The sequence below is a fragment of the Streptomyces sp. NPDC007808 genome (assembly GCF_042868655.1).
Taxonomy (GTDB): Bacteria; Actinomycetota; Actinomycetes; order Streptomycetales; family Streptomycetaceae; genus Streptomyces.
Genome location: NZ_JBIAEQ010000007.1, coordinates 444,716 through 559,206 on the forward strand (window position 1 = coordinate 444,716; position 114,491 = coordinate 559,206).

The window sequence follows — 114,491 nt, forward strand, 5'->3', positions numbered from 1 at the left end:
CGCCGTCGAGGTCGGCGACCTGGATGTCGGAGCAGGGGCCCCAGGGGAGCTTGCGGCCCGGGTCGCCGTCGGTGCGGACCTTGTAGGCCCAGGTGTAGTGGGAGAAGGGCTCGCCGTGGGAGGCGACGGCGAGGATCACGCCGTCCGGCGTCCAGCCGCGGACCTGGGTGTCCGCGGAGCCCCAGTGGGTGAGCCGGGTGGCCGGGCCGCCGTCCACCGGGACCAGGTGGACCTCGGGGACCAGGCTCCGCCAGCTCGTGTACGCGATGTGCCGCCCGTCGGGGGAGAAACGGGGGTGGCCGGTCTTGGTGCGGTCCACGGTGAGCCGCCAGGCACGGCCCGGACCGTCGAGGGGGGCCAGCCACAGGTCGTCCTCGGCCACGAAGCACAGCAGGTCGCCGCTCAGATGCGGTAGGCGCAGGTAGCTCACCTCCCCATGCTTCGCCCGGGGGCGTATGGGGGCAAGTCGTGTCGAACCGGTCGGCCGTCGGCCTGGGGTGCCCCGGGCGCCGGTGGCCGAGACCCCGCGTGACCCAGGACACGTACGAAACGGTTTCGTTTCGTAAGGGGGTGGGGTACCTTCTTGGTGTACGAAACCGTGTCGTTCGGAGTGGGAAGGTGAGGACGGTGACCGAGGCCCCGACCGCACGTCGCAGCCGCATCACCCCTGAGCGTGAGGCCGAGTTGTACGAGGCCGTGCTCGACCTGCTCCGGGAGGTCGGCTACGACGCCCTCACCATGGACGCCGTGGCGGCCCGCACCCGGTCCAGCAAGGCGACGCTCTACCGCCAGTGGGGCGGCAAGCCCGAGCTGGTGGCGAAGGCGATCCGGCACAACAAGCCGGGCAGCATCGCCGACATCGACACCGGAACCCTGCGGGGAGACCTCCATGCCCTGACGGCACGCGAGGACGACTGCGCCATGCAGCAGAACGCCGCGCTGATGCGAGGGCTGTTCATGGCGGTGCACGCCAACCCGGACCTCCTGACGGCGTTCAAGGAACTGCTGATCGAACCGGAGATGGAGGAGTTCCAGCGGATGGTGCGGCGGGCCGTCGACCGCGGCGAGGTCCGCGCCGACTGCCCGGCACTGGACTACGTCGTGCACATGCTGGTCGGCGCCTTCGCCACCCGCACCCTGATCGACGATCAGCCGCCCACGCAGGCCTTCCTCAAGTCGTACATCGACGCCGTGGTCCTCCCCGCCCTCGGCGTTGCCGTCAACTGACTGCCGTCGGCCGATCCCCGTCGGCTGATTCCCGTCACCTGACAAGTCCCCTGAACGAGCCCTCCACCTGACGTAACCGCTCACGTCGTCGGGCTGATCACCCCTGCCCACGTACCGACCCACGACCTGACCGGGAGACGCCTTCGTGGCCACGTTTCTCTACAAACTCGGCCGACTCGCCTTCAGGCGACGGCACTTCGTCGCCCTCATATGGGTCGCGCTGCTCACCCTCGCGGGTGTCGGCGCGGCCAGCGCCCCCACCGCGGGCTCCACGTCCTTCTCGGTCCCCGGCACCGAGGCGCAGAAAGCCTTCGACCTGCTGGAGCAGCGCTTCCCCGGGATGAGCGCCGACGGCGCCACCGCCCGGGTCGTCTTCAAGGCGCCGGACGGCCAGAAGATGACGGACGCCGCGAACAAGGCGACCGTGAAGGAGACCGTCAAGGAACTGTCCGACGGCTCCGAGGTGGCCTCCGTCGCCGACCCCTACACCACCAAGGCCGTCAGCAAGGACGGCACGATCGCGTACGCGTCGGTGAAGTACGAGGTCTCCGGCATGGAACTGAAGGACTCCTCACGCGAGGCCCTTCAGGACACCGCGCAGCACGCGCGGGACGCCGGGCTGACCGTGGAGGTCGGCGGTGACGCGCTCCAGACGACACCCGAGACCGGCACCACCGAGATCATCGGCATCGCGGTCGCAGCGGTCGTCCTCGTGATCACCTTCGGCTCGCTGGTCGCGGCCGGGCTCCCGCTGCTGACCGCCCTGATCGGCGTCGGCATCGGCATCTCGACGATCACCGCGCTGGCGAGCGCGCTCGAACTGGGCTCCACGACCTCGACGCTGGCGATGATGATCGGCCTCGCCGTCGGTATCGACTACGCCCTGTTCATCGTCTCCCGCTACCGCGCGGAACTCGCCGAGGGCCGTGAGCGCGAGGAGGCGGCCGGCCGGGCCGTCGGCACCGCGGGCTCGGCGGTGGTCTTCGCGGGCCTGACCGTGGTGATCGCGCTGGTGGGCCTGTCCGTCGTCAACATCCCGATGCTGACGAAGATGGGTGTCGCGGCCGCCGGCACGGTCGTGATCGCGGTGCTCATCGCCCTGACCATGGTCCCGGCCCTGCTCGGCTACGCCGGCCGCAAGGTGCGGCCCGCGGGGAGGAAGAGCCGCTGGATGGGCGGGAAGCGGGCCGAGAAGAAGGCCGCCTCCGGCACCGCCAAGCCGAACATGGGCACGCGCTGGGCGAGCTTCGTCGTCCGCCGGCCGGTCGCCGTCCTGCTGCTCGGCGTCATCGGCCTCGGCGCGGCCGCGGTGCCCGCGACCTCCCTGGAGCTGGGCCTGCCCGACGACGGCTCGCAGCCGACGTCCACGACCCAGCGCCGCGCCTACGACCTGCTCTCCGAGGGCTTCGGCCCCGGCTTCAACGGCCCGCTGATGGTCGTGGTCGACGCGAAGGGGAGCGACGACCCGAGCGGCGTGTTCAAGACGGTCGGCGAGGACATCAAGGGCATCGAGAACGTCGTCACGGTGACGCCGGCGACGCCCAACAAGGCGGGCGACACCGCGACGATCACGGTGATCCCGGACGCCAAGCCCTCCTCCGTGGCGACGGAGGACCTCGTGCACGCCATTCGCGACCAGGGCACGCGAGTGAAGGCCGACACGGACGCGACCGTGCTGGTCACCGGCTCGACGGCGATGAACATCGACGTCTCCGAGAAGCTGAACGACGCGCTGCTGCCGTACCTGGCCCTGGTCGTCGGCCTCGCCTTCCTCCTGCTGATCCTGGTCTTCCGCTCGATCCTGGTCCCGCTGAAGGCGGCGCTCGGATTCCTGCTGAGCGTGATGGCGGCGCTGGGCGCGGTGGTCGCGGTCTTCCAGTGGGGTTGGCTCTCCGGCCTGATGGGCGTGGAGGAGACCGGCCCGGTGATGTCGATGATGCCGATCTTCATGGTCGGTGTGGTCTTCGGCCTGGCGATGGACTACGAGGTGTTCCTCGTGACGCGGATGCGCGAGGCGTACGTCCACGGCGAGAAGCCGAGCCAGGCCGTGGTCACCGGCTTCCGGCACGGCGCCCGCGTGGTGACGGCCGCCGCCGTGATCATGATGGCGGTGTTCGCCGGCTTCATCGGCTCCAGCGAGTCCATGGTCAAGATGATCGGCTTCGGCCTGGCCATCGCGGTGTTCTTCGACGCCTTCGTGGTGCGGATGGCCATCGTCCCGGCGGTCCTGGCCCTGCTCGGCAAGAAGGCCTGGTGGCTGCCCACGTGGCTGGACCGCGCCCTGCCGAACGTGGACGTCGAGGGCGAGGGCCTGCGCGCCGGGGACGAGTCGAGGAACCCGGCCGACGACCGCGCGCCGGTACACGTCTGACCGACCCGTCGAGGCAGGCCGGCCGGTGAGGGCTCCGTGGGGACGGGGCCCTCACCGGCTTCTTCCATGGCTCTGACGGCCGGCCTTCCCGGAACCCGGTCGCGTGCACCGTACACCGACCGCTAGCGTGCCCTGCATGACGACAGCCGCCACTGACACCGAAGAGTCCGGGGCGCACCCCCGGTTCGCCGCCGCTCTGGAAGAGCTCGGCCTGGGTGAACTGCACGCCCGGATCCGGCGCTTCCCGGACGCGACCCGTACCGCCGCCGAGGCCGCCGCGGCGATCGGCTGCGAACTCAGCCAGATCTGCAAGTCGCTCGTCTTCGCCGCCGACGGGGTGCCGGTGCTGGTGCTGATGGACGGCGCCTCACGCGTCGACGTCGAGCGGGTGCGGCGTGAGCTCGGCGCCGGCGAGGTCACGCGGGCCCAGGCGGACGTCGTACGGGAGACGACCGGGTACGCCATCGGAGGGGTGCCGCCCTTCGGGCACCGTACGCGGACCCGGGTGCTCGCCGACCGGTCACTGCTGGAGCACGACGTCGTGTGGGCCGCCGCCGGCACCCCGCACACCGTCTTCCCCATGGCCCCCGACGCCCTTGTCGCACACGCCGGCGGCACCCTGGTGGACGTGCGCGAGCGGACTTCGTGACCCCTCTGGTCACGACCGCCGTCCTGCTGGCGGCCGTCACCCACGCCGGCTGGAACGCCATCGCCCACCGGATCACCGACAAGCTGGTCGGGTTCACCCTCATCGCCGGCGGCGGGGCGCTGATCGGCGCGGCCCTCGTGCCCTTCGCCGCGTTCCCGGCGGCGGGGGCGTGGCCGTACCTCCTCGTGTCGGGCCTGGTCCACGTCGTCTACCGCGTGCTGCTGATGCAGTCCTTCCGGCTCGGTGACTTCGGTCAGGCCTACCCGATCGCGCGTGGCACCGCACCGCTCGTGGTCGCCGTACTCGCCGCCGTCGTCGCGCACGAGGTGCCGGACGGATGGGCGGCCGCCGGCATCGCCGTCTCCTGCGCCGGGCTCACCGGCGTCGCCCTGTGGGGGCTGCGCGGGCACCGGCCCGACCGGGCGGCGATCGGCGCGGCGCTGGCGACCGGGTTCAGCATCGCGGCGTACACCGTCCTGGACGGTCTCGGCGTACGGGCCTCCGGCACGGCACTCGGCTACATCGCCTGGCTCATGCTGATCGAGGGCCTCGCCATCCCCGCGTACGCCGTCCGGCGCTGGCGCGGGGAGACGACGGCCGTCCTGCGGCCCTTCGCCGCCCTCGGACTGCTGGGCGCCGCGCTCTCCGTCGCCGCCTACGGCCTGGTCCTGTGGGCCCAGACCAAGGCCGAACTCGCGCCGATCGCAGCCCTGAGGGAGTCGTCGATCATCGTGGGCGCGGCGATCGGCGCGGTCTTCTTCAAGGAGCGGTTCGGCGCACCGCGGATCGCGGCGGCCGGACTGCTGGTCATAGGGATCGGGCTCATGCTGCACGGGGGCTAGGGGCTAGCCCATCATCTAGTCCTCCGCCTCGTCGCACACGCTCTGGGCCTGCTCGAGGGGCTGTGTCGAAAAAACTGGAACGTTCACGTCGGCGTTAATAGCGCACGAATTGATCAGATTAAGCAGATCAGCATCATCATCGGCCTGTGCTTGTGCTGCGGGAGCCATGAATCCTGCCAGGAGCAGGCTGACAGCAGCGATTTGGGCCCTACGAGCTTTCATTCTCATCCTCCGACTCTGCGGTCCGGATAATCAGGCATCCTGCGCAACGCGGGAAGGGCGTCGCAGGCACGCCTGCGGAGACGCCAGAACCCATATGGGGCACCTCGATACCGTCATCAATCACCGCCCACGCGGCGTCAGAAATCTCCTCATCCCTCACGACCGGACCAACGATCCGATGATCGGCGAGACACCCCCTAGGACCCCCCGGGCCCTCGTCCGGACCGGGCCGACGGCCTGTCACCCGTGAGGTCCGGTGACGGATCTGTGATTCCGGTGCATCGGCGGTGCCGCGCACGGCATCCTGGTTCACGCCGGACGGCATCCGCGATCGACCCGAAGGGGAAGATGTGACCGAGAGCCGGGACTCGGGCAGGCAGTTCGACGACTCCGAACTCCTGGAGATGTCCCAGGGCGACCCCGCGCAGGCGAGGCTGCTGCGCAAGTCCCTGGAGACCCTCGCCGCGGGACACGGCGGCGACGCCCTGAAGGAGATGGCGCAGGAGGTCCTCTCCGGGCGGGTCGGCCTGCGGGACGCGGTGAACGTGTCCGCGTACGCCGACCAGTTGATCGAGCGGGCGGCCCCCATGGCGGAGAAGTGGGCTTCACTCACCGAGGCCCAGCGCGAGGAGCTGGCCGCGGAGGGCAGGCGTGCGATCGCGGCGGAGCAGGAGCGGATCGACGAGGAACGACGCGCCGCGCCCGGCGAGGGCGACAGCCACAAGTCCCGGCATGACGGCCGGGGCTGGTCACTGTACTGACGGGGGCAGGGGACGACCGTGGGTTTCGAAGTAGAGCCGGACGCGATCCAGGGCTTCGCCTCGCTCGTGTCGCGCGGCGCCGACGGCGCCGCGAAGGCCGTGGAGTACACGACCAACAACGCGCAGATCGACAAGGCGGCCGGAGGACAACTCTGGGATCTCGTCGCGGGCAACCACGACCAGTACGTGGACTCCGCCAAGGAGGCCCTGGGGAAGGTGCAGAGCGTCCTGCGCTCCTCCCAGTCGGAACTGTCCAGGTCCGCCACGTACTACCGTGAGACGGACACGGAGACCGCCGCGAAGATGGACGCCACCTACCCGGGCTCCAAGGGCGGCGGGGGCGCACCGTCCGGGGGCGGCAACGGGAGCGACTTCGCCGACGCCCAGGACGCGTCGGCGGCCCTCAAGAAACCCGCGGGGGACAGCGACAACCCGCTCGTCAAGTACGGCCAGGGGCACGTCGACGAATACAACATGAACCCGGTCCAGAAGACCCTCGGCACCGTCCTGGACCTGGGCAGCCCGTCGACCGTGGCCGTGGAGGCGGTGAAACTGCTCTTCGGCTACGACGTCTTCGGCGAGATCAACAACTGGGTTCTGGGCGACTGGAACAAGTACAAGGACTGCGCCGAAGTCTGGGGAAACCTCGGCTCGTTCTGCGACGCGATGGCCGCGAACCTGAAGAAGGGCACCACGAACGTCGGCGTCACCTGGCAGGGCAACGCGTACGACGCCGCGAAGGTCTACTTCGACGAGTTCGGCGGGAAACTCGCCGACTTCAAGGAGACTTTCGACTCCCTGCAGTCCTGTTACGACGCGGCGGCGCGTCAGGTGTTCCAGCTTGCGGAAGTCCTCAAGGCCGGGGTCGTCTTCCTCGCCGACATGGCGATCATCTGGATGGCCAACATGGCCGCGGCCACGGCGGTCAACGCCATCCCCGTCGGCGGGCAGGCGGCGTCCGTCGCCATGTTCGCCCTGGCCGCCGCCCAGGCCGTCATGATGATCGAGAGGTTCGCCGCTCTGGTGAAGGCGTTCGACGCGACCATGATGGCCATCACCGGACTCGGGGCGGTGCTGTCCGCTGCGGTCAACGGCTTCTCGTCGGCGGACGGCTTCCCCGAGGCCGGCTCCGCCGGCTACGACAACCGGGTGGTCGCCTGAGATGTCCTTCCCTTACTCGGGCGAAAGCCTGGAGCTGTTCCTCTCCCGCGCCCGGATGATGTCCGCGGCAGCCGTCCCCGCCTACCTGGCCCTGCTGCTCTTCCTCACCAAGGAGGAGGGTTGGCACTGGAGCTTCCTGGTGCTGTGCGTCCTCCCGCCGGCCGCCGCGGTGTCGGGCTTCCTGGGCAAGCGGGACATCCGGCCGGGGCTGGCGGTGGCAGCGCTGGTCATGGCGCTCGCCCCGCTGCCGCTGATCGGCGGGCTTGAGGCGCTGTTCTAGTCCGCGGATCCCGGCGGGCACGAGAGCACCGGCTCGCATGGACCGCACGTCCCGGCGGGCACGAGAGCACCAGCTCGCATGGACCGCGGATCCCGGCGGGCACGAGAGCACCAGCTCGTATGGACCGCGGATCTCGGCGGGCACGAGAGCGCCGGCTCGCACGGCCGGTGGGGCCCGCCCCGGATGAGCCCCGGAGATCGGCCCCTCACCGGCACGTGCGTCCCGGGCCGGTCACGGACGGGCGACGCCGGACAGGTCGTGTGCCGTCACGCTGTTGCGGTCGCCGACCGAGCGGCCCAGGGCGTGGTGGGGCCACAGGCCCGCGGCGACACGGCGGCTGCGTTCGTTCCACTGGCGGGCCGCCGGGGCGTCCGCCTTGTAGTGGTTGAGGGCGTAGCCACCGGAGTGGATCCGCAGCAGCGTGAACCCGCCCGGGTACTCCTTGGCCGCGGCGACCTCCTGCTGGGTGACGTGCGGGGCCCGCGGCAGCACCGTGCGCTTGTTGCGGTGGGTGTGGCCCGCATGGTGCAGGAAGACGCCGGGGGCCTGGGCGTAGGCGTCGAGCACGGTCCGGGCCTGACGGCGCTCGAGGCACTGGCCGCGGGTCACCGGGAAGACCGAGTCCCGCACGGTCAGCGGATGGTGGCCGAACACCACCGTCGGCTGCTCCGGCGCCTCCCTCAGCCGTGCCCGGAACCACGACAGCTGCTCGGGTCCGAGTCCGCCCGCGTCGGCGCCGTTGCCGCTCTTGGCGTAGGTGTCCAGGCCGATGATCCGCAGCCCGCCCAGGTCCCGGGCGAAGTACCCCGGCCCGTCGCCCTCACCCGGGAACGCGGTGTGGAAGGCGTTGTCCCGGGAGCGGTCGTGGTTGCCGCGCACGACGAAGTAGTCCCGCCCGTGCGTGCCGAACCCGTCCAGGATCCGCCGGGCCTCGCCCAGGTCGTGGGCCGCGCCGCCGGCCGAGATGTCGCCCCCGGCCAGCAGCAGGTCCGCCCCGCGCCGCCGGGCCTCCTCGACCAGCGCCCTGCTCATGAGCTCGGGGTACGGCGCCCGCCCCGGCTGCTGCGCCACTCCGCGCAGCAGGGGCAGCCCGCCCACGAGGCCCGCGGTGGTCTCGCCGAGGTGCAGGTCGTTGCAGAGCGCGATCGACAGCAGATGGCGGCCGGGCGGGGGCTGCGGGGTGGTGAAGGAGTACGGTCCGCCGCTCGTGCCCAGCCCGAACGCCGAGGTGCCGACCGCGTTGCCGCGCACCAGGTGCAGCGGGGTCGGCGTCGCGGGCACACCGCGTGAGCGGGCCTGGTAGTAGTACGTCTGCCCTGGTTCCAGGCCGGTGAGTTCGACCTGGTGGTGGGCGGTGCGCAGGCCCTCGGCCGCGACGTGGTGGAGCCGGGAGGGGCGGGTGCCGTAGACGACCTCGCCCTCGGTGATCGCGGGCATCGGGTGGCCGAAGCCGTCGTTGGTGCCGGGGATCCCGGTGTACCAGGTGATGACGGCGCGGTCCTCGGTGAGGGTGACCAGTTCCAGGTTGACGGCGGCCAGGTCGTCGGGGTGGTGGGAGCGCACCCGCTGCACGGCGGCGGTCGCCGACCGCAGCAGGGCGGGGGCGAGACGCGCGCCGGAGCGCAGCATCTCGCAGGGCCCGGGGAAGGCCGACAGGGCCGCGAGGGCCGGGAGGTGGGCGGAGAAACAGCAGCGCATGTCCTCGATGCGGCCCGAATGTGGTTTGGCGAGGGAGGTGGCGGTGGCGGCTGGGCCAGGTCCGGCGCGCGACATCTCCAGGGAACGCGACATCTCCATGGAAGCAGGGCGAAGCCGGTCATCACAGTGAGTGTGCCGAGTCTCACTGATCCCGAGTCGGGGTGTTTGTCCCGCGAGCAAACCGATGGAGGCCGTCCCGGCGTCGCCACTACGCTCGGACCAGCGAAAGTCCACCGAGGGGGGGGCGGGCCATTGACTGCGCTGAGCGAGGGGCCGGACGCGGCGGGGGTCGGCGGCCGGACGCCGCTGGACGCGGACCGGATCAAGCACCTGGAGTTCGTCCAGGCGACGATCACGCGACTGGGCACCAACTCGTTCCTCGTGAAGGGCTGGGCGCTGACCCTGGCCGCCGGCCTGCTCGCGCTGTCCGCCAGCCGGCTGAGCTGGCAGCTCGCGGTCGTCGGCGTGGTGCCGCTGAGCTGCTTCTGGTACCTGGACTGCTTCTTCCTGCGCCAGGAGCGGGCCTTTCGCCGGCTCTACGACGACGCCCGGCGCCCCGACAGCACGGTCGAGGTGCTGTCCATGGACGTGGCGCCGTACCTGTCGCGGATGCCCTGGCCGCAGGTCTGGCTGACCCCGACGTTGCTGCTGTTCTACACGCCGCTGCTGCTCGCCGACCTCGCGCTCGTCGTCATCGCCCTGTGAGTGCGGCCGCCAGCCGGGCGGCGAGCGCGTCCGTCGCCGCGTCGTCCTCGGCGCCGGGACCCGTGCCCTTCGGCGGCCAGATGGGGCCCATCGCGTCCCCGGCCCGGCGCGGCACCAGGTGCACATGGGTGTGGAAGACCGACTGCGAGGCCACTTCGCCCGCCGAGTTGATGACGTTCATGCCCTCGGGTTCGAGCACCGCGCGCAACGCGTCCCCCACCGACAGCACGGCGCGGAACAGGTGCTGAACCTCCTCCGCCTCCATCGCCCACAGGTCCGCCGTATGGACGCGGGGCACGACCAGCGTGTGCCCGCGCGTCGCGGGAGCCAGCGGGAAGAAGGCGAGGGTGTGCGCGTCCTCGTGGATCACGCGCGCCCTGCCGGTGCCGGTGACGATCTCGCAGAAGGGGCACGGCTGTTGACGGGCGTTCATGGGGGCCCTCTCGCTCTAGGGTGTGCGGCGTGGGCGGCATCTTCATCAACTACCGCAGGGGCGATCACGAAGACGTCGTGCGGGAACTGTACGACCGGCTCGAACAGCACTTCGGTACCGACCAGGTCTTCCGGGACATCGCCTCCATCGTGCCGGGGCAGCGCTACCCGGACACCCTGCGGGAGCGGGTGGCGGACTGCGAGGTCCTGCTCGTCGTGGTGCACCGGGGCTGGGCGGACGCGCGGGGCGCCAGGGGCGAGCGACGGCTGGACGACGAGACCGACTGGGTGCGCCGGGAGATCGACCAGGCCCTGCACACCGGCAAGACCGTCATCCCGCTGCTGCTCGACGGTGCCGCCCCGCCGGGGCCGGACCAACTGCCGCCGCCCCTGCGGGACCTGGCCCACCGCAACGCCCAGTTCCTGCGCGCGGCCCACCACGAGGCCGACCTCGCCGAACTGATCGCCGTACTGGAGACGGACGTCTCCCGGACCTGGCGGCCCGTCCCGCCGGCACCGCCCGCGCGCCGGGCGGGCCGGTGGCCGGGCGCGCTCACCGCGGTGCTCGCCGTGGCGGTACTGCTCGCGGCTCCCGCGCTGCCCCAGGACGACGGCTGGGCGGCCGGGAACGGCCTGCCGTGGACGCTCTACGCCACGCTGGGAGGCTGTCTGCTGCTGTGCGCGCCGCCGCTCTCGCTCGCCGTCACCCGCGTCCTGCTCCGCCGCCCCCTGGACGGCTGGGAACGCGACCTGCACGCCGTCAAGCACCGGACGTACATCCGGCAGACCTGGCCGATGGCCGCGGGGCTCGTCCTGGTCGGCGCGTTCGGTGCCCTGCAGCTGTGGGGTGACGGCGGCACGTGGGCGTCCCTGGCCCTGCTCCTGGTGATGTGCCTCGCGGTCGCGCACACGGCCGCCACCCACATCCGTCTCCAGCGGCGCGACGCCGACCTGTGGGCCCGCTGGCCGCAGGGCCTGCCGAACCCGGTGAGCCGGCCCCTGCTGCGCCGGGCGGTCGCACGGCTGGAACTGCGCCTGGCCGCGGCGCGGCCCCCGCTCTCCCGGGAACAGCGCGAGAAGGCCGAGTGGGAGCTGGCGGACATGCGGGCGGCGCTCGCGCGGCTGTCGCAGGAGGCACGGCGTTCCCGGCTGACGTGGCTGCGCCAGGACCACCCCTGGCTCCTCGGCGGCCATGTCGTGGGGCTGGCTTCGATCACGGCCCTCGCGGTGGCGTCCGGGCTCGCGTTCGAGTCGGTGAGGAAGGGCACGCCCCGGGTGCACGGCACGCTGGCGGTCCTGGTCCTGATCGCCGCGGCCCTGGCGCTCACCACGATGGAGATCGGCCTGCGCCACCAGCGCCGGCTGCGCACCGACCTGGTGGCCGAGGTGGGGGAGCGTGTCGCCCTGCTGACCGACCGGGTGGCGGCCCTGAGCGCCCCCGCCCGCACCAAACGGTCCGGACCCGCGCCGCGGCCCGAGGAGTTCGCGGAGCCCGACTAGTCGGCGGCCCTCGACAGGAGCACCCTGGAAGCAGGTCTTCCGGAGGTGATCGTCATGATGCACACCGCAGTGGGATGGCATGTCGAGCTGGAGTTCCAGGAGGACGACCAGCACACGCGGGCGGTCGCGCTGGTGCGTCTGCCCGACGGCACCGAGGTACGGGCCCACGGGCACGCCACCCGGCACCACACCGACTCCAATCAGCCGCGGGTCGGCGAGGAGATCGCCGGGGCCCGCGCACTGAACGAGCTCGCGATGCAGATGCTCACCAAGGCGCACGGCGAGATCGACGCGGCGTCCGGGCGCACCTCGCACCCGATCCACGTCTGATCCAGCCCTCCCTAGGGAGTGCCGAGACAGGCCCGTACCGCCCGTACCAGGCCCTGCGCCCTCGGATCCGCCGTCACCGTCTTGCGGAAGCCGTTCGTCACATAGCCGAACGCGATCCCCGCCTCCGGGTCGGCGAAGCCGAGGGCGCCGCCGCGGCCGGGGTGGCCGAAAGAGCCGGGTCCCAGCAAGGGGGACGCGGTGCCGTGCAGCATGTACCCGAGACCGAAGCGGGTGTTGACCACCAGGACGCGGTCCGGGCCCGCCGACTCCTCGGCCCGCGCCCGTTCCACCGTCGCCGGGTCGAAGAGCCGCACACCGTCGACGTCACCGATCAACGCCGCGTAGAAGCGGGCCAGGCCGTCGGCGGTCGCGATGCCGTTGGTCGCGGGGAGGGCGGCCGCCCGGTAGGCCGGGTCGTTCTGGTCGGGGAAGGGCGTGATCGCGGCGAACGCGCGGCGCGTGAGGGAGTCGGGGTCCGCGTAGGCCTCGGTGACCGAGCGCTTCGGACGCGCCCGCAGCCCCCCGGCCGGCTCGGGCCCCTCGACCCGGCCGGTACGGCCCACCCGGCCCGCCTGCGCGTCCGGCAGCCCCAGCCACAGGTCCGCGCCCAGCGGACCGGCGATCTCGGCCGCGATCCACTCACCGGCCCACCGCCCCGTCACCCGCCGCACCAGCTCGTCCAGCAGCCAGCCGTAGGTCAGCGCGTGATAGCCGTGGGCGGTGCCCGGCTCCCACGCGGGCGTCTGCGCGGCCACCGCCTCGGGGCCGCTGCTCGGGTCCAGGGCCTGTTCGGGGGTGAGCGGGCGGTCGAGCACCGGGAGCCCGGCGCGGTGGTTCAGCACATGCCGTACGAGCAGCCGTTCCTTGCCGTGCTCCTTGAACCGCGGCCAGTACTCGCCCACCGGCGCGTCCAGGTCCAGCTCGCCCCGCTGGTGCAGGAGCAGCGGTACGGCGGCGGCGACGCCCTTGGTCGCCGAGCGCACGACCTGTGCGGTGCCGTGCTGCCAGGGCAGTGTGCCCTCGACGTCCCGCGTGCCGGCCCACAGGTCGACGACCTTGCGTCCGTCCCGGTAGACGGCGACGGCGGCGCCCCGCTCGCCGAGCGCGGCGAAGTTCCGTACGAACGCCTCCCTGACCGGCTCGAAGCCCTCGGCCACTGTGCCGTTCACGTCCACGCCCGTGCTCCCTCTGCTACTGACCGTCTCGCGTTCGATTCGCCTGCGACGGACAGTCCAACATGGGGGTGCTGCCTGCGATTCCGATGTGTGGCCGACGTCTCGCTAGGGTCTGTCGTTTGGATCAGGTCGGCTGGGAGGAACTGCGCCTCTCAGCCCACCCGAGCGGGGTCTGGTGCGTGCAGCTGCAAGGCGGAGGAGGGCGCCGATGCGGAGCATCGGCAACCGACGACAACGCGGCAGATGCGCGTGCCGGACCCCGCGACGCCGGCATGATCCAAACGACAGGCCCTAGCCCAGCACGATCGTGACGTCGATGTTGCCGCGGGTCGCGTTGGAGTACGGGCAGATCTGGTGCGCGGCGTCCACCAGCTTGGCGGCGATGCCCGCGTCCAGCACCGGCAGCGAGACGCTGAGGGCGACCGCGAGGCCGTAGCCGCGGTGCTTGTTGGGGCCGATGCCGACCTTCGCGGCGACCGTGGATCCGGTCAGGTCGTAGCCCTCGCGGTTGCCCACCAGGATCAGCGCGTTGTGGAAGCAGGAGCTGTAGCCGGCGGCGAAGAGCTGCTCCGGGTTGGTGCCGTTGCCGTCGCCGCCCAGCTGCGGCGGCATCGCGACCTTCAGCGCGATCTGGCCGTCCTGACTGGTGACATGACCCTCCCGGCCGCCGTGCGCGGTGGCCTCGGCGACGTACATGATCTTCGTCGGCCGGGTGTCGACGGTGGTGCCCTCGGCGGTCATGGTTGGCCCTCCCCCAGAAAGAACGCGCACAAATACATTGTGCACAAGGTACTGGCCGGTAGGAAGAGTGTGCCCGCCAGGGGGTGGAACCGTGAGCAGTCCGAGGCCGGCAGTCAGCCGGTGCGGCCCGCGGCGGCCTCCGCCCGGTCGGCCAGCCGCAGCAACTCCTCGCGCATCCGGGTGATTTCGGACATACGAAGGTCCGTAGCCGCCAGCAACGCGCCGGACACGCACGCCGCGCGCCCCCGCAGCCGCGTCCCACGCTCCGTCAGGGTGACGAGGACCGACCGCTCGTCCCGCGCCGACCGCTCACGCCGTACCAGGCCCGTCGACTCCAGCCGCTTGAGCAGCGGGGAGACGGTGCCGTAGTCCAGCCGCAGCGCCACCGCCAGCTCCTTGACCGTCGACTCGCCGCGCTCCCACAGCACCAGCAGGGCCAGGTACTGCGGATAGGTCAGCCCCAACTCGTCGAGGAGCGGGCGGTACACCGCCGTCACCGCGCGATGGGCGGCGTACAGCGCGAAACACAGCTGCTCGTCCAGCAGCAGCGAACCCTCGGTCTCCTCGTTCGTCACGCGCCCATTGTCACGGACCGCGGGTCGAAGCCGAAGGGCAGCTCCAGCCGGTGGGCCCGCATCAGCTCGTCGTCCGCCAGCAGCTCGGCCGTCCTCCCGTCCGCGGCGATCACCCCCTCGCTCAGAATCAGCGAGCGCGGGCACAGCTCCAGGGCGTAGGGCAGGTCGTGGGTGACCATGAGGACGGTGACGTCCAACGAGCGCAGGATGTCGGCGAGTTCACGGCGGGAGGCGGGGTCGAGGTTGGAGGAGGGTTCGTCCAGGACGAGGATCTCCGGCTCCATCGCCAGCACGGTCGCCACCGCGACCCGGCGCCGCTGACCGAAGGAGAGGTGGTGCGGCGGCCGGTCCTTGAACTCCGCCATGCCGACCCGCGCCAGCGCCCGGTCGACCCGCTCCTCCAGCTCCGGCCCTTTCAGACCCGCCGCGGCCGGCCCGAAGGCCACGTCCTCACGGACCGTCGGCATGAACAACTGGTCGTCCGGGTCCTGGAAGACGATCCCCACCCGGCGCCGGATCTCGGCCATGTGCTGCCGCCCGACCGGCAGCCCCGCCACCCTCACACTGCCCGTGCCGCCGGTCAGGATGCCGTTGAGATGCAGGACGAGCGTCGTCTTCCCGGCGCCGTTCGGCCCGAGCAGAGCGACCCGCTCGCCGCGCCCGATGCGGAAGTCCACACCGAACAGGGCCTGGTGGCCGTCCGGGTAGGCGAAGGCCAGGCCCGCCACTTCCAGCGACGCAGTCGGTTCCGTCACAGCGACCATCCCAGCAGACAGACGACGAGGGCGGCGAAGGGGAGAGCGAGGGCGTACGACCACTGCGCCCGGGACGCGGTCGCCTCGTCGATCACCGGCATCGAACCGGCGTACCCGCGGCTGACCATGGCCAGATGCACCCGCTCGCCGCGCTCGTAGGAGCGGATGAACAGCGCGCCCGCCGACTTCGCGAGCACGCCCCAGTGCCGTACACCGCGCGCCTCGAAGCCGCGCGACTCCCGGGCGACCCGCATGCGTCGCATCTCGTCGGTGATGACATCGCCGTAGCGGATCATGAAGGAGGCGATCTGCACGAGCAGGGGCGGGAGCTTCAACCGCTGCAGACCGAGGAGCAGTTCGCGCAGCTCGGTGGTGGAGGCGAGGAGCACGGAGGCGGCGACGCCCAGGGTGCCCTTCGCGAGCACGTTCCAGGCGCCCCACAGTCCGCTGACGCTCAGCGGCACGCCCAGCACGTCGACCCGCTCGCCTTCCGCGACGAACGGCATCAGCACCGCGAACGCCACGAACGGAACCTCGATCAGCAGCCGCTTCAGCAGGAACCCGGCGGGCACCCGCGCGGCGCCAGCGACGAGCGCGAGCAGCACGGCGTACAGCCCGAACGCCCACATGGCCTCGCGCGGCGTCGACACCACGACCAGCACGAAGGCGAACACCGCCGCCAGCTTGGTGTGCGGGGGCAGCGCGTGCACCGGCGAATGCCCCGGCCGGTACAGCCTGTGCGCGTGCCCGGCGCCCATGTCAGACCCCGGTGCTCGCGGGCGAGGTGTCGGCCGACTCGTCCGTACGACGCCGGCGCACCGCCCAGAAGACGCCGGTGCCCGCCACGACCGTGGCGCCGACGCCGATCACACCGGCGAGGCCGCCGGACAGACGGGTGTTGTCGATGCCCTTGACGCCGTAGTCGGCGAGCAGGGAGTCGGCGCCCGTGTGCTCCTCGGCGGAGTCGGCGAAGCCCTTGTCCTCGGCGACCTTCTCCAGCCCGTCGGGGCTCGCGGAGGCGTAGAAGCTGACGAACCCGGCGAGGACGAGCGAGGTGGCCAGGCCGCCGATCCACACCGTGCGGCGGGAGGCCCGGGCCGGGACCGGCCGCTCGGCCTCGGGCGCGGGGGCGTCGACCAGTTCGTCACCCACCCGCAGCTTGAGCGGCTGCCGCAGGTCGCGGGCGCCGTACACGAGGTCCGGCCGCACCGCGACCACGGCACCGACGGTCAGCGCGGTGATCGCGGCCTCGCCGATGCCGATCAGCAGGTGGACGCCGCCCATGGCGGTGGCGACCTTGCCGATCGAGACGTCGGTGGTGCCGCCGATCCAGAACAGGAACGTGAACGCGAGGGCCGCGGCCGGCACCGACACCAGCGCCGCGACGAACGAGGCGGCGGTGATCGAGCGCCGGGTCCTGGGCAGGACCTTCACCAGGCCGCGGAAGACGGCGTAGGCGACGACGACGCCGACGACCGCCATGTTGGTGATGTTCACGCCGAGCGCGGTGAGGCCCCCGTCCGCGAAGAGGATGGCCTGCATGAGCAGGACGACGGAGATGCACAGCGCGCCGGTGTACGGGCCGACGAGGATCGCGGCCAGCGCACCGCCCAGCAGGTGTCCGCTGGTGCCGGCCGCCACCGGGAAGTTCAGCATCTGCACGGCGAAGATGAACGCCGCCACCAGGCCGGCCAGCGGCGCGGTCCGCTCGTCGAGCTCACGGCGGGCGCCGCGCAGGCTCACGGCGACGGCGGCAGCGGCGACCACTCCGGTCGCGACCGAGGTCGGGGCGTCTATGAATCCGTCAGGTACGTGCACCGTTCGATGATAGTGGCTTGATGCGAACGGCTTGCAAGAGCGAGTCCTTGTCTATCGCGGCCGTCCGGCGCACGGATGAGATACCCAGGGCTCCAGGGAGCGCTTTCCGGAAGATATGCGACATTGGAGAGGGAACGGATGCACGGATTTCGCAGAGGTCACCCAGCGTGAGAGGGCCGTCCGATGTCTGTAGTCGAGCAGTACGCGCGAGCCCATATCGTCACGGACGCGGACATCCTGGCCGATGAACAGGACGCGGTGCCGGTGATCCTGCGCTACGACCCCGATACCGACCCGCGTTCGGTGCGGATCCGGCTGCCCGGACGCGAAGCCCATGAGTACACGTTCTCCCGTTCCCTGCTGGAACAGGGGCTGCGGGCCCCGGCGGGCAGCGGTGAGATACGCGTCTGGCCGTGCGGGCGGGTGCAGGCCGTGGTGGAGTTCCACTCCGAGCAGGGGGTGTCCGTGGTGCAGTTCGAGTCGAAGGCGCTGATGAGGTTCCTGCGGCGGACCTATCTGGCCGCCGCTCCCGTGGCCCGCTGAGTTTCAGCCACCCAGCTTGAGCAGCGCCGCCACGATCGGGCCCGCCGTCTCCCCGCCGTGGCCGGCCGCCTGGACCACACCCGCCGCGGCCAGGTCTCCCCGGTAGGCGGTGAACCAGCCGTTCGGCTTCTTCTGTCCGTCGACCTCCGCCGAGCCGGTCTTCGCGCCGACGTCACCGCTGACCCCGGCCATCGCCTCGGCCGCCGTTCCGTAGGCCGCCGTGTAGGCCATGAGCCCGCGCAGCTGGGAGAGCGTGGACGCCGACATCGTGCGCGCGGCCGTTGCCAGCCGCCGGCCGTCGACCTCCGGGGAGACCAGGTACGGCTGCTTGAACGTGCCCGACTTGACGGTCGCCGAGACCGACGCCATGTTCAGCGGGTTCATCCGCACTCCGCCCTGGCCGATGAGCGAGGCCGCCATCTGGGCCTGGGACTGGACGGGGACGGAGCCGTCGAAGGTGGGAACGCCGACGGACCAGTTGTTCAGCGAGAGACCGAAGACCTGCTGGGCCTGCTTGGTCAGGCTGTCGTCGTCCAGCTCGGGCGCCTGGCTGATGAAGGCCGTGTTGCAGGAGCGGGCGAAGCTCGCCTTGAACGTGCCGCCCTTGATCTCGAACTTGTCGTCGTTCTGGAACTTCCAGTGGCCGTACGTGAAGTACTTCGGGCAGGGGCGCTGCTTGTCCGCCGTCGCCAGGCCCTTCTCGATCAGCAGCGACGAGGTGACGACCTTCATCGTGGAGCCGGGGGCGAGGGAGCCCTGGAAGGCCGTGTTGAAGCCGTGCGAGGAGTTGGCGGCGGCCAGGATCTCGCCGGTCGACGGGCGCAGCACGACCACCGACGCCTTCGGCTTCGCGGCGACCTGCTTCTCCGCGGCGGCCTGCAGCGTCGGGCTCAGCGTCGTCTTCACCGTGCCCGGTGTGCCCTTGCTCAGCTCCAGCAGCGTCTTGTCGGACAGCTCGTCCTTCTTGGACGCCTCCCCGCGGACCACCTGGAGTTCCACACCCGCCTTGCCGCCGGCCTTCTTGCCGTACTTCTCGCGCAGCCCGTCCAGGACCGAGCCCAGCGACGGGTACTCCTTCTCGGTCAGCTCGCCGCCGTCCCGGTCGAGCGCCTTGACGGGCGGGGTGCCGGACTCGCCGGTGACGAGCCGGTCGCCGTCCCTCAGGTCGGGGTGGACGATCGCGGAGCGCCATGCGACGAGCGGCCTGCCGTCCTCGGCCCGGCGGGCGACGGTCAGCGAACTGTCGTAGGCCACCGGCTTGCTGGTGCCCTTGTACGACACCGTCCCCTTCACCGAGAAGGAGACCTTGTCGCCGGTGCGGGCGCCCGCGGTGAGGGTGACGTCCTTGATGTGGGCGTCCTTGGAATAGGCCGCCAGCAGGGCCTTCGCGGCGGCGGTGTCGTCCGTGGCGGCGGCCGCCTCGGTCACCTTGCCCTTCTGCCAGGCGGTGAGGAAGGTCTCGGCCGCCGTGGTGACCTCCTCGGCCGACAACGGGCCGGTCTTCACGTCCTCGGCCTCGTCGTCGGCGGACGAGGAGGCCGACGTACGGCTGTCGGCCACTGCTCCGCCGCCGTACAGGGCGTAGACACCGAACCCGGCGCCGCCGACGACCACGGCGATCATCCCGCCGAGCACGGCGGGGTTGGTCTTCCGTCGCTCGGCGACGCGCCTTCTGTTGCCCACTGCTTTCCGTTCCCTCGCGAAATCCCAGGGGTCCCCGCCGCCCCGTTGCCCTCACGCATAACGACGACGACCACCCTAGAGTCCCGTGGCGCCGGGGATGACTTCAGCCGGACGCTCGTAGCACGGCTGCGACAATCGGCCCCGCCGCGTCGCCGCCGTGGCCGCCCTGCTCGGACATGGCCGCGGCCGCCACATCGTTGCGGAAGCCGGTGAACCAGCTGTCCGAGGTGGCCTTGCCGTCGACCTCGGCGGAACCGGTCTTGGCGCCGATGTCACCGCTCAGCCCGGCCATGACGCGCACGGCGGTGCCCTGCGGGGACGTCGCCGTCAGCCGCATCATCTGCTTCAGCTGCGCGGCGGTGCTCGACCGCAGCCCCTGGGCGGTGGCGAGCTGCCGGTCGTCCAGCTCGGGCGGGACGAGATACGGCTGCCGGAACCGGCCGGTGATCGCGGTGGCCGTCACCGACGCCATGTTCAGCGGGTTCATCTGCACCTGGCCCTGCCCGATGGCGCCGGCCGCGCGGTCCGGTCCGCCGGCGGCGGGGACACTGCCGTCGAAGGAGGTGATGCCGGTCTTCCAGTCGTCCCCGCGCAGCCCGAAGCGCTCCTCGGCCTCGGCGGTCAGGGACGCGTCCGTGAGCGGCCTCTCGTCGATGAGCTTGATGAAGGCGGTGTTGCACGAGCGCATGAAGGCGTTCGCCAGGGTGGCGTTCGCGCTCTCGTCGGGCTGAAGACCGGTGAGGTTCTCGAAGGTCTGGCTCTGCCAGGTGGCGGTCGGCGGGCAGGGGGCCGGCCCGTTCATCGACGTCACGCCGTTGTCGATGAGCATCGCCGCCGTGATGATCTTCATCGTGGAGCCGGGGGCGACACGGCCCTCGAAGGCCGCGTTGAAGGCGTCCTCGCGGTGGTTCGCCACCGCCAGCACCTCTCCGGTGCTCGGCTTGACGGCCACCACCGAGGACTCGGGGTGCTGCTTCACCGCGCTCTCGGCGGCTGCCTGCACACGCGCGCTGAGGGTGGTCTCCAGCTTGCCGGGTCTGCCCTTGGCAAGGGTCAGCAGCGAGGTGTCCGGCGACTCGTCGGCGTGCCGTATCGCCAGCTCGACGCCGCCCTCGCCGCCCGCCTTGTCGCCGTAGCGGTCGCGCAGGGTGTCGAGGATCGGGCCGAGCGAGGGGTACTTCTCCTTCGTCAGCACGGTGCCGTCACGGTCGACGGCCTCGATCGGCGGGCTCGCGGCCTTGCCGGTGACGAGGGTGTCGTTCTTCTTCAGCCGCGGATGGATCACGTCCGGCTGCCAGTCGACGAGCGGCCGTCCGGTGGTGAGACCGCGCACGACGGTGAGGCTGCTCTTGTACGTCAGCGGCTTGGACTTCCCGTCGTAGGACACCTTCGCCTTCACCGTGAAGGGCACGGCGCCGCCCTTCGCCGCACCCGGCGTGATCTTCACACCGGTGATGTGGGCGTCCTCGCCGTACGCCGTCAGCAGCGGCTCGGCGGCCGCGTCGTTGTTCGTGTACGACGCCGCCCGCGCCGCCTGCCCCTTCTCCCAGGCCGCGAAGAACTCGGTCGTCGTCTCCTCGACCTCCTCCGCGCTCGGCGGCCCCGACCGCGCCGGCGCGGGCTCCCCGCCCGCCCCCGTCGCCCCGCCGCCGTCCAGCGCGGACATGATGTTGTACGCGCCGTATCCGGCGCCCCCCACCATCACGGCGAACACCCCGCCTATGACAGCGGCCTTGACCCCCTTGGCCATGGTCCCCTCCCCGTTCGTCCTCCGCACTGTATGTGGCGCAAGGGGCGGTCGGGAGGAATGTTTTTTGTCACGCGGTTCTTGAAGTGGCTGCCTTCCGCCCCCTGGAACGGGGGCGTTCCGTCACATCCGGGGGCCGGCCCCGTGCCGCCGCAGGGGCGGCCGGTCGAGAACCTCGACGTAGACGATCCGGTGGTCCACGACGTCCAGGCACAGCATGCCCTGCGACGGCAGCAGCGGTACGCAGCGATGACCGGCGCCGTACGGCCGGCCCCGCGGGTGCGGCGCGGTCAGGAAGCTCTGGCAGAAGTCGTCGGCGCAGTCGCACTCGCCGACCAGGCGAAGGTCCCGGGCGCAGACGGCCAGCTCCCGCTCTCCCTCGCTCTCCAGGAGATCGACCAACTCCGCGACCAGCTCGGGGTACACCTCGCGAACGAGGGGATGGTCCTGTTGCATCAGCGGAGGGTAACCGCAGCGGGGGCGCCGGCGGTCCTCATTTTCGGGCCGCCGGCCTCGGGGCACGCCCGTCCCGCTACACCCAGGTGTCCAGCCACATCCGCGCCCGCCAGTCGTCGATCGGGATCGCCGTACCGGTGTAGATCGGCCAGAAGTAGATGAAGTTCCAGGCGATCAGCAGCACCAGCACGCCCGCCCCCGTCGCCCCGGCCACGCGGCGGGTGTCGCCGGTGCGGGGCGGGCCGATGATCGCGCCGAGGAGCATGGCCACGGCGAGGCACAGGAAGGGCAGGAAGACGATGGCGTAGAAGAAGAAGATCGTGCGCTCCTGGTAGAGGAACCAGGGGAGGTAGCCGGCCGCGACACCGCAGGCGATGGCGCCGGCCCGCCAGTCGCGGCGGAACAGCCAGCGCCACAGGACGTAGAGGATGGCGAAGGCGGCCACCCACCACAGCAGCGGCGTGCCGATCGCCAGCACCTCGCGCGCACACTTCTCGCCCGCGTCGACGGGGCAGCCGTCCCTGCCGGGCAGCGGGGACTCGTAGAAGTACGACACGGGGCGGCCGTCGACGATCCAGCTCCACGGGTTGGACTGGTAGGTGTGCGGGGACGACAGCCCGACGTGGAAGTCGTACACCTGGTTCTCGTAGTGCCACAGGCTGAGCCACCAGTCGGGGAATAGCCAGGACCAGTCGCTGCTGCGGCCGTCGGCGCTCGCCCAGTTGCGGTAGTAGCCGCCGGTGCCGTCCGTGGGGGAGAGGATCCAGCCGGTCCAGGACGCGATGTAGGTGACGACCGCCACCGGCACGGTCGCCAGGAAGGCGAGGCCCAGGTCGCGCTTGACCACGGCCCTGTACGGGTGCGCGGCACCGGCCACCCTGCGGGCGCCGACGTCCCACAACACCGTCATCAGGCCGAACGCGGCCAGGAAGTACAGGCCGTTCCACTTGGTGCCGATGGCCAGGCCCAGCATCAGGCCGGCCAGCCACCGGTAGGGGCGCGGGCCCAGGCGCAGGGTCTCGGCGATGTGCGCGTCCGGGCGGAACCGGCCGTCGGCGTCGGCCGGCAGCGCGGCGGCGAGCTTCGCCCGCGTCCGGTCCCGGTCGAGGACGAGACAGCCGAACGCCGCCAGCACGAAGAACATCAGCACCCCGTCGAGCAGCGAGGTGCGCGCCATCACGAAGGCCAGCCCGTCCACCGCCATCAGCGCGCCCGCGAGGCAGCCGAGGAAGGTCGAGCGGAAGATGCGGCGGCCGATCCGGCACAGCATCAGCACGGCCAGGGTGCCCAGCAGCGCCGTCATGAACCGCCAGCCGAACGGGTTGAACCCGAACATCAGCTCGCCCAGCCCGATGACGTACTTGCCGACGGGCGGATGCACGACGTACGCCGCGTCCGTCGGGATCTGGACCTGGTCGCCCAGCCTCAGGACCGCGTCGTTGGCGTTCTTGTCCCAGCTGACCTCGAAGCCGCGGTGGACGAGCGCCCAGGCGTCCTTGGCGTAATACGTCTCATCGAATATCACCGCCTTCGGGCTGCCCAGGTTCCAAAAGCGCAGCACCCCCGCCAGCAGCGTCACCAGAAGCGGGCCGCCCCATGCCGACCAGCGGGCGATCCGCTCCGCGAGCGGGCCCGGGACGCCGAGGAACTGCCACATCCGCGGGCTGGGCTGGACGTACGGCGGTACGAGCCGGTCGCGTACGTCGCTTCTGGGCCCCGCCGTGTAGCCGAATCGGCGCAGCCGCTGCTGCCACGACGGCCGCTGCTCGTGCGGTGCCTGGCCCTGCCGGGTGTCCATGGAGGACGCGGTACTGGTCACCGCGCCATCGTAGGGAACCGTTCTGTGGGAGTCCCGTGCATGTGCGGTAAGGGGGCGGAACCGTTCGCCCCCGGCGGTGGTTGTGCTCGGGCTCCGCGGTCCCCGCGACGAGCGGTCCCTGCGAGGATGGGGGCGTGACTGGAACCCTCGTACTGGCAGGCACCCCCATCGGCGACATCGCGGACGCGCCGCCCCGGCTCGCCGAGGAGCTGGCCGGCGCCGACGTCGTCGCGGCGGAGGACACCCGGCGGCTGCGGCGGCTGACCCAGGGGCTGGGGGTGACGCCCAAGGGGCGTGTCGTGTCGTACTTCGAGGGCAATGAGGCCGCCCGTACCCCCGAACTGGTGGAGGAACTGCTCGGCGGGGCGCGCGTGTTGCTGGTCACGGACGCCGGGATGCCCTCGGTGTCGGATCCCGGGTACCGGCTGGTGGCGGCGGCGGTCGAGCAGGACATCCGGGTCACCGCCGTGCCGGGGCCGTCCGCGGTGCTGACCGCGCTCGCCCTGTCGGGTCTGCCGGTCGACCGGTTCTGCTTCGAGGGGTTCCTGCCGCGCAAGGCGGGTGAGCGGCTGTCCCGGCTCCGGGAGGTCGCCGAGGAGCGGCGCACACTCGTCTACTTCGAGGCTCCGCACCGGCTGGTCGACACCCTCGCCGCGATGGCCGAGGTGTTCGGCGGTGACCGGCGCGCCGCCGTGTGCCGTGAGCTGACCAAGACGTACGAGGAGGTCAGGCGCGGTGGGCTCGGGGAGCTCGCGGCCTGGGCGGCCGAGGGGGTCCGCGGGGAGATCACCGTCGTGGTCGAGGGCGCGCCGGCGAAGGGGGCCGAGGAGGTCGACGCCGCGGAACTCGTGCGCCGGGTGCGGGTGCGCGAGGAGGCGGGGGAACGCCGCAAGGAGGCCATCGCGGCGGTGGCCGCGGCAGCCGGCGTACCGAAGCGCGAGGTCTTCGACGCGGTCGTGGCAGCGAAGAACGCGGGCGGGTGACGGGGGCTCGGTACGGATGTCCGAGGGGGGCGGGCGGGGCGGGGCCTCGACGGAACAGGCGTCCTCGATCGGGGAGGGGCGCAGTGGCCGTCTGAGCAGGGCGTATCTCTGCTGAGCGGGCGCCCCATGGCCGGGTAAAGCACCCGGGCTGTTGCGGCAAGGAACGTTCAAAGGGCCCCAAACACTCGACAGGATCCGTGCGTTCGCCCCGGCCGAGGGGTCCACTGGTCGAAGGGACGCAACCCGTCCCACCAGCGGACCACAGGAGCTGGCATGAGCGAGATCGCACAGCAGACCACGGGCCTTCGCAGCGCCGCGACCGCCGTCGTCCACGAGTCGTATTCCTTCGCCTGCATGCGATGCGGGCACGGCTGGGAGCAGTCGTACGAGATAGAGCACCACATCGACGGTGACGGCCACGAGTTCGTGATGTACGTCGCGGACGGGCAGGTCGTCCCGTCGCCGCTGAGCAGGCCCACGTGCCAGAACTGCGACGGCCACGTCGTCCGGATCATGCGTGCCGGGAAGGTGTCCTCCGCGCAGAACTCCCTGCATCGGCCCCGCTCGGTCCCCCGGCAGTCGGGCCCCGGGCAGCCGGAAGCGGCGGCCGGGGAGCAGTCGCAGCACCACTGGCACCTGTCCGATCTCCTGCACGTCTTCCACCGCAGGGCGAGCTGAGCGCGGCGACCGGCCGGGCTTCGGCCCCCGGACCGAGCGCCGTACGGTGAGGCATGCCCCTTTCGTAGGATCGGGGCATGCCTTCGAACGCCTCCGACAAGCACGCGGCCCCACCCCTCCCGGAGCCCCTCCGGGTGCCGGTCGCCGACTCCCACACCCACCTCGACATGCAGTCCGGCACGGTGGAGGAGGGCCTGGCGAAGGCGGCGTCGGTCGGCGTGACGACCGTCGTCCAGGTCGGCTGCGACGTACGCGGCTCGCAGTGGGCGGCCGAGACGGCGGCGGCGTACGACGCCGTGCACGCGACCGTCGCCCTCCACCCGAACGAGGCGCCGCGCATCGTGCACGGAGACCCGGACGGCTGGTCCCGGCAGGGCGCGCGCGAACCAGGGGGCACGCGGGCGCTCGACGAGGCGCTCGCGGAGATCGACCGCCTCGCCGCACTCCCTCAGGTGAAGGGCGTCGGCGAGACCGGCCTCGACTACTTCCGCACCGGACCCGAGGGCAAGGAGGCGCAGGAGACGTCCTTCCGTGCCCACATCGAGATCGCCAAGCGCCACGGCAAGGCCCTCGTCATCCACGACCGTGACGCCCACGCGGACGTGCTGCGCGTCCTGAAGGAGGAGGGCGCTCCCGAGCGGACGGTGTTCCACTGCTACTCGGGCGACGCCGAGATGGCCGAGGTGTGCGCCGCCGCCGGCTACTTCATGTCCTTCGCCGGCAACGTCACCTTCAAGAACGCCCAGAACCTGCGGGACGCGGTGGCGGTGGCCCCGCTGGAGCTGCTCCTCGTGGAGACCGACGCGCCCTTCCTCACTCCGGCGCCGTACCGCGGACGGCCCAACGCGCCGTATCTCATTCCGATCACGGTGCGCGCCATGGCCGCCGTACGGGGCATCGAGGAGGACGCGCTGGCGGCGGCCCTCGGCTCGAACACGGCACGCGCCTTCGGCTACTGACCGAGCACCGCCCGATCACGCTCGCGCGGGCCCGCCGACACCCCGTCTACTACGCTGCGTAGTCGAGTCGCTTTGGAGAGTAACGGGCCCTCCGCTAGGTTCTGGGGGCCCGATCCGGAGTCCTCCGCTGGAGCGTGTCGTCGTGAGCAACGCGCAGTTCGAGACGTATGGCCCGATCCCCGCCCACGAGCCCCCGGCTTACGGCGGCTTCGACCCGTACGGCGTCCCGACGCCGGCGTACGGGATGCAGGGCCCGTACGCGACACGTACGGACACGTACGAACCCGCCTATGAGACCCGCGGGATCTACGAGGCATACAAGGCATACGGGGCCGACGAGGCGTACAGGGCCGGTGTGGCGTACGGGGCCGACGAGGCGTACGAGGACACATACCGGCCCGCGTACGAGGACTCCGAGACGGCGGCGCCCGCGACCGACCGCCGAGCCCGGGGCGGTCGGCGGGCCGCACACCGGCGCAGGGCGCGAACGGCCGAGCGCGGTGAGGGGTCCATGCGCCGGCTCGTACCGCAGGCGCTGGTCGTGGCCTTCCTCGCGGGTGGGACGACCGCCTTCGTCGCCAAGGACAAGGCGATCGAGCTGAGCGTGGACGGTACTCCGCGCACACTGCACACCTTCGCCGACGACGTCACGGAACTGCTCGCCGAGGAGGGCGTGGAGGTAGGGGCGCACGACGTGGTCGCGCCCGGCCCCGACGCGGGGCTCGCCAGCGGGGACGAGGTCGCGGTGCGCTACGGGCGGCCGGTGCGGCTCACCCTCGACGGCCAGCGGCGCGAGGTGTGGACGACGGAGCGCACGGTGGAGGCGGCGCTCAGACAGCTGGGGGTGCGTGCGGAGGGCGCGTACCTGTCGACGTCGCGCTCCCGGCGCATCGGGCGGGAAGGGCTCGCGCTGGATGTGCGCACCGAGCGCGCGGTGACGGTCATGGCGGACGGCCGCGCCCGCACGATCCGGACGAACGCGGCGACCGTGCGCGAGGTCGTGGAGCAGGCCGGCATCACCCTGCGCGGCCAGGACACCACGTCCGTGCCGCTGGACGGCTTCCCGCGCGACGGGCAGACGGTCACCGTGCTGCGGATCACCGGCCGCAAGGAGATCCGTGACGAGGCGATCGCGTTCGCCGTGGAGCGGATCGAGGACCCGTCGGTCTTCCGGGGCACGGAGGTCGTCGAACGGGCGGGGGAGCCGGGCCTGCGGCGGGTCACCTACTCCCTGCGCACGGTCAACGGCGTCACGCAGAGGCCCCGGCGCCTGCGCTCCGAGGTGGTGCGGGAACCGCGGACCCAGGTGGTGAAGGTGGGAACCAAGCCGCTGCCGACCGTGCGCGGCGCGGACGGGCTGAACTGGCAGAGCCTCGCCTCGTGCGAGTCCGGGGGCCGCCCGGACGCGGTGGACTCGTCGGGGACGTACGGGGGCCTGTACCAGTTCGACACCCAGACCTGGCGCAGCCTCGGCGGGAAGGGCCGGCCGCAGGACGCCCCGGCGGCGGAACAGACGATGCGGGCGAAGAAGCTGTTCGTGCGGCAGGGGACGAGTCCCTGGCCGCACTGCGGGGGCCGGCTGCACGGGTGACACCGGCCGGGGACCCGGCTCGCTCAGACGCCCGGGCCACGCGCGTCGGAGCGCGCCCGGCGGCGCCCGTACCCTTGTCGGGTGAGCAGCCCCACCCCCGACGCCCTCCTGGGCCCCGCCGACATCCGTGAACTGGCGGCAGCCCTCGGCGTGCGCCCCACCAAGCAGCGCGGCCAGAACTTCGTGATCGACGCGAACACGGTCCGCCGTATCGTCCGTACCGCTCAGGTCCGTCCCGACGACGTGGTCGTCGAGGTCGGCCCGGGGCTCGGCTCCCTCACGCTGGCCCTGCTGGAGGTGGCCGACCGCGTCACCGCCGTCGAGATCGACGACGTCCTGGCCGCCGCGCTGCCCGCCACCATCGCGGCCCGCATGCCCGAGCGCGCCGAGCGTTTCGCGCTGGTGCACTCCGACGCGATGCATGTCGCCGAGCTGCCCGGCCCGCCGCCCACCGCCCTGGTCGCCAACCTCCCCTACAACGTGGCCGTGCCGGTGCTCCTGCACATGCTCGACACCTTCCCGAGCATCGAACGCACCCTCGTCATGGTGCAGTCGGAGGTCGCCGACCGCCTCGCCGCCCCGCCCGGCTCCAAGGTGTACGGCGTGCCGTCGGTGAAGGCCAACTGGTACGCCGAGGTCAAGCGGGCCGGTGCCATCGGCCGCAACGTCTTCTGGCCCGCGCCGAACGTCGACAGCGGCCTGGTGGCCCTGACCCGGCGTACCGAGCCGATCAGGACCACCGCCTCGAAGCGCGAGGTCTTCGCGGTCGTCGACGCGGCCTTCGCCCAGCGCCGCAAGACCCTGCGGGCCGCGCTCGCCGGATGGGCCGGATCCGCGGCGGCCGCCGAGGCCGCACTCGTCGCGGCCGGCGTCTCGCCGCAGGCCCGCGGGGAGGCCCTGACCGTCGAGGAGTTCGTCCGCATCGCCGAGCACAAGGAGGCCGCGGACCGGCCGCGGGAGTCCGCCGCCCCGTCGACGCGGTCCGCCGCCCGGTCCGAGGAGTCCGAGTAAGTGAGCACGAGCGTCACCGTCCGCGTCCCCGCCAAGGTCAATGTCCAGCTCGCGGTCGGCGCCGCACGCCCCGACGGCTTCCATGACCTGGCCAACGTCTTCCTCGCCGTCGGCCTGTACGACGAGGTCACCGTGACCCCCTCGCCCGAGGGCCTGCGCGTCACCTGCGACGGCCCCGACGCCGACCAGGTCCCCCTCGACCGTACGAACCTCGCCGCCCGCGCGGCCGAGGCGCTGGCCGCGCGCCACGGGCGTACGCCCGACGTGCACCTGCACATCGCCAAGGACATCCCGGTCGCCGGAGGCATGGCGGGCGGCAGCGCGGACGGCGCGGGCGCCCTGCTCGCCTGCGACGCGCTGTGGGGCACCCGCACCTCCCGCGAGGAACTCCTCGACATCTGCGCCGAGTTGGGCAGCGATGTGCCGTTCAGCCTGGTCGGCGGCGCGGCCCTCGGCACCGGCCGGGGCGAGAAACTGCGCCCGCTCGACGTCGGCGGCACGTTCCACTGGGTGTTCGCGATGGCCGGGCGCGGGCTGTCGACGCCCGCCGTCTTCCGGGAGTTCGACCGGCTCGGCGAGGGCATGGACATCCCCGCGCCCGTCGCCTCCGAGCCGCTCCTCGACGCCCTCGCGGCCGGCGACCCCGACGCGCTCGCCGCCGCGGTCTCCAACGACCTCCAGCCCGCGGCCCTCTCCCTCTTCCCGGAGCTCGCCGACACCCTCGCCGTCGGCCGGGACGCCGGCGCCCTCGCGGCACTCGTCTCCGGCTCGGGCCCGACGACGGCGTTCCTCGCCCGCGACATGCAGGCGGCGGCGACGGTCGCGGAAGCCCTGCGGACCTCGGGCACCTGCCGGACCGTGCGCACGGCCGACGGCCCCGCCCGGGGAGCCACCGTGCTGCCGGAGTGACGCCCGCGGGGGCCGCCGATCCGCTCCGCGCCGGTTCGCCGTACCGCCGATCTGTCCGCCGGGCTGGGACGGCCGTGTCGCCGACTCGTCCGCGCGGCCGGGTTCGTCGATCCGCCTCGTGCCGGGTTCGCCGTGCCGCCGATCCACCCGCCAGTCGGGTCCGCCACGCCGCCGACCCACCCACCCGGCCGGGTCCGCGATCCGCTCCCGCCGGGCCCGCCGTGCCGCCGATCCACCGACCCGCCTCTACCGGGTCCGTTGATCCACCGACCGCCCCTGCGCCACCGACCGTCCCTGCGCCACCGACCGCCCCCGCGCCACCGACGGCCCCCCGCCACCGGGCGCGGTTGTGGTGGCTGGGCGGGCCCACGGCATCGGAGCGTGACCTCTTACTCATAAGTAGGACTTCTTCGCTCGATCTCCACACGGATCTACTGCGATCGCAGTACCCGTGGGGCGAGAGGTGGCGCTAGCGTCGCTTGACGTTTCAAGTGTCGGGGCGCGCGTCCGTGCCCTGCCCACCGTCAAGCGCACTTCCTGGAAGGGGACACATCCGTGTCCGAATCCCCCACCCCCACCCAGCCGTCCCACCGTAGAAAGCGCTCCCTGTCCCGCCGTGGCGCAATCGCCGCAGGCGGGGCTGTGGCGGCCGGAGCCGCGATCACGCCCATGGTGTTCGCGTCCACCGACTCCGGCGCGTCGGACAACTCCGCCTCCGGATCCGGTGATTCCGGCACCACGCCGGAGAAGTTCCCGAAGACCCGCACCGAGTCCGCCACCGGCACCGGCGAGACCACCACCGCCTTCGCCGCCTCCTTCGTCGCCCTGCGCTGGAGCGGCACGCAGGACGGCGCCGGAATCCGCTTCGCGGACGGCACGTCCGCCCCGGGCGCCTGGCAGCGGCTGACCGGCGGCTGCGCGACCGTCGAGGGCGGCGGTACGGCGCTGGTCGCCGCCGGGAACGCCACCGGATACGAGCTGAAGGCCCCCGCCGGGGCACACGGCGTGCTCTCCCTCGCGATCGACACCACCGACGGCCCGGACCGCACCTTCCGGGTGCCGAGCGAGCCGACCCGCGTGCGTGGTGTGCGCTACCTCTCGCGCCCCGCCTGGGGAGCCGACGAGTCGAAGCGCTACAAGGACGGCAAGGTCAACTCGCCCGAGCAGTACTTCCCGCTGCAGACGATCACCGTCCACCACACGGCGACGCCGAACGACGACCCCGACCCGGCGGCCACCATCCGGGGCATGTACGAGTACCACGCGGTCAGCCTCGACTGGGGCGACATCGGCTACCACTTCCTCATCGACGAGGCCGGCAACGTCTACGAGGGCCGTTACTCGGGCGACGACGGCATCCCCGCCTTCGACCCCGACGGCAACGTCGTCACCGCCTTCCACACCGCCGGCTTCAACTCGGGCAACCTCGGCATCGCCCTGCTCGGCACACTGGCCGACCGCGGCCCGACGGACGCGGCCAAGGCCTCGCTGATCCGGCTGGTCAAGGTCGTCTCCCGCTTCAAGGGCCTCGACCCCACGGGCAGGACCACGTTCGTCAACCCCGTCAACGGTGTGACGAAGGACGTGAACACCCTCAGCGGCCACCGCGACTGGCTGCAGACCGAGTGCCCCGGCCAGACGATGTACGACCTCCTCGCCGAGGTCCGGACGGCCGCCGCCCGCAGCTGAGGCCGTGCACAGCGCTGCGCCCCGGGGATCGGAATCCCCGGGGCGGGCGTGGGGGGTGGTACGCGAGTGCGTACGAACACCGTCGCCCCGTTGATGAATCCACGTCAATTAGGGGAATCCCTACGTCCGGGCAGGGGCCGTTCGCCACGGGGACGGAGGTGTCGTACGGGCCGACTACCCTGGGAGGCTGACCCGCGCGGCGGAGCCGCATGTCGACACAGCCCCCGGGCAGGAGCGAAATGGCCGTCAATCTCGTCAATGTCGAGAACGTCAGCAAGGTGTACGGCACCCGTGCCCTGCTCGACGGCGTGTCACTCGGCGTCTCCGAGGGCGACCGCATCGGCGTGGTCGGACGCAACGGCGACGGCAAGACGACCCTGATCCGGATGCTGGCCAAGCTGGAGGAGGCCGACACCGGCCGGGTCACCCACTCCGGCGGGCTGCGCCTCGGAGTCCTCACCCAGCACGACTCGCTCGACCCCGAGGCGACCGTCCGCCACGAGGTGATCCGGGACCTGGCCGACCACGAGTGGGCCGGCAACGCCAAGATCCGCGACGTGCTCACCGGACTGTTCGGCGGACTCGACCTGCCCGGATTCCCGCAGGGCCTGGACACCGTCATCGGTCCGCTCTCCGGCGGCGAGCGACGCAGGATCGCGCTCGCCAAGCTGCTCATCGACGAGCAGGACCTGATCGTCCTCGACGAGCCCACCAACCACCTCGACGTCGAGGGCATCGCCTGGCTCGCCCAGCACCTGCGCGAGCGCCGCTCGGCCCTCGTGTGCGTCACGCACGACCGCTGGTTCCTCGACCAGGTCTGCACCCGCATGTGGGACGTCCAGCGCGGTGACGTCCACGAGTACGAGGGCGGCTACTCCGACTACGTCTTCGCCCGTGCCGAGCGCGAGCGCATCGCCGCGACCGAGGAGGTCAAGCGGCAGAACCTCGTCCGCAAGGAGCTGGCCTGGCTGCGCCGCGGCGCGCCCGCGCGCACCTCCAAGCCCCGCTTCCGCGTCGAGGCGGCCAACGAGCTCATCGCGGACGTCCCCCCGCCCCGGGACAGCAGCGAGCTGATGAAGTTCGCCTCGTCCCGGCTCGGCAGGACCGTGTTCGACCTGGAGGACGTGACCGTCCAGGCCGGTCCCAAGATGCTGCTGAAGCACGTGACATGGCAGCTCGGGCCGGGCGACCGCATCGGGCTCGTGGGTGTCAACGGCGCGGGCAAGACCTCACTGCTGAGGGCCATGGCCCAGGCGGCGCGGACGGACGGCGAGACACAGCCGGCCGGCGGACGGATCAACGTGGGCAAGACCGTCAGACTCGCCTACCTGTCCCAGGAGGTCGACGAACTCGACCCGAACTGGCGTGTCCTGGAGGCCGTCCAGCGCGTGCGCGAGCGCGTCGACCTCGGCAAGGGGCGCGAGATGACCGCCGGGCAGCTGTGCGAGACGTTCGGCTTCGGCAAGGAGAAGCAGTGGACGCCGGTCGGGGACCTCTCCGGTGGTGAGCGGCGCCGACTCCAGCTGCTGCGCCTGCTCATGGACGAGCCCAACGTCCTCTTCCTCGACGAGCCCACCAACGACCTCGACATCGAGACCCTGACCCAGCTGGAGGACGTCCTCGACGGCTGGCCGGGCTCCATGATCGTCATCTCCCACGACCGGTTCTTCATCGAGCGCACGACGGACCGCGTGTTCGCCCTGCTCGGCGACGCCACCCTGCGGATGCTGCCCCGCGGTATCGACGAGTACCTGGAGCGGCGCCACCGCATGGAGGCGCAGGTCGCCGCCGCGGCCACCGCCCCCGCCGTCGAGAAGGCCGCCCCCGAGAGGAGCGCGGCCGACCTGCGGGCCGCCAAGAAGGAACTCCAGAAGATCGAGCGGCAGCTCGACAAGGTCTCCGAGCGCGAGACCAAACTCCACGCGCAGATCGCCGAGCACGCCACCGACTTCGCGAAGGTCGCCGAACTCGACGCCGAACTGCGCGACTTGGCCGGTCAGCGGGACGAACTGGAGCTGCGCTGGCTGGAACTCGCCGAGGACGCCTGACCCCGGCAGCCCTCGACGTACGCCGGCACCGGGCCGTCGGCGGGCGCGGGTGGCGCGTTGCGTGAAGGGGGCGTGAAGGCGCATAACGAGGGCATCACGGGCCGGTCCTCCCTTGGGAACAGGGGCGGACGCGGCCCGGTGTGCTGTCCGTGGCGAGTGATAGAAAGGTCCGTCTGAACAGTCCGAGAACCGCTGGTGTGGCGCGAATGTGACGGCACAGGATGTGACACCACACCGGGCACAAGGGGGAACCGCTCATGAGCCAGCCGCCCAACCAGCCGCCGCAGGGCGGCTTCGGCGCACCGCAGGATCCGCGGCAGAGCGGCTTCGGGGCACCGCAGCCCCCGGCTCAGGGCCCCCAGACCCCGCCGCAGGACGCCCCGCAGACACCCCCGCCGCCGCAGGGCCCTCCGCAGACGCCGCCGCCCCCGCAGGGCCCTCCGCCGGCCGCCCCCCAGCCCGGGTACGGCTACCCGCAGCAGCCGGGCCAGCCCGCGGCCCCCTACAACTCCGGCCCGTACGGCCAGCCGCAGCAGCAGCCGTACGGCTATCCGCAGCAGCCCGGGCCCTACGGCCAGCAGCCCGCCCCCGGTTACGGCTACCCGGGCCAGCCGCAGTACCCGGGCGTGCCCGGCACCCCGCCCGGCGGCTCGCGCAACCCCTTCAAGGGCAAGCCCGCCCTCGCCGCCCTCGCGGCCGTCGCGGCACTGGCCGTCATCGGCGGCACCGTCTACGCGGTGACCGGCGGCGGCGACGACGACCCCAAGAAGCCGATCGCGAAGGGCAGCGGCGACCCGAAGGGCTCCGGCTCCCCGACCGACCCCGAGACCGGCGGCGGCAGCGAGGGAGGGGCGGACCCGGAGAACCTCAACGGCGGTCGTCAGCCCGGCGAGGCGAAGGTCCTCTGGTACAAGCAGGCGCCCGACGCGCCCAGGGCCGGCGCGGACGCCCCCGGCCTGTGGATCACCGACAAGTCCGCGGTGAAGGCCGCGTACAAGCAGCTGTTCGCCTACAACATCGCCGACGGCGAGGAGACCTGGGAGCCGATCACCTTCCCGGAGAAGATCTGCGCGGTCACCCCCGAGAAGTCGTCGGACGACAAGATCGTCGTGGCGTACGAGAGCGGCAGCAGCGACCGCGCCAAGTGCAACCAGATCCAGCAGGTCGACCTCACCACCGGCGCCAAGGGCTGGAAGGGCGAGGTCTCCAACGGCGAGCTGTTCGACAACACCATCAAGATCGACCTGTCCATCACCGGCAAGACGCTCATGGTGGGCCGCTCGCAGTCGGGCGTGGCGTACGACCTCGACAGCGGCAAGAAGCTGTGGGACAAGAAGCGCTACGGCGACAAGTGCTTCCCGGACGCCTTCGCGGGCGGCGAGAAGCTGATCGCCGTGTCCTCCTGCGACGCCACCGGGAGCAACGAGCACGACGAGATCCAGGAGCTCGACCCGAAGACCGGCAAGGCCAAGTGGACCCAGAAGTACGGCAAGGGCTGGAAGATCGCCCGCGTCTTCTCCATCGACCCGCTGGTCGTCTACAGCACCAACGAGGACAAGAAGGCCTGGAACATCTCGACCCTCGGCTCGGGCGGCAAGTTCCGTTCGGAGGTCGGTGTCGACCTGAAGCTCGGTGTCGAGTGCGGCTGGGCCATCCTTGAGCGCAACCTGAGCGGCTGCTCCGGTGTGGCCGCGGACGACGACACGCTCTACCTGCCCACCGAGGCGATCACCAGCGCCAACGAGATCGTCGCGATCAGCCTGTCGAACGGCAAGGAGAAGTGGCGCGTCAAGTCCCCGGCGGACAAGCCGATGATGCCGATCAAGGTCGAGGACGGCAAGCTCATCGCCTACGTCAAGCCGTCGTACGACGCCGGCGGCCAGGTCGTGTCGATCCCGGTCACCGGCGGCAGCCACGAGCCGACGACGCTGCTGCAGAACCCGACGGGCGCCGCGCGCATCGAGAACGGCTTCTTCTCCCGGATCTACGACTGGGTCGACGGGCGCTTCTACCTCGCGAGCGCCCGGCTGAGCGGGAACGACGAGGCGAAGGAGAAACTGATGCTCGCCTTCGGCAAGTGAGGCGTGCGCCGGACCTCCGCTTCGGCGCTCACCGCGTCCCCGCTCCCCGCCGCGTCGTCCCCGCCCGACTCCCCTGAGGTGCCCACGCCATGACCCAGCCGCCGCCCCCACCGCCGCACCAGCCCCCGCCCGGGGGAGGGTTCGGCCCGCCGCAGGACCAACCGCCCCAGCAGGGCGGTGACTTCGGCGCACCCCAGCCGCCGCAGCAGCCCCAGCCGCCCGCGCAGCCTCCGCAGGCGCCGCCGGCGGGCGGGGCGCCGGGCTACGGCTACCCGCAGGCACCCCAGGCTCCGCAGCCGCCCCAGGGGCCGCCCGCGCCGCCGGCCGGCTACGGCTACCCCCAGGCACCGCAGGGAGTCCCGCACAACCCTCCGCCCGGATACGGCCACCCCGGTCAGCAGCCCGGTGCGTACGGGCAGCCGAACCCGTACGGCCAGCCGCCCGGATACGGCTATCCGCAACCGAACATGCCGCTGCACCCCCAGCCCGGCGCGCCGGGCGGCGGGCGGAAGATCAACACGACGGTGGCCGTCGTCGTGGCTTCCGTCGTGGCGATCGCCCTGGTCGTCGGCGGGGTGTGGTACCTCAATTCCGGTGACGACGGCGGAAAGCAGAACACCGCCAACTCCAGCGGCGGCACCGGCGGCGGTGACGACGGCGACGCCATCGGCGGCGGCACCACCACTCCCGGCAAGGAGAAGGTGCCCTCCGACCCCAACTCCCGGGTCATGTTCCAGATCCCGTCCCCCGACGTCCCGGAGGACACCAGCATCACCGTGTCCGGTTCCTGGCTGACGGAGAAGGCGTACGTCAAGAGCGGTGTCTCCGAGATTGTCGGCTACGACCCCGACAAGGGCACCGAGCTGTGGTCGATCAAGCTGCCCGGCCCCGTCTGCCGGGCCGGCAAGCACATGACCGAGGACAACCTCACGGCCATCGCCTACGAGCCGGCGAAGCCGACCAAGAAGAGGCCGTCGCACGGCTGCAGCCAGATCGCGGCGATCGACCTCGACGCCGGTCAGAAGCTGTGGACGAAGAGCGTCGAGGTCGACGACCGGGAGATCTACTTCGACAACGTCACCGTCGGCGGCGGCACGGTCGCCGCGGGCGGCACCAGGGGCGGCGCCGCGTTCGACCTGAAGACCGGCAAGCAGCTGTGGGTCCCCAAGGCCAACGACGGCTGCTACGACCTCGGTTACGCCGGTGGCCCGAAGCTCGTCGTGCTGCGCAAGTGCGGTTCGTATCAGAACCCGCAGCTCAACGTCCAGACCATCGACCCGAAGTCCGGGAAGGTGATCTCCGAGTACAAGATGGCCGAGGGCGTCGAGTACGCCAGCGTGATCTCCACGGAACCGCTCGTCGTGGCCGCGGAGCTCGGCGAGACGGAGTCCGCCGGCATCTCGGACGTCTTCTCGCTCGACAACAAGACCGGCAAACTGCGCATCCGTATCTCCCTGCCGGCCGCCCAGTACGCGGCCCGCTGCTCGGGCGTCACCACCATCGAGGCCTGCACGGGGGTCGTGGTGGGCAACGACCGGCTGTACGTGGAGACCAAGCCGCACCAGGGCGGTGGCGAGTACGGCCAGACCAACGAGATCGTCGTCTTCGACCTGGCCACCGGCAAGCAGACCGGGCAGCGCGCCGACGCGGGCGACCGGTACACGATCACGCCGCTGCGGATGGACGGCGGCAACGTGATCGCGTACAAGCGTCCGCCGTACGACAAGGGCGGGCAGGTCGTCAGCATCGACGGCGGCAGTTTCAAGGAGACGAAGCTGCTGGAGAACCCGGCCGCGCGGAACGTGCGGGATGTGGAGACCCGGATGCTGCCGGAGAACGCCGAAGTCCTCTACGCACAGGGACGCCTGTACATGTCGGCGCGTTATGCGAGCGAGTTGGGCAGTACGTTCCAGAAGAAGTACCACGTGATCGCGTTCGGCGCGGGCGGCTGACCGACGCGGCGGCCACCGCCGACGAGCACGATTCCGGCCCCGTTCCTGTCTGTTCAGGAGCGGGGCCGGATCTTTACCCGCTGGTCGTCCTCGAATGCGGGGAAAGCCAGAAAATCCGCCGTTCCGGGGCACTTCTCACCGGTAGGGGGAGCGCAATGTCGAACAAGCGTGTAGCTTCCGGGGGCAAGAAGGGCCGGGGGAGCCGGGAGGGGGCTTCTGTCCGCGCGGACCAGTGGGCATCCATAGTGGGGCATCCGGGCCGGCGTGGCCGGTCGTGGGTAGTGATGGGGATCCATTGGGGGGACTGGGGGGTTGCTCGATGGGAGTGCGGCTCATGGTGGTCGACGACCACCGATTGCTCGCCGAGGCGCTGGCCTCGGCACTGAAGCTGAGGGGGCACCGGGTGCTGGCCGCGGCGGCACCGGCCGCGGGGGCGGCGGAGCTGGTGATCACGCGGGCTCCTGAGGTGTGCCTGCTGGGGACGGCGACTCCGGCCGAGCCGGGGATCTTCGACCCGGTGGTCCGGATCAAGCGGGAACGCCCGCAGGTGGCGGTGCTGGTGCTGGGCCCGGTCCCGAGCCCGCGCGGCATCGCGGCGGCCTTCGCGGCGGGGGCCTCCGGATACGTCCGGCACGACGAGCGCATCGAGGGCGTCGAGCGGGCGATCATGAAGGCGCGGGCCGGGGAGGCGGCGGTTGCGCCGCAACTGCTGCAGGGGGCGTTCAGCGAGCTGCTCAACCCGGCGGCCCAACCCGACGACGAGGGCCAGCGGTTGCTGTCGATGCTCACGCCCCGGGAGGTCGAGGTCCTGGTCCGCGTGGCGGACGGCGAGGACACCCGCCTGATCGCGGCGGGCATGGGCATCGCCCCTTCGACGGCACGTACCCATGTCCAACGCGTGCTGATGAAACTGGGCGTGGGCTCCCGCCTGGAAGCGGCTGCCCTGGCGGCGCGGACGGGGTTGCTGGACCGGGCGGGTCCGGTGCCCGCCCGCGACCCGGCGCCGGAAGCCTGACGGGCCGCACGCCGGATCGCGTCCTGCCGACCGAGTGAATCGAGAAGGCCGAAGGGAGCATGCGGCACGCTCCGCCTCGGATGATCAGAAGGTGGAGGAACCCAAGGACGTATGACCGAGCCAGAATTCGACCTGCACCCCAAGGCCTCCTCGGACGTCGTCGCCGAGCGCCGCGCGCTGGCCGATGAAGTCCGCCGGCAGCTGGCCCGAGCCGGGTTTCCCGTTCGCCGGGGCGATCTCAGCGATGGGCTCGACAAGCAGCCTGGTGTGGTGGTGCACGTCGACGCTTTCGTCGGCGGCGGGGTGTTCGTGGACTGGGAGACCGGCGCGGAGTTGAGGACGGCCGCTCTCGAACTCTTCGAGAGGGGTTTCGACTTCTCGAACCCGCCGCCTGTCTCCCGCCACTACAACACCGTCTTCACGTGCATGCGGGGTGCCCTCATGGGGATTCTTGCCTCAGCGGGATTCGAGGTCGAGGAACCGGACGGGCACACGCACGGGTCCTTGGTCCAGGTGAACGGCTTCAACCGACCCTGATCCTCTCTCGCGTCAGGCCTCGCCGACCGGCTCCGCCACCGCACCGCCCAGCAGCAGCTGACGAACTCGCTGCTGGTGAAGGTGATCGGGGAGATGAGGGTGAAGGCGAACGCCTGCACCTTCTCGGCGTCGCCCGCGAGCAGCCCGATCATTCAGTGCCGCCCACAAAGGTCGGCGCCCAGCCGCGCCACCGGCCCCAGAGTCACTCTTTCGGCTCGCTCCCCGGCGCAACCTCCGGTGTCGGCGGAGCCGCAGGACGCAGTTTCAGCCATGCCAGGAAGAAGAGCCCCAGTGCCAACATCCCCAACCCGGTCCACAGGTTGATGTTGACGCCCTCCGCCTTGTCGATGTCGGCGTCCGACGCCGTGAGCCCGGCGATCGTCACGATGATGCCGTAGACCACGAACAGGCCGCCGATGATCCGCCGGATGTCGAACAGCCGCGCGGCGGTGGCCGACTTGCCCTGCAGGTCGGTGACTTCCCGCTGTACGTCCTTGTCGGAGTAGTGCTCGGACATCTGTCGATCCTCCCTCGGTCAGAACGAGAACGGGATGTAGCAGGCCGCGGCCAGGATGATCGCGCCCCAGCCGAGCAGTGCCGGCTTGCGGTACCAGGCCTCGTCCCCGGGGGACGGCGGCTCGGCCATGCCGGGTGAGGTGGTGCCGTAGACGAGTCCCTGCAGCTCCTCCGTCGGCTTGGGCGCGGTGAAGAGCGACACCGCCACCATGACGACGGCGCCGGCGGCGAATCCCGCGATCGCCGAGACGAAGTTGGCGCCCTGGTCGGAGGGGATGTCGATGATGTCCTGCTTGTAGAGGACGAAGTAGTTGACCATGGCCGCCGTGGTGCCCGCGAGCAGTCCCCAGAAGCCCGATTTCATCGAGGCCCGCTTCCAGAACATGCCGATGATGAAGACGACGAACATCGGCACGTTGAAGAAGGAGAACAGCGTCTGGAGGTAGGACATGATGTTGGAGAAGGAGCGCGCGAGGAACGCCGTGCCGATGGAGGCGCAGACTCCGATCGCGGTGATGAGCCGGCCGAAGCGCACGTAGTACTCGTCCTGCCGGCCCTTCACCACGTACTTCGCCCAGATGTCCGTCGTGAACACCGTGTTGAAGGACGACACGTTCGCCGCCATGCCCGCCATGAACGCGGCGAGGAGGCCGGTCACCGCGATGCCCAGGACGCCGTTGGGGAGCAGGCCCTCCATGAGGTACGGGATGGCGTCGTTGTACTGGTAGCCGGACTCCTCGGTGCCGAAGCCGGGTACCAGGGCCGCGACGGCCAGTCCCGGGATCATCACCAGGAAGACGATGAAGATCTTCGGGAACGCCGCGATCAGCGGGGTGCGCTGGGCCGCCGAGAGGTTCTTGGCGGAGAGGGCTCGTTGGACCTCCGCGAAGTTCGTCGTCCAGTAGCCGAAGGAGAGGACGAAGCCGAGGCCGAGGACGATCGTCAGCCAGTTCGCGCCGAGCGGGTTGGCCTCACCGATGCCCGTCCCGCCCCACGCGGTGACGAAGTCGTCGCCGTGGGACTTGGTCAGGGTGTCCGTCAGGCCGTCCCAGCCGCCCACCTTCTTCAGCGCCAGCACGGTGATCGGGATCAGCGCGGCCAGGATCACGAAGAACTGCAGGACCTCGTTGTAGATGGCCGATGACAGGCCGCCGAGGGTGATGTAGGCGAGGACGAAGAAACCCGCGACGACGATGGCCACCCACTGCGGCCAGCCCAGCAGGGCCTCGACCACGATCGCCAGGGCGTAGAGGTTCACCCCGGCGATCAGGATCGCGGCCAGCGCGAACAGGATCGAACTGAGCAGGTGGGCCGGCCTGTCGAAGCGCAGGAGCAGGAACTCGGGGACCGAGCGGACCTTGCTGCCGTAGTAGAAGGGCATCATCACCAGGCCCAGGAAGACCATGGCCGGGATGGCGCCGATCCAGTACCAGTGCACGGTGTAGGCGCCGTACTGCGCGCTGTTCGCGGCCATGCCGAGGATCTCGGTGGCGGCCAGGTTGGCCGAGATGAAGGCCAGACCGGTGACCCACGCGGGCAGCGAGCGGCCGGACAGGAAGAAGTCGAGGCTGGTCTTCACCGAGCGGCGGGCGGCGAAACCGATGCCCAGCACGACGACGAAGTAGATGCCGAGCAGCGTGTAGTCGAGCCAGTTCGTGGGGAGCCGCAGCTCGGCGGCGAGGTGGACGGAGGGGGGAGCTGGGGAGGGAGCAGGGGAGAGGGTGGGGGATGAGGTGGGGGGAAATGTGGGGGTTTGCATGTGTACTCGCTTCGTTTCGCGAACCGATACAGAGCGGAACCTACGCCCCGGCGTTCGTTGATTGAACACGCCCGGTGATGCTCTTTGTTTGATTGTGATGTTGACTCACCTGGTGAGTTGTGTTTCTCTGTGTTTAGTTCTGTTTGATGGAGTCTTGGAAGACCTGAGTGGCTCGAATGGGAGTCCGCCGTGAAGAAGACCTCGACCCAGCTGGCCGACGGTCGTGAGCTCGTCTACTACGACCTGCGTGACGACACGGTGCGCGACGCCGTCGACCGCCGCCCGCTGGAGCGGACCGTCACCACCTCCGAGGTCCGCCACGACGTGCTGCTCGGCGACCAGGTCGCCATCGCCTCTCACCGGCAGGGACGGACGTACCACCCGCCTGCCGACGAGTGCCCGCTGTGCCCCTCCGAGGGCGACCGGCTGAGCGAGATCCCGGAGTCGTCGTACGACGTCGTCGTGTTCCAGAACCGCTTCCCCTCCCTCGCCGGCGACTCCGGGCGCTGCGAGGTCGTCTGCTTCACCTCCGACCACGACGCGTCCTTCGCCGACCTGACCGACGAGCAGGCGCGGCTCGTCCTCGACGCGTGGACCGACCGGACCTCCGAGCTGTCATCGCTGCCCTCCGTGGAGCAGGTGTTCTGCTTCGAGAACCGCGGCGCCGAGATCGGGGTGACCCTGGGGCATCCGCACGGGCAGATCTACGCCTACCCGTTCACCACCCCGCGCACCGCCCTGATGCTGCGCTCCGTGGCGGCCCACAAGGACGCGACCGGCGGGGAGAACCTCTTCGACGCCGTCGTGGAGCGGGAACTCGCCGGTGAGCGGGTCGTCCTGGAGGGTGAACACTGGGTGGCCTTCGTGCCGTACGCCGCGCACTGGCCGTACGAGGTCCACCTGTACCCCAAGCGCCGGGTGCCCGATCTGCTCGCGCTCGACGAGGAGGCGCGCACAGAGTTCCCCCAGGTGTATCTGGAACTCTTGAGGCGCTTCGACCGGATCTTCGGGGAGGGTGAGCCGCCCACGCCGTACATCGCCGCCTGGCACCAGGCGCCGTTCGGGCAGCTGGAGGACTTCGAGGGCGTCGTGCGCGAGGACTTCGCGCTCCACCTTGAGCTTTTCACCATCCGCCGCACTTCCGGCAAGCTGAAGTTTCTCGCGGGTTCCGAATCCGGCATGAGCGTGTTCATCAACGATGTGCCGCCGGAGCGCGCGGCCGAGCGACTGCGAGAGGTAGCGAGTTCATGAGCGGGAAGTTTCTGGTCACCGGTGGTGCGGGTTACGTCGGCAGCGTGGTCGCGCAGCACCTGATCGAGGCGGGCGAGGAGGTCGTCGTCCTCGACAACCTCTCCACCGGCTTCCGCGAGGGCGTGCCGTCCGGGGCGTCCTTCGTCGAGGGCGACATCCGCGACGCCGCCAAGTGGCTGGACTCCTCCTTCGACGCCGTGCTGCACTTCGCCGCGTTCTCGCAGGTCGGCGAGTCGGTCGTGAAGCCCGAGAAGTACTGGGACAACAACGTCGGCGGCACCATGGCGCTGCTCGGCGCCATGCGCGAGGCGGGCGTGCGCACGCTCGTCTTCTCCTCCACGGCGGCCACCTACGGCGAGCCGGAGCAGGTGCCCATCGTCGAGTCGGCGCCCACGCGGCCGACGAACCCGTACGGCGCCTCCAAGCTCGCCGTCGACCACATGATCACCGGCGAGGCGGCGGCCCACGGCCTCGGCGCCGTGTCGCTGAGGTACTTCAACGTGGCGGGCGCCTACGGCGACTGCGGCGAGCGCCACGACCCCGAGTCGCACCTCATCCCGCTCGTCCTCCAGGTCGCCCAGGGCAAGCGCGACGCGATCTCCGTGTACGGCGACGACTACCCGACGCCGGACGGCACCTGCGTACGCGACTACATCCACGTCGCCGACCTGGCCGAGGCCCACCTGCTGGCGCTGAAGGCCGCCCGGCCCGGCGAGCACCTCGTCTGCAACCTCGGCAACGGCAACGGATTCTCCGTCCGCGAGGTCATCGAGACCGTCCGGCAGGTCACCGGGCACCCGATCCCCGAGGTCGTGGCCCCGCGCCGCGGCGGCGACCCGGCGGTCCTGGTCGCCTCCGCCGACACCGCCCGCGAGCGGCTCGGCTGGACCCCGTCCCGCGCGGACCTCGCGGGAATCGTCGCGGACGCGTGGCGGTTCGCGCAGCGACGCGCGGGTTAAGGTCTACGGCCGGTACGGACGGCCGTACGTTCCACGGCTGTTCGGCCGGTCAACTCATCGGCCCCAGCGGCCGGTTCAGCAGGGAAGGTCAGGGACAGGGGATGAGCGTCGACACGGCAGCCGCGGTCGCCGAGCGGTTCAGGGAGCTGTACGGGACCGAGCCGGAAGGGGTGTGGGCCGCGCCGGGCCGGGTCAACCTGATCGGCGAGCACACCGACTACAACGACGGCTTCGTCATGCCGTTCGCGCTGCCGCACACCGCGGTCGCCGCCGTCGCCCGGCGCGAGGACGGCGTACTGCGCCTGCACTCGGCCGACGTCGAGGGCGGCGTGGTGGAACTGCGCACCGACGCCCTGACGCCCGAGACGGACAAGGCCTGGACGGCGTACCCGGCGGGCGTCGTCTGGGCGCTGCGCGAGGCCGGGCACGCGGTGACCGGCGCCGACATCCACCTGGCCTCGACGGTCCCGGCGGGCGCGGGCCTGTCGTCGTCGGCGGCCCTGGAGGTCGTGGTGGCACTGGCGCTCAACGAGTTGTACGGCCTCGGTCTCAGGGGCTGGCAGCTGGCCCGCCTGTGCCAGCGCGCCGAGAACGTCTACGTCGGCGCCCCTGTCGGCATCATGGACCAGACGGCGTCCGCCTGCTGCGAGGCCGGTCACGCCCTGTTCCTGGACACCCGGGACCTCTCCCAGAAGCAGATCCCCTTCGACCTGGCCGCGGAGGGCATGCGGCTGCTCGTCGTCGACACCCAGGTCAAGCACTCCCACAGCGAGGGCGAGTACGGCAAGCGCCGGGCCGGCTGCGAGAAGGGCGCGGCGCTGCTGGGCGTGGACGCGCTCCGGGACATCGCCTACGACGACCTGGACGCGGCCCTGGAGCGCCTCGGCGACGACGAGGAGGTACGCCGCCTGGTACGCCATGTCGTCACCGAGGACCAGCGCGTCGAACGTGTCGTCGCCCTGCTGGAGTCCGGCGAGACCCGCGCGATCGGCCCGGTCCTGACCGAGGGCCACGCCTCCCTGCGCGACGACTTCCGTATCTCCTGCCGCGAACTGGATCTGGTCGTCGACACGGCCCTCGCGAGCGGTGCGCTCGGCGCCCGCATGACCGGCGGCGGCTTCGGCGGCTCGGCGATCGTGCTGGCCGAGGTGGCCGACGTCGACACCATCACCAAGGCGGTCGAGGAGGCCTTCGCCTCGGCCGGCCTCACCGCACCGCGCGTGTTCGAGGCGGTGCCGGCGGCGGGCGCGCGGCGGGTGGGCTGACCGCCTCACCCCAGCCGCTTGGTCAGCGTGTACTCCGTGATCCCCGGCGGATAGTCGGGGATCACGCACACCACCTCGTACCCCTGCTTCCTGTAGAACTCCGGCGCCTGGAAGTCCCATGTCTCCAGGCGCACGGAAGCACAGCCGCGCTCGTCACGCGCGACGCGCTCCGCCTGTGCGAGCAATTGCGAACCGAGACCGGCGCCGCGGTGGCGTTGGTCGACCCAGAGGTACGTGACGTGGAGCCAGCTGGTCCAGGTGTGGCCGACCAGGCCGCCCGCCACGGCGCCGGTGTCGTCCAATCCCCAGACCTGGAGCGGGTGTTCGCGCTCACCTGGGGTTCCGCGCAGGGCGCGCAGGACCGGGGAGGCCGCGGTGTTGGTGTCCCGCAGGCGGCGGCGGAGCAGATCCTGCCGCGATTTGTCGACTTCTGTCTCCAGACGAAACATGCGGCTCACCATAAACGCGTCGGACAACCAGTTCTGCAAATTACCTTCCGCTCGTGGCCCCCGGCCGTACTCTGATGAACAGCACCGGTGGGGGCCGGTGCTGATCAGGGGGCGAGACAGTCGGGTTCGGCGCCCGAAGTGGGGGTAGCAGTTCTTGCACGGCGGCGGTCGTGCGGCCATCCCTGCTTCGGGCGTCGCGCCTGCGACGGTGTTCGTCTCCCGGTGTCGTCCTCATGACGATGGGGTATCCCCTGCTCTTCGAGAGCTTGGGGAAGGGGGTTTCGTGGTTCGCATCCGAGTCCTGGTCGTCGACGACCATCGCATCTTCGCCGAGTCGCTCGCCGCCGCCCTGGCCGCAGAGCCCGATGTCGACGTCTCCGCCGCGGGCAGCGGCCCGGCCGCGCTGCGCAGTCTGGAGCGAGCGGCCGCCGAGGGGCGGCGCTTCGACGTGCTGCTCGTCGACGCCGACCTGGGCGGCAACGTGCCGGGGGTCCGGCCGGCCGTGCCCGTTCCGGAGGTGGGCGAGGACGGGATGGTCGACGGTATCTCGCTGGTCGTCGGCGTCCGCGCCGCGCAGCCCGCCGTACGGATCGTCGTCCTCGCCGAGAAGGACGATCCACGCCGGGCTGCGCTCGCCCTGCAGGCCGGGGCGTCCGGGTGGGTGGCCAAGGACTGCTCGCTGTCCCGGCTGCTCACCGTCATCCGCGGGGTGCTGCGGGACGAGACCCATCTGCCGCCCGCCCTGCTCACCGGGGTGCTGCGGGAGCTGACGGCCGCCCGCAAGCACCGCACCGAGAGCGAGCGCCTGGTCGAGTCGCTGACCCCGCGTGAACGCGAGGTCCTGCGCTGCATGGTGGCCGGCCTGGGCCGCAAGGCGGTCGCCGAACGCCTGTTCCTGTCCCCGCACACCGTCCGCACCCACATGCAGAACGTCCTCGGCAAACTCGGCGTCCACTCCACCCTCGCCGCCGTCGCCCTCGCCCGCCGCGCCGGGGTCGGCCCGGTCGATCTGGCCGGGGACGTCGTGGAGCGGGGCGGTCAGCTGGCGTAGGAGCGGGGTGGGTTCGCGGTCGGGCGAGCGCGTCCACCCCGCCCTTGGCGCGTAAGCCCCGGGGATGTCGTGGGCCCGGGCGGTCAACCGGCTCGCAGGCGTGCGGCTTGGTGGCGCAGGGCGGGCGGCCGGTGCCGGACGCGCTGACTCCGGCTTCGCCCTTCGCCGCCGTCGTCCATGACGCCTTCGCCCGCCGCGGTCCCTACGACACCCTCGCCGAGGGCGTCCTCGCCAGCCCCGTCGCGATCACCCCGCCGGCCTCGACCGGGGATCCGGCCTCAACCGGGGATGTTGTCGAACGGGGCGGTCAGCTGGCGCAGGAGGGCGGCCAGTTCGCCGCGCTGGGCGCGTGAGAGCTCCGCGAGGATCGCGCGCTCCTGGTCGAGGAGGCCGGCGAGGGCCTGGTCGGCGCGGTCGCGGCCCTCGTCCGTGAGGCGGACCAGGACTCCGCGACGGTCACTGGGGTCGGGGAGGCGCTCCACCAGGCCCTTCTTGGCGAGGCGGTCGATGCGGTTCGTCATCGTGCCCGAGGTGACCAGGGTCTGGGTCAGGAGCTGGCCGGGGGAGAGCTGGTACGGCGTTCCCGCGCGCCTGAGCGCGGTCAGCACGTCGAACTCCCAGGGCTCCAGACTGTGCTCGGAGAAGGCCAGTCGGCGTGCGCGGTCCAGATGCCGGGCCAGTCTGCTCACCCGGCTGAGCACCTCAAGCGGTTCCACGTCGAGGTCCGGGCGCTCCCGGCGCCACGCTGCGACCAGCCGATCGACCTCGTCCTCCATGGCGATCAGTGTAGTGGTTGTGTCGACGTGAAGTCTCTTGACGTCAAGATACCTCGAGGGGCAGGCTGGAGAGCGAGAAGACAGGAGGCCCTGCCCATGTCCGCTGCCGCCGCCCCCACCTGGGACCCGGCCCAGTACCTGCGCCACGCCGGCCACCGCGCCCGCCCCTTCGCCGACCTCCTCGCCCGCGTCCCGGATCTGCCCCAGGACCGGCCCCGTATCGCCGACCTCGGCTGCGGTCCCGGAAACGTCACCGCCCTGCTCGCCCGGCGCTGGCCCACCGCCCACATCACCGGCTACGACAACTCCGCCGAGATGCTGGACCGGGCCCACACCGAGTACGAGGGCCCGACCGAGGGCGGCGGCCGCCTCGACTTCGCCCACGCCGACGTACGGACCTGGACGCCCGAGGAGCCGTACGACCTGATCGTCAGCAACGCCACGCTGCAATGGGTGCCGGGCCACGTGGAGCGGTTCGGTTCCTGGGTCGGCGGACTGCGCCCCGGCGGCACCTTCGCCTTCCAGGTCCCCGGCAACTTCGACGCCCCGAGCCACCGCCTGATGCGCGACCTCGCCCACCGGCACGGCCTCGACCACACCCTGCGCCACTCCGACGCCGTGCTCGACCCGCGCGCCTACCTGGCCCGCCTGACCGGCCCGGGCTGCACGGCGGACGTGTGGGAGACGACGTACATCCATCTCCTGACCGGCGAGGATCCCGTCCTCGACTGGGTCAAGGGCACGGGACTGCGCCCCGTCCTGACGGCCCTCGCCGACGCCCCCGAGCGACGGGAGGCCTTTCTGCGCGACTACCGGGCCGCCCTGCGCGACGCCTACCCGCCCGAGGCGCACGGCACCCCCTTCCCCTTCCGGCGAATCTTCGCCGTGGCCCGCAAGCAGCAGTGAGGGTCACCGGGATCATGGAGTACGGCGCCCGGCCGGCCGCCCTCGGTCGGGGCGCACGTCGAGTGGGACGGGAACCTGCCGGGGTACAGGAGGTTCTACTCGTACGACCCCGTGGGGAACCGGCTGGAGTTCCTTGAACCCACGACCGCTGTTTGAGCGCCGGGCAGCGGGTCACCCGCTCGGTGACACCGACGTCGACCCTCGCGAGGAGTGAGGAACGTGGCGAAGGAAGAGAAGACCCGGGCCAAGAAGGAACAGCTCAAGGGCAAGGCCAAGGAAGCGATGGGCCGCATGGCCGGCAACGAGCGGATGACCGCCGAGGGCAAGGCCGACCAGATGAAGGGCGACGCACGTCAGGCCAAGGAGAAGGGCAAGGACACCTTCAAGCACTGAGCGCAGCCGCACCGGTGCCCCGCGCACGCGGCGCGGGGCGCTGGTCTGCGCGGGGCACCGGTCTGCACGCGGCGCGGCGCGTCAGCTCTTGCGGCGCCCTATGAGGTGCGGCTTCGCCTCCAGCCCGTCCAGCCCGTGCCAGGCCAGGTTCACCAGATGGGCCGCCACCTCCGCCTTCTTCGGGCGGCGCACGTCCAGCCACCACTGGCCGGTCAGCGCGACCATCCCCACCAGGGCCTGGGCGTACAGCGGGGCCAGCTTGGGGTCGAAGCCGCGGCTCTTGAACTCGCGGCCCAGGATGTCCTCCACCTGGGTCGCGATGTCGGAGATCAGCGAGGCGAAGGACCCCGTCGACTGCGGGATGGGCGAGTCACGGACCAGGATGCGGAACCCGTCCGTGTACTCCTCGATGTAGTCCAGCAGCGCGAACGCCGCCTGTTCGCACAGCTCACGCGGGTGGCCGGCGGTCAGGGAACTGGTCACCATGTCCAGCAGGCGCCGCATCTCACGGTCCACGACGACCGCGTACAGGCCCTCCTTGCCGCCGAAATGCTCGTACACCACCGGCTTGGACACCCCGGCCTTCGCCGCGATCTCCTCCACCGAGGTGCCCTCGAAGCCCTTCGCGGCGAAGAGGGTACGACCGATCTCCAGCAGCTGCTGGCGGCGCTCCGCACCGGTCATCCGGGTACGGCGCGCCCGCCGCGGCTTGTCGTTGCTGGGAGTGCTGCTCGAGTCGGTCGCCACAGCGACCATCATGCCGCCTTGACGGGCTCCTTCCCGTGCCGGGAGCCGCCTTCCTTGGTGTTACGGCGCGAATCGATACGCGAGCGTGACGGCCAGCGCACGTCGTAGGCCCAGCCGAGCATCTCGAACCAGCGGATCAGCCGGGCGGAGGAGTCCAGTTGGCCGCGCATCACACCGTGCCGGGCGGACGTCGGGTCGGCGTGGTGCAGGTTGTGCCAGGACTCACCGCACGACAGCACGGCCAGCCACCACACGTTGCCCGAACGGTCCCGCGACTTGAAGGGACGCTTGCCGACCGCGTGGCAGATCGAGTTGATCGACCAGGTCACGTGGTGCAGCAGGGCCACCCTGACGAGCGAACCCCAGAAGAACCCGGTGAACGCGCCCCACCACGACATCGTGACCAGACCGCCGATCAGCGGGGGCAGCGCCAGGGACACCACCGTCCACAGCACGAACTGCCGGGAGATCGTCCGCAGCGTCCTGTCCTTGATCAGGTCCGGCGCGTACTTCTCCTGCGAGGTCTGCTCCTCGTCGAACATCCATCCGATGTGCGCCCACCACAGGCCCTTCATCAGGGCCGGAAGGGTCTCGCCGAACCGCCACGGCGAGTGCGGGTCGCCCTCCGCGTCGGAGAACTTGTGGTGCTTGCGGTGATCGGCCACCCAGCGCACCAGCGGCCCCTCGACCGCCATGGACCCCGCGATCGCCAAAGCGATCTTCAGGGGCCGCTTGGCCTTGAACGAACCGTGCGTGAAGTGGCGGTGGAAGCCGATCGTGATGCCGTGGCAGCCCAGGTAGTAGAAGAACACCAGCAGACCGAGGTCCAGCCAGCTCACCCCCCAGCCCCAGGCCAGCGGCACGGCCGCCAGCAGCGCGAGGAACGGGACGGTGATGAAGAGGAGGAGGGCGATCTGCTCGATGGAGCGCTTCTGCTCGCCGCCCAGCGTGGCGGAGGCCTCTGCGGCGTCGGTGTCCGGACCGGGCACCTTCGGGGTGTCTGCGATCACGTCGGAACTACTGGTCATACGCGTCCCCTGGGGGGTATGTGGATGGAGAGGGCAACCGGGCCACCGGAACCCGTGCAGTACTTCCTACGGTTCCGTAACCTACGGCATCGTAAGTATGGCAGTGCGTCGCCCGGCGGCAAGAGCCCCAGAGCCTGCGCGTCCCGACCGGCACATATCCTGGGGTCGGTCGGACAGCGCGGTCCGCTCTGATTTCTTCCCGGACGTCCGGCTCCGTAAGCGGCGCCCGCCGCGCGAGACGCCGTCCGGGTTCCCCTCCCAGACGAGCTTCAACACTGCAAGGAGCCGCACCTGTGAGCAGTGCCGACGACCAGACCACGACGACGAACAGCGAGCTGCGCGCCGATATCCGCCGACTGGGTGACCTGCTCGGCGAGACCCTGGTCCGCCAGGAGGGCCCGGAGCTGCTGGAGCTCGTCGAGAAGGTACGCCGCCTCACCCGAGAGGACGGCGAGGCCGCCGCCGAGCTGCTGCGCGGCACCGAACTGGAGACCGCGGCCAAGCTGGTCCGCGCCTTCTCCACCTACTTCCACCTGGCCAACGTCACCGAGCAGGTCCACCGAGGCCGCGAGCTGCGGGCCCGGCGCGCCGCCGAGGGCGGCCTCCTCGCCCGTACGGCCGACCGGCTCAAGGACGCAGACCCCGAACACCTGCGCCAGACCATCCAGCACCTCAACGTGCGCCCCGTCTTCACCGCGCACCCCACCGAGGCCGCCCGCCGCTCGGTCCTCAACAAGCTCCGGCGCATCGCGGCCCTCCTGGAGACCCCGGTCCTCGACGGCGACCGCCGCCGCCACGACACCCGACTGGCCGAGAACATCGACCTCGTCTGGCAGACCGACGAGCTGCGCGTCGTACGCCCCGAACCCACCGACGAGGCCCGCAACGCCATCTACTACCTCGACGAACTGCACGCCGGCGCCGTCGGCGACGTCCTGGAGGACCTCACCGCCGAACTGGAGCGCGTCGGCCACAAGCTGCCCGACGACACCCGCCCGCTCACCTTCGGCACCTGGATCGGCGGCGACCGCGACGGCAACCCCAACGTCACCCCCCAGGTCACCTGGGACGTCCTCATCCTCCAGCACGAGCACGGCATCAACGACGCCCTGGAGATGATCGACGAGCTGCGCGGCTTCCTGTCGAACTCCATCCGCTACACCGGCGCCACCGAGGAACTCCTGGAGTCCCTCAAGGCCGACCTCGAAGCCCTCCCCGAGATCAGCCCCCGCTACAAGCGCCTGAACGCCGAGGAGCCCTACCGGCTCAAGGCCACCTGCATCCGGCAGAAGCTGGAGAACACCAAGACCCGCCTGGCCCGGAACATCCCGCACGAGCCCGGCCGGGACTACCTCGGCACCGGCGAACTGCTCCAGGACCTCACCCTGATCCAGACCTCGCTGCGCGAGCACAGAGGCGGCCTGTTCGCCGAAGGCCGGATGAACCGGACCATCCGCACCCTGTCCGCGTTCGGCCTCCAGCTCGCCACCATGGACGTACGCGAACACGCCGACGCCCACCACCACGCCCTCGGCCAGCTCTTCGACCGCCTCGGCGAGGAGTCCTGGCGCTACGCCGACATGCCCCGCGACTACCGCACCAAGCTCCTCGCCAAGGAACTGCGCTCGCGCCGGCCCCTCGCGCCCACCCCGGCGCCCGTCGACGCGGCCGGCGAGAAGACCCTCGGCGTGTTCCGGACCGTCAAGCGGGCGCTCGCCGTCTTCGGACCCGAGGTCATCGAGTCGTACATCATCTCGATGTGCCAGGGCGCCGACGACGTCTTCGCCGCCACCGTCCTCGCCCGCGAGGCCGGCCTGATCGACCTGCACGCCGGCTGGGCCAAGATCGGCATCGTCCCGCTGCTGGAGACCACCGACGAGCTCAAGGCCGCCGACACCATCCTGGAGGACATGCTCTCCGACCCGTCGTACCGCAGGCTCGTGGCACTGCGGGGCGACGTCCAGGAGGTCATGCTCGGCTACTCCGACTCCTCCAAGTTCGGCGGCATCACCACCAGCCAGTGGGAGATCCACCGCGCCCAGCGCCGCCTGCGCGACGTCGCTCACCGCTACGGCGTCCGGCTGCGCCTCTTCCACGGCCGCGGCGGCACCGTCGGCCGCGGCGGCGGCCCCTCCCACGACGCGATCCTCGCCCAGCCCTGGGGCACCCTGGAGGGCGAGATCAAGGTCACCGAGCAGGGCGAGGTCATCTCCGACAAGTACCTCGTGCCCTCCCTGGCCCGCGAGAACCTGGAACTGACCGTCGCGGCCACCCTCCAGGCCTCCGCCCTGCACACCGCGCCCCGCCAGTCCGTCGAGGCCCTCGCCCGCTGGGACGCCGCCATGGACGTCGTCAGCGACGCCGCCCACGCCGCCTACCGCAAGCTCGTCGAAGACCCCGACCTGCCGACGTACTTCCTCGCGTCGACGCCGGTCGACCAGCTCGCCGACCTGCACCTGGGCTCACGACCCGCCCGCCGCCCCGGCTCGGGCGTCTCGCTCGACGGCCTGCGCGCGATCCCCTGGGTGTTCGGCTGGACCCAGTCCCGGCAGATCGTGCCCGGCTGGTTCGGCGTCGGCTCCGGCCTCAAGGCCCTGCGCGAGGCCGGACTCGACACCGTGCTCGACGAGATGCACGAGCAGTGGCACTTCTTCCGCAACTTCATCTCCAACGTCGAGATGACCCTCGCCAAGACCGACCTGCGGATCGCCGCGCACTACGTCGACACCCTCGTGCCGGACGAGCTCAAGCACGTCTTCGACACCATCCGCGCCGAACACGAACTCACCGTCGCCGAGGTCCTCAAGGTCACCGGCGAGAAGGAGCTCCTCGACGCGGCACCCGTCCTCAAGCAGACCTTCGCCATCCGCGACGCCTACCTGGACCCCATCAGCTACCTCCAGGTCGCCCTCCTCAAGCGCCAGCGCGACGCCGCGGCCGCCGGCACCGAAGTCGACCCGCTGCTCTCCCGCGCCCTGCTGCTCACCGTCAACGGTGTGGCGGCGGGCCTGCGCAACACCGGCTGACCCGCCGGCCGCGGACCAGCCAGGAAGGGCGGTGCCCCCGCGCTCGCACCGAGCGCGGGGGCACCGCCCTTCCCCTCGTCACAGGCGGAACATCAGGCCTTACGACGGCGAAGCAGCAGATAACCGCCCGCCGCCACCAAAGCAGCCGCCGCACCCGACAGCAGACCCACCGGGGCACCGTTGCCGGTCTCGGCCAGATCGCCCCCGCCGCCCTGCGAGGACGGCGACGACGACGGCGACGCGCCACCCTCGGCCGGCGCCGACGGGCTCGCGGCCGGCTCGGTGGCCGACGCGCTCGGCGTGGCGGGCTCCGAGGCGGACGCACTCGGCGTCGTCGTCGCGCCGGGCTCCTCCTCGTCCTCGTCCTCGCAGTCCGTCCAGAACACCTTGTGCTTCGCCGAGCCGTGCTCGCCCTCGAAGTTCCAGAACAGCTTGTAGTGCCCGTCGGGCAGAGTCATGTCCTCCGTACGGCCATGACCTTCACCGTCCAGCGTGATCTCACCGGACTTCACGGTCTCGCCCTTGACGCCGGCCGTCGGGGCCCAGGACTCGATGTGCCAGTCGACCTGCTGGACGCTGTCAAAACCGAACGCGTCGAGATAGAACTCGCACACGTGCGGCTCGTTCTTGCGCAGCTCCTCGCCGGTGGTGGCGTCATGGATCTTGACGGTGCCGTTGTCCCCGGGAGGGGTGGCGTGTGCGGCGGCCGGACCGCAGAAAACCGCGGCCGCGGCGACGGCGGACAGGGCGCCGACGCGGGTGAGGGTACGCATGAGGCAGTAGTCCATCTTCGAGAAGGAACGGGAAGATGTGGAGGGGGCGGCTCAGCTTCCAGCCCGGACTGACCGCCGGTCAATCACGAAGCGGCAACAAACAGATCCTCCACACCCAACAAGAACGGCGCAGACCCTCAGACCGTCACGAACGCCGCCGTGAGCAACGCGAAACCCGCCCCCGCCAGCACCCACGCGCCCCGCGTCCGCCGCAACCCACCCGCCACCACGACCGACGCCAGCAGCAACGCACCACCGAACGGAACCCACGCGTACAGCACACCCGCCGGCCCCGACCGCACCACCGCGTCACTGCCCGGCTTCACCACGACCGTGTACGTCTCCCCCGCCCGCACAGCCACGTTCTTCTCGATGACGACCGACCGCCGCGGCTGCGACCCCACCGACACCGGCGTGTACCGCCCACGACACGTGTCCGCTCCACACCGCGCCACCTCGATCGTGCCGCGCTCCCGGCCCTTGGTGAGCATCACATGCTGCGCACTGCCCCACGACGCCCACACACCCGCGATCAGAATCAGCATCGCGACCGTACCCATCGCCGCGAAACGACCGAACCGCAACGCGACCACAGCGCCCTGACTGGAGACAACGGCAGAAGGCATGGCCGCGATCCTTGGCCATGCCCGTACTACCGGTCAACTTCTGTTGTTCGAGCGGCCGGACAAGTCAGGAGTTGTACGTGCTTTGCGCCCGCTCCAACCCCTCGATCACCAGACACTCCACCGCGTCCGCCGCCCGGTCCACGAAATAGTCCAGCTCCTTGCGCTCCGCGGAGGAGAAGTCCTTCAACACGAAGTCCGCCACCGGCATACGCCCCGGAGGCCGCCCGATCCCGAACCGCACCCGGTGATAGTCCGAACCCATCACCTTCGTCATCGACTTCAACCCGTTGTGCCCGTTGTCGCCACCACCCAGCTTCAACCGCAACGTGCCGAAATCGATGTCCAACTCGTCATGAACCGCCACGATGTTGCCCACCGGCACCTTGTAGAAATCCCGCAGCGCGTTCACGGGCCCACCCGACAGATTCATGTACGACATCGGCTTCACCACCACCACCCGACGGCTACCCGGCCCCGGCGGCCCGATCCGCCCCTCCACGACCTGCGCCTGAGCCTTGCCCGCCCGCTTGAACCTCCCCCCGATCCGCTCCGCCAGCAGATCCACCACCATGAACCCCACGTTGTGCCGGTTCATCGCATAGTCGGGCCCCGGATTACCCAGACCGGCGATCAGCCAAGGCGCGCTCGGGTCGCTCGTCACGTCCATGTCTCCTTAGATACGCGCCAGCCGCTGCCCCCAACGGGAACAGCGGCTGACAAACCGATGACAGAGCCGAGGAACACGCCCCTGCCGCAACCGAGGATCAGGCCTCGGCGACTTCCTCGCCCTCGGCGGCCTCGCCCTCAGGGGCCTCCTCCGCCTGCGCGGCCAGCACCTGCAGGACGACGGCGTCCTCCTCCACGGCCAGCGTCGTGCCCTTCGGCAGCGCGATGTCCTTGGCCAGGATCGAGGCACCGGCCTCCAGACCCTCCACGGACACGGTGACGGCCTCGGGGATGTGCGTCGCCTCGGTCTCGACCGGCAGCGCGTTCAGAACGTGCTCCAGCAGGTTGCCGCCCGGGGCCAGCTCGCCCTCGGTCTGCACCGGGATCTCGACCGTGACCTTCTCGCCGCGCTTGACCAGCTGCAGGTCCACGTGCTCCAGGAAGCCCTTCAGCGGGTCACGCTGCACAGCCTTCGGGATCGCCAGCTCGTTGGTCTTGCCGTCGATGTCCAGCGCGATCAGCACGTTCGGCGTACGCAGCGCCAGCAGCAGGTCGTGACCCGGCAGCGTCAGGTGCAGCGGGTCCGAACCGTGCCCGTACAGCACACCCGGAACCTTGTTGTCACGACGGATACGGCGCGCGGCACCCTTACCGAACTCGGTGCGCGTCTCGGCGCTGAGCTTCACCTCGGACATATGGATCACTCCTCGTAGAAGTAGAAACGGACGTGGTCACCCGGCCACGAACGGCCTGCTACGAAGAGCGCGTCGATAACGGACCACCGACACCCGAACACACGGATGCGGCCTCCCTCGCCGAGCAACTGCAGCAGTCTACTCGGACCAGGAGGCCGCACCCAAAAGGATCTCTACTGCTCGTCGAACAGGCTCGTCACCGAACCGTCCTCGAACACCTCACGCGCCGCACTCGCGATCGTCGGCGCGATCGACAGCACCGTCAGCTTGTCCAGATCACGGCTCAGCTCACCCGGCGTCGGCAACGTGTTCGTGAACACGAACTCACTCACCCGCGAGTTCTTCAACCGATCCGCCGCCGGACCCGACAGCACACCGTGCGTCGCCGTCACGATGACATCCTCCGCCCCGTGCGCGAACAACGCGTCCGCAGCCGCACAGATCGTGCCACCAGTGTCGATCATGTCGTCCACCAGGACACACACCCGGCCCTTGACCTCACCCACGACCTCGTGGACGGTCACCTGGTTCGCCACGTCCTTGTCACGCCGCTTGTGCACGATCGCCAGCGGCGCACCCAACCGGTCACACCAACGGTCCGCCACCCGCACACGCCCCGCGTCCGGCGACACGACCGTCAGCTTCTCCTTGTCGACCTTGGCGCCCACATAGTCCGCCAGCAGCGGAAGAGCGAAAAGGTGATCCACCGGGCCGTCGAAGAAACCCTGGATCTGGTCCGTATGCAGATCCACGGTCAGGATGCGATCCGCACCCGCCGTCTTCATCAGATCCGCGATCAGACGCGCCGAGATCGGCTCACGCCCACGATGCTTCTTGTCCTGGCGCGCGTAACCGTAGAACGGCACGATCACCGTGATCGAGCGAGCCGACGCACGCTTCAACGCGTCGATCATGATCAACTGCTCCATGATCCACTTGTTGATCGGAGCCGTGTGGCTCTGGATCAGGAAACAGTCCGCACCACGCGCCGACTCCTGATACCGCACATAGATCTCGCCATTGGCGAAGTCGAAGGCCTTCGTCGGGACGACCCCGACACCCAACTGCCGGGCGACCTCCTCGGCAAGCTCGGGGTGGGCGCGGCCGGAGAAGAACATCATCTTCTTCTCGCCGGTCGTCTTGATCCCGGTCACAGCACTGTCTCCTCAGAGGTGTCGCAGCTGGGTGTCGAGCAGGCCGTCCCGACTAACAGCGGGAAGCCGTCTCAGCTGGTGGGGTGCGGGTCTGCACTTATCACGGTACGCCGTGTTTGACGCACCGGTTTCCGGTCAGTCCTCCCGCTCACCCTGGCGAGAGGCCTCCTCGGCCGCCCTCGCGGCCGCACTTCCCGGACGCTTACGAGCCACCCAACCCTCGATATTCCGCTGCTGGCCACGGGCCACGGCCAGCGAACCGGGCGGCACATTCTTCGTGATCACAGAGCCGGCAGCCGTATAAGCACCGTCCCCGACCGTGACAGGAGCCACAAACATGTTGTCCGAACCGGTACGACAGTGCGAACCGATCGTCGTGTGGTGTTTGTCCTGTCCGTCATAGTTCACAAACACACTCGCGGCACCGATGTTCGAGTACTCACCGATCGTCGCGTCACCGACATACGACAGATGCGGAATCTTCGTACCCTCACCGACCGAAGCGTTCTTCGTCTCGACGAACGTACCGATCTTGCCCTTCGCACCCAACCGCGTACCCGGCCGCAGATACGCGAACGGCCCCACGGACGCGTTCGGCCCGACATGAGAGCTGTAAGCCACCGTGTTGTCCACACGAGCACCGGCGCCGACACGCGTGTCCGTCAACCGGCTGTTCGGCCCCACCTCGGCGCCCTCACCCACATGCGTGGAACCCAGCAACTGCGTACCCGGATGCACAACCGCATCCCGCTCGAACGTGACCGTCACATCGACCCAAGTCGTAGCAGGGTCGACCACCGTCACACCCTCCAACATCGCCCGCGTCAACAACCGGTCATTCAGGATGCGACGCGCCTCCGCGAGCTGCACCCGATTGTTGATCCCCGCGATCTCCCGGTGATCACCCGCAACGGAAGCACCCACACGATGACCGGCCTCCCGCAGAATCCCCAGAACATCGGTCAGATACTCCTCACCCTGACTGTTGTCGGTCCGCACCTTCCCGAGCGCATCCGCGAGCAACCGCCCGTCGAACGCGAACACCCCCGAGTTGATCTCCCGGATCGCCCGCTGCGCCTCGGTCGCGTCCTTGTGCTCGACGATCGCGGTGACCGCACCGGAGACACCGTCGCGTACGATCCGGCCGTAACCCGTCGCGTCCGGCACCTCGGCGGTCAGCACGGTGACGGCATTGCCGTCGGCGGAGTGGGTCGCGGCGAGGCGGGTCAGGGTCTCACCGGACAGCAGCGGAGTGTCCCCGCAGACGACGACCACCGTCCCGTCGACGGCACCGCCGAGCTCCTCCAGGCCCATCCGTACCGCGTGCCCCGTACCGTTCTGCTCCGCCTGGATCGCGGTCCGCACACCGGGGTCGATCTCGGCGAGATGCGCGGCGACCTGCTCGCGTGCGTGCCCGACCACCACGACGAGGTTCTCGGGCTGCAACTCGCCTGCGGCGGCGAGCACATGGCCTACGAGGCTGCGTCCGCACAGCTCGTGCAGGACCTTGGGTGTGGCCGACTTCATACGGGTGCCCTCACCCGCTGCGAGAACGACGACGGCTGCCGGGCGAATGGCGCTCACGGGATGCCCTTCGGCTGTGGAGAGGGTGGGTGACATCCGCAGGATACCGGGGCGTTTCGTGGGGGACATGAGAGCGGGCCCTGACTTGGCTGTCAGGGCCCGGAAGAGCAGCTCCGCCGCTAGGACTCGAACCTAGACCGAACACCTCCAAAGGGTGTCGTGCTGCCAATTACACTACGGCGGATCGCTGCATCAGACCTTACCGGAGCCTGGCTGTATGCCAAGAACGATTCCGTTCCACCACCCCTCGATGCGGCGGTACAGCTCGGCGCACTGCCGCACGCTGACCACGAGGCATCCCCGGTAGTTTTCGCCCACGTTCTTCCGGACGGTCTTGGGGTTGTGCTTCTTGATCGTCGTTGTCTGGAACGCGGAGACATCCACGCCGACCAGGTCGGCCCAGTAGCGCTCGGCGCCTTCGACGTCCCCCGTCGCGTGGATCATGACCCGGTAGCGAAGACGTTCGCTGTCAACGCCCAGGAGGTCCAGCCAGGCCAGGTAGATGCGGATCACGCCCGGGTCGCTGTTGACGAACTGTACGTTCTCGCGCCTCGCGTACGGCTTGTCCTTGGCGCCCTCGGCCCAGTAGAGGGCCACGCCCGTCATGAACAGATCGCGGGATGTCATTGCGCCGACCTCAGCTGCTGCGGCCGCCTTGGTTCGCTGTCGCTCCTGGTCGCGCACCGCCAGTTCGTGCTCCCACCTCTTCCTGGCCGCCAGCTTCGCCTGCTCCGACGGATCCCGCCGTTCGGGCTTCGGCAGATCCCGGACCCACAGTGAGATCGAGCTCTTCGAGCATCCCAGCTCCACCTGGATCCGGTCGTACGTCCAGCCCTGGAGTCGGAGCTCCCTGGCCCGGTCCCTCAGGTCGTCCTTGGCGTTCGGGCGTTTCGTCCACTCCGGTGGGGGCTCGCCCTCCAGCAGCCGGTTGAGGATGTCGTTGTTGTCGACGTGCAGTCGGTCGCGGATCTGGCGCCGGCTGAGTCCCGTGCGCCGTAGCGCCACGGCCCGCTCCCGCAGTGCTTCGAAGTCGGCGTATTTGCCTTGTGGATGTGCCATGGGCATACCGTCCGGCCGGAATGATTCGTTCCGGTGTCGAACGGAGGGTGGTTCAGCAGTTCGAGGGATTTCGGGTTGTTTCGTGCGCGCTCGGTCACGGGCTGTGGTGTAGGCCAGTCCGTAAAAGTCGCCGGAAAACCGGGGGCACCCGCCCGTAGGCTGGAGCCATGACCACGACGGGGGAAGACCACGCCGGGAACCCGCCACCGGGGGCGGGACCGTGGTGGTGGGGCAGGTTGCGCAGTGCCGTGCTGGATGTGGGGCTGGGCGTGGCGTCCGCGCTGGAGTGCGGGGCCGAGGGGGTTCGGTTCGCGCGGGATGCCGGGATTCCGGTGGCCGTGGGGGTGGTGTTCGGGGTTCTGGCCGGGTCGGTGCTGGTGTTGCGCCGCCGGTGGCCGATCGCCGTCGTGTTGGTGTCGATCGCGGTGATGCCCGCCCAGATGGGCTTCTTGATGGGCATCGTCGGCCTGTACACCCTGGCCGCGTCGGAGCTGCCGCGGCGGATCATCGCCTCGCTCGCGGGGATGTCGTTCGTGGGGATGTTGATCGTGACGTTCGTGTGGGTGCGGCAGGACGTGGCGCGGGGGAATCTGACGTTCGGGGACTGGGTGATTCCGTTCGCCTCCGGTACCACCGCGATCGGGTTGACGGCGCCTCCGCTGCTGCTGGGGCTCTATGTGGGGGCGCGGCGGCGGCTCATGGAGAGTCTGCGGGAGCGGGCGGACAGTTTGGAGCGGGAGCTTCAGCTGCTGGCCGAGCGGGCGGAGGAGCGTGCGGAGTGGGCGCGGGGTGAGGAGCGGACGCGGATCGCTCGGGAGATGCATGACGTCGTCGCGCATCGGGTGAGTTTGATGGTGGTGCATGCGGCGGCGTTGCAGGCGGTCGCGCGCAAGGATCCGGAGAAGGCGGTGAAGAACGCCGCGCTGGTGGGGGACATGGGGCGGCAGGCGTTGACCGAGTTGCGGGAGATGCTCGGGGTGCTGCGCAGTGCTGGTGGTGGGGAGCGGGAGCGGGCTGTGGTGCCGCTCGCGGCGGTGGGGGTCGCTGCGGCTGCCGCTGCTGATCGGGGGCGGTCCGGTGGGGACGAGGGGGCCGGTGAGGGGCCTTGTCTGTCGGAGTTGGACGAGTTGATCGGGCAGTCGGCCGCTGCGGGGATGGTGGTGGATCTGTCCGTGGAGGGGGAGTCGCGTTCGTATGCGCCGGAGGTGGAGCAGACGGCGTTCCGGGTGGTGCAGGAGGCGCTGACGAACGTCCACAAGCATGCTGCGGGGGCGAAGACGTATGTGCGGCTCGCGCATCGGGTGTCGGAGATCGCGATGCAGGTGGAGAACGAGCCGCCGCCGGAGTTGTCGTCGGCGTCGTCGGCGCGGTTGCCGTCGGGGGGTAATGGCTTGGTGGGGATGAAGGAGCGGGTCGTGGCGCTGGGTGGGGTGTTCGTGTCGGGGCCGACGGACGCGGGTGGTTTTCGGGTGTCTGCGGTGATTCCGGCGGTGTAGTGCTGGGGCGGGGCGTTGGGGTTTCGTCCGGTGTGGGTGCTGTCCGGTGCGGGGTGGGTTCAGCCTGCTGTGAGTCGTACCGGTTCTATGCCTACGACGAGTCCGGTGAGGGCTTGGTCGATGTCGGGGCCGAGGTACCAGTCGCCGGTGTGGTCGAGGGTGTAGATGCGGCCTTCGGTGTCGATGGCGAGGAGGGCCTGGGTGTCGGTTTCGGCGCCGAGGGGGCAGACCTCGGTGTCGAGGGCGCGGCCGAGGTCGCCGAGGGTGCGGGCCATGTGGAGGCCGTGGAGGGGGTCGAAGTGGAGGTTGGCGGGGGCGACCTGACGGCCGGGGCCGGTGGGGGTGAGGCGTAGGCCGCCGAATTCGGCCCAGGCTTCCACGGCGGCGGGGAAGACGGTGTGGCGGTGGCCGGCGGGTGAGGTGTGTTCGCGCAGGGTGTCGGCCCAGATCTCGGCTTGTTTGATGTCCCAGCGTCCGGGTTGCCAGCCGGCGGCGCGCAGGGTGGCGTCGACGGGGACGGGGAAGCGGGTGGTGGAGGTGCGGTCGGTGTGCATCTGCCCTTCGTTCGTCTGTGCCTGTGCGGTGTGCTGCAGGGGCGGGGCGGGGGCGGGGTCAGTTGTCGGTTGCCGTGGGGTCGACGATGCGGACGCCGAAGTGGGCGCTGAGGGCGGTGCAGGCGCGGCAGGGGGTGGCGAAGCTGCCGTGGAGGGGGTCGCCGTCCTCGCGGATGCGGCGGGCGGTGAGTTTGGCCTGTTTGAGGGCTTTGCGGGCTTCGCCGTTGGTCATGGGTTTGCGGGCGGCGCGTTTGCTGCGTGCGGCGTCCGCGGTGGCGATGTGGCGTGAGATGAGGATGGTTTCGGCGCAGCGGCCGGTGAAGCGGTCGCGTTGGCCGCTGGTGAGGGTGTCGAGGAAGTCCTGGACGAGGTGGTGCAGGGCGGGGGGCTGGTCGCCGCGGGCGGCGGTGCCGGTGAGGGTGGCGCCGCGCACGGAGAGGGCGGCGGCGACGGTGGGGAGTATGCCGTCGCGGCGGTGCCGGAGGGTCGGCGCGTGGGGTGTTTCGGCGGCGCTCCAGCCGATGCGGGGGTCGCCGGAACTCGCGGCGTGTGGGCCTGTCTGCGTCACGTTCATGCTCATCATCCCCTCCTGAGCATCCCCCGGGCATGCTCTCGGACGTCACAGAGTGCCAAATGGCGTGGTGGGTGCGGAAACTGGGGCGGCGCGACACGCCCGGGTTTGGGCGGGCTGTCACGGCGAGGTGACGGCTGGTCACGGAAGCGGAGGGGGTCGTGGCCGGTGCCGGTGACCGGTGTCGTCGTACCGCATAGGCTGTCGGCACCGCTTTCCATGCGGTGACGCGTGGAGGCACGAGAGACAGTGGATACGAGGCCGTTGTGACCGAGAGTGGTCGTGGCGGGCCGTATCAGGACGCCGCAGGGGGCAACCGCCATGACGACAGGTCGGCTCGGGCAGCGAGCCGCGCCGCCGAACGCGGCCTACGCCGGGCAGGTCGTGCATTTCCCGGATCCGGTCCGGGCGGCCCGTCACCCGAGAGGAGTACGGGTCGACGAGGGTGGTTATCCCGACTTCTCACCGTATGCGCGGGCTGCGGCGGAGATCGCGGAGCCGCCGGAGGGTTTCGGTGTCGACGAGTTGCGGCTGACGGACTATGTGTCGGCGAACGCGGCGTTGGCGGCGTCGGGGCACGATCTGTGGGACACGGTTCCGGCGGTGGCGACGCCGCACGGCTGGACGTGGCATCACGTGGTGGGTTCGCGGCGGCTGGAGTTGGTGCCGGTCGAGGTGAAGGCGTTGCTGCGGCATCACGGTGGCATAGCGACGTCGGGGGTGGATCAGGACAAGCGGGGGACGCGGCCGTTGCAGGAGACGCGGCCGGCGCATTTCCGGCTGCCGAAGTCGGGTGTGGCGGTGACGGAGTCGCAGGTGCTGGGGGTGGAGGAGGACCTCGGGTACCGGCTGCCGGGTGCGTATCGGTCGTTTTTGAAGGCGGCGGGCGGGTGTGCTCCCGTGGGGACGGCGTTGGACCCGGAGTTGGGTCTGCTGGTGGACCAGCCGCTGTTCACGGTCCGGGACGAGGCGGCTGTCAACGACCTGGTCTATGTCAACAAGTGCCTGCGGGACCATCTGACCAAGGATTACCTGGGTGTCGGGTTCGTGCAGGGCGGGTTGCTGGCCGTGAAGGTGAAGGGCGACCGGATCGGTTCGGTGTGGTTCTGCTCGTACGACGACGTGCGCGATGTGGATCCGTCGTGGCCGCCGGCGGAGCGGGTGGAGCGGTTGCTGCTGCCGTGCGGTGAGGACTTCGACGCGTTTCTGTCCCGACTGGCGGGTTCGCCGCCTGAGTTGGAGACGGTGGCGAATCTGATGGTGGACGGTGGGTTCGCGCGTGCGGTGCCCGTGGCTGCCGCGGCTGTGGGGGAGTGAGCTTCGCGATGGTGACGTTCGCGCAGGCGCAGGAGCGCGCGGAAGAGTGGATCAACGGGGATGTGCCGGCGTATCAGCATCGTGAGGTGCGGGTGCGGGAGTTCGAGCTCGGGTTCGTGGTGTGGGCCGAGGACCGGGCGGACGGGCCGCGTTCGGAGGGGGGCGAGCAGCGGCTGGTGATCGCGCGGGACAGCGGGGAGGCGACGCTGTGGCCTGCGTTGCCGGTGGGTGAGGTCATTCGCCGGTACGAGGAGGAGTACGGCCGTGCGGACGCGGTCGCGCAACCGGCGCCGGCTGCTCCGGCTCGGGTGGACCTGAACCAGACGTCGTTCCTGCTGACTCCGCCGGAGTGGTTGCAGGAGGCGGCGGACCGGATGGGTGGTTCGGATTCCGCTGCCGGTGCGCTTGCCGAGACGCAGGGTGGGGTGCCGGCGGGGGGCGGTTCCGCCGGTGCGGGCGGGTCTTCGGCCGCTCCCGCGCCGGGGGTGCCCGGTGTGCCTGACGGGGCGACTCCCTGGGCCGGGACGGACACCAACGCCGATGCGGGTGAGGACCGTTCGGTGCCGTTGCCGGAGACGGTGTTCGCGCCGCCGCTGAGCGCTGACGACATCGCGCCCGCGCCGGTGGCGCCGGATGCCGCGACGGCGTTGATGTCGGGCGGTAGTCAGCTTCCGTCGACGGCGGTGGAGCCGGCGCTCGCCGACCCGAACGCGCCGGGTGCGCAGGGTACGCGGGGTGGGTCGTCGTACGGCTATCCGCAGGGTGGGGGCGTGCCGGGTACGCCGCCTGCCGGGGTTCCGGGGCCGGGTGCCACGCCTCCGCCTGCGCCGGGTGCGCCGTCTTACGGTTCGCGGGGTGGGCAGTCGCTCGCGCCGGACGCCGGGGACATCGCCGACGCGGTGACGAGCAAGGCGGCGCCTCCGGTGGGCCGTCCGGGGGCCGGGGCGACGCCGCCTCCGCCGCCGGGCCCGCCCGGGATACCCGGTGCGGGGGGTCCGGGGGCCGGCGCTACGCCTCCTCCGGCGGCCGCTCCGGGTGCGCCGGCCGGTGGGTACGTTCCTACGCAGATGGTGTCGGCCTTGGGGCCCGACGGGCCTGAGGGTGCTGCCGGGCCGGGGGCTCCGCAGCCGCCGGGTGTGCCGCAGCCGCCCGGTGTTCCGGGTCCGCCCGGTGCGCCGCAGCCGCCCGGTGTTCCGCATGCGCCGGGTACGCCCGGTGGTACGCCTGCGGGCGGTGTGCATCATGCCGCGACCGTGTTCGCCGACCCGGGCCGGGCGGGCGGTCCGCCGCCTCCTCCGGGTGCGCCCGGTGCGCCGGGTGCGCCTGGCGCGCCGAATCCGCCCGGCGTTCCCAACCCGCCCGGTCCTCCCGGTGCCCCGGGGATGCCGGGTGGGCAGGGCGTCCAGGGTCCCGTGGGCGGCGACCGAGGTGCCGTGCACCATGCGGAGACGGTGCTGGCCGCGCCGCCGGTCGGCGGCCCCGGCGTGCCTCCGCCACCGCAGGCCCCCGGCGCTCCCGGTGTCCCGGCGGCTCCCGGCATGCCCGGCGCCCCTGGTGTCCCGGCGGCTCCCGGCATGCCCGGCGCCCCTGGTGTCCCGGCGCCCCCCGGCGCCCCCGGCGTCCCCGGTCCTCCCACCCCGCCCGGTCCTCCCGGCATGCCGCCCGGCGCTCCCCAACCCCCCGCGCCGCCCGGCGCCGTCGCCCAGCCGCCGGGGCAGCCCGGAGCGGTGCAGCCCCCGGCGTACGGCTACCCGCAGCAGCCCACCGGTCAGCCGACCGTCGGTCCCGGCTACCAGGCCGTGTTGCGCTACCGCGCGCAGGACGGGTCGGAGCAGCAGCTGATCCGGCGTTCGGCACCGGGCACGCCGCATCCGGAGTGGCAGATCTTCCACGAGCTGCGGGGCATGAACGTGCCCCCGGACCAGGTGCTGGAGCTGCACACCGAGTTGGAGTCGTGTGAGCTGCCGGGCGCCTACTGCGCGCGGATGATCCGGGAGCAGTGGCCGCAGGCGCGGATCACGTCCATCGCGCCGTACGGCACGGATCACGCGAGCCGGCAGCAGGGTATGCGGCAACTGCTCGCGCATCAGGGCGAGTTGCACCAGGTGGCCGACGGTCCCGCCCGACCGGCGCCGGTGCGCGCGCCGCTTCCGCAGGTGCAGCCGGTGCCGCCGGTACCGCCGGAGGGCGTGGCACAGGAGCTGGCGGGGGCGTTCGGGCCGGGGATCTTCCGGTTCGAGCAGGCCGCCGTGTCCCGGCAGGGCGTGCCGCCGGTCGTGGCGCACAGCCTGGTCGTCGGTGGTCTGCCGATGGACATGGGCCCGTTCTTCTGGGCGCAGGCCCAGCCGGGGCGGCCCGTTCCGACGCTGGCGGAGCTGGCGCAGGAGCGGGGGGTGCAGCCGGCGTCGGACGCGGGTTCGTACCTCGTGATGGGCAGCGACTTCGGCAGGGCGCTGTGTGTGCAGTACGGGACGGCGAACATCGTCGCCGTGCCGGTGGAGGCGGGGCCGGGCGGTGCGCCCGTGCCGCCGCAGTTCGTGAACACCGGGCTGCCCGAGTTCCAGCGCTGTCTGGCGTTGCTCGGCCGGATGTGGCGGCTGCGCTTCGGTCTGAACCAGGAGCAGGCGGGCCGTTGGACCGTCGACTTCCAGGCCCAGCTCGCCGCCCTCGACCCGGCGGCGCTCGGCTCGCCGGAGAGCTGGTGGTCGGTGCTGCTGGAGCAGATGTGGGACGGGCTGCTGTGACGCCGTCCGTCCTCGTGCGGTGACGTCGCCGCCCCGCTGCCGCTGAGGGCGGCGGGCGCGCGACGGGAAAGGGCCGGCCTTCGGTTGTACGACCGAGGCCGGCCCTTTCCTGTGCGCCCGGGAGCGGCCCTTTCCTGTGCGCCCGGGAGCGGCCCTTGCATGCGCGCCCGGAGAGGCTCTTGCGTGTGCGCAGGGAGAGGCGGCGTACGGCGGCGTCGGAGCCCTGTGCTCCGCCTGCTGGTGGCCGCTTCCCTTGTCCGTCTCGGGCCTGCACCCCTTCTCACCTGCGCTTCTCGTGCTGCCTCGGAGTCAGTCGAACGGTATGCGCGGAGTGTCGCGTTATGAACGGTTCTGTCCGATACATCAAGATGTGCGCTAAATCATCATTTCGCATCCGTTCGGCGGAAAGGGGTCCCAGGATGAGCGGCGCACCGGTCTCGCGGCACGACTTCGTGGTCGTGCGAGGGCGCGGCTACCGTCCCGAACAGGTCGACGCCTACGTCGAAGCCCTCTTCCGCGACCGTGACGCCGCATGGGAGCGGGCCGCCCGGCTCACCGTGCTGGCCAAGGAGATGGACGCGGAGGCGGAGCGGCTGCGGGAGGTGGTGGCGCAGCTCACCCCGCAGACGTACGAGGCGCTCGGTGAGCGCGCGCACCGGATCTTCGAGCTGGTGCAGGAGGAGGCCGCGGTCGTCCGGGAGGGCGCGCGGCAGGAGGCGCAGCGCCTGATGGACGAGGCGCAGGCGCATGCCGACCGCGTGCGCGAGGCGGCGCAGGCGCACGCCGAGGCCGTGAGCGCCGAAGCCGACGTGTACGCCCGGGAGAGGGTCAGCGCCGCCCGCGCCGAGGCGGGCGAGATCCGTATCTCCTCCCGGCGGGCGGTGAAGGAGGGGCGCGGGGAGGAGCTCGGCTTGTTGCGCGAGGTGCGCCAGCGCACGTCCAGGTTGCAGGCCGAGTACGCCAAGGAGCAGGCCCAGCGGTTGGCGGAGGTCGAGCGGGAGGCCGGTGAGCGGCTGGCGGCCCTGGAACTGGCGGAGGAGGAGCGGGTGGCTCGGGCCGAGGCCTCGCTGTTCGCGGCTAAGCAGGCGGTGGCGGATGCGGAGGCCTCGGCGGAGCGGCTGCAGGAGCGGGCCCGGGCACGCGCGGCGGAGGTGCTCGCTGAGGCCCGGCAGCAGGCGGACCAGATCGCCCGGGAGACGGAGCAGGTGCTGCGCGAGCACCAGACGATGTGGGACGAGGTGCGGGCGCACATCGGGCAGATGCGCAACAGCCTGACGGCGCTGACGGCACAGGTCCGGGAGTGACCAGCAGCGGCGAACGCCGCCCCGCGGGTCGACGGCCGCGGTCTTCGGTCGCCCGTTGTCCGGCGCCCCGCGGGTCGGGGGCCGCGGTCCTCGGTTGCCGTTGTCCGCCGCCCCGCGGGTGGGGTGCCGCAGTCTTCGGTCGCCGTCGCCGTCGCCCGCGTCGGTCGCTCCGCGAGCCCCCGCTTCAGGCCGTCAGCTGCTCCTGCGTACCGCCCCCGCCAGGATCCACCCCTCCACTGCCTCGTACTCCCGCCGCTGCTCCTCCGTCTTCTGCCGGCCGGAGAGGACCGTGCCCAGCCACCCGAGGGCGAACCCGGCCGGAATCGAAACCAGCCCCGGTGTCGTGAACGGGAACCAGTTGAAGTCGGCGTGCGGGAAGGCCGAGATCGGGGACCCGGAGACCAGGTTGGTCCCCGGCATCAGCGCCAGCACCACCACCGAGCCGCCGATCAGCGTCCACATCAGCCCGGTCCGGGTGTACCGGCGCCAGAAGAGGCTGTAGACGAGGGCCGGGGCGATGGCGGAGGCGCCCAGCGTGAAGGACAGGGTCACCAGGGGCTGGAGGCTGCGGTGCTGGACCATCGTCGCCAGGATGATCGCCGGGACGCCCACCGCCAGCGCCGACAGCCGTGCCAGCGTCATCTCACGGCGCCCGGACAGCTCCCGCAGCCGGGGGGCGAACACGTCGTGGGCGAGCGAGTTCGCGCAGGCGAGGATCATGCCCGCGACCGAGGCGAGCACGGTGAGGAAGATGGCCGTGGTGACCGCCGTGAACAGGAGGGTCTCCGCGGTCGAGACCTCGGCGCCGAACGCGGCCCTGGAGCCCAGCAGATAGGCCGTGTTGCCCTGCGGGTCCTCCCCGGCGATGACCTGGCGGCCGATCAGCGCGGTCGCGCCGAAGCCGATCACCGTGATCATCAGCACGAACACCGCCACGCTCGACACCGCCCACGACATCGAACGCCGCACCTGACGCGCACCGCTCGCGGTGTACATGCGCATCGTGATGTGCGGCAGGCAGGCACCGCCGAGCACGACCGCGAGCTGGGAGCTGATCATGTCGAGGCGGGGGTACGGGCCGCCAGCGAACTGCAGTCCCGACTCCAGGAACGCCGAGCCGACGCCGCTCTGCCGCGCCGCCGCGTCGAACAGCGCGGTCGGGTCCCAGTCGAAGCGGTCCAGCATCAGGACGGCGACCACGGCGCCCGAGCCGAGCAGCATCACGATCTTCAGGATCTGGATGAGGGCCGTGCCCTTCATCCCGCCGATCGCCGCGTAGCTGATCATCAGCACGCCCAGGCCGATGATGCAGCCGGTCTGGAAGGACTCGCCCGTGAAGCCCAGGATGAACGCCAGCAGCTGCCCGGTGCCGGCCAGCTGCACCAGCATCAGCGGCACCAGCGCGGCCAGGGTCACCGCGCACGCCGCGATGCGCACGCCACGGCCGGGCATACGGCGTGCCAGCGCGTCGCCCATCGTGAACCGGCCCGCGTTGCGCAGCGGTTCGGCCAGCAGGAACATCAGCAGCATCAGCGACAGGGCGGTGCTCAGCGCGAGCACGATGCCGTCGTAGCCGCACAGCGCGATCACGCCGGTCGTGCCCAGGACGGTGGCCGCGCTGATGTAGTCGCCCGCGATCGCCAGGCCGTTGCGCATGGGCGACAGGGAGCTGTAGCCGGTGTAGAACTCGTCGAGGTCGTCCCGGTCGGGGCCCGTCATCACGCACAGCAGCAAGGTGATCGTGGCCACGGCGCAGAACGCGACCAGTGACATCGCCTGCGCGTCTCCGGTGAAGTTCGTCATCGCCGCGTCCCCCTCGTGCCGGCCTCGCGCTTGGCTTCCACCGCGGCCTCCTTGCGGATGCGGTCCGCGAGCGGGTCGACGTGACGGCGGGCGGTGTGCTCGTACAGCCAGATCGCCAGCCAGGTCACCGGCAGCTGGATCAGGGCGAGCAGCAGCCCGACGGGCAGTCCGTCGGTGATCGTGCTCGACATGAACCCGGGCGCGGTCGCGGACAGGATCAGGAACAGCGTGAAGTAGCCGAGCGCGGTGAGCGTCGCCACGCGCCGCTGCCACCGGTAGGCGGTGCGCAGGATCCTCAGGTCGCTGTGGTGGCCCAGGGGCGGGTGGTCGGGGGTCCGGTGCCGTGGGGGTGAGGGGGGCTCCGGCGGGACGGGGGGCTGCCAGGGGTAGGTGGGGTATGTCGGTGCGGGGTCACCCGGCCCGAAGGGGTGCGGTGGTGACGGGTCGTAGGACGGGGACATCCCGTGCTCCTTGCATGGCTCGGGTCCGGTGCGGCGGACCGCAGGGAGGTGGGGGGAGGGCGAGCCACGCACGTTACTTCGGGGTAAAGAAAAAGGCGAGGGTTTCATCTAACTGAGTGGTCGGTATGCGCTTTCTCCATCAAGTTGTGTCTGACCTGCAGTGTTACCCCCGTTAACCCGGACCTTCGCGCGGGCGCGTGACGGACACGGGAGGCGATCGGTGCGCTACGTCCGGTGACCTACCGCAGGTGGACCAGGGCTACGCTGCCGGGCACTTCGCTCCCGTCGTCCAGCCTCGCCCCGAACGCCGGCCGACGGTCCGTCCGCCGGGGCACCGACCGCCCCGCGACGATCACGAACTCCACACCGACGCGCCCCCCGGCTGGCACCCACACACGCGTGCCGCCCACCGCGCCGACCGACCAGCCCGCCCCCATGGCCTCCGCCGCGACGCTCACCTGCCGCCCCGAGGCGCCGAAGTTGTAGACGTCGACGCTCATGCGCGTGCGGCGGCCCAGGCGGTAGCCGTACGGCGGTGGCGCGTCGCCGTCGTCCTTGCCGGGAGCGGCGTTGCGGGCGGCGTAGCGCTGACTGAGGACGATGTGTTCGGCGGCGGAGAGGGGACGGGGCACCCGGCGGCCCCGTCCCGTCGGCTCCGCCGCGACGGCAGGCCCGGCGGCGCGCGAGACGACGTACACCGGATCCGGTGAGGCGGACACCGCGGCCCGCTCCCCGATGCGGCGGCCCATGATGTCGTACACCACGCCCGACGGCACCCGCACGCGCACGTGCCGCCCGGCCCCTGCGTCGGCCCACACGACGGTCACCCGCCGCCCGCGTCCGTCGTTGAGGTCCATGACTCCAGCAGACGCCCGAGGACGGCCCCGGGGCGTCCTGCCGGAGGCGGGCTCCGCCCCGGGACGCCGTATGAGGGAGTGCCCTGGGGTCTGTCGTTCGGATCAGGTCGGCTGGGAGGAACTGCGCCTCTCAGCCACGCCGCGACGCCGGCATGATCCAAACGGCAGGCCCTAGGGGACGGCGTGCGGCGACCTGCTCGAACGCGCCCCCCTGCGACTCTTGTTGAGTCATCATGGACCCACTCGTCGTGGTGCGCGAGAGGCAAGGGGGAGGCCACATGAGTGACGGGCCGGCAGCGGGGCGGGTGTTCATCTCGTACGCCCATGACGACGACAAGCACATCGAACACGTGCGGGACTTCTACCACTTCCTGCGCGGCTGCGGGGTCCCCGCCGAACTGGACCTGCCCGCCGGGGAACGCCGTCAGGACTGGGCGCTGTGGATGCTGCGCGGCATCAGGGACAGCCGGCACGTGATCGTCGTCGCCTCACCCGAGTACAAGAGGCGCGCGGAGGGCGACGCCGGGGCCGGTGAGGGCGCCGGGGTGCAGTGGGAGGCGCGACTGCTGCGGAACATGGTGTACGAGGACCCGGACGCCGCGCTGGACAGGATCGTCCCCGTCGTCCTGCCCGGCGGGTCCCCCGCAGACCTGCCGATGTGGCTGGGCGGCAGCACCCACACCCGCTACGCGGTGGAGGAGCTGACGGTCCCGGGCTCGGAGGCGCTGCTGCGGCTGCTGACGAACCAGCCGTACGAGACGGTGCCGGAGCTGGGACCGGTGCCCTTGCTCCCCCCGCGTGAACCCGCCGGTACCGCCCCGCCGCTGCGGCTGCCCGCGCCGGTCGCCGCACCCGCGCCGGTGCCGGCCACCCAGCCACCGCCCGCGACCTTCGTGCTCCCGGAGCGGAAGGAACTGCTCGACGCCCTCATGGGGTGCCCGGCGCTGCACCGGCTCGACACCCGGCACGAACTGCTGGAGATCATGGGCGAGGAACTGGGGCTCGAAGGCCCCTTCGACGTGCCCGAGTCCGCGGAGACCCGCACGCACCTGCGCGCACTGGACCGCCGTATCCGACGGACCACCCTGACCGCCGACGCCGCCCTGAAAGCCATGTACCACGCGCTGAAGGAGATCGCGTCGGACGACATCGGCACCCAGCGGGTCCGGGAGTTGCTCGTCGCGTCCGGACTGGCGCTCGGGGAGGAGTGAGTGCCCCCCTGGCGCCGGCGGCTCACCGGTCTCGGCGGGATGTACCGGGTCCGCCGCTCGAACGCCTACCGGCAGCTGGTGGAGATCCTGCTCGCCACCGACGGACTGACCCGCCTCGACGCACGGCAGGAACTGCTGCTGCTCACGGGTGAACACATGGGCCTCGATCACGCCATGCCGGTGACCGAGTCCCCCGAGCCCCGCACACACCTGCGCGCCATCGTGCGTGCCGCCCGTCGTGCCGGGAGGCTGAGGGAGTTGCGGGACGCGTTGCTGGAGCTGCGGCCGGACGACATCGGCGCCGCCTGGTTCAACCTCGCCGCCACCGCGCTGATCCGGCCGGACGGACCCGTGCCCGGCGACCTCATGCTGCGTCTCGTCGAGGAACTGCGCGCCCACGCGGACGACTTCGGGCGGGCCGCGGTGATCCGGTACGTCGGCGACCGGCGGGCGGCCGGGCGTCCGCTGGACTGCGGCCCGGTCCTCCCGCAGGTGCTGTTCCGGCTCTACGACGCGCGCGAGCCGGTCTCCGCCTCCGGCCCCGACCCGCGGCGGGCGGACCTGCTCGGATTCCTGCGCCTGCTCGACGCCGAGCCGGGCCGCAGCGGCCGACTCGGCGCACTGATCGCCGCAGCCCCGCGCGGCGGTCGCGACGACCACTGCCCGCCGGGCGACGGCGTGCGCTCGACGGGCGAGCGGCAGGTCGTCATCCAGATACGGGTCGAGGAGGAGGACGCCCCGAGCGACCTGCCGTACACCCAGCGCCGGTACTCGCTGCGCGGCTTCCACTACGAGGGCGTCACGGGAGACAAACCCGCCTTCCACTGTTCATGGCCCTCGCCCGGCCCCTTCACCGGTGACGAACTCCAGGCCCACGGACACGAGTTCCTGGCCGCCTGGCGTGCTCAGGAGCAGGTCGACTGGGACGCGAACCGGCGCGTGGAGTTCCTGCTGCCGGACTCGTTGCTCGGCCATCCGGTAGAGCTGTGGCCGAGCGGCTCGTCCGGCCGGCCCCTCAGCCGCAGGTGCCAGGTCGTCGTCCGCTCCCTCAGGCGCTACAAGGACGACTTCCTGCACGAGGAGTGGCGCCGCCGCTGGGCGGCCCTGGACCGCGACTGCCCGCCCGGTGACGCCCTGGAACGCATCGGCTGGATGAGCCCCGACACCACCGGTACCCAGACATGCGGGGACACGGACTGCCCCGACGTGACCTGGGACTGTCCCGACAGCAAGTACCAGCCGCTGCGCCTGACCGACCCCTCCGACGTCGAGGAGTGGCTGCGGCTCCACACGGACCTCGCCTGCCTCGGGCTGGGCTCCCCGTACGACCCCGAGGACCCGCTCATCCGGGACGCCGTGCTCGACGCCCTCCTGGAGGACGGCATCCCCGTCATGGTCTGGCGGCGCGACGCGGGCGACCCCGCCGCCCTCCTGGACGAGCTGCGCGACGGCCGACCTCCCACCCAGCTGGCCGAACTGCCGGACAGCGTCCTGGAGGTGCGCAAGCGCAAGCGCCACGATCCGGCGAGCCTGGGCAAGCAGATCACCCTGCTGTGGGACGACCCGACGTGCGTCTTCAGCAAACAGGACAGCCCGATGTCCGGCACCCGCGGCGCCGGCGAAGGAGCAGCATGACGCAGACGCAGGACTGGTGGGTCTACCAGGGGACAGGCACCCCGCACGACGGCATCGAGCACCTGCCCGAGGCGCCCCCGTGGCGGGCCTTCCGGCACGGCGACGCCCCGCCCTCGGACCCACCGCAGGTCCCGGCCGACGACGCCCAACGCCGCCACCTCGGCCGCCGGGGCCAGGGCAAGGCCTACCAGGCGGGTCTTCGGGAGAGGCATCTCGTCAACCTGGCCCTGCACCTGCGCCGGCCGCTGCTGCTCACCGGCAAGCCCGGCACCGGCAAGTCCACCCTCGCCTACGCCGTCGCCCACGAGCTGAAGCTCGGGCCCGTGCTGCGGTGGGCGATCACCAGCCGGTCGACCCTCAAGGACGGGCTGTACGAGTACGACGCCGTGGGCCGCCTCTACGACGCCGGACTGAGCAACGCCGGTGCTCTCCGAGGCCCCGGCGGCGGGACGTCCGAGCCACCGGACATCGGCAAGTACCTGTGGCTCGGGCCGCTGGGGACGGCGCTGCTGCCCTGGAAGCGGCCCAGGGTCCTGCTCATCGACGAGATCGACAAGAGCGACATGGACTTCCCCAACGACCTGCTGAACGTCTTCGAGGAGGGCGAGTTCGTCATCCCCGAACTGGCACGCCTGGGCAAGGGCAAACAGACGGTGATGACTGCCGACCGCGCGACGGCCGACGTCCACGGCGGCGAAGTGGCCTGCGCGGAGTTCCCGTTCGTGGTGCTGACCAGCAACGAGGAGCGCGAGTTCCCGATGGCGTTCCTGCGCCGCTGCGTCCGGCTGGAGATCGGGCCGGCCGACCAGGACCAGCTCACCGGCATGGTCGCGGCACACCTCGGCGAGCCGGGAGTCGGCGGCAACAAGGGATCCGCCGAGGTACGGGCCGAGATCATCGCCCAGTTCCTGACCAAGCAGCGGGAGGTGGGCACGCTGGCCAACGACCAGTTGCTCAACGCGCTGCTCATGGCGGAACGGGGCCTGTGGCACACCGAAGAGGGGCAGTCCCTGCTCGGTGACGACCTGCTGCGTCCACTGGACCGGGGCTAGGCCGGGCGTGCCGGGGGACGAGGAGACCGTGTCCGGGAACGCGGGAGCGGGGACGGGCGCCGACTCCGTCCCGCCGGGTGACGTGCTGCGCGAGGAACTCGCCCGGCTCCTCGACGCCGGTGGCGCGCCCGACGCCGGTGACGCCCTCGACGTGCTCTGGATCGCCCGGCTCAGCGGACTCGACCCCGTCGACTGGTCCCTCCTCGGCAACGGCACCGACCCCACGGCGCCCCCTCCTGCCGCCCAACCCCCCGCCCCGCCCGCGCCGGACGTCCCGCCCGCCGCCGACCCCGCCCCCGAACCGCCCTCGGCCCGCCTCCACCTGCCTGGCGGTGCCGGCGGCACCGGCTCCGTCCGCCCCGGCGGCGCCCACGCCATCCGGGTCGCCCAGCCGCAGGCCCTCACCGACGCGCTGGCCCTGACCCGGGCACTGCGCCCACTGCGCCAGGCGGTGTCCTCCACCCGTACCCGCACCCTCGACGTGGCCGCCACCGCCGCGGCCTCCGGCGACACCGGCCTGCTCCTGCCGATCCTGCGCCCCGCCACCGAACGCCGCTTCTCCGTCGACCTGCTGGTCGACACGGGCGCCACGATGACGGTGTGGCACCGCCTCGCCGACGAACTGCGCACCCTGCTCGCCCGGCACGGGGCCTTCGCCGACGTACGCGCCTGGGCGCTTAACACGGACGGCACGGAGCCCACGCTGGCTCCGTTCCGCCGGGGCGCCCAGGCGGCCTCGCCCACCCGGCACTGGAAACAGTCCCTGGCGGATCCCGCGGGCCGACGCGCGGTCCTGCTCCTGACGGACGGCGTGGGCCCGGCCTGGTACGGCGGAGAACTGCCCGACACCCTCGCCGACTGGTCCGTACGGCGTCCCGTCGCCGCGCTCCAGGTGCTGCCCAGCCGGCTGTGGCACCGCACGGCGCTGCGGGCCGTACCCGTAAGAGCGCGGGGTACGGACACCGGGCGGGCCGTGATCGAGGTGCGGTCGTCGGGGCCGCTGCCGGGCATCGCGCGCGGCCGGGCGGGCGAGGCGGACCGGGCCCGGATCCGGTGGCTGCCGGCCCTGGAGGTCTCCGGGGACTGGCTGGCACCGTGGGCGCGGCTGGTGTCCGGCCGTACGACGGACCCCGTCCCGCTGCGGGCCGTACCGCTGACGGTCGTGGAACGACCGGCCCCCGCCGCCGCGGAGGACCAGCCGAACACACCGGCGCAGTGGATCGAGCGGTTCGAGGAGGGCTACTCGCCGCAGGCGTTCGCACTGGTACGGCTGCTGGCCGCCGCCCCCTTGAGTCTGCCGGTGATGCGGCTGGTCCAGCGCACCATGCTCCCGGCCTCCACACCGATGCACCTCGCGGAGATCTTCCTCTCCGGCCTGCTGGTACGCCGCACTCCCGCCGAGCCCGGCGAGGACCCCGACTGCGTGCTGTACGACTTCCGCGACGGGGTGCGCGAGGCGCTCCTGGACCGGCTGACCCGCACGGAGTCGCTGCGCGTGCTGGAACGGGTCGTCGAGGGCGTGAGCGAGCGGGTCGCGGCGACGTTCGGCGGGGTCACGGACTTCGGGGCGCTGGTGGCCGCCGTGCAGGAGAACGGCGGCCTGGACGGCCTCGAACTGCCCGAGGGCAGCCGGGCGTTCGCGGAGGTCGCGATGGCGGTCATCGGCGGGGTCGGCGGGGACTACGGGGAGGTGGCGGCGCGGCTGACGCGGGGGCGGGTGGCCTCGGGGGGCGGGGTGGCCCGGCGGGACGCCGAGGAGGTCACGCGGCCGCGGGAGCGCAGGCGCCGCCGGTTCTCGTGGTTGCGCAGGAGGTGGGAAGACGAGCGGACGGACCTCGCCGAGCCGCTGCGCCTCTCGGTGCGGGGCGACGGGCAGGTGGTGCCGCGGCGGCAGAGGGCGGTGGTGCCGAGCAGGGTGCCTGAGCCGCCGCCGTTCTTCATGCTCCACGACGAGTTCTCGGCGGTCGCGGGGGTACTCCTGACCTCAACACCCCCTCCGGACCCGGCCAGGAGGACCTGCGTGGTCGACGGCGCCGCGGGTGTGGGCAAGACGACACTGGCCGCCCACTGCGCGCAGCATTTGGCCGTAACCTTCACGCTGGTCAGGTGGATCCGCGCCCACAGCCGTGAGGCTCTGCTCGAAGACCTCATGGCACTCGCCGACGATCTCGGTGTCCCTGGTGCGGGGGAGGGCCGGCGCGCCTTCCCCGTCCGGCGACTGGTCGACCTGCGGGACTATCTGACGCGCCACCCCGACTGGTTGCTGGTCTACGACGGAGTCACCTCCGAGACGTTCCGGTCAGCTCCCGATGAAGCTACCGGGTGGGTGAAACTGTGCCTGCCGCCGGAGGAGTACGGCAGCCTGCTGGTGACCTGTGACGAGGGGGCATGGTGGCCGGGCAGCGTGCACCTGAGGATGACTCTGCGGGAACCGGACCGTGAGACGGCGGTGGGGTACCTCGCGGAGGTGGCCGGTCCCCGATCCAACGGGCGTGCGGACCGAGAGGCGCTGGCCGTCCTCGTCGACCTCGTGGGAACGAGCCCGGCGGCACTGGCGGAGGCCGCTGCGACGCTCGTGAAGGGCGACAAGCCGGCTCGCGTTGTCGCCATCGAGGCGCTGCTGGAACGCAAACGAGTACAACGGCTCCTGCGCTCACTCGTGTGGATCACCAGCGGCGGCAAAGTCGTCGGCACGGGTGTCGCGGTGCGACCTAATGCCGTGCTCACCAGCGGCATCGACCCGAGCTCTGGCTCTTTCCGAGTCCATCCGGGGGACGGTCGCGTCCTTGCTGTGAGCTACGCGGCGACATACAGCGAGCACCCCGGGGCTGTCACGATGGTGGTGGGCAAGGCCGTACTCCCGGTGGTACAGCTCTCTCTCCCCGGCGAGCGCATGGTGGGTGCGTTGTGGTACAGCCTTGGTTCCTCGAAGAAGCCGATCTGTATGGCGGATTTTGCCTACGAGGGATTGCACAAGGACGTTCCCGGAGCGGTGCTGTTCGACGCCGACGGGCGGCTGCACTCCATGGTCGTGTCGGATGGCGACACCACGACGAGGCGGCGGGTCACACCCGAACTCGTCGAGAGGCGGGCACGGAGAGACGCACCGCAAGGAGCGGCACAGGTCCGTGACCGTGCCTCACCGTCGCGGCCGCTGTTCTTTCTGAGCTACGCCCGCGAGCCCGCAACCACCGGTGGACGGCGCAACCGGGAGTACCGCTTCTTCACGGATCTGACCAAGCATCTCGCCTCGCTGACCGACATCCCGAAGGAAGAGCTCGGCTTCTTCGACGTAGTGCTTCCAGTGGGCGCCGACTGGCAAGCCGAGCTGAAGCAAGCGCTGGCCACGGCCCAGGTGTTCGTGCCCCTGTACTCGCCCCGGTACTTCACCAGGGAATGGTGCGGCAAGGAGTGGGATGCCTTCAGTCGGCGGGAGCAACGGGAGGGGCGCGTCCCTGGCTCTGAGAACTCGGCGGTCGTCCCAGTGCTGTGGACACCTACCGCCCCCAGACCCGTGCCGGCACCCGCCTTCGGTCTCTCGCCCTCTGGGGGCCGTGAGGGGGGCATGCTGGAGTTGATGGAGTCCGAGCGGCGCGACGTATACGAACGCGAGGTCAATCGGATCGCCAGGACGATCCTCGAAACCGCCCGGAAGACCCGCCTGAGCCCTTGCGACCCCTCGTTGTTCGAAGACCTGCGCAACGTCTTCGCGCCGGAGGAGGACTAGCAGACCTGGGCGACGAACGCCGCCCACGCCGACGCCGAGAAGACGACCGCCGGGCCGGTGGGGCGCTTGCTGTCGCGGACGGGGACGTGGGTGGTGGGGAGGGGGGTGTCGTGGACTTCGAGGCAGTTGCCGCTGCTGCCCCCGCTGTAGCTGGACTTGCGCCAGCCTCGCAGTGCCGAGGCGTCACGAAGGGTCGGCTCGCTGCTCTTCATGCTCGTAATCCTCCGCGACGGACCGAAGCAAGTCCAGGGACTTTCGATGCGACAGCGCGTCGCCCAGGGCCTGTTCGTAGAGTTCCTGGCACGTCCGTACCTCAGACGGAAGCTCCAGGATGCGCCCGCTCTTGATGCCCTCTGCGTAGGCGATAGGCGGAAGATCATCGAACCACATGAGTGAGACGAAGCCCTCCTGAAGGGCGTGGGCGCCCACGGAGTACGGGAGTACGTGGACCCGAATACGGCGGCTCGCACCCAGTTCTGCGATGTGCCGTAGCTGTTCGCACATGACGGCGGGGCCGCCCACCACCCGCCGCAGGACAGCCTCGTCGAGGAGGAAACACACCTCGGGTGAATGGAACGTGTTCAGGATCCGGGCCCGATCCATTCGGGTGGCCACCAGCTTGTCGCATTCCTCGTCGCTCGGGCGCGGATAGCCGGTACCGAGGACCTCGTACGCGTACGCCTTTGTCTGCAGCAGGCCCGGCACCAGATTGGGGGCGTACTCCTTGATGGCATTAGCCCGCCCCTCGAACTCCAGCGCCTCCGCGAAGTGCTCCGCCACCTTCTTCCCGTCCAACGCGGGCAGGAAGTTCACGAAGAACCCACCCGCCCCCAGCACCTGATCCAGCCGCAGCGCATCCTCCGGGTCCGGCCTGCGCCGACCGCCCTCGATGTGCGCGATGTGCGTGCGCGACATCACCGCACGCTGGCTCAGCTGCTCCTGCGTCAGCCCCGCCGCCTCCCGTCGCCGCTTCAGCTCCGCCCCGTACTGCTCCCGTGAACGCGGGTTGTCCTCGATCGCCACCCGTGCAACTCCCCTCCGTGCCGACGCCGTTGTCACGCTGAGCCACCTTCCGAGCGTACCGATCATGACGTCACTGTGTGCATGCAACGGCACGGAAAGTGAAAGGCGTCGGCATGGAGCAGCTGGACCAGCAGAAAGACCCGTACGACGGCCTCCCCGGCCCGGCACTCACGCTCCGCGTCTCACGCGACGGCGGCCGGACATGGGGACCCACAGTGACGTACCAGCCGTCCCGGAAGGACACGCCCTTCGACCTCGCGGGCCGCTTCCCGCCCTGTCAGTGCCCGAGATGCGCACGCCGGTAGCGGATGCCGGGCCGGGCGTCCACGACGAGGTCCGCCTCGGCGGTGAAGGCGTTGCGCTCCAGGACGGCCCGGGAGGCGAGGTTGTCCAGGGTGGTGACGGCGAACAGCGACGTGAGCCCGTACGTCGTACCGGCCACCCGGCACACCTCCGCGACCGCGGCCGTGGCGACGCCCTTGCCGGTGGCGTGTTCTCCGACGCGGTAGCCGAGTTCGGCGGCACCGTCCTCGACGTCGATCAGGTTGATCCGTCCGACCAGGCGTCCCTCGTCGTCCAGGACGACATGGAAGTGGCAGATCCCGGCGTCCTGCTCGGCCAGCAACGCGGCGTGCCGGGTGGGGAAGTCGGAGAAGTAGGCGTCTCCGCGGTCCGGGATCGACCGGGCGAAGTACTCCCGGTTCTCCCGCTCGAAGGTCAGGACCGCTTCGGCGTGATCGGCGCGCAGCCGCTCCAGCTTCACCATGGCCGCAGGGTAGGGACACCCGGGGGCCCGGGAGAACTGATTTACCCCGCAGATCGTCTTGGGAGGCGTGACCTGGACGATGTGGGCGCCGGTGGCGCGCGGGCGGGTGCTCGCCGCGCTCGCCGCGCTGACGGCCGGGCTGTCGGCGTTCCACCGGGCGGTGCCCAACTCCGTGGGGCGCGTGGGCAGCCTGCTGGAGACCTTCCTGCCCTGGCTCGGCGCGGTGGTCGTGGTGCTGTTCGGGCTGGCCCTGCTGCGTCGGTCGGCGCTCGCGCTGGTGGCCCTCCTGCTGCCGGTGGCGGCCTGGACGTACCACTTCGCCGGGCTGCTGCGGCCCGAACCGCAGCCCGGCGCCCGCGACCTGGTCGTGGTGCAGCACAACGTCAGCGACGAGAACGGCGACCCGGCGGGCACGGCCCGAGCCCTGGCCGACGCCGAGCCCGACCTCATCGCGCTGGAGGAGTTGGTGCCTCGGGCGCTGCCGGTCTACGAGAGGACTCTCGCGCGGGACTTTCCGTACCACGCGGTGCGGGGCACCGTCGGACTCTGGTCGAGGTATCCGCTCAGTGGTGAGCGGTTGGTGGACATCAGGCCCCGGGGGGTGACGGAGTCCTGGAACCGGGGGCTGCGGGCTGTCGTCCACACGCCGCACGGTGACCTCGCCGCCTACGTCGCGCACCTGCCCTCGGTACGGGTCCGGGCGAGCGGCCTCGCGTCCGCCCGGCGTGACGAGAGCGCCGCGCTGCTGGGGGAGGCCATCGCAGCGGAGAGGGCGCGGACGGTGATTCTGCTGGGTGACCTCAACGGCACCGTCGACGACCGTGGACTGCTCCCGCTGACCTCGCGGATGAACGTGGCCGAGCGGGGTTTCGCCCTCAGTTTCCCCGCCGCGCTGCCGCTGGCCCGGATCGACCAGGTCATGGCCCGTTCGGGAAGGGTGGGCCACATCCGCGTCCTGCCCGCCACCGGCAGCGACCATCTGCCGGTCGCCGCCCGTGTCACGCCGGGTCCTTGAGCACCGGGAACCGCCTCGGCGCCAGCAGCAACAGCACCAGGAAGGCCAGCGCCGCCGCGCAGGACGCCCCCAGGTACACGGCGTGCACCGCGTCGGCGACGGCCCGCCTGGTGGCCTCCGACGCCGTGCCGCCGGAGTCCAGCGCCCGCGTCACCGAGTCCAGGTCGCCCGCGCCGCCCAGCCGCGCGGCCAGCACGCCGTTGGCCACCGCGCCGAAGAGCGCCGCACCCACCGTCTGGCCCGTCTGCCGGCAGAACAGCACCGAGGCCGTCGCGGTGCCCCGCTCCGACCAGCCCACCGTCGACTGCACGCCCACGATCAGCGGCAGTTGGAACAGCCCCAGCGCCGCCCCGAGCAACAGCATCAGCAGCGTCGGCTGCCAGGCCTGACCCGGATACGGCAGGAACGGGAACGCCAGCAGGATCAGCGACGCCGAACCGATCCCCAGCATCGCCGTGTTGCGGAAGCCGATCCTGCGGTACACGTGCTGGCTGAACGCCGCCGACAGCGGCCAGCTCAACGTCCAGACGGACAGCACGAACCCGGCGGCCACCGGGCCCAGTGAGAGGACCGACTGGGCGTACGTCGGCAGGAACACCGTCGGAGCCACCATCAGCAGCCCGAGCGCGCCGAGGGCCAGGTTCACCGCCGCGATCGTCCGGCGGCGCCACACCCAGCCCGGGATGACCGGCTCGGCCGCACGGCGTTCCACGAACACCACGGTCACCGCCAGCGCCAGGCCCGTACCGAACAGGGCGATCGACGGCACCGACAGCCACGGCCAGGCCACCCCGCCCTGCACCAGCGCCGTCAGCAGGACGCCCCCGCACGCGAACACCGCGAGCGCACCCGCCCAGTCGACCCGCGCGCGCGTGGCGGCCGCGTCCGGATCCGGGGCCCGCCGGGGTTCGTGCAGGTGCCGCGCGATCAGCCACAGCGCCACCGCCCCGATCGGCAGGTTGACCAGGAAGATCCAGCGCCAGTCCGCGTAGGCCGCGAGCACCCCGCCCAGCCCCGGCCCGGCCACCGCCGACACCGCCCACACCGTGGACAACCTGGCCTGGATCTTCGGGCGTTCCTGAAGCGGATACAGGTCGGCGGCGAGCGTCTGCACCGTCCCCTGCAGGGCACCGCCGCCCAGTCCCTGGAGGATGCGGAACGCGATCAGCGCCCCCATGTTCCAGGCCACCGCGCACAGCAGCGAACCCAGCAGGAACACGGCCGCGCCGGCGATCAGCACCGGCTTGCGGCCGAAGGTGTCGGAGAGCTTGCCGTACACCGGCAGGGTCACGGTCACGGCCAGCAGATAGCCGGAGAACAGCCAGGAGAAGACAGCGAACCCTCCGAGGTCGCCGACGATCTGCGGTACGGCCGTGGAGACGACGGTGGAGTCGAGTGCCGCCAGCGCCATCGTGAGCATCAGGGCGGCGACCACGGCCCCCCGCTTGTCGGTTCCGGTGCGCTGTGCGGTGTCGCGTACAGCGGGTCTCGTACTGCCCACCGGCTGTCCCTTCGCTGTGCTTTCCCCTTGCACCTATATGCCGCGCATCAGCTTCCCACTTGACCCTCACGTCGCGGGAGGGTGGAGCCTGGATGAGCCCGAGGGCCGAGGCGACCCCGATACGCCCTCCCCCGGAGGGTGGAAGCCCCTAGGGGGACCTCCGTACTACGTCTCGGGGAGGGTTGGTACCGCCGGAGGACGAGAGGGCAGGGGGGCCGTCCTTAATCTGGCTTCACGCCGCTGGGGGGCGGCTGACCGAACCCGCGGGGGTGGGGTTTTCCCCCGCACAAGAGGGGGCTGCGCACCAGCGCGCCGCACCCTCTCCCACCACGAGACTGACCGTCGTAACCAGTTCTCGCGACTCATCTGCTTACCGACTTAGGAGACATACCGTGACATCGGCTGTGACCATTCCCAGGCACGGGGGTACTGGAGGGCGTACGGCCGTTGCCGCGCGGGCGCGGCAGGTCGTCAAGGCGTACGGGTCGGGGGAGACCCGCGTCGTCGCCCTCGACCATGTCGACGTGGACATCGCGCGTGGCCAGTTCACCGCGATCATGGGCCCTTCGGGGTCCGGCAAGTCCACCTTGATGCACTGCCTCGCCGGGCTCGACACCGTGACCAGCGGTCAGATCTACCTCGACGAGACCGAGATCACCGGGCTGAAGGACAAGAAGCTCACCCAGCTGCGCCGGGACCGGATCGGCTTCATCTTCCAGGCGTTCAACCTGCTGCCGACCCTCAACGCCCTGGAGAACATCACGCTGCCGATGGACATCGCGGGTCGCAAGCCGGACCGGGCGTGGCTGAGCCGGGTCGTAGACACCGTGGGCCTGTCCGACCGGCTCAAGCACCGGCCGACCCAGCTCTCCGGCGGTCAGCAGCAGCGCGTGGCCGTCGCCCGGGCCCTGGCCGCGCGGCCGGAGATCATCTTCGGGGACGAGCCCACCGGAAACCTCGACTCCCGCGCCGGCGCCGAAGTCCTCGGCTTCCTGCGCAGGTCCGTCGACGAGCTCGGGCAGACCATCGTGATGGTCACGCACGACCCGGTGGCCGCCTCGTACGCGGACCGGGTGCTGTACCTCGCCGACGGACGCATCGTCGACGAGATGTACAAGCCGACCGCCGAGGCCGTGCTGGACCGCATGAAGGACTTCGACGCCCGGGGGCGTACGTCATGACCGTCATGAAGACCTCCCTGCGCAACTTCTTCGCGCACAAAGGGCGCATGGCGCTGTCGGCCGTGGCCGTGCTCCTGTCGGTCGCCTTCGTGTGCGGGACGCTCGTGTTCACCGACACGATGAACACCACGTTCGACAAGCTCTTCGCGGTCACCTCGTCCGACGTCACCGTCAGCCCCAAGACGGCCAAGGACGAGGACGACGGCGCCGGCACCGGCCGGCCCGCCTCGCTGCCCGCCTCGACCGTCGAGCGGGTCGCTGCCGTCGACGGAGTGAAGAAGGCGGAGGGCGCGGTCGCCTCCACGAACGTGACCGTCGTCAACTCCGAGAACGAGAACATGGGGTCCAGTACGGGGGCACCCACGTTCGCCGGCAACTGGACGGCGAACGAGCTGAAGTCCATGAAGATCACCTCCGGGCACGCCCCGCGCGGCCCCACCGAGGTCATGGTCGACGCGGACACCGCCGACAAGCACGACCTGAAGCTCGGCGACGAGCTGCGCACCATCGCCGCCACCGGTGACATCCGCGCGCGGATCGTCGGCATCGCCTCCTGGAAGGTGACCAACCCCGGCGCGGCCGTCGTCTACTTCGACACCGAGACCGCCCAGCGCACCCTGCTCGGCGCCACCGGCCGCTTCACCCAGATCTCCGTCACCGCGGCGGCCGGTGTGGGCGACGCACAGCTCAAGCAGGAAATCACCCGGTCCCTGGACGGCACGTACAAGATCCAGACGGCCAAGGAGAACGCCGACGAGAACCGCAAGGACGTCGGCGAGTTCATGAACATCATCAAGTACGCGATGCTCGGCTTCGCCGGAATCGCGTTCCTGGTGGGCATCTTCCTGATCATCAACACCTTCTCCATGCTGGTCGCCCAGCGCACCCGCGAGATCGGCCTGATGCGGGCGATCGGCTCCTCACGCCGGCAGGTCAACCGGTCGGTGCTGGTCGAGGCGCTGCTGCTCGGCTTCGTCGGCTCGGTGTTCGGCGTGGGCGCCGGTGTCGGCATCGCGATCGGCCTGATGAAGCTCATGTCGATGGCCGGGATGAACCTGTCCACCGACGACCTGACGGTGAAGGCGACGACCCCCGTGGTCGGCCTGCTCCTGGGTGTCGTGGTGACGGTCCTGGCCGCCTACCTGCCGGCCCGCCGCGCCGGCAAGGTCTCCCCGATGGCCGCCCTGCGCGACGCCGGTACGCCGGCCGACGGCAAGGCGGGCCGGGTACGGGGCCTGGTCGGGCTGGTCCTGACGGGCGCCGGTGTCTTCGCGCTGTACGCGGCCGCCACCGCCGACAAGGCGAGAGAGGGCGCGCTGATCCTGGGCGGCGGCGTCGTGCTGACCCTGATCGGCTTCGTGGTCATCGGCCCGCTGCTCGCGGGCGGTGTGGTCCGGGTGATCAGCGCGGTGCTGCTGCGGGCCTTCGGTCCCGTCGGCCGCCTCGCCGAGCGCAACGCCCTGCGCAACCCACGCCGCACCGGCGCCACGGGCGCTGCCCTCATGATCGGCCTCGCGCTGGTGGCCTGCCTGTCGGTGGTCGGCTCCTCGATGGTCGCCTCGGCGACGGGCGAACTCGACAAGTCGGTGGGCGCGGACTTCATCGTCATGCGCGGCCAGCAGGCCATCGTCGCGGACGCCGAGAAGGCGATGCGGCAGACACCGGGCCTGGAGCACGTCTCCCGCTCCAAGCAGGTCCAGGCCACGCTGACCTCGCCCGACGGCAAGAGGGACGACGAGGGGGTCACGGCCACCGACCCGACGTACGCCGAGGACCTGCGCCGCGCGACCACGGAGGGCACCCTGTCCGCCGCGTACGGCGAGGGCGCCATGTCGGTCGGGTCCGACTACGCCAAGAAGCACGGCGTGCACGTCGGCGACACCATCCAGGTCGCCTTCAGGGGCGGCGAGACGGCGAAGCTGAAGGTCGCGGCCATCACCGACGACGACACCGCCTTCGACCAGGGCGCCCGCTACGTCAGCATCGCCACTGTGCAGCGGTACCTGCCCGCCGACCGGATCCCGCAGAGCGACATGCTGCTCGCCAAGGCGAAGGACGGCCAGGAGGAGGCCGCGTACGCGGCGCTGAAGAAGTCCCTGCACGAGTACCCGCAGTACGCGGTCCGCGACCAGACCGACTACAAGGAGGAGCTCAAGGACCAGATGGGCCAGCTCCTGAACATGATCTACGGCCTGCTGGCCCTGGCGATCATCGTGGCCGTCCTGGGCGTGGTGAACACCCTGGCCCTGTCGGTGGTGGAACGCACCCGCGAGATCGGCCTGCTGCGTGCCGTCGGTCTCTCCCGACGCCAGCTGCGCCGCATGATCCGCATGGAGTCCGTGGTGATCGCCCTGTTCGGCGCCCTGCTCGGCCTCGGGCTCGGGATGGGCTGGGGCGCGACCGCCCAGCGGCTGCTGGCCCTGGAGGGCCTGAACGTCCTGGACATCCCGTGGCCGACGATCATCGGTGTCTTCATCGGCTCGGCCTTCGTGGGCCTGTTCGCGGCCCTGGTGCCGGCGTTCAGGGCAGGCCGGATGAACGTACTGAACGCGATCGCGACCGACTAGCCACCGCACACGGGGGTTGCGGGGGGCGGGCCCGGACCGGAGTCTTCACACTCCGGTCCGGGCCCGCGACCGTTGCCCGCTCCGCCCGCCCCCGCTGCGCTCCCGTCCGCTCCGCACCCGCCCGCTGCGCTCCCGCCCCCGGTCAGGTCCGTCGTTCGAGCAGTACGACCCCGTAGGCGGTGCCCTTGACGCTGTAGCGGGCGTCGGGGTGCAGGGTGCGGGCGTAACCCTCGACGTCCTGGTAGCGCTTGCGGGAGTTGTCCAGGGCGATGAAGTCCGGTTCGACGCCGCGCGTGTTGCTGACCCAGAAGACCCGGCAGCGCGAGGTGAGCCGGCTGATCGGCGCGATGTTCGCCTCGACCGAGGCCCCGTCCGGAATCTGGGCCAGCAGCCTCTCGACGGCGCCCGTGCGCTCGGGCTTGCGGTAGATCTCGCTCTCGGTCACCGCGGACAGCGGCAGCGAGGTCGTCAGCGCGACGGAGGCGGCGGCGACGGCGGCCGGCAGATGGTTCACGTACGACCGCAGCCAGGCACGCGGACTGTGCCGGGAGAGGTCGAGGGCGTCGACGAGGGCGAGGACGACGACGGGCATCAGCACGGCGTTGTAGTGCCAGTCCGTCCCCCAGTACTGCGAGTACGACGAGACGAACCGCCACCCGAGGGTGGGCAGGGCGACGAGCAGCAGGGGGGACCGCAGGGCGAGCAGTCCGCTGGTGGGGATGAGCAGCCAGCCGAGGGTGCGCAGCTTGGTGTCGAGGCCGTCGAGGGGTCCGCCGCCGCCCGACTCGTTCACCTTGTTCCAGTAGTCGTAGGTGCCGGCGTTGTTGAAGCTCGGTATGACCAGCAGGAGGGTGACCGCGACGGCCACCACGCCGAGGACGGCCACGCCGATCGCGTACCGGGCCGCCCGCGGAGCGTCATGCCGGGCGCGCAGCGCGACCACGACGGCGATGGCCGCGACGGTCATCCCCAGGTCCTCCTTCACGAAGAGGAGGGGAAGCGCCCACAGCAGGGCGGCACGCCAGCGCCGGGCGAGCAGCGCCTCCAGGCTGAAGGCGATGACCGGGACGGCGAAGCAGATCTCGTGGAAGTCGAAGTCGACGGCCTGCTGCAGTCCCCACGACAGCCCGTACGCCACACCGATCGACAGACCACGCGCCCGGCCGAGCAGCCGGACCGCGGCACGGGTGACGGGGACGGCGGAGAGGGCGAAGAGCGCCGCCTGTGCCACGAGCAGGGTGACCGGCGAGGGGAACATCCGGTACAGCGGTGCCAGAAGCGCGGTCACGGGGCTGAAGTGGTCCCCCAGGATGTTGAAGCCGGGGCCCTTGAGGTCGGCGACCGGCGCCTGGAGATGCGCGTAGGAGCGGATGACCTGCTCGAAGATCCCGAGGTCCCAGGACCGCTGGCCCAGATGCCGGTAACGCCCGACGGACACGATCGCGTAGCCGACGAAGAGGACCCCGGAGAGCAGCCAGGGGTCCCACCGGCCGCGATCGGGCCGCTCCTGCCCCGAGGAGCCCGCGTCGGGCACCGGTATGGAGGGCTCGGAGGACGTGTCCGGCGTCGTGGAGGGAGCGGGGGAGGGCATGCAGGGACCTTACGCGGTGTACATGCGTGGCCTTACTTGGTGGGGTGATTTGTCCGGATCTTGGGTGGGGTGAGGCTGGGGGGTGAGGGGCTGGGAGCGGGCGGGCGGCGGGGCAGCCTGGGGTGGGGGCGAGTGCCGGGGGCGAGCTCTGCGGGGGTGAGCGCCGGGGGTGGCGAGTTCTGCTGTGGGGGTGAGCGCCGGGGTGGCCGGTTCTGTGGGGGTGAGTGCCGGGGGTGGCGGGTTCTGCGGGGGCGAGCCCCTCACGCGCGCGGGCGCCGGAGTGGCGGGCGCGGGCTCGGGAGCGGCAGGCACCGCAGCGGCGGGGGCCGGAACGGCGAGCACGGCGCCGGAGCGGCGGGTACCGGAGCAGTGAGCACCGCAGCGGCGGGCCCCGGGACGGACGCCGGGGGACGGCCGCCGGAGGACGGACGTCGGCGAGTACAGGAGAACGGACGTTATCCACAGCGCCCGCACCGGCCCGCGCAGCGACGTACGCTGGAATCCCCCGGCTCGTCACACGCGTCGGGCCCTTCGTGTTGCCCACCCCGGACGGAAGCGCCCCCGAATGAGTCTGCACGGTCTGCTCGACGCCGTAGTCAAGGACACCGCCCTCGCGGAAGCGACCAGGGCGGCCGCGGACGGCAACCGCATGCACGTCGACCTGGTCGGCCCTCCGGCGGCCCGCCCGTTCGCGCTCGCGGCGCTGGCCCGCGAGACCGGTCGCCCGGTCCTCGCGGTGACGGCGACGGGCCGCGAGGCCGAGGACCTGGCGGCGGCCCTGCGCTCCCTCCTCCCCTCGGAGGGTGTCGTGGAGTACCCGTCCTGGGAGACCCTGCCGCACGAGCGCCTCAGCCCGCGCAGCGACACCGTCGGCCGCCGCCTCGCCGTCCTGCGCCGCCTCGCCCACCCCCGCCCCGACGACCCCGAGACCGGCCCGGTCTCCGTCGTCGTGGCGCCGGTCCGCTCGGTCCTCCAGCCCCAGGTCAAGGGCCTCGGTGAGCTGGAACCGGTGGCCTTGAGGACGGGTGGCACGGCCGACCTCGGCGCCGTCGTGGAGGCCCTCGCCGCCGCCGCGTACGCGCGCGTGGAGCTCGTCGAGAAGCGCGGCGAGTTCGCCGTACGAGGCGGCATCCTGGACGTCTTCCCGCCCACCGAGGAACACCCCCTGCGCGTCGAGTTCTGGGGCGACGAGGTGGAGGAGATCCGCTACTTCAAGGTCGCCGACCAGCGCTCCCTCGAAGTCGCCGAGCACGGCCTGTGGGCCCCGCCCTGCCGCGAGCTCCTCCTCACCGACGACGTACGCGCACGCGCGCGCTCCCTCGCCGAACAGCACCCGGAACTCGGCGAACTGCTCGGCAAGATCGCCGAGGGCATCGCGGTCGAGGGCATGGAGTCCCTCGCCCCCGTCCTCGTCGACGACATGGAGCTGCTGCTCGACGTCCTGCCCAAGGGCGCCATGGCCGTCGTGTGCGACCCGGAGCGGGTGCGCACGCGCGCCGCCGACCTCGTGGCGACGAGCCAGGAGTTCCTGCAGGCGTCCTGGGCCGCCACGGCCGGTGGCGGCGAGGCCCCCATCGACGTCGGCGCGGCTTCCCTGTGGTCCATCGCGGACGTCCGCGACCGCGCCCGCGAGCTGGACATGATGTGGTGGTCGGTCTCGCCGTTCGCGGCCGACGAGACGCTCGACGCGGACACCCTCAAGTTGGGCATGCACGCGCCCGAGTCCTACCGCGGCGACACCGCGAAGGCCCTCGCCGACACCAAGGGCTGGCTCGCCGACGGCTGGCGCACCGTCTTCGTGACCGAGGGCCACGGCCCGGCGGCCCGCACGGTCGAGGTGCTCGGCGGCGAGGGCGTCGCGGCGCGCCTGGAGGCGGACCTGGGGGAGATCTCCCCGTCGATCGTCCACGTCGCCTGCGGCTCGATCGAGTACGGCTTCGTCGACCCCGTGCTGAAGCTGGCCGTGCTGACCGAGACCGACCTGACCGGGCAGAGGGCGGCCGGCAAGGACGGCGCCCGGATGCCGGCGCGGCGCCGCAAGACCATCGACCCGCTGACCCTGGAGGCGGGCGACTACATCGTCCACGAGCAGCACGGCGTGGGCCGCTACATCGAGATGGTGCAGCGCACCGTCCAGGGCGCCACACGCGAGTACCTCGTCGTCGAGTACGCCCCCGCCAAGCGCGGCCAGCCGGGCGACCGCCTGTACATCCCCACCGACCAGCTGGAGCAGATCACCAAGTACGTCGGCGGCGAGGCGCCCACCCTGCACCGCCTCGGCGGCGCGGACTGGACGAAGACCAAGGCCCGCGCGAAGAAGGCCGTCAAGGAGATCGCCGCCGACCTGATCAAGCTGTACAGCGCCCGCATGGCGGCGCCCGGGCACTCCTTCGGCCCGGACACCCCCTGGCAGCGCGAGCTTGAGGACGCCTTCCCGTACGCCGAGACCCCCGACCAGCTGACCACCATCGCCGAGGTCAAGGAGGACATGGAGAAGTCGGTCCCGATGGACCGCCTGATCTGCGGCGACGTGGGTTACGGCAAGACGGAGATCGCGGTACGGGCCGCCTTCAAGGCCGTGCAGGACGGCAAGCAGGTGGCGGTCCTGGTGCCCACGACCCTCCTGGTCCAGCAGCACTTCGGCACGTTCTCCGAGCGGTACTCGCAGTTCCCGGTGAACGTGCGCGCCCTGTCCCGCTTCCAGACCGACACCGAGGCCAAGGCGGTCCTGGAGGGCCTGCGCGACGGCGCGGTCGACATCGTCATCGGCACCCACCGCCTGTTCTCCTCGGAGACCAAGTTCAAGGACCTGGGCCTGGTCATCGTCGACGAGGAGCAGCGCTTCGGCGTCGAGCACAAGGAGCAGCTGAAGAAGCTGCGCGCCAACGTCGACGTCCTGACGATGTCCGCGACCCCGATTCCCAGAACCCTGGAGATGGCGGTCACCGGCATCCGGGAGATGTCGACGATCACGACGCCGCCCGAGGAGCGCCACCCGGTCCTGACTTTCGTCGGGCCGTACGAGGAGAAGCAGATCGGCGCCGCCATCCGCCGTGAACTGCTGCGCGAGGGCCAGGTCTTCTACATCCACAACCGGGTCGAATCGATCGACCGGGCGGCCGCCCGGCTGCGCGAGATCGTCCCCGAGGCGCGGATCGCAACCGCCCACGGCCAGATGTCGGAGCAGGCGCTGGAGCAGGTCGTCGTCGACTTCTGGGAGAAGAAGTTCGACGTCCTGGTCTCCACGACGATCGTCGAGTCCGGCATCGACATCTCCAACGCCAACACCCTGATCGTGGAGCGCGGTGACAACTTCGGCCTCTCCCAGCTGCACCAGCTGCGCGGCCGAGTCGGACGCGGCAGGGAACGCGGCTACGCCTACTTCCTGTATCCCCCGGAGAAGCCGCTGACGGAGACGGCCCACGAGCGCCTGGCGACCATCGCCCAGCACACGGAGATGGGCGCGGGCATGTACGTCGCCATGAAGGACCTGGAGATCCGGGGCGCGGGCAACCTGCTGGGCGGCGAGCAGTCCGGCCACATCGCGGGCGTCGGCTTCGACCTCTACGTCCGTATGGTCGGCGAGGCGGTCGCGGACTACCGGGCGTCGCTGGAGGGCGGTGTCGAGGAGGAGCCGCCGCTGGAGGTCAAGATCGAGCTCCCCGTCGACGCCCACGTCCCGCACGACTACGCGCCGGGCGAGCGGCTCCGCCTCCAGGCATACCGCTCGATCGCCTCCGCCAACACGGAGGAGGACATCAAGGCCGTACGGGAGGAACTCGTCGACCGCTACGGCAAGTTGCCGGAGCCGGTCGAGAACCTCCTCCTGGTGGCCGGTCTGCGCATGCTGGCACGCGCGTGCGGTGTCGGCGAGATCGTCCTGCAGGGCAACAACATCCGCTTCGCGCCGGTGGAGTTGCGCGAGTCCCAGGAACTCCGGCTCAAGCGGCTCTACCCCGGGACCGTCATCAAGCCGGCCGCACACCAGGTGCTGGTGCCGCGCCCGAAGACGGCGAAGGTGGGCGGAAAGCCGCTGGTCGGACGGGACCTGCTGGGCTGGGTCGGGGAGTTCCTCACGTCGGTTCTGGGGTCGTAGCGCGGGGTTGAGCTCGGGCTCGGGCTGGGGGGCTCACGCTCGGGCTGCGGCTCGGGCTGGGGCTCGGGCTGGGGCTCACGGTCGGGCCAGGGCTCGGGCTCGGGCTCGGGCTTGAGCTGGGGCCGGGGCCGGGGCCGGGGCCGGGGCTCGGGTTCAGGCCACCGGCTGCACGCGGCCGCCCCTCGCCTGGGCCAGGGCCGTTGCCAGCCGTTCCCGCACGGCGAGCTGCGCCGCGATGCGCTCGTCCATCACGGCGAGGCGGTCGAGGGCGACCCGCAGGGCCGCGTCGGACGCCGGCCCCTCGGTCACGTCGCCGTCCAGGCACGGCAGGAACACGCGGACGTCGTCCAGGGTCAGGCCCACGTCCAGGAGATGACGGATGTTGCGGACGCGGGCGGCGACGGCGGCGTCGTAGAACCGGTAGCCGTTCGCCGCCCGCTCCGAGGTGATCAGCCCCGCCTGCTCGTAGTGCCGCAGGGCGCGCGGCGTCGTGCCGGTCGCTTCGGCCAGCACGCCGATACGCATGGAGGGCTGTCCTGAAGGTCGCTGCGAAGGTCGTCCCATGCGGGCGAGTCTCACGCGACGACGGCGCCGCCGTCCACCGGAAGGATCACGCCGGTGATGAACGCGGCCTGCCCGGAGGCGAGTTGTGTGATCGCCCAGGCGACCTCCTCCGGCCGGCCGACGCGGCCCAGCGGGGTGTGCGCCAGCTGCCACTCGCGGATCACCGCCAACTGCTCGGGCGAGTAGCCCGCGTGGTCCCCGATCGGCGTCTCGATCGCACCCGGAGCCACGGCGACCACCCTGATGCCGTGCGGGGCCAACTCGACCGCCCAGCTTCTGGTGAGCACTTCGAGGGCCGCCTTCCCGGCCGCGTACAGGGAGTTGCCGGGCCAGCCGCGCTGGGCGACGGACGTCGTCACGTTCACGATGACACCGCGGCTGTCCTCCAGTGCGGGGAGGGCGGCCTGGGTGAGCAGTACGGGGGCGAGGAGGTTCGTCGCGAGCTGCGGCTCGACGGACGTGCGGGAGTAGGTGCGCAGGGAACCGGCGTCGACGACACCGGCGTTGTTGACCAGGACGTCGATCCTTCCGTACCTGTCCAGGGCCGTACGGACGACGGTCTCAGGGCCTTCGGGTGCCGTGATGTCGACGGCGAGCGGCGTGATGCGGTCACCGGAGCCGGAGCCGGAGCCGGAGCCGGAGCCTGAGCCGGCCGCGGTCTCGGCGAGGGGCGCGGCACGTCGGCCCACGGCGAGGACGTCCGCCCCTTCGGCGGCGAAGGCGCGGGCCGTGGCACGGCCGATGCCCGTGCCCGCGCCGGTGACGACGACGGTGCGGGGTGCGATGCGGTTCATGGGTACGACGTTCCGACCCTGCCGCCGGTGACAAGGTCAACGCACGGCCGTGTTCCTCATGTCACAGTCACCCGTCACGCCTACGACAGGCCCTAATCCTCGTCGACCCGCACCGAGGTGTTCTGGCAGGCGTGCAGCAGCCACCGTCCGTCGTCCTGACGGGTCATGACGTACAACGGGGCGCCCTCCGTGTCGCCGTCCGGTGCGTGGTAGACCTGCCGGACCTTGACGGCCGCCACGTCGGGCCGCAGGAACTGCGTGTGCGCCACCTCGTAGGTGACCTCGCCGTCCCAGGTCGCGTTCGGCAGCACGGCCCGGGTGAACTCGGCGATCGCGTCGAGGCCGATGAGGACCTTGCCATGAGCGGTGGTCCACAGGGCGTCGGGGTGGAAGAGGGCGAGGAAGCCCTCGGGGTCCTTGGCCCGCTGTGTGCGTTGGACGGTGGCGACGACTTCGGCGATCGCCTGGAGGTCCGCCTCCGCGGCGGCTGTGTGCGCGGCTGTGGTGGTCATGCGGATCACTTTGGGGCCTCAACTGGACTTGAGGTCAAGTGTTTTTCCGGGGGCCGCAGCGCCTGGCCCGGTCACCTGGGGTTCCGCTCCGGGCTCGCGGTCGAGCACCCGTGGCCGCGCCAGCCGGTACTCCGGTCGGCCGCGTGGTCGGGTCACCCGGGGCTCTGCTCCGGGCTCGCGGTCCCCCGGGTCGTGGTCGCCGGAAGCTCGGTCGTCGGGGCGGCGGCCTCCTGGGGTGCGCCGGTGCGGAACAGCGTCGCCGCCAGGGTCCGGAACACCTCCTCCGGATCCCTGTCGCCCACCGGGCCGTCCAGGTTGTGGCCGAGGAGCAGCGTGGCGAAGCCGTGCGCGAGGGACCAGGCGGCCACGCCCGCGAGGCGGGAGTCGATGCCGAAACTCTCGGGCCGTACGCCTGAGACGGCGCCGCGCAGCGCGTCGCCGGCGAGGGTGCGGGCCGTGGTCAGTTCCAGGTCGTCGGCGCGCAGCAGTTCGGGCGTGAACATCACCTGGAAATGCGCGGGGTGCTCGCGTGCGAAGCGGACGTAGCGCACGCCCGCGTCCTTGAGGTCGTCGGCCTCGGCGAGCGCGCTCGCCAGCAGCCCGAACCCCTCGGCGGCGATCGCCGTGAGCAGGCCGGTGCGGTCCTTGAAGTGATGGGCCGGCGCCGCGTGCGAGACACCGGCGCGGCGGGCGAGGTCGCGCAGGCTCAGCGCGGACGGGCCGTCGGCGCCGATGACGTCCAGGGCCGCCGCGAGGATGGCGCGGCGCAGGTCGCCGTGGTGATAGGGGCGGCGGGGGGACGTGGGCTTCTGCGTGGGGGTCATGTGCAGCAGCGTACGCGTAATCTAGGCATTGACAAGTTCTGTCCTCGTCGGGCAATCTTGTCAGTGTCAAGTTGCGGGGCTTCGGGAGTCCCCGCGTCATCGAGTCAGGGGGAGTCGCGTCATGGTGAACCACGACGGCGGTCCGGAGCAGGGTCGGGTACGTCAGCTCTGGCACCTGCTGGAGCCGCTGCACGCGGTGGTGTACTACGCGCCGGAGGTCTTCGACGAGGCCGCCGCGCTCGGGTATTCCGTAGAGGAGCGCTGGCCGGCTTACTTCCCGTTCCGGGCCGCACCGCTGGGTCCGGTCGGCGCGGAGAGCGTCTCGTCCGCCTTCTACAGCTTCAGCCCCCGCATGGTGGCCGAACACATCGACCGCGCATGGAAGATCGCCGACCCCGAAGCCCTGCTGCAGGCGAGAGTACGGGGCATCGACCGGACCTACCGCGCGTTGTTCGGCGACCGTACGGACAGCGCGGAACTGGCGGAGGGTGCCGCCCTCGCCCGCCGCGTCGCCGAGGCCGCGAACACCGCGGGCCGCCCGCTCGCCGCGGCCAACGCCGCCCTGGACTGGCCGGAAGCTCCCCACCTCCAGCTCTGGCACGCGGCGACACTCCTGCGGGAACACCGCGGTGACGGCCATATAGCCGCCCTGCAGGTCGCCGGGCTCGACCCCGTCGAATCACTCGTGTCCTTCGCGGCGATCGGCGCCGCGTCCGTCGAGCGCTTCGGCAGCCGGGGCTGGACCTCCGGGGAATGGGCCGACGCCCGTGCCCAGCTGGCGGACCGAGGGCTGGTCGACGCTGACGGCACGGCCACGGAATCGGGCCATGAGTTGCGCAGCACGGTGGAGGAGCACACCGACCGGCTCGCCGCCGCGCCCTGGCGGGTGCTGAGCGGTGCCGAGACCGACCGCCTCGTGGAACTGCTCGGCGAGTTCTGGGTGGCGGTGCTGTCCTCGGGTCTGCTGCCGTCGGAGACGACGCTGGGCATCGGGAAGGTGTGAGGGAAGGTGTGAGAGCGCGCGCAGCCGCCCGCGGGGGCTGGTCCCGCGGACGGCTCTGGTTCGCACGGTGAGGGAGAAGACCTCTTCGCACGGTGAGGGGGAAGACGACGCGTCCCCGGCCCTACGGCTGCTCGGGCCTGTCACGTTCCATGCCGAACTCGCGCTCCATCCGCTGCTGCGCGTCGTCGACCTGGCTCTCGTACTTGCTGCCCGTCTTCTCGTTGGTCTTCCGCTCCGCGGCGTCGGACATGTCCCTGGCCTTGTCCTGCCCGTGGCGGTTCTTGAACCTGTCGAAGATGCCCATGCAGAGCTCCTTCCAGAGGTGATTCACCACCGACGATACGCCCGGGTTGTGAGGTATGCGCGGTCAACTCCGTCGGGGTCCGGACCTCGTGGACGCCGCGGTGTGTCGGATCGCTACCGTGTGTACGACGGCGTACCGGGGAAGACCGCCAGCGCGGGCGGAACTGGTCGGCAAGGGGAGGGGCAGGTCGTGATGCGTCTGAGGGGCGGGGCGGCCGGCGCCGCGGCGATGCTCGGCTTGGTGCTGACCGTGGCGGGGTGTGAGAGCGTCGACCTGCCGGTGGACGGCACGCCGACCGGCGCCGGCCCGGCCAAGGGTTCCGGCCGTGCGGCGAGCCCGCTGGACAACCCCGACGGCACGAAACCGGGACTCGCACCGCTCACCTCGGACGCCGAACGCGCCGAGGCGCGGGCCCTCATCGAGAAGGTGGCCACCAAGGGCCGCGGCCCCAGGACGGGTTACGACCGGGACGAGTTCGGCTACGCGTGGATGGACTCGGCACCGGGCGGCATCCCGTTCGCGCGCAACGGCTGCGACACCCGCAACGACCTGCTGAAACGCGACGGCGAGGACCTCCGCTTCCGGTCCGGATCGGACTGTGTCGTGATGGCCATGACGCTGGACGACCCGTACACGGGCCGGACGATCGAGTGGACCAAGTCCCGGGCCACGGCCGTACAGATCGACCACGTCATGCCACTGTCGTACGACTGGCAGATGGGCGCGTCCCGCTGGCCCGAGGGCAAACGCCAGGACATCGCCAACGACCCCCTCAACCTCATACCGGTCGACGGCCGCACGAACAGCTCCAAGGGCGACTCGGGCCCCGCGTCCTGGCTGCCTCCGAACAAGCGGATCCGCTGCTCGTACGCGGTGCGCTTCGCCCAGGTGTCACTGAAGTACGAACTGCCGGTGACGACCGCCGACAAGGAGATGATGCTGCGCCAGTGCACGGGCTGAGGCGAGCCGGTACGCGGTGAAGTGCCGCTGCTGAGGGCGAAATCGGCTGGTCGGCGCGATCACCCGGCCCCTACGGTGACGGGCATGGAGCTGAAAATATCGAGCCTGGCCGACCGTCCCGAGATGCTCGACCGGGTCGTCGAAATGGCGGACAGCTGGCCCGCGTTCATGGGGCAGGACCTGGTGGCAAACGCCCAGTACGGCAGGATTCCCCGGGAACTCCCGCAGTACGTGCTGTTCGCCGAGGACGAGCGCGGCGAGGTCGTCGCACACGCCTACAGCGTGCCCTTCGCCCTGGCCGCCGAGGGCCGCGGCCGACTTCCCGCCCGCGGCTGGGACGAGGTGCTGGTGTGGGCGTTCGCCGACCTGCGCACCGGCACCCGGCCCGACACGGTCAGCGCCATCTCCATCGTCGTCGCCCCGCACGTCCAGGGCAGCGGCCTGTCCGCGCGCATGCTCTCCGCGATGCGTGACAACGCCCGTGCCCAGGGCTTTCGCGAGGTCGTCGCGCCGGTCCGCCCCAACGCCAAGCACCTCGAACCGCGCACCCCCATCGAGGAGTACGCCCGCCGCGTGCGCCCCGACGGGCTGCCCCACGACCCGTGGCTGCGCGTTCACGCCCGCGCCGGCGCCACCATCGACCGCGTCGCACCCGCCTCCATGACCATCGCCGGCTCGCTGGAGCAGTGGCGCGACTGGACCGGCCTGCCCTTCGACACCGCGGGCGACATCGAGGTACCCGGGGCCCTGGTGCCGGTGCGATGCGAGCCGGAGCGGGACCACGCGGTGTACGTCGAGCCCAACGTGTGGATGCGGCACCCTCTCTGACCCGGAAGCCGGGCCTCGACGACCTGCGCCGCGGTACGGAGTGATCGGCATGACAACGGTTCGGTACAACCAGTGACCGTATGTCGGTGTCGACCTATACGCTCGAAGCGACAATCGCACGATCGAGGTTGTCCCAGACCGGGCCAGGGGGGCGACCCCGCACGCCCACTTCAGCGCAACAGGAGCAGCCATGCAGGGCCACGGCTACACGCAGCCGGTGAAGCAGCCGCCGTCGACGGGGTGGCTGGTCTTCGTGCGCGTGGTCCTCGTCGTGATCTCGGTGATGAGCTGCGGCATGCTGCTGTGGGTGATGATGCTGCGTCTGGTCATCGTCACCCGCAGAGCGCGCGACTGGGCTCTGTTCGCGGCGTCGATCGGCGTGGAGTTCTTCGGCCTCTACCTGCTGGGGACCGAGCCCGGCGACGAGATCCACAGCGCGCGCGGCTGGACGGGCCTGGTCATCGTCCTGGGCGGGATGGTCGCCGCGATCGCGTACTACCTCGCCGCGGACATACGTCACTTCCAGCAGCTCCGCCTCGCCAGTCACGGCACACAGGCGCCCTCGGCCCCCGCCTACGGCTATCCGCAGTCCCAGTCGCCGTACACCGCCACGACCGTGCCGCAGTCACCCCCGCTGTCCGGGACCCCGCTGCCCCAGACCCCGCTGCCCCAGACCCCGCTGCCCCAGACTCCGGTACCCCAGACCCCGATACCCCAGCCGCCGACCTCCGGGACGCCGGTGCCGCCGCCCCCGCAGCGCCCCGCGCCCGCGCGCATCGACCAGGTGCGTGCCGAACTCGACGAGCTCAGTGACTACCTGCGCCAGCACGACGGCCGGCAGGACCGCAACCACGAGGGCGGAAGGTGACCGTGGCGGCAGGACGTGTCGTCGCCGGCCGCTATGAACTGTCCACGCTCATCGGACAGGGCGGCATGGGACAGGTCTGGACGGCGTACGACCGTCGGCTCGACCGGCGCGTCGCCGTGAAGCTGCTGCGCCCCGACAAGGTGGCCGGGCACGAGGCGGACGAACTGCGCCGCCGCTTCGAGCGCGAGTGCCGGGTGACCGCACAGGTCGACCACCCAGGGCTGGTCACGGTCCATGACGCGGGCACCGAGGGCGAGGAACTGTTCCTCGTCATGCAGTACGTCGACGGCGTCGACCTCTCCGCCCACCTCGCCGAGCGCAACCCGTACCCGTGGCAGACGGCGGTGGCGGTCGCCGCGCAGCTGTGCGCCGTACTCAGTGCCGTGCACGCGGTGCCGATCGTCCACCGCGACCTCAAGCCGCGCAACGTCATGGTGAAACAGGACGGCACGGCCACCGTGCTCGACCTCGGTGTCGCCTCCGTCATGGACGCCGACACCACCCGCCTCACCCACACCGGCACGCCCATCGGCTCGCCCGCCTACATGGCCCCCGAGCAGGCGATGGGCGGCGCGGTCGGCCCGTACACCGACCTGTACGCGCTCGGCGTGGTGCTGCACGAACTCCTCAGCGGCGACGTGCCGTTCTCCGGCTCGACGGCGCTCGGCGTGCTGCACCGGCACCTGTACGAACCACCGCTGCCCGTGCGCCGTATCCGCGCCGAGGTCCCCGAGGCGCTCGAAGCACTGGTCCTGCGCCTGCTCGCGAAGGACCCCCAGCACCGCCCCGCCTCCGCCCAGGAGGTGTACGAAGCCCTGGCGCCGCTCCTGCCCGCCCGTGGAACGCCCACCGGGGCACCCCTCGACCCCACGCGTCCCTTCCTGCGCCCGCACGCCCCCTGGCCGGACCGGGCCCGCACTCCCGCCCCCCAGCCCGCCCCCGCCACCCCCGTCACGCCGGCCGACGAGAAACCGGACGTCGCGCGCGCCGTCGACGAGGTCAAGCGCCTCCTCGGCGAGGGCCGCATCACCCAGGCCGTCGACATCCTGGGCGCGATCCTGCCCGCCGCCGCCGAACAGCACGGCGAGCACTCCCCGGTCGTGCGCACCTTGCGCAAGCAGTACGCGGCCACCCTCATGGACGACGGCCAGTACCGGCGCGCGCTGCCCGAACTGCGCCGCCTCGCCGACGAACGCGCCGCCGAGGCCGGCCAGGCCGACCCGCAGTCCCTGCGCTTCCGCTACGACGCCGCGCAGTGCCTGGAGCAGCTCGGGGAGCCCGCGGCCGCGCTCGCCGAGTACCGCGCGCTGCTGCCGTACTACGAGAACCAGTACGTCTCAGGCAACGACCACGAACTCGCCCACGACGTCCGCCGCCGCATCGGCCACCTCCTGCTGGCCCTCGGCGACCGCCCCGCCGCCCACGACACCCTGGCCCGCCTGCTGCTCGACGTGGAACGCCGGCACGGCCCGGTCCACCCGCTCGCCACCGAGGTGCGCCGGACGCTGCAGTGGCTGGGGCAGGTGCGCGGCTGATTCCTGACCGGCGACGGCGAGCGCTCGCGCTGAGGGCCGTGCGGGTGGCGCTGCGGTGCCGGAAGTCCTGATGAATCGTTGGTCGAATGGGTTGGCCAGAGCTTGCCCACTGCCTACCATCGATCACCGCAAGACTTTGTGCACTGCCGCACAAGCTCTTCCTCGGGAGGTCTCCTTGCACCGCCGCCGTCGCACCGCGCTCCTCCTCTCCGCCGCGATCGCCGCCGCGCCCCTGCTCACCGCCTGCGGGAACGATGCGCACCCCGGCGCGGCAGCCGTCGTCGGCGGCCAGCGGATCACCGTCGCGCAGCTGGAGAACAGGGTGGGCGAGGTCCGTGCGGCCCAGCGCGCAGCCGTCCCGGACGACGCCCAGTACGCGCAGGTCATCGCCAAGTCCGGCACCCTCCCGCGGGACGTCCTGCACACCATGGTCCTCGACCGGGTGCTGCATCGCGCCGCCCAGGACGCGGGCGTGACCGTGACCCGCAAGGAGCTCCAGGGCATGCGCGGCGACCTGGAGCGGGAGGTCGGCGGCGCCAAGGCGCTGGAGGCGGCCTGGCTCCAGCAGTACGGCATCCCCCCGCAGCGCCTCGACGAGAACCTGCGCCTCCAGCTGGAGGCGCAGAAACTCGCCGCGAAGCTCGGCACCGACACCGGCAAGCCCGCTTTCTGGAACGCCCTGGCCGAGGCCTCCAAGCGGCTCGACATCGACCTCAACCCGCGTTACGGCACCTGGGACGTCCAAAAGAGCAGCCGGGCCGACACCAAGACGCCGTGGGTGCGCGAGGTGACGGCTACGGGCGGCGGGCAGACGGCGTAGCCGCACGGCGCGACGGCCCACCGGGATCAAGGGCGCAACGGCCCTCCCGTGGCCCGCCCCGGCGCAACCGCCCGCTCACGGCCCCGCGCAATCGACCGCCTACGGCCCCGGCGCCCGCCCCCTGTGGACAACGCGGGCCGTGAGCCTGTGGACAACCGGAGGGGCCGTCGGCGTCGTGGGTTACGTTCGGATGGTGAACGCAACCAGCCCCGAAGCCGTCGCTCCCGGCCGCATCGTCCTGCTCACCACCAGCCACCGCGTCGCGCCCGGCCTGCTGTCCTGGCCCGCCTGGCAGGCACTGCACGGGGCCGACCGTGTGCTGTGCGCGGACGGCACGCACCCACAGCTGCCGTATCTGCGCGAGGCCGGGATCACGGTCGACGAGGCCGCCCCGAGCGCCGAGGAACTGATCGACGCCTGCGCCGGCGGGCGCACCGTCGTCGTCGTGGCCACCGGCGAGGGCGAGCCGGCGCTCACCGACGGTCTGGCCCGCCTCGCCGGTTCCGGACGCGTCAGCATGCCCGACCTGGAGCTGCTCCCCGCCTCCTACGACCTGCCCGGCGCCCGCCTCCTCGACCTCGTCCAGGTCATGGACCGCATCCGCGCCGAGTGCCCGTGGTCCTCCCGGCAGACACACAAGGGTCTGGCGAAGTACGGCATCGAGGAGGCGTACGAACTCGTCGAGGCGATCGAGGAAGGCGACCGCGACGAACTCCGCGAGGAACTCGGGGACGTCCTCCTGCAGGTCGTCTTCCACTCCCGCATAGCCGAGGAGGACCCGGAGGCGCCTTTCTCCATCGACGACGTGGCAGGCGGCATCGTCACCAAGCTGATCCACCGCCACCCGCACGTCTTCGGCGACGAGACGGCGACGACCCCCGAGGAGGTCAAGGAGCACTGGCTGCGCACGAAGGCCGTCGAGAAGCGGCGCGAGTCGGTGACGGAGGGCATCCCGCTCGGCCAGCCGGGCCTCGCCCTCGCGGCGAAGCTGGCGTCGCGGGTGCGGACGGCGGAACTGGAGGTGGACCTGCCGACCGGCGAAGGAGTCGGATATGAACTGCTGGCACTGGCGGTCCGCGCCGAGGCGGCCGGAGTGGACCCCGAGGCAGCGCTGAGAGTAGCGGCCCGGGCCTACCGCGATGCCGTACGGGCTGCCGAGGGCTTGTCCGCGTAGGTGTGCCCGGGTCCGCCCCGGCCACGCCCCCGGACCGCCGAGGGGGCCCTCTACCCAGGGCCCCGCCTACCCAGGCCCCCGCTTGGCCAGACCCTCGGCCACCCAGGCCCCCGCCTCCGAGACCCTCGGCCGCCCAGGCCCCCCGCCTCCGAGACCCTCGGCCGCCCAAGCCCGCTTCCGCCGCGGCCGGCCCAGAGCACCGACACGTGCGGACCCGCCGGGCACCGAGCCCGGCACAGGGCTCCCGCCTGAGTGGTCCGGCCCTCACGCCCGTGCCACCTGGGCCCACGCCTGAGTGGTCCCCCGTCGCCCGTGCCCGACGGGCTCACGCCCGAGTCGCCCGGCCCCACACCCCTGCCATCCAGACCCCCGCCCGAGTCGCCGGCCCCACGCCCCCGCTCCACAGCCCCACGCCCCGCCTCACAGCCCCCCGCCCGAGTCGCCCGGCCCCACACCCCTGCCACCCAGACCCACCCCCGAGTCGCCCGGCCCCCACGCCCCCGCCCCACAGCCCCACGCCCCGCCCCACGGCCCCCCGCCCCGAGTCGCCCGGCCCCCACGGCCGTGCCCCCGCCGCCCCTCCGGATACGGTCGAGGAGTGACCGACCAGCACGCCCCCGCCGATGCCGCGCCCGAACCCCCGGAGCTCTTCACCTGGGAGTTCGCCACCGACCCCTACCCCGCCTACGCCTGGCTGCGGGACCACGCGCCCGTGCACAGGACGCGTCTTCCCAGCGGCGTGGAGGCCTGGCTGGTCACCCGGTACGCCGACGCCAAGCAGACGCTCGCCGACAACCGGCTCTCCAAGAACCCGGCCCATCACGACGAACCGGCCCACGCCAAGGGCAAGACCGGCATCCCCGGTGAGCGCAAGGCCGAGCTCATGACGCATCTGCTCAACATCGACCCGCCGGACCACACCCGGCTGCGCCGTCTGGTCAGCAAGGCGTTCACCCCGCGCCGGGTCGCCGAGTTCGCGCCCCGCGTGCAGGAGCTCACCGACAGCCTCATCGACGGGTTCGCGGACAAAGGGGAGGCCGACCTCATCCACGAGTTCGCCTTCCCGCTCCCCATCTACGCCATCTGCGACCTGCTCGGCGTTCCCCGAGAGGATCAGGACGACTTCAGGGACTGGGCGGGCATGATGATCCGTCACCAGGGTGGCCCGAGGGGCGGTGTCGCGCGGTCGGTGAAGAAGATGCGCGGCTATCTCGCCGACCTCATCCACCGCAAGCGCGAGGCACTCCCGGACACCCCCGCACCCGGCGAGGACCTCATCTCCGGCCTCATCCGCGCCTCCGACCACGGTGAGCACCTCACCGAGAACGAGGCCGCCGCCATGGCCTTCATCCTGCTGTTCGCCGGTTTCGAGACCACCGTCAATCTCATCGGCAACGGCACCTACGCCCTGCTGACGCACCCCGAGCAGCGCGCCCGCCTCCAGCGTTCCCTGGCCGCCCAGGAAACCGCCCTCCTCGAAACCGGAGTGGAGGAACTGCTGCGCTACGACGGCCCCGTCGAACTCGCCACCTGGCGGTTCGCCAAGGAGCCGCTCACCATCGGCGGGCAGCGGATCGCATCCGGCGACCCCGTCCTGGTCGTCCTGGCCGCCGCCGACCGGGACCCGGAGCGGTTCGCCGACCCCGACGTCCTCGACCTCGGCCGCCGCGACAACCAGCACCTCGGGTACGGCCATGGCATCCACTACTGCCTCGGCGCCCCGCTGGCCCGCCTGGAGGGCCAGACCGCCCTCGCGACCCTGCTCACCCGGCTCCCGGACCTGCAACTCGCGGTGGACCCGGCCGAGTTGCGGTGGCGCGGCGGCCTCATCATGCGGGGGCTGCGAACACTTCCGGTGCGGTTCACCCCAGTTGGGTGAGTGTGTCCACCTCGGCAAACGTGACACGCACTCACCTCTGTGATCTTCACGTGATCTGCGCGGCATTAACTTGTGACAAGTGATCGTCTGCCTATACGTTCACGGATCAACGACGGCGCCCACGCTTCACGCGCCGCGGTCACTGCTGTCTCGTGAAAGGTCCCCGCATGCTCTCCGGGAACGGTCGTCACCGTCGCCCCCGTCAGGCGCCGGCACTCCTGGTCGCGGCCGGAGTGACCGGCTCCGCCATCGCCATCCCGCTCCTCGGTGCCACGGGGGCGAGCGCGGCCGACGGTACGGTCTGGGACAAGGTGGCCGACTGCGAGAGCGGTGGATCCTGGAGCGCGGACACCGGCAACGGGCAGTACGGCGGCCTGCAGTTGACCCAGGACGAATGGGACGAGTACGGCGGTCTCGACTACGCGGCGAGCCCCGACCTGGCGAGCCGTTCCCAGCAGATCGCGGTGGCGCAGGAGATCCTCGCGGACCGCGGAACCAGCCCCTGGGGCACATGCGCGGTGCTCAACGGCCTCACCAAGGAGTCGGGGTCGGTCGACCTGGACACCGGTGTGGAGGAGGACTCGCCGTCCGAGGTGTCCGGGTCATCCGGATTGCTTGACTCGCCAGGTCGGTCCGATTCATCCGGATCACCCAACAGGTCCAACCCATCTGATTCATCGACTTCATCCGACTCTTCCGGTTCTTCGGACTCTTCCGACGCCTCGACTCCGTCGGGTGACTCGAACTCGCCGAGCGGCTCTTCTGATGAATCGTCCGAATCGCCCGATAGCTCCTCATCGTCTCCCTCGTCATCCCCGCAGGCCGAAAAGTCCGAAAAGGCGGACGCGTCGCCCGACTCCCGGGTCGCGCAGTCGCCGGACAGCTCTCCCGTAGAAGCCCCCAAGGGGGACAATCGGGACGACTTGGGGCAGTCCGCGGGCTCCTGGAGCCTGGTCGACACCGGGTCGATCGAGGACGCGACCACCGGCTCCGGGCGTCATCGCGGAGCCAGTGCCGACGAGAGCGAGGTCGTCGACGGCGCCGCCAAGCCCTCCGGCCGCCACGCCTCGTACAGCGTCCGCCCGGGGGACACCCTGGCCTCCATCGCCGACTCCCTTGAGCTCGACGGCGGATGGCGTGCGCTGTACGACGCGAACAAGGACGCCATCGGCGCCGACGCCAACGACATCTTCCCCGGTCAGACCCTGGACGTCCCGACCGAATAGGGGCCGAACAGGGCGAAAAACTGCGGGAGTTCGCGTCACGTTTCGCTCCTGAATGTCCGTTTTAAATGTAGTGAGAGATAGATCTCAGAAGCCCTGATCGTCTTTGAAATTCCGCGAATCGCGTGTCTACGGTCGTGACCGCTCGCCACCAGTGCGGGCCCCGATGGCCGTCACGCCGAATCCTGCCGGCGGCCGTACGGGAACAGTCGTCGCGTCAAGCGCCGTAGGCAGGAGCGGGGGACCCAAGGTTTGCGCCGGGTCCGGCAGTTGAGGCCCTTCGGGGCCGCACGGCCGGAGCCGGCTCGGGGTGAAGCCGCGCAACAGCAGCCGAGAGGCGAGCGTGCGCGGCCGGGCAACTCAACCGGCCCGAACCCGACAGCTCACCTCGTAGGCGTCGGTGAGGGGATCTCTCCATGCTGTTTTCCAGCAAGGGCAAGCACCGTCGTCCGTCCAAGGCCGTCCGTGCCATCGCCGTCGTCGGCGTCACCGGCGCCGCCGCCGTCGCCGCCCCGCTGATGGCCGCGGGCAGCGCCTCGGCCGCCACCGCCTCCGAGTGGGACGCCGTCGCCCAGTGCGAGTCCGGCGGTAACTGGTCGATCAACACCGGCAACGGCTACTACGGCGGTCTGCAGTTCTCCGCCTCGACCTGGGCCGCGTACGGCGGCACCAAGTACGCCTCCACCGCCGACCAGGCCACCAAGGCCCAGCAGATCGAGATAGCCGAGAAGGTCCTCGCCGGTCAGGGCAAGGGTGCCTGGCCGCACTGCGGCACCGGCCTGTCGAACGCCGCCTACTCCGGCGCCTCGTCGAGCGACTCCTCGCAGAGCTCCGAGACCACCACCCGCTCCACCGAGCAGCAGTCGGCCTCCCGCTCCGCCGAGCGCCCGGCCGCCGAGAAGGACAAGACCGTCACCACCCCGACCGGCAAGAAGGTCAAGAAGGGCGACGGCGAGTACAAGGTCGCCAAGGGTGACACCCTCAGCTCGATCGCCCAGGAGCACGACGTCAAGGGCGGCTGGGAGAAGCTCTTCCAGCTGAACAAGGACATCGTCCAGGACGCCAACCTGATCTACCCGGGTCAGCAGCTGCACCTGAAGTAGTGCGGGCCGAAAGCTGAACCCCGGCGCCCTCACATCCGTGGACCTCAGAGTCAGGACCCCGTGAGGGCCGCCCCCCCCGTCCCCACGGACTCCCCGCTCCGGTGCGTGTTCCCCCGTACGCGCCGGGGCGGGGCTTTTCTCTGTCCGCGTCCGGTCGCCCGACGGCACGGGTGCATCCTTGCGTCGGCCTTCGCTGCGGATTCGTTTCCTGTCCGTCATCCGGAAGCTCTTTGTTCCGCCTGGGAACAATGTGTACCGTCAGTCTGTCCACGGGACGGTCGCTCGCCGACCGATGTCCCGGGGGCGGTTAGGCTCTAGGCGCGAGGCCCCGTGCCCGCACCACCAGCGACACATCGCGTCACATCCCAAGAAGGAGATGCTCGTGCCGTCCATCGACGTCGTCGTAGCCCGGGAAATCCTGGACTCCCGAGGCAATCCCACGGTCGAGGTCGAGGTCGGCCTCGACGACGGCAGCACGGGTCGTGCCGCCGTCCCGTCCGGCGCCTCCACCGGCGCCTTCGAGGCCATCGAGCTCCGCGACGGTGACCCCAACCGCTACCTGGGCAAGGGTGTGGAGAAGGCCGTCCTCGCGGTCATCGAGCAGATCGGCCCGGAGCTGGTCGGCTACGACGCCACCGAGCAGCGCCTGATTGACCAGGCCATGTTCGACCTGGACGCCACCGACAACAAGGGCTCCCTCGGCGCCAACGCCATCCTCGGCGTCTCGCTCGCCGTCGCCCACGCCGCCTCCGAGGCCAGCGACCTCCCGCTCTTCCGCTACCTGGGCGGTCCCAACGCGCACCTGCTGCCGGTGCCGATGATGAACATCCTGAACGGCGGCTCGCACGCCGACACCAACGTGGACATCCAGGAGTTCATGATCGCCCCGATCGGCGCGGAGACCTTCTCCGAGGCGCTGCGCTGGGGCGCCGAGGTCTACCACACCCTCAAGAAGGTGCTGAAGCGCAAGGGCCTGAACACCGGTCTCGGCGACGAGGGCGGCTTCGCCCCGAACCTGGACTCCAACCGCGCCGCCCTCGACCTCATCCTGGAGGCCGTCAAGGAGGCCGGCTACACCCCCGGCGAGCAGATCGCCCTGGCGCTCGACGTCGCCGCCTCCGAGTTCTACAAGGACGGCGTCTACGTCTTCGAGGGCAAGGAGCGCTCCGCCGCCGAGATGACGGACTACTACGCGGAGCTCGTCGACGCGTACCCGCTCGTCTCCATCGAGGACCCGCTGTTCGAGGACGACTGGGACGGCTGGAAGACCATCACCGAGCGCCTCGGCGACAAGGTCCAGCTCGTCGGCGACGACCTGTTCGTCACCAACCCCGAGCGCCTCGCCCGCGGCATCGAGGAGGGCGCCGCCAACGCCCTGCTGGTCAAGGTCAACCAGATCGGTTCGCTCACCGAGACCCTGGACGCCGTCGAGCTGGCCCAGCGCAACGGCTTCAAGTGCATGATGTCCCACCGCTCCGGCGAGACCGAGGACGTCACCATCGCCGACCTCGCCGTCGCCGTGAACTGCGGCCAGATCAAGACCGGCGCCCCGGCCCGCTCGGACCGCGTCGCCAAGTACAACCAGCTGCTGCGCATCGAGGAGATCCTCGACGACGCCGCGGTGTACGCCGGCCGCAGCGCCTTCCCGCGCTTCAAGGGCTGAGCCGTAAAGGGTCAATCCTTAGCCAGTCGTACGTACGTCCCCGTACCGGTCCCGTACCGTGTGCGGGGACGTACGCGTGTGAAACGGGAGGCGGGACATGGCCGTCAAGGACCGGGACCGGTTCTCCACCGCGACCAGGATCCGGTTGCTCGGCGAGCAGACGGCTGCCCGTGTCTACCGCTCCCAGACCAAGCGGCAGGCCCGGCGCTCCAGGCTCACCGGACGCGCCGCCCTGCTCGCGCTGGTCGTCTGCTCCATGGTGGTGGCGCTGGCCTACCCCATAAGGCAGTACGTCTCCCAGCGGGCCGAGATCGCCGACCTGAAGCGCCAGAAGCAGGAGGCCGCCGAGCGGGTCGAGCAACTGCGCGACACCAAGGCACGCTGGCAGGACGACGCCTACGCCGAGCAGCGGATCCGGGAGCGGTTGCACTATGTGATGCCCGGCGAGACCGGGTTCGTGGTGATCGACCCGGACGCCGCCCGGCAGTCGCGGACCGACCAGGGCGCGGCCGACCGCCCCTGGTACACCGACATCTGGGACGGGGTCGACAAGGCCGACGCCGCCGACCACTGAGACCAGCGAGACCGAGAAACCGGCGAGAGCAGCGAGGCCGGCCGGTCCGGGCGAACCGATCGCCCGGACCGGCCGACCCGTCGCCGGCGAGAAACCGATAGAAAGACAGGCATGGAAACGCCCCCGCCGCCCACCCCGCGCACCGAGCCCACCGACACGGACGTCGAGGCATTCAAGCAGCAGCTCGGGCGTCCGCCGCGCGGGCTGCGCGCGATCGCGCACCGGTGCCCGTGCGGGCAGCCGGACGTGGTCGAGACGGCCCCGCGCCTGCCCGACGGCACGCCCTTCCCGACGCTGTACTACCTGACGTGCCCCAAGGCGTCGTCGGCGATCGGCACGCTGGAGGCGAACGGCGTGATGAAGGAGATGACGGCGCGGCTGGAGACCGACCCGGAGCTGGCCGCCGCGTACCGTGCCGCGCACGAGGACTACATCCGGCGCCGGGACGAGATCGAGGAGCTGAAGGGCTTCCCCAGCGCCGGTGGCATGCCGGACCGGGTGAAGTGCCTGCACGTGCTCGTGGCGCACTCCCTGGCCGCGGGCCCCGGAGTCAACCCGCTCGGGGACGAGGCCCTCGCGATGCTGCCCGAGTGGTGGCGCAAGGGAGCCTGCGTGACGCTCCCGGAGGCGTCCGAGGGGGACGTCCAGTGAGCCGGGTCGCCGCCGTCGACTGCGGCACCAACTCCATCCGGCTCCTCGTCGCCGACGCCGACCCGCTGACCGGGCAACTCGTCGACCTGGACCGCCGTATGACGATCGTTCGCCTCGGCCAGGGCGTGGACCGCACGGGCCGGCTCGCTCCCGAGGCCCTGGAGCGGACCTTCGCGGCCTGTCACGAGTACGCGGCGATCATCAAGGAGCACGGCGCGCAGCGGCTGCGCTTCGTGGCGACCTCCGCCTCGCGGGACGCCGAGAACCGCGACGAGTTCGTGCGCGGGGTCGTGGACATCCTGGGCGTCGAGCCCGAGGTGATCACCGGGGACCAGGAGGCGGAGTTCTCCTTCACGGGGGCGACGAAGGAGCTGGCGGGCCGGGAGGACCTGCACCGGCCCTACCTCGTCGTGGACATCGGCGGCGGCTCCACCGAGTTCGTCGTCGGCGAGGAGCACGTCCGGGCGGCACGGTCCGTGGACGTCGGCTGTGTGCGGATGACCGAACGTCACCTGGTCCGGGACGGCGTCGTCTCCGACCCGCCCTCCGCGGAGCAGATCGCAGCGATGCGGGCGGACATCGAGGCGGCCCTCGACCTCGCCGAGGAGACGGTGCCGCTGCGCGAGGCGCGCACGCTGGTGGGGCTCGCCGGGTCGGTCACCACGGTGTCGGCGATCGCCCAGGACCTGCCCGGGTACGACTCGACCCGCATCCACCACTCGCGGATCACCCGCGACCGGGTCCGGGAGATCACCGACTGGCTCCTGCACTCCACCCACGCCGAGCGCGCGGCCGTACCGTCCATGCACCCGGGGCGGGTCGACGTCATCGCGGCGGGTGCCCTGGTGCTGCTCGCGATCATGGAGCGGATCGGCGCGGAGGAGGTCGTGGTCAGCGAGCACGACATCCTCGACGGCATCGCCTTCAAAGTGGCCGAGGACGCCGAGGGCGGCCGGCCCGGCGGCTGACCGTCGGCCCCCGAACGGCACGGAACGGCCCCGGCACCTCCCAGAGGTGACGGGGCCGTCGTCTATGCCCACGGGGGCTGTCCGTCAGTTGCAGAGAAGGACGATGAGGCCGCTGCACCCCCCGTCGTCGCCGTGGTGGTGTCCGTGGTGGTGACCGTGGTGGTGTCCGTGGTGGTGACCATGGCCACCGGCCGCGACCTTGGTGGCGACGGGGTGGGCGGGAGCGGCCGCGGCGGAGGCGGCCGACGCTGCCCCCAACGCCAGGGCAATGCCCAGGGCAGCGCCGACAGAGACTATTCGCGAGGAGGCCCGCTTGAGGGCTCGGTGTGTGGTGATCATGGCTGAACGTTATGCACCGTTGTGTCCACTCCGCTCGCCGAGCGTGGCCGACGGGTGAACGGCGCCCGCGGCCGCCCTCCGCGAGGGGTGCGCCAGACCCGTTCCCGACTGGTCAGCGGGCTGCGCGAGTGAGCGCGCCGACCGGCGTACGAGCGCCTCCGAGGGGGTCTCGCGGGCCCCTTTTCCGCCGCGCGCGAGTGCCCGCCCGGGAAAGTTCGTGAAGTTCTTCACAAGGAATTCGGCCCTCCCGAAGCAAGGACAGGGGCCGGTTGACCCTTCCGAGGGGTGAACAGGCCCTTGAACATGTTCAGATGGGCGGTGTATGAGGGCCGGGGTAAACCGCCCCCGGAGGGTGTTTCCGTCCGCTCACAGGGGGCCCGACGGGACAGAGAGGCAGCTCACGCGGCATTGACAACGGGTCGCGGGGTGGGCCGGTTCCCGATCGTGACCATGACCTGCGTCACGCGGGCCGGGGAGTGTAGCACAGGGCATGGAAGAGCTTGTGAAGGGGCGCACGAGCGACCCCCCTGGAGCGGGTGGATACTCGATGGCATGAGCACCACGGAGCGTCCCAGGATCCTCGTAGTAGGCGGTGGGTACGTAGGCCTGTACGCAGCTCGGCGCATCCTCAAGAAGATGCGCTACGGCGAGGCGACCGTCACGGTCGTCGACCCCCGGTCGTACATGACCTACCAGCCCTTCCTCCCCGAAACCGCCGCCGGCAACATCTCCCCGCGCCATGTCGTCGTCCCGCTGCGACGCGTGCTGCCGAAGGCGGAGGTGCTCACCGGCCGGGTCACCACCATCGACCAGGACCGCAAGGTCGCCACGATCGCCCCGCTGGTCGGCGAGGCGTACGAGCTGCCCTTCGACTACCTGGTGATCGCGCTCGGCGCGGTCTCCCGCACCTTCCCGATCCCCGGCCTCGCCGAGCAGGGCATCGGTATGAAGGGCATCGAAGAGGCCATCGGCCTGCGCAACCACGTGCTGGAGCAGCTGGACAAGGCCGACTCCACGACCGACGAGGAGATCCGCCGCAAGGCGCTCACCTTCGTCTTCATCGGCGGTGGCTTCGCGGGCGCGGAGACCATCGGCGAGGTCGAGGACATGGCCCGTGACGCGGCGAAGTACTACACCAACGTGTCCCGTGAGGACATGCGGTTCATCCTCGTCGACGCCGCCGACAAGATCCTCCCCGAGGTCGGCCCCAAGCTCGGCCAGTACGGCAAGGCGCACCTGGAGGCCCGCGGGGTCGAGGTCTACCTCTCCACCTCGATGGACTCCTGCGTCGACGGCCACGTCGTGCTGAAGAACGGTCTGGAGGTCGACTCCAACACCATCGTGTGGACGGCCGGCGTCAAGCCGAACCCGGCCCTGGCCCGCTTCGGTCTGCCGCTCGGCCCCCGCGGCCACGTCGACTGCGAGACGACCCTCCAGGTCAAGGGCACCGACTACATCTGGGCCGCGGGCGACAACGCCCAGGTCCCGGACCTCGTCGGCCGCAAGGCGGGCAACGAGAACGCCTGGTGCCCGCCGAACGCCCAGCACGCGCTGCGTCAGGCCCGCGTCCTCGGCGACAACGTGATCTCCGGTATGCGGGGCTTCCCGCAGAAGGACTACGAGCACGCCAACAAGGGTGCGGTCGCCGGTCTCGGCCTGCACAAGGGCGTCGCGATGATCGTCATGGGCAAGATGAAGATCAAGCTCAAGGGCCGTCTCGCCTGGTACATGCACCGTGGCTACCACGGTCTGGCGATGCCGACCTGGAACCGCAAGATCCGCGTCTTCGCCGACTGGACCCTCGGCATGTTCCTCAAGCGTGAGGTCGTGGCGCTCGGCGCGCTGGAGTCCCCGCGCGAGGAGTTCTACGAGGCGGCCAAGCCGGCGCCGGTGCCCGCGGCGGCCAAGCCGGAGAAGACCGAGGAGAAGGCCAAGGCCTCCTGACCTCGTCCGGTCACTGAACGAACCGAAGGACCTCCCGCCATCCGTGGTGCGGGAGGTCCTTCGGCTTTCCGGCGCCTCCGTCACGGTGTTTGCCCAGTCGTAACGCGCGTGGGGGACTGCGCCCGCCCCCCGCGGGTGTTTTCGTGGTGTTGGACATTCCGACCACCATCGGAGGTGTGCGCCATGGCTGACGCCGCGCGGCGGCTGCAGGTCCTTCTCGAACGACTGCTGGGAACACCGCTCCCGGTGCGCATCCGCGCCTGGGACGGTTCGCTGGCGGGGCCGGCGGGTGCGCCGACCCTCGTCGTCCGCAACCGCCGTGCCGTGCGCCGGCTGCTGTGGAAGCCGGGTGAACTGGGCCTGGCCCGCGCCTGGGTGGCCGGTGACCTCGGCATCGAGGGCGATGTGTACGCCGCCCTCGACCTGCTCTCGGGGCTGGTGTGGGAGCGCGGGGAGGACGCCCGCGGTCTCGCGGAGATCCTGCGCGATCCCGAGGCGCGCGCCGCCGTCCGTGGGCTGGTCCGGATGGGCGGGGTGCCGCTGCCCCCCGCACCGCCGCCGGAGGAGGTCCGCCGGCGCCGCGGCCATCTGCACACCAAGCGCACCGACAAGCGGGCCATCAGCCACCACTACGACGTCGGCAACGACTTCTACGAGATCGTCCTCGGCCCGTCCATGGTGTACTCCTGCGCCTACTGGCCGGCCCCGCCTCCGCAGGGCACGCTGGAGGCCGCGCAGCGCGACAAACTCGATCTCGTCTGCCGCAAACTCGCCCTCAGACCCGGCCTGCGCCTGCTCGACGTCGGCTGCGGCTGGGGCTCCATGGCCGTGCACGCGGCGCGTGAGTACGGCGTGAGCGTCGTCGGCATCACCCTCTCCCAGGAGCAGGCGGTCTACGCCCGCAAGCGCGTCGCCGACGAGGGACTCACCGACAAGGTGGAGATCCGCGTCCAGGACTACCGGGACGTCGCCGACGGGCCGTACGACGCGATCTCCTCCATCGGCATGGCCGAACACGTCGGCGCCGAACGGTACCTGGAGTACGCCGATGTGCTGTACGGGCTGCTGAAGCCCGGTGGGCGGCTGCTGAACCACCAGATCGGCCGCCGTCCGCAGCGGGACGAATCCTCCTACCGTGTCGACGAGTTCATCGACGCCTACGTCTTCCCCGACGGCGAGCTCCAGCCGATCGGCACCACCGTCACCCAGCTGGAGCGGGCGGGTTTCGAGGTGCGGGACGTGGAGTCGATCCGCGAGCACTACGCCCTGACCCTGCGCCGCTGGGTCGCCAATCTGGAAGCCGGCTGGGACCGGGCCGTCGCGCTCAGCGGCCCCGGCCGCGCCCGCGTCTGGCGGCTGTACATGGCCGCCTCGGCGCTCGCGTTCGAGCGCAATCACATCGGCGTCAACCAGGTCCTGGCGGTCCGGGCGCCCGACTCCGGTGACTCCAAGATGCCGCTGCGCGCCCGCAGGTGGACCGAGGGCGAGCGCGGTTGACCCGGACGAAAGCGGAAGGGCCGGGCTCCCCCTGACAGGGGAGCCCGGCCCTTCGGTGGCGTCGGAGGTGGTCACTCGGCCTTGATCGCGTTCAGCACGTTCAGCCGTGCGGCGTTGCGGGCCGGCCACAGCGCCGCCAGGACGCCCACCAGACCGGCCAGCGCCAGGAAGATCCCGATCCGGTCCCAGGGCAGCACCAGCGCGTAACCCGGGACCTGGTCCGCGAAGGTCTCACCGATCGCCCAGCCGAGGAACGAGCCGAGACCGATGCCGACCACCGCGCCGAACACCGAGATGACCACGGCCTCCAGCCGGACCATCCGCTTCACCCGGCGCCGGTCGAGACCGATGGCCCGCAGCATGCCG

Annotated in this window: 101 protein-coding genes, 1 tRNA gene and 1 riboswitch (2 of these 103 running past the window's edge); of the genes, 58 read left to right on the forward strand and 44 right to left on the reverse strand. The window is 71.2% G+C overall.

The genetic code is table 11. The features are described from left to right. Window positions 1-430: the 5' portion of a S41 family peptidase gene (locus ACFYNL_RS27570; RefSeq protein WP_388807737.1), read on the reverse strand. It extends 2,804 nt beyond the left edge of the window; 430 of the gene's 3,234 nt are visible here — the first part of the coding sequence; it begins with the start codon at window positions 428-430; the stop codon falls past the left edge of the window. 197 nt (window positions 431-627) lie between these two features. Here ACFYNL_RS27570 and ACFYNL_RS27575 point away from each other — a divergent pair, with 197 nt between their 5' ends. The 7 genes from ACFYNL_RS27575 (at window position 628) to ACFYNL_RS27605 (ending at window position 7,513) form a co-directional block, all read left to right on the forward strand. After that, the gene (locus ACFYNL_RS27575) at window positions 628-1,227 is read left to right on the forward strand and encodes a TetR/AcrR family transcriptional regulator (protein WP_388807738.1); all 600 of its coding nucleotides are present in this window, start codon (window positions 628-630) and stop codon (window positions 1,225-1,227) included. A 145-nt stretch (window positions 1,228-1,372) separates the two neighbouring features. Beyond that, the gene (locus tag ACFYNL_RS27580) at window positions 1,373-3,598 is read left to right on the forward strand and encodes an MMPL family transporter (protein WP_388807739.1); all 2,226 of its coding nucleotides are present in this window, start codon (window positions 1,373-1,375) and stop codon (window positions 3,596-3,598) included. A 136-nt stretch (window positions 3,599-3,734) separates the two neighbouring features. Beyond that, window positions 3,735-4,247: a YbaK/EbsC family protein gene (locus ACFYNL_RS27585; RefSeq protein ID WP_388807740.1), complete on the forward strand. Its 513-nt coding sequence runs from the start codon at window positions 3,735-3,737 to the stop codon at window positions 4,245-4,247. Beyond that, entirely contained in the window at window positions 4,244-5,089 is an 846-nt protein-coding gene (locus ACFYNL_RS27590; protein ID WP_388807741.1) for an EamA family transporter, read from the forward strand. Before ACFYNL_RS27585 ends, ACFYNL_RS27590 begins: the two co-directional genes overlap by 4 nt. A 572-nt stretch (window positions 5,090-5,661) precedes the next feature. Beyond that, window positions 5,662-6,072 (forward strand): hypothetical protein, encoded by a 411-nt coding sequence (locus tag ACFYNL_RS27595; RefSeq protein WP_388807743.1) that lies wholly within the window; start codon window positions 5,662-5,664, stop codon window positions 6,070-6,072. A gap of 18 nt (window positions 6,073-6,090) precedes the next feature. Next, window positions 6,091-7,233: a hypothetical protein gene (locus ACFYNL_RS27600; RefSeq protein ID WP_388807744.1), complete on the forward strand. Its 1,143-nt coding sequence runs from the start codon at window positions 6,091-6,093 to the stop codon at window positions 7,231-7,233. Between the two features lies 1 nt (window position 7,234). After that, window positions 7,235-7,513: a hypothetical protein gene (locus tag ACFYNL_RS27605; RefSeq protein ID WP_388807745.1), complete on the forward strand. Its 279-nt coding sequence runs from the start codon at window positions 7,235-7,237 to the stop codon at window positions 7,511-7,513. 231 nt (window positions 7,514-7,744) lie between these two features. Here ACFYNL_RS27605 and ACFYNL_RS27610 read toward each other — a convergent pair whose 3' ends face one another. Next, complete coding sequence (locus ACFYNL_RS27610) at window positions 7,745-9,211, reverse strand: metallophosphoesterase (protein WP_388807982.1); 1,467 nt, start codon at window positions 9,209-9,211, stop codon at window positions 7,745-7,747. Window positions 9,212-9,463: 252 nt separating this feature from the next. On the opposite strand from ACFYNL_RS27610, the gene ACFYNL_RS27615 reads away from it, so the two are divergent. Continuing rightward, window positions 9,464-9,916: a hypothetical protein gene (locus ACFYNL_RS27615; RefSeq protein ID WP_388807747.1), complete on the forward strand. Its 453-nt coding sequence runs from the start codon at window positions 9,464-9,466 to the stop codon at window positions 9,914-9,916. On the opposite strand, the gene ACFYNL_RS27620 is transcribed toward ACFYNL_RS27615, so the two are convergent. After that, window positions 9,903-10,349 (reverse strand): HIT family protein, encoded by a 447-nt coding sequence (locus ACFYNL_RS27620; RefSeq protein ID WP_388807749.1) that lies wholly within the window; start codon window positions 10,347-10,349, stop codon window positions 9,903-9,905. The genes ACFYNL_RS27615 and ACFYNL_RS27620 overlap by 14 nt on opposite strands. Window positions 10,350-10,378: 29 nt before the next feature. Here ACFYNL_RS27620 and ACFYNL_RS27625 point away from each other — a divergent pair, with 29 nt between their 5' ends. Both ACFYNL_RS27625 and ACFYNL_RS27630 read left to right on the forward strand, forming a co-directional pair. Further along, window positions 10,379-11,848: a TIR domain-containing protein gene (locus ACFYNL_RS27625; protein WP_388807750.1), complete on the forward strand. Its 1,470-nt coding sequence runs from the start codon at window positions 10,379-10,381 to the stop codon at window positions 11,846-11,848. Between the two features lie 54 nt (window positions 11,849-11,902). Continuing rightward, a complete protein-coding gene (locus tag ACFYNL_RS27630; protein ID WP_388807751.1) occupies window positions 11,903-12,178 on the forward strand; it encodes a DUF1876 domain-containing protein in 276 nt (91 codons plus the stop codon). A gap of 11 nt (window positions 12,179-12,189) precedes the next feature. Here ACFYNL_RS27630 and ACFYNL_RS27635 read toward each other — a convergent pair whose 3' ends face one another. From ACFYNL_RS27635 to ACFYNL_RS27660, 6 genes are all read right to left on the reverse strand, one after another. Next, the gene (locus ACFYNL_RS27635) at window positions 12,190-13,353 is read right to left on the reverse strand and encodes a serine hydrolase domain-containing protein (RefSeq protein WP_388807752.1); all 1,164 of its coding nucleotides are present in this window, start codon (window positions 13,351-13,353) and stop codon (window positions 12,190-12,192) included. Window positions 13,354-13,644: 291 nt separating this feature from the next. Then, window positions 13,645-14,094, reverse strand: coding sequence for an organic hydroperoxide resistance protein (locus tag ACFYNL_RS27640; protein ID WP_388807754.1), 450 nt, complete (start codon window positions 14,092-14,094; stop codon window positions 13,645-13,647). Between the two features lie 113 nt (window positions 14,095-14,207). Beyond that, entirely contained in the window at window positions 14,208-14,669 is a 462-nt protein-coding gene (locus ACFYNL_RS27645) for a MarR family winged helix-turn-helix transcriptional regulator (RefSeq protein WP_388807756.1), read from the reverse strand. Then, window positions 14,666-15,433, reverse strand: coding sequence for an energy-coupling factor ABC transporter ATP-binding protein (locus ACFYNL_RS27650; protein ID WP_388807757.1), 768 nt, complete (start codon window positions 15,431-15,433; stop codon window positions 14,666-14,668). Before ACFYNL_RS27650 ends, ACFYNL_RS27645 begins: the two co-directional genes overlap by 4 nt. After that, a complete protein-coding gene (gene cbiQ, locus ACFYNL_RS27655; protein ID WP_388807758.1) occupies window positions 15,421-16,182 on the reverse strand; it encodes a cobalt ECF transporter T component CbiQ in 762 nt (253 codons plus the stop codon). Before cbiQ ends, ACFYNL_RS27650 begins: the two co-directional genes overlap by 13 nt. Before the next feature lies 1 nt (window position 16,183). Beyond that, window positions 16,184-17,242, reverse strand: coding sequence for an energy-coupling factor ABC transporter permease (locus tag ACFYNL_RS27660; RefSeq protein WP_388807759.1), 1,059 nt, complete (start codon window positions 17,240-17,242; stop codon window positions 16,184-16,186). Between the two features lie 183 nt (window positions 17,243-17,425). On the opposite strand from ACFYNL_RS27660, the gene ACFYNL_RS27665 reads away from it, so the two are divergent. Beyond that, window positions 17,426-17,785 (forward strand): SsgA family sporulation/cell division regulator, encoded by a 360-nt coding sequence (locus ACFYNL_RS27665; protein WP_388807760.1) that lies wholly within the window; start codon window positions 17,426-17,428, stop codon window positions 17,783-17,785. A gap of 3 nt (window positions 17,786-17,788) precedes the next feature. Here the strand turns inward: ACFYNL_RS27665 and ACFYNL_RS27670 are convergent, their stop codons facing one another. The 4 genes from ACFYNL_RS27670 to ACFYNL_RS27685 form a co-directional block, all read right to left on the reverse strand. After that, window positions 17,789-19,468 carry a penicillin-binding transpeptidase domain-containing protein gene (locus ACFYNL_RS27670; protein ID WP_388807761.1) on the reverse strand — a complete coding sequence of 560 codons (1,680 nt, stop codon included), beginning with the start codon at window positions 19,466-19,468 and terminating at the stop codon, window positions 17,789-17,791. A gap of 103 nt (window positions 19,469-19,571) precedes the next feature. Then, window positions 19,572-21,218 (reverse strand): penicillin-binding transpeptidase domain-containing protein, encoded by a 1,647-nt coding sequence (locus tag ACFYNL_RS27675; RefSeq protein WP_388807762.1) that lies wholly within the window; start codon window positions 21,216-21,218, stop codon window positions 19,572-19,574. Between the two features lie 120 nt (window positions 21,219-21,338). Further along, complete coding sequence (locus ACFYNL_RS27680; RefSeq protein ID WP_388807763.1) at window positions 21,339-21,671, reverse strand: hypothetical protein; 333 nt, start codon at window positions 21,669-21,671, stop codon at window positions 21,339-21,341. A 76-nt stretch (window positions 21,672-21,747) separates the two neighbouring features. After that, window positions 21,748-23,490 carry a dolichyl-phosphate-mannose--protein mannosyltransferase gene (locus tag ACFYNL_RS27685; protein ID WP_388807764.1) on the reverse strand — a complete coding sequence of 581 codons (1,743 nt, stop codon included), beginning with the start codon at window positions 23,488-23,490 and terminating at the stop codon, window positions 21,748-21,750. A 134-nt stretch (window positions 23,491-23,624) separates the two neighbouring features. On the opposite strand from ACFYNL_RS27685, the gene rsmI reads away from it, so the two are divergent. From rsmI to ACFYNL_RS27745, 12 genes are all read left to right on the forward strand, one after another. Further along, window positions 23,625-24,473, forward strand: coding sequence for a 16S rRNA (cytidine(1402)-2'-O)-methyltransferase (gene rsmI, locus ACFYNL_RS27690; RefSeq protein WP_388807766.1), 849 nt, complete (start codon window positions 23,625-23,627; stop codon window positions 24,471-24,473). A gap of 273 nt (window positions 24,474-24,746) precedes the next feature. Further along, entirely contained in the window at window positions 24,747-25,151 is a 405-nt protein-coding gene (locus tag ACFYNL_RS27695) for a hypothetical protein (protein WP_388807767.1), read from the forward strand. A 77-nt stretch (window positions 25,152-25,228) separates the two neighbouring features. Next, a complete protein-coding gene (locus tag ACFYNL_RS27700) occupies window positions 25,229-26,110 on the forward strand; it encodes a TatD family hydrolase (RefSeq protein ID WP_388807768.1) in 882 nt (293 codons plus the stop codon). Between the two features lie 142 nt (window positions 26,111-26,252). Next, window positions 26,253-27,701, forward strand: coding sequence for a ubiquitin-like domain-containing protein (locus ACFYNL_RS27705; protein ID WP_388807770.1), 1,449 nt, complete (start codon window positions 26,253-26,255; stop codon window positions 27,699-27,701). Window positions 27,702-27,782: 81 nt separating this feature from the next. Next, window positions 27,783-28,712 carry a 16S rRNA (adenine(1518)-N(6)/adenine(1519)-N(6))-dimethyltransferase RsmA gene (rsmA, locus tag ACFYNL_RS27710; RefSeq protein WP_388807772.1) on the forward strand — a complete coding sequence of 310 codons (930 nt, stop codon included), beginning with the start codon at window positions 27,783-27,785 and terminating at the stop codon, window positions 28,710-28,712. Further along, window positions 28,713-29,621, forward strand: a complete 909-nt coding sequence (locus ACFYNL_RS27715; protein ID WP_388807773.1) for a 4-(cytidine 5'-diphospho)-2-C-methyl-D-erythritol kinase — start codon at window positions 28,713-28,715, stop codon at window positions 29,619-29,621. Window positions 29,622-30,176: 555 nt separating this feature from the next. Then, complete coding sequence (locus ACFYNL_RS27720) at window positions 30,177-31,310, forward strand: N-acetylmuramoyl-L-alanine amidase (RefSeq protein WP_388807775.1); 1,134 nt, start codon at window positions 30,177-30,179, stop codon at window positions 31,308-31,310. A 239-nt stretch (window positions 31,311-31,549) separates the two neighbouring features. Then, window positions 31,550-33,358 carry an ABC-F family ATP-binding cassette domain-containing protein gene (locus ACFYNL_RS27725; protein ID WP_388807776.1) on the forward strand — a complete coding sequence of 603 codons (1,809 nt, stop codon included), beginning with the start codon at window positions 31,550-31,552 and terminating at the stop codon, window positions 33,356-33,358. Window positions 33,359-33,615: 257 nt separating this feature from the next. Continuing rightward, window positions 33,616-35,439 (forward strand): PQQ-binding-like beta-propeller repeat protein, encoded by a 1,824-nt coding sequence (locus ACFYNL_RS27730; RefSeq protein WP_388807778.1) that lies wholly within the window; start codon window positions 33,616-33,618, stop codon window positions 35,437-35,439. Window positions 35,440-35,528: 89 nt separating this feature from the next. Beyond that, window positions 35,529-37,391: a PQQ-binding-like beta-propeller repeat protein gene (locus ACFYNL_RS27735; RefSeq protein ID WP_388807779.1), complete on the forward strand. Its 1,863-nt coding sequence runs from the start codon at window positions 35,529-35,531 to the stop codon at window positions 37,389-37,391. 319 nt (window positions 37,392-37,710) lie between these two features. Then, window positions 37,711-38,406 carry a LuxR C-terminal-related transcriptional regulator gene (locus ACFYNL_RS27740; RefSeq protein ID WP_388807780.1) on the forward strand — a complete coding sequence of 232 codons (696 nt, stop codon included), beginning with the start codon at window positions 37,711-37,713 and terminating at the stop codon, window positions 38,404-38,406. A 111-nt stretch (window positions 38,407-38,517) separates the two neighbouring features. After that, entirely contained in the window at window positions 38,518-38,943 is a 426-nt protein-coding gene (locus ACFYNL_RS27745; protein WP_388807782.1) for a hypothetical protein, read from the forward strand. A gap of 202 nt (window positions 38,944-39,145) precedes the next feature. Here ACFYNL_RS27745 and ACFYNL_RS27750 read toward each other — a convergent pair whose 3' ends face one another. Together ACFYNL_RS27750 and ACFYNL_RS27755 are read right to left on the reverse strand one after the other, a co-directional pair. Further along, window positions 39,146-39,460: a hypothetical protein gene (locus ACFYNL_RS27750; RefSeq protein ID WP_388807784.1), complete on the reverse strand. Its 315-nt coding sequence runs from the start codon at window positions 39,458-39,460 to the stop codon at window positions 39,146-39,148. Window positions 39,461-39,478: 18 nt separating this feature from the next. Further along, entirely contained in the window at window positions 39,479-41,218 is a 1,740-nt protein-coding gene (locus ACFYNL_RS27755; protein ID WP_388807785.1) for a sodium:solute symporter family protein, read from the reverse strand. A 189-nt stretch (window positions 41,219-41,407) separates the two neighbouring features. Between ACFYNL_RS27755 and galT the strand changes: the two genes are divergently transcribed. The 3 genes from galT to galK all read left to right on the forward strand — a co-directional run bounded on the left by galT (window position 41,408) and on the right by galK (window position 44,693). Continuing rightward, window positions 41,408-42,469 carry a galactose-1-phosphate uridylyltransferase gene (gene galT, locus ACFYNL_RS27760; RefSeq protein WP_388807786.1) on the forward strand — a complete coding sequence of 354 codons (1,062 nt, stop codon included), beginning with the start codon at window positions 41,408-41,410 and terminating at the stop codon, window positions 42,467-42,469. Then, complete coding sequence (galE, locus tag ACFYNL_RS27765) at window positions 42,466-43,428, forward strand: UDP-glucose 4-epimerase GalE (RefSeq protein WP_388807787.1); 963 nt, start codon at window positions 42,466-42,468, stop codon at window positions 43,426-43,428. The genes galT and galE overlap by 4 nt, the downstream gene beginning before the upstream one ends. A gap of 101 nt (window positions 43,429-43,529) precedes the next feature. After that, the gene (galK, locus tag ACFYNL_RS27770; protein ID WP_388807789.1) at window positions 43,530-44,693 is read left to right on the forward strand and encodes a galactokinase; all 1,164 of its coding nucleotides are present in this window, start codon (window positions 43,530-43,532) and stop codon (window positions 44,691-44,693) included. 5 nt (window positions 44,694-44,698) lie between these two features. On the opposite strand, the gene ACFYNL_RS27775 is transcribed toward galK, so the two are convergent. Then, complete coding sequence (locus tag ACFYNL_RS27775; RefSeq protein ID WP_388807983.1) at window positions 44,699-45,154, reverse strand: GNAT family N-acetyltransferase; 456 nt, start codon at window positions 45,152-45,154, stop codon at window positions 44,699-44,701. 271 nt (window positions 45,155-45,425) lie between these two features. On the opposite strand from ACFYNL_RS27775, the gene ACFYNL_RS27780 reads away from it, so the two are divergent. Continuing rightward, complete coding sequence (locus tag ACFYNL_RS27780; RefSeq protein WP_388807791.1) at window positions 45,426-46,193, forward strand: LuxR C-terminal-related transcriptional regulator; 768 nt, start codon at window positions 45,426-45,428, stop codon at window positions 46,191-46,193. A 278-nt stretch (window positions 46,194-46,471) separates the two neighbouring features. Here ACFYNL_RS27780 and tamR read toward each other — a convergent pair whose 3' ends face one another. After that, window positions 46,472-46,969 carry a MarR family transcriptional regulator TamR gene (gene tamR, locus ACFYNL_RS27785; protein WP_019753616.1) on the reverse strand — a complete coding sequence of 166 codons (498 nt, stop codon included), beginning with the start codon at window positions 46,967-46,969 and terminating at the stop codon, window positions 46,472-46,474. A 96-nt stretch (window positions 46,970-47,065) separates the two neighbouring features. Between tamR and ACFYNL_RS27790 the strand changes: the two genes are divergently transcribed. Together ACFYNL_RS27790 and ACFYNL_RS27795 are read left to right on the forward strand one after the other, a co-directional pair. Beyond that, entirely contained in the window at window positions 47,066-47,875 is an 810-nt protein-coding gene (locus ACFYNL_RS27790; RefSeq protein WP_388807792.1) for a trans-aconitate 2-methyltransferase, read from the forward strand. Window positions 47,876-48,094: 219 nt separating this feature from the next. Next, the gene (locus ACFYNL_RS27795) at window positions 48,095-48,268 is read left to right on the forward strand and encodes a CsbD family protein (protein ID WP_363039606.1); all 174 of its coding nucleotides are present in this window, start codon (window positions 48,095-48,097) and stop codon (window positions 48,266-48,268) included. An 81-nt stretch (window positions 48,269-48,349) separates the two neighbouring features. On the opposite strand, the gene ACFYNL_RS27800 is transcribed toward ACFYNL_RS27795, so the two are convergent. Further along, window positions 48,350-49,027, reverse strand: coding sequence for a TetR family transcriptional regulator (locus ACFYNL_RS27800; RefSeq protein WP_388807794.1), 678 nt, complete (start codon window positions 49,025-49,027; stop codon window positions 48,350-48,352). Beyond that, a complete protein-coding gene (locus ACFYNL_RS27805) occupies window positions 49,024-50,043 on the reverse strand; it encodes an acyl-CoA desaturase (RefSeq protein WP_388807795.1) in 1,020 nt (339 codons plus the stop codon). Before ACFYNL_RS27805 ends, ACFYNL_RS27800 begins: the two co-directional genes overlap by 4 nt. A 293-nt stretch (window positions 50,044-50,336) precedes the next feature. On the opposite strand from ACFYNL_RS27805, the gene ppc reads away from it, so the two are divergent. Next, window positions 50,337-53,069, forward strand: coding sequence for a phosphoenolpyruvate carboxylase (ppc, locus tag ACFYNL_RS27810; protein WP_388807797.1), 2,733 nt, complete (start codon window positions 50,337-50,339; stop codon window positions 53,067-53,069). A 92-nt stretch (window positions 53,070-53,161) separates the two neighbouring features. Here ppc and ACFYNL_RS27815 read toward each other — a convergent pair whose 3' ends face one another. The 8 genes from ACFYNL_RS27815 to ACFYNL_RS27850 all read right to left on the reverse strand — a co-directional run bounded on the left by ACFYNL_RS27815 (window position 53,162) and on the right by ACFYNL_RS27850 (window position 59,626). Next, a complete protein-coding gene (locus tag ACFYNL_RS27815; RefSeq protein ID WP_388807798.1) occupies window positions 53,162-53,842 on the reverse strand; it encodes an LPXTG cell wall anchor domain-containing protein in 681 nt (226 codons plus the stop codon). Between the two features lie 137 nt (window positions 53,843-53,979). After that, window positions 53,980-54,468: a hypothetical protein gene (locus tag ACFYNL_RS27820; RefSeq protein ID WP_388807799.1), complete on the reverse strand. Its 489-nt coding sequence runs from the start codon at window positions 54,466-54,468 to the stop codon at window positions 53,980-53,982. A gap of 64 nt (window positions 54,469-54,532) precedes the next feature. Then, entirely contained in the window at window positions 54,533-55,135 is a 603-nt protein-coding gene (pth, locus tag ACFYNL_RS27825) for an aminoacyl-tRNA hydrolase (RefSeq protein ID WP_388807800.1), read from the reverse strand. A gap of 97 nt (window positions 55,136-55,232) precedes the next feature. Then, the gene (locus ACFYNL_RS27830; protein WP_388807802.1) at window positions 55,233-55,829 is read right to left on the reverse strand and encodes a 50S ribosomal protein L25/general stress protein Ctc; all 597 of its coding nucleotides are present in this window, start codon (window positions 55,827-55,829) and stop codon (window positions 55,233-55,235) included. A gap of 173 nt (window positions 55,830-56,002) precedes the next feature. Continuing rightward, window positions 56,003-56,983 carry a ribose-phosphate diphosphokinase gene (locus ACFYNL_RS27835; protein ID WP_388807804.1) on the reverse strand — a complete coding sequence of 327 codons (981 nt, stop codon included), beginning with the start codon at window positions 56,981-56,983 and terminating at the stop codon, window positions 56,003-56,005. 135 nt (window positions 56,984-57,118) lie between these two features. Then, window positions 57,119-58,567 (reverse strand): bifunctional UDP-N-acetylglucosamine diphosphorylase/glucosamine-1-phosphate N-acetyltransferase GlmU, encoded by a 1,449-nt coding sequence (glmU, locus tag ACFYNL_RS27840; protein WP_388807806.1) that lies wholly within the window; start codon window positions 58,565-58,567, stop codon window positions 57,119-57,121. A gap of 111 nt (window positions 58,568-58,678) precedes the next feature. After that, a tRNA-Gln gene (locus ACFYNL_RS27845) sits at window positions 58,679-58,751 on the reverse strand. Between the two features lie 8 nt (window positions 58,752-58,759). Next, complete coding sequence (locus ACFYNL_RS27850; protein ID WP_388807808.1) at window positions 58,760-59,626, reverse strand: hypothetical protein; 867 nt, start codon at window positions 59,624-59,626, stop codon at window positions 58,760-58,762. Window positions 59,627-59,793: 167 nt separating this feature from the next. Here ACFYNL_RS27850 and ACFYNL_RS27855 point away from each other — a divergent pair, with 167 nt between their 5' ends. Beyond that, window positions 59,794-61,122: a sensor histidine kinase gene (locus ACFYNL_RS27855; protein ID WP_388807810.1), complete on the forward strand. Its 1,329-nt coding sequence runs from the start codon at window positions 59,794-59,796 to the stop codon at window positions 61,120-61,122. 59 nt (window positions 61,123-61,181) lie between these two features. Here ACFYNL_RS27855 and ACFYNL_RS27860 read toward each other — a convergent pair whose 3' ends face one another. Both ACFYNL_RS27860 and ACFYNL_RS27865 read right to left on the reverse strand, forming a co-directional pair. Beyond that, a complete protein-coding gene (locus tag ACFYNL_RS27860) occupies window positions 61,182-61,676 on the reverse strand; it encodes an SUKH-3 domain-containing protein (RefSeq protein ID WP_388807812.1) in 495 nt (164 codons plus the stop codon). A 58-nt stretch (window positions 61,677-61,734) separates the two neighbouring features. Continuing rightward, window positions 61,735-62,259, reverse strand: a complete 525-nt coding sequence (locus tag ACFYNL_RS27865) for a YwqJ-related putative deaminase (RefSeq protein ID WP_388807813.1) — start codon at window positions 62,257-62,259, stop codon at window positions 61,735-61,737. 309 nt (window positions 62,260-62,568) lie between these two features. Here ACFYNL_RS27865 and ACFYNL_RS27870 point away from each other — a divergent pair, with 309 nt between their 5' ends. From ACFYNL_RS27870 to ACFYNL_RS27880, 3 genes are all read left to right on the forward strand, one after another. Next, complete coding sequence (locus ACFYNL_RS27870; RefSeq protein ID WP_388807814.1) at window positions 62,569-63,564, forward strand: SMI1/KNR4 family protein; 996 nt, start codon at window positions 62,569-62,571, stop codon at window positions 63,562-63,564. A gap of 8 nt (window positions 63,565-63,572) precedes the next feature. Beyond that, on the forward strand, window positions 63,573-66,308 hold the full coding sequence (locus ACFYNL_RS27875) for an SUKH-4 family immunity protein (RefSeq protein WP_388807815.1): 2,736 nt from the start codon (window positions 63,573-63,575) through the stop codon (window positions 66,306-66,308). Between the two features lie 419 nt (window positions 66,309-66,727). Then, window positions 66,728-67,612 (forward strand): cellulose-binding protein, encoded by an 885-nt coding sequence (locus ACFYNL_RS27880; protein ID WP_388807816.1) that lies wholly within the window; start codon window positions 66,728-66,730, stop codon window positions 67,610-67,612. A gap of 192 nt (window positions 67,613-67,804) precedes the next feature. Here the strand turns inward: ACFYNL_RS27880 and ACFYNL_RS27885 are convergent, their stop codons facing one another. The 3 genes from ACFYNL_RS27885 to ACFYNL_RS27895 all read right to left on the reverse strand — a co-directional run bounded on the left by ACFYNL_RS27885 (window position 67,805) and on the right by ACFYNL_RS27895 (window position 70,733). Next, complete coding sequence (locus tag ACFYNL_RS27885) at window positions 67,805-69,415, reverse strand: cation acetate symporter (RefSeq protein ID WP_388807817.1); 1,611 nt, start codon at window positions 69,413-69,415, stop codon at window positions 67,805-67,807. Continuing rightward, window positions 69,412-69,876 (reverse strand): DUF485 domain-containing protein, encoded by a 465-nt coding sequence (locus ACFYNL_RS27890; protein WP_388807819.1) that lies wholly within the window; start codon window positions 69,874-69,876, stop codon window positions 69,412-69,414. Before ACFYNL_RS27890 ends, ACFYNL_RS27885 begins: the two co-directional genes overlap by 4 nt. Window positions 69,877-70,115: 239 nt before the next feature. Further along, complete coding sequence (locus tag ACFYNL_RS27895; protein ID WP_388807821.1) at window positions 70,116-70,733, reverse strand: hypothetical protein; 618 nt, start codon at window positions 70,731-70,733, stop codon at window positions 70,116-70,118. A gap of 278 nt (window positions 70,734-71,011) precedes the next feature. Here ACFYNL_RS27895 and ACFYNL_RS27900 point away from each other — a divergent pair, with 278 nt between their 5' ends. From ACFYNL_RS27900 to ACFYNL_RS27915, 4 genes are read left to right on the forward strand one after another with little or no spacing between them, the layout of a single operon-like run. Beyond that, window positions 71,012-71,944 (forward strand): TIR domain-containing protein, encoded by a 933-nt coding sequence (locus ACFYNL_RS27900; RefSeq protein ID WP_388807823.1) that lies wholly within the window; start codon window positions 71,012-71,014, stop codon window positions 71,942-71,944. Then, a complete protein-coding gene (locus tag ACFYNL_RS27905; protein ID WP_388807824.1) occupies window positions 71,945-73,579 on the forward strand; it encodes a hypothetical protein in 1,635 nt (544 codons plus the stop codon). Then, window positions 73,576-74,631 carry an AAA family ATPase gene (locus ACFYNL_RS27910; protein WP_388807826.1) on the forward strand — a complete coding sequence of 352 codons (1,056 nt, stop codon included), beginning with the start codon at window positions 73,576-73,578 and terminating at the stop codon, window positions 74,629-74,631. The genes ACFYNL_RS27905 and ACFYNL_RS27910 overlap by 4 nt, the downstream gene beginning before the upstream one ends. A gap of 28 nt (window positions 74,632-74,659) precedes the next feature. Next, entirely contained in the window at window positions 74,660-78,358 is a 3,699-nt protein-coding gene (locus ACFYNL_RS27915; RefSeq protein ID WP_388807827.1) for a TIR-like protein FxsC, read from the forward strand. Here ACFYNL_RS27915 and ACFYNL_RS27920 read toward each other — a convergent pair. The 3 genes from ACFYNL_RS27920 to ACFYNL_RS27930 all read right to left on the reverse strand — a co-directional run bounded on the left by ACFYNL_RS27920 (window position 78,355) and on the right by ACFYNL_RS27930 (window position 80,147). Next, window positions 78,355-78,570, reverse strand: coding sequence for a DUF397 domain-containing protein (locus ACFYNL_RS27920; protein WP_388807829.1), 216 nt, complete (start codon window positions 78,568-78,570; stop codon window positions 78,355-78,357). The two genes, ACFYNL_RS27915 and ACFYNL_RS27920, sit on opposite strands and share 4 nt — an antisense overlap. Beyond that, window positions 78,542-79,381 (reverse strand): Scr1 family TA system antitoxin-like transcriptional regulator, encoded by an 840-nt coding sequence (locus ACFYNL_RS27925; protein WP_388807830.1) that lies wholly within the window; start codon window positions 79,379-79,381, stop codon window positions 78,542-78,544. The genes ACFYNL_RS27920 and ACFYNL_RS27925 overlap by 29 nt, the downstream gene beginning before the upstream one ends. Before the next feature lie 277 nt (window positions 79,382-79,658). After that, window positions 79,659-80,147, reverse strand: coding sequence for a GNAT family N-acetyltransferase (locus ACFYNL_RS27930; protein WP_388807831.1), 489 nt, complete (start codon window positions 80,145-80,147; stop codon window positions 79,659-79,661). Between the two features lie 79 nt (window positions 80,148-80,226). Between ACFYNL_RS27930 and ACFYNL_RS27935 the strand changes: the two genes are divergently transcribed. After that, entirely contained in the window at window positions 80,227-81,162 is a 936-nt protein-coding gene (locus tag ACFYNL_RS27935; RefSeq protein ID WP_388807984.1) for an endonuclease/exonuclease/phosphatase family protein, read from the forward strand. Here the strand turns inward: ACFYNL_RS27935 and ACFYNL_RS27940 are convergent. Continuing rightward, entirely contained in the window at window positions 81,146-82,663 is a 1,518-nt protein-coding gene (locus ACFYNL_RS27940; protein WP_388807832.1) for an MFS transporter, read from the reverse strand. The genes ACFYNL_RS27935 and ACFYNL_RS27940 overlap by 17 nt on opposite strands. Before the next feature lie 392 nt (window positions 82,664-83,055). On the opposite strand from ACFYNL_RS27940, the gene ACFYNL_RS27945 reads away from it, so the two are divergent. Further along, window positions 83,056-83,844, forward strand: a complete 789-nt coding sequence (locus ACFYNL_RS27945; protein ID WP_388807833.1) for an ABC transporter ATP-binding protein — start codon at window positions 83,056-83,058, stop codon at window positions 83,842-83,844. Further along, window positions 83,841-86,411: an ABC transporter permease gene (locus ACFYNL_RS27950; protein ID WP_388807835.1), complete on the forward strand. Its 2,571-nt coding sequence runs from the start codon at window positions 83,841-83,843 to the stop codon at window positions 86,409-86,411. The genes ACFYNL_RS27945 and ACFYNL_RS27950 overlap by 4 nt, the downstream gene beginning before the upstream one ends. 142 nt (window positions 86,412-86,553) lie before the next feature. Here the strand turns inward: ACFYNL_RS27950 and ACFYNL_RS27955 are convergent, their stop codons facing one another. Then, window positions 86,554-88,002, reverse strand: coding sequence for a DUF2079 domain-containing protein (locus tag ACFYNL_RS27955; protein ID WP_388807836.1), 1,449 nt, complete (start codon window positions 88,000-88,002; stop codon window positions 86,554-86,556). 565 nt (window positions 88,003-88,567) lie between these two features. Between ACFYNL_RS27955 and mfd the strand changes: the two genes are divergently transcribed. Next, window positions 88,568-92,098: a transcription-repair coupling factor gene (mfd, locus tag ACFYNL_RS27960; RefSeq protein WP_388807838.1), complete on the forward strand. Its 3,531-nt coding sequence runs from the start codon at window positions 88,568-88,570 to the stop codon at window positions 92,096-92,098. Window positions 92,099-92,251: 153 nt separating this feature from the next. On the opposite strand, the gene ACFYNL_RS27965 is transcribed toward mfd, so the two are convergent. From ACFYNL_RS27965 to ACFYNL_RS27980, 4 genes are all read right to left on the reverse strand, one after another. Continuing rightward, entirely contained in the window at window positions 92,252-92,623 is a 372-nt protein-coding gene (locus tag ACFYNL_RS27965) for a MerR family transcriptional regulator (RefSeq protein WP_388807840.1), read from the reverse strand. A 50-nt stretch (window positions 92,624-92,673) separates the two neighbouring features. Further along, the gene (locus tag ACFYNL_RS27970) at window positions 92,674-93,456 is read right to left on the reverse strand and encodes an SDR family NAD(P)-dependent oxidoreductase (RefSeq protein WP_388807842.1); all 783 of its coding nucleotides are present in this window, start codon (window positions 93,454-93,456) and stop codon (window positions 92,674-92,676) included. 92 nt (window positions 93,457-93,548) lie between these two features. Next, on the reverse strand, window positions 93,549-93,968 hold the full coding sequence (locus ACFYNL_RS27975; protein ID WP_388807843.1) for an SgcJ/EcaC family oxidoreductase: 420 nt from the start codon (window positions 93,966-93,968) through the stop codon (window positions 93,549-93,551). A gap of 152 nt (window positions 93,969-94,120) precedes the next feature. Next, window positions 94,121-94,792 (reverse strand): TetR/AcrR family transcriptional regulator, encoded by a 672-nt coding sequence (locus ACFYNL_RS27980; RefSeq protein ID WP_388807844.1) that lies wholly within the window; start codon window positions 94,790-94,792, stop codon window positions 94,121-94,123. Between the two features lie 121 nt (window positions 94,793-94,913). On the opposite strand from ACFYNL_RS27980, the gene ACFYNL_RS27985 reads away from it, so the two are divergent. After that, the gene (locus tag ACFYNL_RS27985) at window positions 94,914-95,795 is read left to right on the forward strand and encodes a hypothetical protein (RefSeq protein ID WP_388807845.1); all 882 of its coding nucleotides are present in this window, start codon (window positions 94,914-94,916) and stop codon (window positions 95,793-95,795) included. Window positions 95,796-95,916: 121 nt separating this feature from the next. Here the strand turns inward: ACFYNL_RS27985 and ACFYNL_RS27990 are convergent, their stop codons facing one another. Beyond that, entirely contained in the window at window positions 95,917-96,099 is a 183-nt protein-coding gene (locus ACFYNL_RS27990; RefSeq protein ID WP_388807846.1) for an Rv0909 family putative TA system antitoxin, read from the reverse strand. A gap of 192 nt (window positions 96,100-96,291) precedes the next feature. On the opposite strand from ACFYNL_RS27990, the gene ACFYNL_RS27995 reads away from it, so the two are divergent. From ACFYNL_RS27995 to ACFYNL_RS28055, 13 genes are all read left to right on the forward strand, one after another. Continuing rightward, window positions 96,292-97,059: an HNH endonuclease family protein gene (locus ACFYNL_RS27995; RefSeq protein WP_388807985.1), complete on the forward strand. Its 768-nt coding sequence runs from the start codon at window positions 96,292-96,294 to the stop codon at window positions 97,057-97,059. 84 nt (window positions 97,060-97,143) lie between these two features. Next, window positions 97,144-97,887: an N-acetyltransferase gene (locus tag ACFYNL_RS28000; protein WP_388807848.1), complete on the forward strand. Its 744-nt coding sequence runs from the start codon at window positions 97,144-97,146 to the stop codon at window positions 97,885-97,887. Between the two features lie 190 nt (window positions 97,888-98,077). After that, window positions 98,078-98,755 (forward strand): hypothetical protein, encoded by a 678-nt coding sequence (locus ACFYNL_RS28005; RefSeq protein WP_388807850.1) that lies wholly within the window; start codon window positions 98,078-98,080, stop codon window positions 98,753-98,755. A 38-nt stretch (window positions 98,756-98,793) separates the two neighbouring features. Further along, window positions 98,794-100,290: a protein kinase gene (locus tag ACFYNL_RS28010; protein ID WP_388807987.1), complete on the forward strand. Its 1,497-nt coding sequence runs from the start codon at window positions 98,794-98,796 to the stop codon at window positions 100,288-100,290. A 175-nt stretch (window positions 100,291-100,465) separates the two neighbouring features. Further along, window positions 100,466-101,110 (forward strand): SurA N-terminal domain-containing protein, encoded by a 645-nt coding sequence (locus ACFYNL_RS28015; protein WP_388807851.1) that lies wholly within the window; start codon window positions 100,466-100,468, stop codon window positions 101,108-101,110. Window positions 101,111-101,303: 193 nt separating this feature from the next. Continuing rightward, a complete protein-coding gene (locus ACFYNL_RS28020; RefSeq protein WP_388807853.1) occupies window positions 101,304-102,284 on the forward strand; it encodes a nucleoside triphosphate pyrophosphohydrolase in 981 nt (326 codons plus the stop codon). A gap of 598 nt (window positions 102,285-102,882) precedes the next feature. Then, window positions 102,883-104,163 carry a cytochrome P450 gene (locus ACFYNL_RS28025; RefSeq protein ID WP_388807854.1) on the forward strand — a complete coding sequence of 427 codons (1,281 nt, stop codon included), beginning with the start codon at window positions 102,883-102,885 and terminating at the stop codon, window positions 104,161-104,163. 167 nt (window positions 104,164-104,330) lie between these two features. Beyond that, on the forward strand, window positions 104,331-105,389 hold the full coding sequence (locus ACFYNL_RS28030) for a transglycosylase family protein (protein ID WP_388807855.1): 1,059 nt from the start codon (window positions 104,331-104,333) through the stop codon (window positions 105,387-105,389). A 209-nt stretch (window positions 105,390-105,598) separates the two neighbouring features. Then, window positions 105,599-105,798, forward strand: a riboswitch (cyclic di-AMP (ydaO/yuaA leader). A gap of 4 nt (window positions 105,799-105,802) precedes the next feature. Next, complete coding sequence (locus ACFYNL_RS28035; protein ID WP_388807856.1) at window positions 105,803-106,489, forward strand: transglycosylase family protein; 687 nt, start codon at window positions 105,803-105,805, stop codon at window positions 106,487-106,489. Window positions 106,490-106,871: 382 nt separating this feature from the next. Continuing rightward, the gene (gene eno / locus ACFYNL_RS28040) at window positions 106,872-108,152 is read left to right on the forward strand and encodes a phosphopyruvate hydratase (protein WP_388807858.1); all 1,281 of its coding nucleotides are present in this window, start codon (window positions 106,872-106,874) and stop codon (window positions 108,150-108,152) included. Window positions 108,153-108,249: 97 nt separating this feature from the next. Further along, window positions 108,250-108,726: a septum formation initiator family protein gene (locus ACFYNL_RS28045; protein ID WP_388807860.1), complete on the forward strand. Its 477-nt coding sequence runs from the start codon at window positions 108,250-108,252 to the stop codon at window positions 108,724-108,726. A gap of 111 nt (window positions 108,727-108,837) precedes the next feature. After that, on the forward strand, window positions 108,838-109,377 hold the full coding sequence (locus ACFYNL_RS28050) for a DUF501 domain-containing protein (RefSeq protein WP_388807862.1): 540 nt from the start codon (window positions 108,838-108,840) through the stop codon (window positions 109,375-109,377). Further along, window positions 109,374-110,345 carry an exopolyphosphatase gene (locus ACFYNL_RS28055; protein ID WP_388807864.1) on the forward strand — a complete coding sequence of 324 codons (972 nt, stop codon included), beginning with the start codon at window positions 109,374-109,376 and terminating at the stop codon, window positions 110,343-110,345. The genes ACFYNL_RS28050 and ACFYNL_RS28055 overlap by 4 nt, the downstream gene beginning before the upstream one ends. A gap of 84 nt (window positions 110,346-110,429) precedes the next feature. Here the strand turns inward: ACFYNL_RS28055 and ACFYNL_RS28060 are convergent, their stop codons facing one another. Next, on the reverse strand, window positions 110,430-110,684 hold the full coding sequence (locus ACFYNL_RS28060) for a hypothetical protein (RefSeq protein WP_388807866.1): 255 nt from the start codon (window positions 110,682-110,684) through the stop codon (window positions 110,430-110,432). Window positions 110,685-111,236: 552 nt separating this feature from the next. On the opposite strand from ACFYNL_RS28060, the gene ACFYNL_RS28065 reads away from it, so the two are divergent. Then, window positions 111,237-112,628 (forward strand): NAD(P)/FAD-dependent oxidoreductase, encoded by a 1,392-nt coding sequence (locus tag ACFYNL_RS28065; RefSeq protein WP_388807868.1) that lies wholly within the window; start codon window positions 111,237-111,239, stop codon window positions 112,626-112,628. A 183-nt stretch (window positions 112,629-112,811) separates the two neighbouring features. Next, a complete protein-coding gene (locus tag ACFYNL_RS28070; RefSeq protein ID WP_388807870.1) occupies window positions 112,812-114,125 on the forward strand; it encodes a class I SAM-dependent methyltransferase in 1,314 nt (437 codons plus the stop codon). A 71-nt stretch (window positions 114,126-114,196) separates the two neighbouring features. Here ACFYNL_RS28070 and ACFYNL_RS28075 read toward each other — a convergent pair whose 3' ends face one another. Continuing rightward, window positions 114,197-114,491, reverse strand: partial view of an ABC transporter permease gene (locus tag ACFYNL_RS28075; RefSeq protein WP_388807872.1) — the 3' portion only. Its footprint extends 2,240 nt past the window's final position; the window shows 295 of its 2,535 coding nt (coding positions 2,241-2,535); its start codon lies beyond the right edge, outside the window — the gene reads right to left on this strand; its stop codon occupies window positions 114,197-114,199.

Excerpts from the sequence above, each read along its gene's own strand:
- ACFYNL_RS27585 (WP_388807740.1), top strand. The coding sequence starts at position 3,735 with ATGACGACAGCCGCCACTGACACCGAAGAGTCCGGGGCGCACCCCCGG.
- ACFYNL_RS27605 (WP_388807745.1), top strand. The coding sequence starts at position 7,235 with ATGTCCTTCCCTTACTCGGGCGAAAGCCTGGAGCTGTTCCTCTCCCGC.
- ACFYNL_RS27610 (WP_388807982.1), bottom strand. The coding sequence starts at position 9,211 with ATGCGCTGCTGTTTCTCCGCCCACCTCCCGGCCCTCGCGGCCCTGTCG.
- ACFYNL_RS27620 (WP_388807749.1), bottom strand. The coding sequence starts at position 10,349 with ATGAACGCCCGTCAACAGCCGTGCCCCTTCTGCGAGATCGTCACCGGC.
- ACFYNL_RS27630 (WP_388807751.1), top strand. The coding sequence starts at position 11,903 with ATGATGCACACCGCAGTGGGATGGCATGTCGAGCTGGAGTTCCAGGAG.
- ACFYNL_RS27640 (WP_388807754.1), bottom strand. The coding sequence starts at position 14,094 with ATGACCGCCGAGGGCACCACCGTCGACACCCGGCCGACGAAGATCATG.
- ACFYNL_RS27650 (WP_388807757.1), bottom strand. The coding sequence starts at position 15,433 with ATGGTCGCTGTGACGGAACCGACTGCGTCGCTGGAAGTGGCGGGCCTG.
- cbiQ (WP_388807758.1), bottom strand. The coding sequence starts at position 16,182 with ATGGGCGCCGGGCACGCGCACAGGCTGTACCGGCCGGGGCATTCGCCG.
- ACFYNL_RS27665 (WP_388807760.1), top strand. The coding sequence starts at position 17,426 with ATGTCTGTAGTCGAGCAGTACGCGCGAGCCCATATCGTCACGGACGCG.
- ACFYNL_RS27675 (WP_388807762.1), bottom strand. The coding sequence starts at position 21,218 with ATGGCCAAGGGGGTCAAGGCCGCTGTCATAGGCGGGGTGTTCGCCGTG.
- ACFYNL_RS27680 (WP_388807763.1), bottom strand. The coding sequence starts at position 21,671 with ATGCAACAGGACCATCCCCTCGTTCGCGAGGTGTACCCCGAGCTGGTC.
- ACFYNL_RS27695 (WP_388807767.1), top strand. The coding sequence starts at position 24,747 with ATGAGCGAGATCGCACAGCAGACCACGGGCCTTCGCAGCGCCGCGACC.
- ACFYNL_RS27700 (WP_388807768.1), top strand. The coding sequence starts at position 25,229 with ATGCCTTCGAACGCCTCCGACAAGCACGCGGCCCCACCCCTCCCGGAG.
- ACFYNL_RS27725 (WP_388807776.1), top strand. The coding sequence starts at position 31,550 with ATGGCCGTCAATCTCGTCAATGTCGAGAACGTCAGCAAGGTGTACGGC.
- ACFYNL_RS27730 (WP_388807778.1), top strand. The coding sequence starts at position 33,616 with ATGAGCCAGCCGCCCAACCAGCCGCCGCAGGGCGGCTTCGGCGCACCG.
- ACFYNL_RS27735 (WP_388807779.1), top strand. The coding sequence starts at position 35,529 with ATGACCCAGCCGCCGCCCCCACCGCCGCACCAGCCCCCGCCCGGGGGA.
- ACFYNL_RS27740 (WP_388807780.1), top strand. The coding sequence starts at position 37,711 with ATGGGAGTGCGGCTCATGGTGGTCGACGACCACCGATTGCTCGCCGAG.
- ACFYNL_RS27745 (WP_388807782.1), top strand. The coding sequence starts at position 38,518 with ATGACCGAGCCAGAATTCGACCTGCACCCCAAGGCCTCCTCGGACGTC.
- ACFYNL_RS27750 (WP_388807784.1), bottom strand. The coding sequence starts at position 39,460 with ATGTCCGAGCACTACTCCGACAAGGACGTACAGCGGGAAGTCACCGAC.
- ACFYNL_RS27755 (WP_388807785.1), bottom strand. The coding sequence starts at position 41,218 with ATGCAAACCCCCACATTTCCCCCCACCTCATCCCCCACCCTCTCCCCT.
- galE (WP_388807787.1), top strand. The coding sequence starts at position 42,466 with ATGAGCGGGAAGTTTCTGGTCACCGGTGGTGCGGGTTACGTCGGCAGC.
- galK (WP_388807789.1), top strand. The coding sequence starts at position 43,530 with ATGAGCGTCGACACGGCAGCCGCGGTCGCCGAGCGGTTCAGGGAGCTG.
- ACFYNL_RS27775 (WP_388807983.1), bottom strand. The coding sequence starts at position 45,154 with ATGGTGAGCCGCATGTTTCGTCTGGAGACAGAAGTCGACAAATCGCGG.
- tamR (WP_019753616.1), bottom strand. The coding sequence starts at position 46,969 with ATGGAGGACGAGGTCGATCGGCTGGTCGCAGCGTGGCGCCGGGAGCGC.
- ACFYNL_RS27790 (WP_388807792.1), top strand. The coding sequence starts at position 47,066 with ATGTCCGCTGCCGCCGCCCCCACCTGGGACCCGGCCCAGTACCTGCGC.
- ACFYNL_RS27800 (WP_388807794.1), bottom strand. The coding sequence starts at position 49,027 with ATGATGGTCGCTGTGGCGACCGACTCGAGCAGCACTCCCAGCAACGAC.
- ACFYNL_RS27805 (WP_388807795.1), bottom strand. The coding sequence starts at position 50,043 with ATGACCAGTAGTTCCGACGTGATCGCAGACACCCCGAAGGTGCCCGGT.
- ACFYNL_RS27815 (WP_388807798.1), bottom strand. The coding sequence starts at position 53,842 with ATGCGTACCCTCACCCGCGTCGGCGCCCTGTCCGCCGTCGCCGCGGCC.
- ACFYNL_RS27820 (WP_388807799.1), bottom strand. The coding sequence starts at position 54,468 with ATGCCTTCTGCCGTTGTCTCCAGTCAGGGCGCTGTGGTCGCGTTGCGG.
- pth (WP_388807800.1), bottom strand. The coding sequence starts at position 55,135 with ATGGACGTGACGAGCGACCCGAGCGCGCCTTGGCTGATCGCCGGTCTG.
- ACFYNL_RS27830 (WP_388807802.1), bottom strand. The coding sequence starts at position 55,829 with ATGTCCGAGGTGAAGCTCAGCGCCGAGACGCGCACCGAGTTCGGTAAG.
- ACFYNL_RS27850 (WP_388807808.1), bottom strand. The coding sequence starts at position 59,626 with ATGGCACATCCACAAGGCAAATACGCCGACTTCGAAGCACTGCGGGAG.
- ACFYNL_RS27855 (WP_388807810.1), top strand. The coding sequence starts at position 59,794 with ATGACCACGACGGGGGAAGACCACGCCGGGAACCCGCCACCGGGGGCG.
- ACFYNL_RS27860 (WP_388807812.1), bottom strand. The coding sequence starts at position 61,676 with ATGCACACCGACCGCACCTCCACCACCCGCTTCCCCGTCCCCGTCGAC.
- ACFYNL_RS27865 (WP_388807813.1), bottom strand. The coding sequence starts at position 62,259 with ATGATGAGCATGAACGTGACGCAGACAGGCCCACACGCCGCGAGTTCC.
- ACFYNL_RS27870 (WP_388807814.1), top strand. The coding sequence starts at position 62,569 with ATGACGACAGGTCGGCTCGGGCAGCGAGCCGCGCCGCCGAACGCGGCC.
- ACFYNL_RS27875 (WP_388807815.1), top strand. The coding sequence starts at position 63,573 with ATGGTGACGTTCGCGCAGGCGCAGGAGCGCGCGGAAGAGTGGATCAAC.
- ACFYNL_RS27880 (WP_388807816.1), top strand. The coding sequence starts at position 66,728 with ATGAGCGGCGCACCGGTCTCGCGGCACGACTTCGTGGTCGTGCGAGGG.
- ACFYNL_RS27885 (WP_388807817.1), bottom strand. The coding sequence starts at position 69,415 with ATGACGAACTTCACCGGAGACGCGCAGGCGATGTCACTGGTCGCGTTC.
- ACFYNL_RS27890 (WP_388807819.1), bottom strand. The coding sequence starts at position 69,876 with ATGTCCCCGTCCTACGACCCGTCACCACCGCACCCCTTCGGGCCGGGT.
- ACFYNL_RS27895 (WP_388807821.1), bottom strand. The coding sequence starts at position 70,733 with ATGGACCTCAACGACGGACGCGGGCGGCGGGTGACCGTCGTGTGGGCC.
- ACFYNL_RS27900 (WP_388807823.1), top strand. The coding sequence starts at position 71,012 with ATGAGTGACGGGCCGGCAGCGGGGCGGGTGTTCATCTCGTACGCCCAT.
- ACFYNL_RS27910 (WP_388807826.1), top strand. The coding sequence starts at position 73,576 with ATGACGCAGACGCAGGACTGGTGGGTCTACCAGGGGACAGGCACCCCG.
- ACFYNL_RS27920 (WP_388807829.1), bottom strand. The coding sequence starts at position 78,570 with ATGAAGAGCAGCGAGCCGACCCTTCGTGACGCCTCGGCACTGCGAGGC.
- ACFYNL_RS27930 (WP_388807831.1), bottom strand. The coding sequence starts at position 80,147 with ATGGTGAAGCTGGAGCGGCTGCGCGCCGATCACGCCGAAGCGGTCCTG.
- ACFYNL_RS27935 (WP_388807984.1), top strand. The coding sequence starts at position 80,227 with ATGTGGGCGCCGGTGGCGCGCGGGCGGGTGCTCGCCGCGCTCGCCGCG.
- ACFYNL_RS27950 (WP_388807835.1), top strand. The coding sequence starts at position 83,841 with ATGACCGTCATGAAGACCTCCCTGCGCAACTTCTTCGCGCACAAAGGG.
- ACFYNL_RS27955 (WP_388807836.1), bottom strand. The coding sequence starts at position 88,002 with ATGCCCTCCCCCGCTCCCTCCACGACGCCGGACACGTCCTCCGAGCCC.
- mfd (WP_388807838.1), top strand. The coding sequence starts at position 88,568 with ATGAGTCTGCACGGTCTGCTCGACGCCGTAGTCAAGGACACCGCCCTC.
- ACFYNL_RS27965 (WP_388807840.1), bottom strand. The coding sequence starts at position 92,623 with ATGCGTATCGGCGTGCTGGCCGAAGCGACCGGCACGACGCCGCGCGCC.
- ACFYNL_RS27970 (WP_388807842.1), bottom strand. The coding sequence starts at position 93,456 with ATGAACCGCATCGCACCCCGCACCGTCGTCGTCACCGGCGCGGGCACG.
- ACFYNL_RS27975 (WP_388807843.1), bottom strand. The coding sequence starts at position 93,968 with ATGACCACCACAGCCGCGCACACAGCCGCCGCGGAGGCGGACCTCCAG.
- ACFYNL_RS27980 (WP_388807844.1), bottom strand. The coding sequence starts at position 94,792 with ATGACCCCCACGCAGAAGCCCACGTCCCCCCGCCGCCCCTATCACCAC.
- ACFYNL_RS27985 (WP_388807845.1), top strand. The coding sequence starts at position 94,914 with ATGGTGAACCACGACGGCGGTCCGGAGCAGGGTCGGGTACGTCAGCTC.
- ACFYNL_RS27990 (WP_388807846.1), bottom strand. The coding sequence starts at position 96,099 with ATGGGCATCTTCGACAGGTTCAAGAACCGCCACGGGCAGGACAAGGCC.
- ACFYNL_RS27995 (WP_388807985.1), top strand. The coding sequence starts at position 96,292 with ATGCGTCTGAGGGGCGGGGCGGCCGGCGCCGCGGCGATGCTCGGCTTG.
- ACFYNL_RS28000 (WP_388807848.1), top strand. The coding sequence starts at position 97,144 with ATGGAGCTGAAAATATCGAGCCTGGCCGACCGTCCCGAGATGCTCGAC.
- ACFYNL_RS28005 (WP_388807850.1), top strand. The coding sequence starts at position 98,078 with ATGCAGGGCCACGGCTACACGCAGCCGGTGAAGCAGCCGCCGTCGACG.
- ACFYNL_RS28030 (WP_388807855.1), top strand. The coding sequence starts at position 104,331 with ATGCTCTCCGGGAACGGTCGTCACCGTCGCCCCCGTCAGGCGCCGGCA.
- ACFYNL_RS28035 (WP_388807856.1), top strand. The coding sequence starts at position 105,803 with ATGCTGTTTTCCAGCAAGGGCAAGCACCGTCGTCCGTCCAAGGCCGTC.
- ACFYNL_RS28045 (WP_388807860.1), top strand. The coding sequence starts at position 108,250 with ATGGCCGTCAAGGACCGGGACCGGTTCTCCACCGCGACCAGGATCCGG.
- ACFYNL_RS28050 (WP_388807862.1), top strand. The coding sequence starts at position 108,838 with ATGGAAACGCCCCCGCCGCCCACCCCGCGCACCGAGCCCACCGACACG.
- ACFYNL_RS28060 (WP_388807866.1), bottom strand. The coding sequence starts at position 110,684 with ATGATCACCACACACCGAGCCCTCAAGCGGGCCTCCTCGCGAATAGTC.
- ACFYNL_RS28065 (WP_388807868.1), top strand. The coding sequence starts at position 111,237 with ATGAGCACCACGGAGCGTCCCAGGATCCTCGTAGTAGGCGGTGGGTAC.
- ACFYNL_RS28070 (WP_388807870.1), top strand. The coding sequence starts at position 112,812 with ATGGCTGACGCCGCGCGGCGGCTGCAGGTCCTTCTCGAACGACTGCTG.